Below are 115,343 nucleotides of genomic sequence, written 5' to 3'. Positions count from 1 at the left end.
AAGCGAGGCCATCGCCGGACAGCACTCCATCGAGGAGACGCCGTCGCTCGTCCGCTCGCGCATTCAGGACCGCCTGGCACAGTAGGCCGGAGGGAGGCTCCTCGACAGGGCACCCCAAACGTTTTTATACGATATTATAATACAACGATACCATGTCACAAGAGACCGCACAACACATCAGACAGAAGTATGGGCTAGAGGAGACCACGCTCATGGACCGGGTCCGGGAGAACTGGATTGGCTACCTGTTCATCGTCCCGACGTTCGTGATGTTCACAATCCTGTTTTACTACCCCATCGTCAGAGGTGTCTTCCTGACGTTCACGAACACCCGACTCGGCGAGGCCGGTAGCTTCGTCGGTCTCGAAAACTACTCGTGGCTCCTGACGAACGACCTGTTTCACTTCGCGTTCGGTTGGACGTTGGCCTTCGTCTTCGGGACGACGCTCCTGCAACTGATCATCGGCCTCGTCGCGGCCCTGCTGTTGAGCGAACTTCGAAGCCGGTGGCGAGACTGGACGAGCGCGATTATCATGTCCCCGTACTTCTCCGCGCCGCTCGCGGGAGGTGTCATCTGGATGTGGTTCCTGAACAGCGACTTCGGGATGCTCCCCATGATAATCTCGGACTTCCTCGGCGTTCAGGCGCCGTCGTTCCTCGCCGACGGGATTTGGCCGTACGTCTCCCTCATCGTCGCCCAGTCGTGGCACGACTACGGGTACGCCGGCATCATCTACGCCGCCGCCATCGTGGGTATTCCCCGCGAGCAGTACGAGGCGGCGGCGCTGGCCGGTGCGGGGCGTCTCCGACGCTTCCGTGACGTGACGCTACCCCACCTCGTCACGCCGACGATTATAATCCTCGCGCTCCGCACCGCGTGGAACGTCGCGGAGTTCGCACAGCCGTTCGAGTTGACCGGCGGTGGACCGGGGACTCGGACGATGTTGATGAGTATCCTCACGTACGAGACCGCGTACGTCAACCTGCAGTTCTCGCGGGCGTACACGCTCGGGATGGCCATGATTCTCGTCTCCATGACGGCGGCCATCTTCTACGTGACCGTCATCAAGGACGAAGAGGAGCTGTACGTCTAACCATGATTAACGAAACTCGCCGCAGTCGATACCTGCTGTACGCCGCTCTCGGAGTCTTCGCGCTCTTCGCGTTGACGCCGTACTTCTGGGTCGTCCGAACGTCGCTTTTGACGAACTTCGCCGCGATTAACCCCGAGACGGGCTACCTCCCGGCGCTGGACGCCCTGACGCTCACAGCGTACACCGACATCTGGAACCAGTTCGACTTCGTGACGTTCTTCCAGAACAGCGTCATCGTGTCGGTATCGGCGACGCTCATCTCGTTGGTGTTCTCGATTCCGGGCGCCTACGCGTTCGCACGGCTGGACTTCCCCGGGCGGAAGCTCCTGTTCTACACCGCCGTGTTCACGATTATGTTCCCGTGGATAGTCATCACCATCCCGGTGTACGAGGTGTTCTACGTCTTCGGACTGATAAACACCCTGCCGGGCATCATCATCGCGCTGTCTATCTTCGTCCTGCCGCAGACCATCTGGCTGTTACAGGGCTTTTTCAGACAGGGCATCCCGGAGAACATCGAGGAGGCGGCGCTCATCGACGGGCACACGGAAATCGGTGCGTTCCTCCGCATCGTCCTCCCGCTTTCGGCACCCGCGGTGGGCGCGGCCGCCCTCTTTTCGTTCCTCACGGCGTGGAACAACTTCCTGTGGGTGTTCGTCCTCACGAGCGACGAAGACGTTCGAACCGCAACCGTGGCGATTCACTTCATCCTCGGGAGCGACGTGCTCCGCGAGTGGAACATCCTCATGGCGGCCGTGGTGCTACTGGTCGCACCGCCGGTCGTCTTCTACGGCCTCTCACAGCGGTACGTCGGAGAAGGCCTCGGAGGTGCCTGAAGCGACGGGGTTCAGTGGCGGTCACCGTCCGCCACTTCGGGGACACGCATAAATAACAGACCGACAAACCAATCACACAGTACGTTACCATGGCACGCGTTGAATTTGACAACATTACGAAAGTATTCGAAGACACGTCCGGCCCAATCATCGCCGTCGAGGAGCTGTCGCTCGACATCCCCGACGGTGAGTTCGTCGTCTTCGTCGGCCCGTCGGGGTGCGGGAAGTCGACGACGTTGCGAATGCTCGCCGGACTCGAATCGATTACCGACGGGGAGCTTCGCCTCAACGGCGAACCGGTAAACAACGTCTCACCCCGCGACCGCGACATCGCGATGGTGTTCCAGTCGTACGCGCTGTACCCCCACAAGACCGTTCGCGGCAACATGGGGTACGGCCTCAGCCTGAGCACCGACCTCAACGACGAGGAGGTCGACCGGCGAGTCGTCGAGGCCGCGGAGATGATGGGTATCGAGGACCTGCTGGACAAAAAGCCCGGTAGCCTCTCGGGCGGCCAGCAACAGCGCGTCGCGACCGGTCGCGCTATCGTCCGCGAACCAGCGGTGTTCCTGTTCGACGAACCCCTCTCCAACCTCGACGCCCAACTCCGCAAACACATGCGGACGGAGCTGTCGCGCATCCACTCCGAACTCGGCATCACGACGATATACGTCACCCACGACCAGGAAGAGGCGATGACGATGGCCGACCGAATCGTCATCCTCAACGACGGACAGCTTCAGCAGGTCGGCTCGCCGAAGGAGGTGTACTACCGCCCGGCGAACACGTTCGTCGCCGACTTCATCGGGAGTCCGAGCATGAACTTCTTCGACGTCGACCTCGAAGTCGCAAGCGACGGGACCGGAACGCTCGTCGGCAACGGGTTCACCTACAGCGTCTCGGATTCGCTCGTCGACCTCGTCGGCGGCGAGGGCGAATACATCCTCAGCGTCCGACCGGAGAACCTCAACGTCGACCCGTCGGCCCCCGACGAACGGTCCTTCGAGGCGACCGTCGACGTCGTCGAGGTCATCGGCTCTGACAACTTCATCTACCTCGACGTCGCGGGCAAAGAGTGTCGCCTCCGCGCCCCGTCCGAAGTCGAACCCGAAGAGGGCGACGTCATCACGGTGAGCTTCGACGAAGCCGACCTCCACCTGTTCGACCGCAACACCGAAGAAGCGCTGATCCACGGGCACGAACGAGCGGAATCGTCGCCGAAGATGATCGAATCGGAAGCCTAACGGACCGCGACCACCCGCCTCACGCCGGAGCGACGCCGTCGGATTTCCCTCCGCGGGGGAACGCTTTTGCTCTCACTCGGCGACGTTCGTGTGTGACATACTCCATCTCGATTCTTCCGGGGGACGGTATCGGCGTCGAAGTCATCGATGCGACGCGGCCGCTCCTCGACGACGCCGCACACGCGGGCGGGTTCGAACTCGAAACGACGCGATACGACTGGGGGAGCGAACGCTACCTCGAATCGGAGTCGATGATGCCGGACGACGCCATCGAGACGCTCGAAACGTACGATGCGATTCTCCTCGGTGCCGTCGGACACCCGGACATCCCGGACCACGTGACGCTCCGCGGGATGATGCTTCCGATTAGAAAGGCGTTCGACCAGCAGGTCTGCAAGCGCCCCTCGGTGCTCTTCGACGGCGTCGAGAGCCCGCTCCGCGGATACGACGGGGGCGATATCGACTTCGTCCTCTACCGGGAGAACACCGAAGGCGAGTACGCCGATGCGGGTGGTCACGAACATCGGGGCTACCCGCACGAAGTCGCGGTGCAGACGGCCGTCTACACCCGCCAAGGGACCGAGACAATCGTCCGTGCGGCGTTCGAGGCGGCCCGGTCGCGCGAGGGCCGGCTGACGAACGTGACGAAGTCGAACGCACAGGCACACGGGATGGTGTTCTGGGACGAAATCGTCGAGGAGGTCTCGTCCGACTATCCCGACGTGACCGTCGAACGCCTGCTCGTCGACGCGGCGTCGATGGACCTCGTCCGTCGACCGGACGAGTTCGACGTGCTCGTGGCGTCGAATCTCTTCGGCGACATCCTCACCGACATCGGCGCCATCGTCAGCGGGAGCATGGGGATGGCCCCCTCGGCGAACATCAACGTCGAGGGTCACTCCCCGTCGATGTTCGAGCCGGTCCACGGGAGCGCCCCGGACATCGCGGGGCGGGGAATCGCCAACCCACTCGCGACTGTCCTCTCGGTTTCGATGCTCTTCGACCACCTCGGCGAGAGCGAGGTCGCCCGTGACATCTGGCGCGCGGTCGAGTCGCAACTCGCCGACGCCGACGCACCGCGAACCCCCGACCTCGGTGGGTCAGCCACCACCGAAGCGGTCGTCGAAGACATCAGAACGCGCCTCTAATCGTCCGATGCGCCGCCTCACCGGGAACCGCGATGACGACGCGCGTCGGTTCTCGGCGCGACTGCGCCGTCTCGACGCGGAGACGCTCGCCCGACTCGTGTCTGACCTCTGGGTCGAACGCGGCCGGTCCGTGACGCGGGAGGGGACCACCGTCGCTGTCGACGACGGGCGCACCATGCGTCGCCTCGTGGTGTGTCACCGCCCTCCGCCGACGGTCGCCGGCGATGTCGTCGTCACGTCCCGACTGTCCGACGACCCGGACGTCGTTGACGCGGCCGAGGTGCTCGATGTCGTTCGGTACGCGGTCGACAGAGAGCGCTCGGCCGAGATACTCGTGGACTATCTCGGTCCCTCGGCGGACCGGTTTTGCTCGCCGCGATTCGGTTCCGCAGACGAAGCGCGCGGCATCGACTGGTGGCCGACGCCCACGAGCGGTGCGGTCGTCGCAGTCGTGGTAGTACTCCTCTTCGCGAGCGTCGGCGCGGTCCTCACTCATGGCGGTTTGCCATCGGTCACGGATTCGCCCGCCGCTGCGACGAGCGACCAGCGCGAAGGGGGAGCCGCGGCGACAACGGGGCAACCGGAGTCCCAAACCGGCGCCCAAGGTAGTGAAAACGGCGCCGAGAACGCGCCTTCCGACGTCGAGCCAATCTCGTACTCGGCCCTCGGGTGTCCCATTCCACCGAGAGACGTTCGCCCAGCAGAGCTCGCCCCGGCCGTCGTGCCGGGGGCGAGCGCCGGTGGACTCGACGGGTGGCGGCAGATTCCGGCGACGCCCGACACGACCGCCGAACCGGACCGACTCCGCAACCCGACCGCGCGGCATGCGGTGACGTACGTGCCACCGTCCGGTCACAGGCTGACACTCGAAATCAGTCTGTGGCCGTCGCGTCGAGCCGCGCAGTCGGTTGCATCGGCGTTTGCACCGCGCAACGAGACGGCCACACGGTGGGGTCAGTACACGCTCATCGTCGGGGGGACCACGCCGAACGGTGAACTCCTCGGGAGAAACCAGACGATCGTCTGGTCCCGCCCGCTCCTCTCGGAGGTGCGGTCCCCGTCGGGGAGTCGGCTGGGGTACCGGTGTGTCGACTCGTTGCTCGACGAATCCGCGCCATCGACGGCCGCGAAACCCGACCACTCCGTGAAAGGTTTATGGTCGAAGAAACCAGACGAACGAACATGACACACGGACCGGACGCGGTTCACGCTCTCGTCGAGGAGTCGGGCTGGGAGTACCCCGTCTCAGTTCGCCGGATAGAGCGCGAGCACGCGTTGGCGAACGTGCAGGTGGACGCTGACGGGAACTCCATCATGCTCGCAGAGCTACTCGGAGACGCCGAGGTGGACCGATTCGAGAGTTACGAGGACCTCGTCACCAAACTCGGGCCGGTGTTCGAAGCCGAGAGTAAGCGGCGGAAAGTCGGGTTCTTCGGTCGCCTCAAACAGACGTTCCTCGGGGGGTGATGAGATGAACAAACTCCGCGCGTTCGTCGTCGGTGGCTGTCTGACGCTCTCTGTCGCGCTCGCCTTCGTGGGCCTCCACTACGGCCTCGGTCCCGCTTCGAGAGACGGGTACGTCACGGCGCTCGCCGCCGTCGCCCTCCTCCCGACGATTCCGCTGGTAGCCGCACACGCGAAGTTCGCGTTCCGACGGCTCGCCGAGTACCGACGAAACGGCTCAGGACTCAGTTTCGAGCGCGACTCCATCTTCGTCTCGGCCGATACGGTGGGCGACGCCGAGCGGGCACTCAGCGACATCGAAGCGGCCGTCGAGGCGGCGGACGAGTACGACGAGTGTCGCCGCGACAGATTCGGTGAAGGGCGCGGCCTCAACGTTCGTCACACCGGGTTCCACAACTCGTTCGTTCGCGTCGCCGGCGACGGCCGCCTCGTCGTGACGGGAGCGTCGCAGAACACGCACTCGCTGGCGGCGCTCGTCGAGCGCGTCGCGTCGCTGACGATGGAGCGGACGCGAATGCACCCCTTCTTCGCACGCAAGCCAGTTCGAGGAGCGCCCAGAGCGTTCCTCGGGCTCTTCCTCGTCGTGGTGTTCGTCTTCGGTGCCGGCGGCGTCGTGGGTGCGGCCTATCCGGCGGACGCCTACAGCGCACCCGAACGGGTCGTCCTCGTCGGCTACGATACGCGCGCGGTGGCAACCCCCGGATACGACGCGACCGACGCCACGCTCGACAAGGCCGCGTTCCTCGTCGACTCACTCGGCGAAGAGGCGGTCGAAATCGGCTGGGACCGCGACGACGCGGACAAGCTCACCACCCACGGGCGACAGGCGGTCTTCCTCTCCGAGACAGTATCGACACAGCTCGGCGCGGTCCGGGAAGACGCGTCGGCGACGGGCGAGCGCGAACGCGTCGCCGCACTCGAAGCCGACCTGCACGCCGCGGAGTGCCGGGTCGCCGCGCGGATAACCAGCCGCGTCGAATCGGGGAACGTCGCGGGAGACGCGAGCGCCCTCGTCAGTGCGGGCGAGTCGCTCCGAGCGAGCGCGGCAGACGCCGGCTACGCCTGTGCGACTGAGGCGTGAGGCGACCGCTTGCCCCCCCGAGTATTGCGAAGCTATACCTGCTCGAAATCCGAGAGTGCTCACATGGTCGAACACGATGGGCTGAAACGCGCCGGCCAGTCGCCGGACCAACTGATCGGAACGTGGGCCGTGATTCCCCACCCAAGCACCGCGGAGCTACTCGCCGGCGTCGGATACGATTTCGTCGTCTTGGACGCGGAACACACGCCGATGTCGTACGAGACGATGGAGAACATGGTCCGCGCGGTCGACGCGGCACCGGGTGAGACGGAAACTCTCGTCCGGGTGCCGGACGACGACCCCGCGACGCTGAAACGGACGCTCGACCTCGACCCGACCGGGGTGCTCGTTCCCATGGTCGAGACGGCGGAACAGGCCGCGGCCGTCGTCGACGCCAGTCGCTATCCGCCGGCGGGAACGCGAGGGCTCGGCCTCGGCCGCGCGACGGGGTACGGACGCGCGCTCGGCGAGCACGTCGAGTCCGCGGAGGAGACCGTCGTGAGGTACGTTCAACTGGAGTCCGAGCGTGCGGTCGCGAACGCCGAAGCCATCGCGGCGGTCGATGGAATCGACGGCGTGTTCATCGGACCGGTCGACCTCTCGATGTCGATGGACCGCTTCGGAGAGTGGGACGACGGAGACTTCCTCGAAGCGGTCGACCGCGTTGTCGAGGCCGCGTCCAACGCCGGGGTGGCGGTCGGGACCCTTGCGACCGACGCCGACCAGCGGGCGACCCGCCTCGACTGGGGGGTCGACTACCTGGTCGCCGGCGTCGACGCGCTCCACCTCTCGGACGGTGCCGTCGAGGCTTTGGACCACAGCACCACTCTGAGCGAGTGACACTGCGACGGCGCGCCCGCCGTTCGGTCGCCCCGACACTCTCCCCTTGGTCTGCGACGCTGTCGCGTAGCTCCTCGGACGGATTTCGCATCGCCTCCGAGTCGCTGTCGAGCCCACGGTGACCGGAGAATGTGAGGGTGCGAACGCCGTCAGCGATACGCGGCGACGCTCGTCTCGACGAGCGACGAAATCTCGTCGCGGGCAGTCTTGTCGAGGTCGACGAGCGGGGGTCTGACCTCGGCCGTTTCGAGGACGCCGCGGGCACGGAGCGCCGCCTTCGTCGCCGGCGCGAAGCCGTGTTCGACGCACTGTTGGAACAGCGGTGCGATGTGTCGCTCGTGGATTCGGCGCGCCTCGGCGACGTCGCCGCGGTCGGCCGCGGTCGCGGCGGCGACGAACGCTTCGGGGACGACGTTCGAGAGCGCGTTGACGCCCCCGGTCGCGCCCAGCACGAGCCCCGGGACGAGGTGGCTGTCGAACCCCTCGAACAGTTGGAACGCGTCGGGAGTCCGTCGAAGGAGCTCCGAGAAGTAGTTCAAATCGCCGCTCGAATCCTTCAGACCGCGGATAGCGCCGTGCTCGGCGAGGTCGACGACGGCGTCCGCGCCGAGCGACCGGCCGACACAGGCGGGGATGTTGTAGAGGTACAGCGGGAGTGCGCTCTCGTCGGCGACCGACTCGACGAACGCGACGTCACCGGAGGGGTCGTTCGACCCGTGGAAATACGGGAGCGTGATGAGCGCGGCGTCTGCGCCGACCTCGGCCGCGACGTCGATTCGGTCGACGGTCGCCGCGACGCTCGTCGCCGCGGTGCCCGCCATCACAGGCCTGCCGGCGGCCCGTTCGACCGTGGTTTCGAGGACCGCCCGGGACTCGGCGTCGTCGAGACTCGCGAACTCGCCTGTCGTCCCGCACGGGACGAGTCCGTCGACGCCGCCATCGACGACGTGGTCGACGAGCGCTCCGAGCGCTTCGTGGTCGACCGTACCCCCGTCGAACGGCGTGACGAGCGGGCAGTGTACACCATCGAACCGTCGTGCTCCGTCTGTCATCGTCTCGTACTCCCGCCGGTGGCAGTTATATGTTCTCACGACTCGGCGCGAGGCGTCAAGATTTATGTACACATGAGAATACATGGCACACGATGACGATACTGGCAGCAGTCGATGGCGAGCAGAAACCGGACCGCGTCGTGACGATTGGCGAAGACCTCGCGAACGCGTACGACGACCAACTCGTCGTCGTCAACGTCCTCAACCAGAAAGAGTTCGAAGAGCGAGACGACGTCCACCAAGCGGGGTATACGGTCGAGGACGGCCAGAAAGATGCCGAATCGGTGGCTCGGTCCGTCGTCAAAGCGACGACTGACCGGCCGGGACACGTCGAGACGCGCGGCCTCGTCGGTGAAGTCGTCGACGAACTGCTGGGCGAGACGGAGCGACTCGACGCGTCGTATCTCGTCATCGGCGGGCGAAAGCGAACGGCGGTGGGGAAGGCGCTGTTCGGCAGTACGACCCAGTCGGTCCTCCTGAGCGCGGACGTCCCCGTCGTCGCGGTCATGGACGAAAAGTGAACACGGGACTCAGGCACAGATGGTGACACTCGACCTCCCCAGCCGAGAGCGACTCGAAGCGGTGAACGACGCCACGCTCGACGACCTTCCAGCCTTCGCGACCGTCCGCTCGGTTTCGGACCCGCCGGAGGTAGACGACGTCCGAGCGAGCGCCGTCGAGGCAGTCGACGACGTACCGGCGTTCGAGACGCTTCCATCGGGATCGTCGGTGGCGATTACGGCGGGAAGTCGCGGGATTCACGACATGCCGGCCGTCCTCGCGGCGGTTGTCGAGGAACTCCAAACCCGGAACTTCGACCCGTTTATCATGCCCGCGATGGGAAGTCACGGCGGCGCGACCGCGGAGGGTCAGATTCAGACGTTGGCCTCACTCGGCATCACCGAGGCGTCGATGGGCTGTGAGGTCCGCTCGTCGATGGCCGTCGAGCGAGTCGCCGAAGACCCGAACGGCGAGCCGATATTCGCGGCGAAAGACGCGCTCGAAGCCGACGCCGTCCTCCTCGCGAACCGCGTGAAACTCCACACCGACTACCGCGGTCCAATCGAGTCTGGGCTCTGTAAGATGGCCGTCGTCGGACTCGGGAAACACCGCGGTGCCGAGAACATGCACAACGCCGCAATCGCTCGCGGGTTCGACGAGGTCATCCCCGAACGCGCGGAGATACTGCTCGATGAAACCGATATCGTCGGCGGCATCGCCATCGCAGAGAACGACCACGAGCGCGCCGCCTTCATCGAAGGCGTCCCCGCAGAGGAACTCCCCGAACGCGAGTCGGAACTGCTCGAACGGTCGAAAGAGCTGTTCCCTTCGCTCCCCGTCGACCAGTTGGACTTCCTGATGGTCGACGAACTGGGGAAGAACATCAGCGGGACGGGGATGGACACGAACGTCGTCGGCCGGGTCTGGTTCCACAACCAGCCCGAAGTGAACTCGCCGGAGATAACGCGAATCTACGTTCGGTCGGTCACACCGGAGTCACACGGTAACGCAATCGGCATCGGCCTCGCAGACTACGTCAACCAATCCCTCGTCGAAGCCGTCGATTTCGAGGACATGTACGTCAACATCACCACGAGCGGCGAGCCCGAACGCTCGAAGATTCCGTTCGTCGTCCCCTGCGATGCAACGGCGTTTATCCTCGCGGCTTCGATGACCGGCGTTCCCGACCTGAGTGAGATGCGTATCGGCCGCATCACTAACACTCTCGAACCCGGGACGATGCTGGCTTCTGAACCCGTCCTCGATGAGCTAGCGGGACGCGACGACGTCGAAATTGGCGACCGTCGACGCCTCGAATTCGACGCCGACGGCACGCTCGTCTCCGCTATCGAAGAGTAGTCACGACGCGCGTCGGTCCGGGCGAACGGCGCTCCGGCTACGAGTCGCGTCGACGCGACACGTTCGACGCGACAGGCTACGGGCCGGATAAACGCGATTTCGCTCGTCGTCGGCGGTCAACCCGACTCAATTGTTAGTCTTAACCGTCGAGCGGGTACGTCCGGCGCTTCGAGTCACTCGCCACAAATGACAAAATAAATATATGTACTCCTCTCTGTCATACCCTAATTAGCACAAGGCAGTTGTGTTCGTCCATCGAGCGGTATCCCGTTCGGTAAGTACATTTGAATAGCTTCTGCTACACAATACTCCTCCGGCCATTTGGGTGCGACGACCCGCGGATTGCGGACTCATTCGACTTCTCTCGGGTGGCCGAAACCCGTTGTCGATGGTGATTCACCCCGTATGAGAACCGCACATTCATCTGTTTCACGGCCTATACTTCTCTCATTTCGAATACCCCTGCGGTGAACCGAGCGACGAGGACAGTTCTGGAGCCCCCGGACCGTGTGGCGGCGAGGGGTGCAGTCATACCGAATTGTCTTGCGTTATTCTCTCAAAACGGGTGGTCGATAGCTTGGACAGCAGGCACGTCGACCTCGACACCCACGGGGTCGAAGCCAGCAGTCTGTTGCACGGAGATAACTGATACAATCAGGGGTTGGACGGGCAATGAGCGACGTTGAGAGTCGAGAACCCCCGACGATTCGACTTCTCCATCGTGACCTGTCCATCAAATACGTGTGTTGACACAACTTCGAACAGGTAATGAGAAGCACCTGACTCGGCAGTCGAGGACAACCGTACGCGCCGTGCTCTCGTGAAGAACGAGTCGTCGTTCGCGGGAGTCGGTCGCACCCGTTCACGCACCGATTTGAAGACGCACCAAGCGGCGAAACGCTCGCGGCAATCAGTCGTCGCCGCGTGGGGCGCTCCCAGCGCCCGCGTCCGGGGTCCGAAGCACGTCCGGGTCGGCGTCCGGTCCGAGCGGTTCGACGCGCACGCTCGACACTTTGTACTCCGGAATGCCGGCCTGCGGGTCGAAGGTCTCCTGCGTGAGTTTGTTGACCGCGCCGGCCGCGAAGTGCATCGGGATGAACAGCGTTCCATCGCCGACGCGGTCGGTCACCACGGCTTTGACGACGATGTCACCACGGCGGGACTCGACCCTGACGTACTCGCCGTCCGAAACGCCGAGTTCCGCGGCGGTCGTCGGATTGATTTCGACGAAGCTCTCGCCGACGTGGCTCATGAGACCCTCGACGCGTCGGGTGATCTGTCCGGTGTGCCAGTGGTAGAGGACCCGACCGGACGTGAGTGTGAAGGGATACTCCTCGTCCGGTAGTTCACCGGGATGGCCGCCGTCCGCCGGCACGAAGCGGGCCAGCCCGTCGTCGAAGTTGAAGTTCCCCTCGTCGTAGTCGTAGAGGTACGGCGTGCCGGGGTGGTCGTCGTCCCAGCACGGCCACTGGAGTCCGTGTTCGTCGCCCGATTCGAGGCGGTCGTAGCTGACGCCGCCGTAGATGGGCGTCAGGTCGCTAATCTCGTCCATCACTTCCCGCGGGTGGTCGTAGCCCCAGTCGTAACCGAGTCTGGCCGCCAGTTCCTGGGTTATCTCCCAGTCTTGACGCGCCTTTCCGGGCGGTTTCGCGGACGCTCGAACCCGCTGGACGCGACGCTCGGTGTTGGTGAACGTGCCGTGTTTCTCCGGCGAGGTCGCCGCCGGCAGAATCACGTCGGCGTACTCCGCGGTCTCCGTCATGAAGATGTCCTGTACGACGAGGAAGTCCAGGCTATCGAGCGCCTCACCGGCGTGTTGGATATCGGGTTCCGAGAGCGCGGGGTTCTCCCCGACGATGTACATTCCGCGGAGATTGCCTTCGTGGGCCTCGCTGAGCATCTCCGGGACTTTGAGTCCGGGTTCTGCCGGCGGACGTTCGCCCCACACCTCGGCGAACTTCTCGCCGACCTCGTCGTCGGCCGGGTCCTGATACCCGGGCAGGCTCCCGGGCAGGGTTCCCATGTCGCCGCCGCCGCCCTGCACGTTGTTCTGGCCCCGGAAGGGAGAGAGTCCGGCACCCGGTTTCCCGACCTGCCCGAGCGTGAGCGCGAGGTCGGCCATCGCGAGGAGGTTTTCCGTCCCGTGGCTGGATTGGGTCATCCCCATCGCCCAGCCGAAGACGACGTTCTCGGCGTCGGCGAGCGTCTCGGCGGCCGACTTCAGCTCGTCGGGCGAGACGCCGGCCAGTTCCTCGACTTTCTCGGGTGTGAACGCCTGGACCTTCCGCTTGACCTCCTCGAACCCTTTCGTATTCCGTTCGATGAACGTCTCGTCGTGCAGGTCGTGTTCGATGAGGTATCGGATGAGCCCGTTGAGCCACGCCACGTCGTAGCCGGGCGTCGTCCTCGTGTACTGATCGGCGTGCTCGGCGATGCCGATCTTCCGGGGGTCGAACACCACGAGGTCGGCCCCGTCGCGGACGTTCTGCTTGATGCGAGTCGCCAGCACCGGATGCGATTCGGTCGTGTTCGACCCGCTTATGAGGTAGGCGTCGGCCTCGCCGATGTCCTCGTTGATGCGATTCGTCATCGCGCCGTACCCGAGCGTCTGTTGGAGCGCCGCCACCGTCGACGAGTGACAGAGCCGGGCGCAGTTGTCGATGTTCTTCGTGCCGAGCACCTGCCGCGCGAACTTCTGGACGAGGTACGCCTCCTCGTTGCTCCCCTTCGACGACGCGAGGCAACTGACCGCGTCGACGCCGTGTTCGTCCTGAATCCCGTGGAGTCCGTCGGCGACGTAGTCGAGCGCCTCGTCCCACGACGCCGCCTCGAACTCGCCGTCCTCGTTTCGAATCAGCGGTCTCGTGAGCCGGTTTTCGCTGTTGGCGAACTCGTGTCCGAACTTCCCTTTCACGCACGTCGAGAAGTTGTTGGCCGGTGCGTTGTCCGGGTCCTCGACGGGTTGGACGCCGAGGGCCTTCCCGTCTTTCCCCCACATCTCGAACCGACAGCCGACCGCGCAGAATCCGCAGGTCGTCTCCGCTTTGTCGAGGTTGCCCAGTCGGTAGTCGCTGACGAGCGACGCGACCTGGAACAGCCGGCCCTCCGGCAACGTTCGGGCCGCGAGGTTCTCGGCGGTGTGTTCGCCCGCGAGCATGGCCTTCCGACCGTACTCCCCGAGGAGGTCGGACGCTCGGCGCTTGCTCTGGGCCATGTATCGGGCGACGCCGTGTTGTTTCTCCCCGCTGGCGCTGGCTTCGCCCCCAGCACCCCTCGCGCCACCGGGAGCGGGCGAGCGGTTCGGCGCCGTCGTGTCGTCGAGGGTCTCCACCTCCTCGTGTTCGATGACCCGCCCGACGGAGTTCCGCTGTGTGAATCCCGGGAGCGGGAGGGTCCCCGCGCCACCGATGTCCTTCTCGGTCAAGGCACCGGTCGGACAGACCGTGGCACAGTGCCCGCAGGAGACGCAGTCGGAGTCGGCCATCGTCTCAGCGTCGGACTGGAAGCCGATACGGGTGTCCTCGCCGGAGCCCTCGATACGGAGGACTCCTTCGACCTGAACGTCGTTACAGCCCTCGACGCACCGGTTACAGAGGATGCACTTGTTGCGGTCGATTTGGATGAACGAGGAGCTGTCGTCGAGAGGCTCGTACTCGCTTCGCTCGTCGAAGACGCCGTAGCGCGGGTGGTCGACCCCCTCGCTGATGGCCGTCTCCTGTAGCTCACACCGACCGTTTCCGTTACAGGTCGTACACCGCAGGTTGTGGTTGGAGAGGACGAGGTCGAGGTTGACGCTCCGGCACTCCTCGGCGGTCGCCGTGTCGGTCTCGACCGTCAGACCGTCCGTCGCCGGGAACGAACAGGAGGGGACGACCCCGTGTTCGTCCGTCTCGACCATGCAGGTCCGACACTCGCTCCGAGGGCCGATTTCGTCGCTCGCGTCGCCCTCGCGGTCGTAGTAGCAGAGCGCCGGAACGTCGGCGTCCTCGTCGAGGCTGTCGGCACCGGGGTCCACGCTCACGACCTCGTCGTCGACGGCTTGCATGGCGTCGATGACGGTCGACCCCGGCGGGACGGTGACCGGAGTCCCGTTGACGGTGACCGTCGTCGGGCGCTCGCCATCGGTTCCGACGGGCGGGTCGTTCGCGGTCCCGGTCTCGAACTCAGCCGTGACCGACGTCTCGTGCTGTGGGTCGTCTATCTCCGGAACGCCCGGAAGTGGGTCGTCAGTGCTCATAGTTTGTCAGCGCAGGCGCCGCTCGGACAGCGGCCGTTCGCGTGTGCTTCGAAACTCGATTCGAACTCGTCCATCGCAGTCAGCACCGGGCGCGGGGCACGGGCCCCGATTCGACAGTTGCTCGACCGGGCCATGACCCGACCGAGTTCGCGTATCTTCTCCCGGTCGAGCGAGCCACGGTAGACCGCTCGCACCAGTTCGGTGAGTTGGACGGTTCCCTCCCGTCCCGGCACGCACCGCCCGCTGTTGGCTTCCGACGCAAAGCGCGCTCGCTCTCCGGCAGTGGCGACCGCACACCGCTCGTCGTTCAACAGTTCGACGACGCCTTCGGTTCCGAGGCCGGCCGCGGTCAGTTCCGCTGTGGTCGACGTCACGTCCAACGTCCGAGTGATGCCGCCGAACACCCCGCCGACGCAGGCCATCTTGAACGAGCCCTCCAGTTCGACGGCGTCCCGAGCCGTCGAGAGGCGGGCGTCCGAGCCGATTTCTATCGTCGCGGGTGCGGCCACGTCGCCGGTGACAGTCAGCAGTCGCGTCGCCGAGGCGGAGCCGTCTGCGTCGGACTCCTCCGGGGCCGAAAGCGCGAGATGTATCTGCGCGAACGTCCGCGGCGTGTGGATGACCGTCGGGCGACCGTAGAGTCCGTACTCGGCCGGCGACGGTGGCTGGAGACGCGGTTCGATTCTGTCCGCGCCCTCGATGGCTTCCAGCGCCGCCGTCGGCGCGCCGGCGCGGTACTCGTCCGGGCCTGCGACGACCACCGGAACGACCGGGAGTTCGTCCGCGGCGGCGTCAATGGCCTGCTGGAGACGCGCTCGAAGTTCGGTGTCGGTTTCAGCGACATGGATGACCGCATCAGTCGTATCGAGGTACTCGGCGACGGCCGCCACCCCGTCGAGCACCGACATCGTCGACCCGGCGAGGAGCGTTCGGTCCGCCCGCTGGCGGTCGTCCGCGTCGTTCGCGTTCACGACGACGACTGGGTCGCCGTCAGTCTCTCGCGCCAGTCGCCAGGCGTCGGCGACCGGTTCGTCAGCGCTGGCGTCGCCCCTGCCTCGACCGACGAGGCCGGCGTCCGCGATAGCGCCCGCGTCTCTGTCGGGCGAGCGAAACTGACACGCCGCCGGGTCCAGCGGGACGACCCACCCGCAAGGACCGAGGGCGCGTCGCTGACCCACTGCGAGCGGTCCACCCGACGGGACCGGTAAGGTCGTCGTCTCGGCGTCGTGTTCGACGACCGCCGCGGCACCGTCCGTCGGTAACGCTCCCGCTTCCACGTCGGCGACGATATCTCGGACCCTCGATGTCTCCGGGGCCGGGAAGAACGCGGTCCGCCCCGCCTCGGTCGCGAGAACCAACGGGTCGTACTCGCTGATTCCGGTGGGTCCCGTTCGGAGGACCGGAACGGAGTCGGCGGCGGCGCGTGCGGCGCTCAAGACGCGCTCGCCGTGCTCCGTTCGCCCGGCACCCGAGACCCGGACGGTCGGCGACCGGACCTCGTCTCCTGTGCGATTCATTCTCACTGCTGAAGAGACACGGCGGGGTTAAAAAAATCACCCCACCCACTCGCGTCGGAGTGGGTGAAAAGTGACCGTTCCCGACCGGACAGCGAGCGGAGCAAAGAGCTAAGGCGGCGACGCGTCGTCTACCGTGATGATGACGAACCCACGGTTCGACGACGTTCGAGCAAAGGCGGCCGACGCGACTCGCGAAGACGACGTCCAGTCCGTGTACACCGGACTCGTCCACGACGACGGTCGGCACGAGTACTACTTCGCCAACGACACCGAGGGCGCATCGGAGTTGCGCGAGACGGCGGCCGTCCAACTCGGGATGCTGGTTCGGGTTCTCGCGGACCGCTCCGAAAGCGACGTCGACGAAATCACCGACCTCGCGGCGGAGCGAGCCGAGAACATGCGGTTGAAGTAGTCGCAAGCGACGACACCGGGCGCTCGGAAGCGCGTTCTCGTCGGCGAGTGTCGTCTCAAAAACCCTCGCGCGGGTCGGGCGCAGTTGCGTCCGCTCGGAACCGCCGACCCTATTCGGTCGCCGCTATCGCTTCGATCTCTATCGCGGCTCCTTTCGGCACGTTCCCGACCTCGACCGCGCTACGCGCCGGCGGCTCCTCGTCGAAGAACTCGCTGTACGCCTCGTTGAACTCCTCGAAATCGTCGATATCGTCGAGGAAGACGGTCGTTTTGAGCACGTCGTCGAGGGACCCGCCTTCCGCGGCGAGAATCGCCGCCACGTTTTCGAGACACTGCGTCGTCTGGTCGCCGACAGAGGCGTCGTCGAGTAGCTCCCCGTCGGGCGTGAGCGGAAGTTGGCCCGCGGTGAGGATGAGGTCGCCGTTCGTCGTCGCTTGACTGTACGCGCCAACAGCCGCCGGTGCGTCCGAAGTACTAATCGTGCGCTTCATGGCCGGCCGTTTCGAACGGGCCGTAATAAATCCACGTCCGGGACGAGACGCATCGCACGAAATGTAAGAACGCAGTTAATTTGTGGTCCTCTCTCGGCTTGCACGCCGTACTTACTCGCCCTCACGGACACAGATGCCTGTGGGTGGTGTAGCCGTCGACACCGCCGGTCGAACACAGACCATAATCTAACTGATGGGTTGAAAACGGAGCGCTGGGACTATTTAAATCATTAATGTGTCAAAATCCACGAAGCTCACTCGCACCCGAGCTATATATGATATCCGTTCGCAGAGAGCGAGCGGAGTCAGAACGATGTCAATGAACGCAGTCGTCTACAAAGGCGAACGAGAGGTCGCGGTCGAAGCAGTCGAAGAGCCCCAGATTCAACACCCGAACGACGTCGTTATCGACATCACGACGACCTGCATCTGCGGGTCCGACCTGCACATGTACGAGGGTCGGACGGCCGCGGAGCCCGGAATCGTGTTCGGCCACGAGAACATGGGTATCGTCGAGGAGGTCGGCGAGGCCGTCAGCGGCCTCGAAGTCGGCGACCGCGTCGTCGCGCCGTTCAACGTCGCCTGCGGCTTCTGTGAGAACTGCGAGAACGGCTACACCGGCTTCTGTACCAACGTCAACCCCGGATTCGCCGGTGGGGCGTACGGCTACGTCGCCATGGGTCCCTATCAAGGTGGTCAGGCGGAAAAACTCCGCATTCCGTATGCCGATTTCAACGCGCTCAAACTGCCGGACGGTCGGGAACACGAGGACTCGTTCTCGCTCCTCGCGGACATCTTCCCGACGGGCTGGCACGGCACGGAGCTCGCCAACCTCGAAGCGGGCGATTCCGTCGCTATCTACGGCGCCGGACCGGTCGGCCTGATGGCCGCCTACAGCGCCAAACTCAAGGGCGCGGCCGAGATTTACGTCGTCGACCGCGTTCCCAGTCGCCTCGCGCTCGCCGAGGAGCACTGTGACGCCACGCCCATCAACTTCGAGGAGGGCGACCCCGTCGAACAGATCAAAGAGCTTCACGGCGGCGGTGTCGACAAGGGCGTCGACGCGGTCGGCTATCAGGCCATCGACCCGGACAAGCAGGCCGACAGTGCGTACGACCCCGCCCGCGAGAACCCGGCGGTTGTCATCAACAACCTCATTCGGACGGTCCGGCCGACCGGCGAACTCGGGATTCCCGGTCTCTACGTCCCCGACGACCCCGGCGCTCCCGACGAGATGGCCGCGCAGGGCCGCCTCGGCATCGACTTCGGCCTGCTCTTCGAGAAAGGGCAGGCACTCGGCACCGGCCAGTGTAACGTCAAGGAGTACAACCGACAGCTCCGCGACATGATAATCGAGGGCCGCGCCGACCCGAGCTGGGTCGTCTCCCATCGCGTCGGCCTCGACGACGCGCCCGAGATGTACGAGAAGTTCGACAACCGCGAGGAGGGCGTCACGAAGGTCCTGCTGGAACCCTAACGGTAACCGTCGCTTCCCCCTCTGATTTTCACCGATACGCCTTTGACGGTCACCCCGCTATTCCGGTCTATGTGCCAGTACTGTAGCTACCGGTACCACGACGGCTGGACCCAGCTGTTGGAGTACGACGAGACGTACCAGACGGTAGTCGGCGGTGAGTCGGAGTCGACCTACGGCTTCCACGAATCGTGGGACGAACTCCGAGACGAAGTCGACTTCGGCGCGGCCTAATCAGGGGGATTCACGGGGAAACGGGTCGTCGGGATACGCCGCCGCCCGCTCGTCCGTCGTCGCCAGACAGTCGTCGAGTTCTCCGCACAGGGCCGCCTCGTCGAGGTCGCGGCCGATGAATACGAGTCGCGTCGCGGGGTCGTCGTCTTCCCACCGACCGATGGGGCCGGCCTGCACCGACGGCCCCGCCTGACTCACACCGAGCACCGTCTCGGGACGACTCGCGACCCACGCGAACCCCTTCGCGCGGACGACGTTCCCCCGCCAGTCGTCGAGCCACGCGTCGAGTCGGTGCGGGTGGAACGGGCGGTCTCGACGGTAGACGAAGGACTCGACACCGTGAGCCGTCGCGGCCGAAACGCCCTCGTCGTGGGTGTGACCGTGGTCGTGGTCGTGGTCGTGGTCGTCGTCCGCCTCGTCCCCGTCGCTCGCGAGGGCCTGTTTCCAGCCCTGCTGGCGTTTCGCCGCCCCGAAATCGAAGCGCCCCGTATCGAGGACCTGGCTCGGCTCGACCTCGCTGTGGGTCGTCCGGTGGAGGCTCGCGCGCGGCTGGAGTTCCCGAATCTCGGCTTCGACGGCGTCCAGCGCATCGCCGGGGACCATGTCGCACTTGTTCAGCAACAGCACGTCACAGAACTCGACCTGCTCGACGAGCACGTCCGTCAGCGGTCGTTCCGGGTCGGGGGCGGCGTCCGGAAGCGATTCCGCCGGGTCGAACGCCTTCCAAAACCCGTAGGCGTCGATGACCGAGACCGTGGTGTCCAACCGGAGTTGTTCCGGCAGATTACCCTCGTTCGACTCCCCCGTCAGCGTTCGCGCAATCGGGAGCGGTTCGCTGATGCCAGAGGCTTCGATGAGAAGATAGTCGAACGAACGGGTCTCCGCCAGCCGCGTCACCTCGGTCACGAGGTCGTCCTGTAGCCGACAGCAGATACAGCCGTTCGAGAGGTCGATTACCCCGTCGTCCGACTCGGAGGCGACTAACTCCGCGTCGACGTTCAGTTCGCCCATGTCGTTGACGACGACGGCTATCTCCCTTCCGCCGGGGTCGTCCAAGAGTCGATTGACCAACGTCGTTTTACCCGCGCCGAGTGGACCGCTAACGACCGTAATCGGTATTTCCGCTGTGGACATATCGATGCTGTGCGACGTCTCGCGGGGAGCTGTAATCAATGCTGGGCCACCCCGCGCAGACTGAGTGTCGAACCCTCACGCCGCGGACCTCGGTTCGAAAACACATCATTTTCTATTAGTGATATGTCGAGTTTCGCGGCGGTTCCCGTCGGACACCCCGACCCCCGCGTAAGCCCGAGCCACAATCGCGTTACCGACGGTCGCGTCGGTCGCGCTCGCGGACTCGCCCGTCCGGTCGAACCGATTGGCATCATTTTTTTGGTCGCCGGTACTGACGAACGACCAGATGGCACCCTCCGTCCCCGAACGACTCCTCGCGGTCGACCTGTCTTCCGGCTCCGTCGAGAGTCGGCCGATTCCGGACGAGTGGCGACGGCGATACGTCGGCGGGAAAGGGTTGGGTGCCCGCTATCTCTACGACGAACTCGACGCCGGCGTCGACCCGCTCGGCGAGGAGAACGCGATTCTGTTCATGCTCGGCCCGCTTTCGGGGTACCTCCCGGAGGAGTCGAGATACGCCGCCATCACGAAATCCCCGCTGACGGGGTGTTTCCTCGACTCGTATGCTGGCGGCGAGTTCCCCGACTCGCTGACCGGCGCGCTCGGGTCGCACATGGGCCTGCTCGTGACGGGCGTCGCGTCCGAACCTGTTCACCTCGTTATCGAAGACGGAGACGCGACGATTACCCCTGCCGAGACGTGGGGTGCCGACACGGTCGAAACGGCGCGAGCGTTCCCCGACGCGTCGGTCGCGTGTATCGGCCCCGCGGGCGAACAGCAGGTCGCATATGCCACGGTCGCCTCCGACGGCGGCGAGCACCACGCGGGTCGAGGGGGTGCGGGAGCGGTCATGGGTTCGAAGCGGCTGAAGGCGATCATCGCGAAAGGAGACCCACCTGACGGGTTAGACGACCTGCGAGAGGCCTACGCGACGAAGTACCGAGAGACCGCTACCGGACAGTGGCTACGGGCCAGCGGGACCGTCGAAACTATCGATTTCGCGAACGAAATCGGCGCGCTCTCGACGCGAGGCTGGAGCGACGGGCAGTTCGAAGCGGCGGACGAGTTAGGCATCACGACGGTCGAAGACCGGGCTGTCGACCGCGAACACGCCGACACGACGGAACCGGGTGGGTTTCGCGTCGCCACGGAGGACGGCGACCACGTCCCACGCGGTGCCACCGCGATGACGCTCGGAGCCGGCCTCGACATCCAGGACTTCGACGCCGTCGCCGAGTTGGGGCAGACCTGCGACCGGCTCGGGATGGACCTCATCAGCGCCGGCAGTGCAGTCGCGTGGACCATCAACGCCGACGCCGCCGACGTCCTCGACCGTCCACTGTCGTTCGGCGACGCCGACGGCGCGCGGGCCCTCTTAGGAGAGATTGCGGAGCGCGAGTCAGCCCTCGGCGACGCGCTCGCGGACGGGGTCGAGGCGGCGGCGACGCGGTTCGGCGGGCGGGACCTCGTCCCCACGGTGAAGTCGATGGAGCTACCGGCCTACGACCCGCGCGGCGCGCAGAGCATGGCACTCGCCTACGCGACCAGCGACCGGGGCGCGTGCCACCGGCGGGCGCGACCCATCGAACGCGAGGCGTTCGACGGAGACTGGGGAGCCGACCGGACCGCGTCGGAGGTCATCCGCGAACAGGACCGGCGGTCGATGCTCTGGAGCCTCATCGCCGACGACTTTTTCGGCGACGCGCTCGACGACCTCGGGCGAGCGTGGCTCGAATCGATCGGCCTCGACCCCGCCGGAGGACTCGCGATAATCGGCGAGCGGATTTGGAACCTGACGCGGCTGTTCAACGTCCGCGAAGGCGTCTCGCGCGAGGACGATTCGCTCCCGGCCGCGCTCCAAGAGCCGCTCGAGACGGGGCCGCGCGCCGGTGCCGCCGTCGACCGCGACGACTTCGACTCGATGCTCGACGCGTACTACCGCCGCCGCGGCTGGAACGAAGACGGCGTGCCGACGACCCGGACTATCGACCGCCTCGACCTCACTGACCTCACCGATGATTTCGACCCACTCCATGATTGAACACCACGCGAACGGCTGGACGACGAACTGTGTACTCCCCGTGGAACGAATATGAAGCTCTCTGATGCGCTCCGCGCTCGAAGCGGCGTGGTCTGCGTCGTCGGCGCGGGCGGGAAGAAGTCCACGCTGTACGCGCTGGCGCGTCGGCTCGACCGCGCCGTCGTGACGGCCACGGTCCGCATCCCCATCTTCGACCAGCACGTCGACGACGTGGTCGTGACCGAGCGCCCGGTCGCCGCGCTCGAACGCGCGACGGACTGGCCGGTGGGCGTCGTTCCCGACCGCGACCGCGACGACCGTTACCGCGGGTACGACCCCGGCGTAGTCGACGCCATCGGGGAATCGGACGCCACCGACGCCGTGCTGGTGAAGGCCGACGGTGCACGGATGCGCGAGTTCAAGGCCCCGGGAGACCGCGAACCACGGCTCCCGACGACCGCCGACACCGTCCTTCCCATCGCCAGCGTCCACGCCGTCGGTGAGCCACTCACCGAAGCGTGCGTCCACCGCCCGGAACGGGTCGCCGCGCTGACCGGCCTCGACCTCGGCGACACGATTCGCCCGTCCGACGTCGCAACGGTGCTCACGAGCGAGCGCGGCGGCCTCGCGGACGTCCCCGACGGCGCGACAGTGGTCCCCGTGCTGAACAAGGTCGACGACTCCGCGCTCGAAGCGGTCGCGCGCGAAATCGCGTCGGAGGTTCTCGCCCGGTCCGACGTTCCGCGCGTCGCCCTGACGCGGTTGACGGCTTCAGAGCCCGTCGTGGCCGTCGTGGGGCGTTAGCCCAACCGTTCCGCCGCACGGGCAAGTTCTTCGGGGGTGTTGATGTTCTCGAAGGTGTCGAGGCTCGCGTACTCGCGCACCTCGTCTTCATCGACGACGACGTAGTCGAGCGTGAACAACGGGTCGATGATTTTGTGGCTTCCCTCGGCCAGCGCGGCCTCGCAAGCGTCGGCCATCGCCGAGGCCCGGTACACCGCGTGGGTCGGTTGGAACCAGCCGTCACCGACCTGCGGCACGGCGGCGTCGCGGCCGCCCGCCCGCTCGAACAGTCGGTCGACGAGCGCGGGGTCGAGAAAGGGCATGTCGCAGGCGGCGACGAACGCGTACTCCGTCTCCGCGGCCCGCAGGCCCGTCATGATTCCAGCCATCGGCCCCTCGTCGCGGTCCGTGTCTTCCGCAATCGTCATCGGGCGGTCGTAGCCGTCGAGCGCGGCCCGGAGTGCATCCGTCTGTTCCGGTCGGCAGTTGACGACGAGGACGTCGATGACGCCGGACATCCGGTCGGCGACGCGGCGAACGAGAGGAGTCCCCGCCAGCGAGGCGACCGCCTTGTCCTCGTCGCCGAACCGCGTCGAGTATCCCCCGGCGATGATGACACCAGTTCGCATATTGGGAGGTCACGTTCGCCGTCCAAAGCAGTTGTGCTCCGAACCGCCCGTCAATCGACGGGCGGCTACGCCTCCGATGCCGAGTCGTTCGCCGGTTTTCCGATACGTCTGAACCGTCGATTTCGGACGTGAGAGCGGTCGAGAGCGGCTAACAGTCATGACACGGCTAGCCGTGTTATCCTATTTTCGCTTCAGTCACGGGTCAACACAGCGCTCGGAGAGGAACGAAACGCCGCGTTGGTCGATAGCAAGGATTGCTATTTCAACATGTAGCGATAGAGACGTCTCGATACTGTAGGCGCTGTCTAGCTAGTGACCTCCTCGGACGGCGTTCGTCCATCGAGCGACCGATGCGATTTTGAAAAGTATAGTATTGCGCAATTGTATGAATCATTCACGGACGATTCCGTGACTGCCCACCCACGAATCGTGGAAGCGGTCGCCTCGCAATTTGAGGGTGTGAAACCACGTTTCGATGAGGTTTCGCTCACCATAGTCAAGCCGACCGCTCACTCCCACCAATAGAGGGCATTCTGATAGCCGTAGTCGTCAAGGAGAAACACGGCGTCTGAGAGATCGTGTTTCTCCGAGAGTCGATGGAGACACGTCGCAGTCGGGGCGGCCACGTGTCGTCGGAACAGTTCGACGTCAAGAATCGGCTTCGCCTCGACGTCTATTGCACCGTACAATCAAGCCCATTCGCCATTGATTCTGACAGCGGTCTCGTCGACCGCAACCCGCTTCGGCTTCGCCTCGGGCGGGTTGTGACTGCTGTCTGCCAGTCGAAGTACCTATTGCCAAACGGCTTGGTGAGAACGTTTAACGCCGGGTAGCCGGAGAGTATTTTCGTCTCGCTGAGTGAACAGCCGGTCGCGTGGAGCTGGACGGCAGACGCTCCCACGTTTCTTCTAAATCCGTCGTAAAGCACTCACTGAGCGGTTTTACGAGCATTTCGACCAACTAACTCAACGACCCGCTCGTTCCTCAAACTGGCTTGACTAGACAGTGCCGACCAGTTGAATTGTTCAGAAATCACATTTCTGTCCGCCGGTCTACCCCTCAGTGTGCTGGTGTGCGCTCTCGAAGCATCCGTTCGAGTACAGCATTACATTACACCGATAGCGGTGTCACGGGGTGGGAGACAGCTCGTAGTGGTCCGTCTGTGCGACTGCCTCTTGTCGATGGCACCAGCGACCGACCGTCAGTCGGATACTCGGACTCGTCGGTACGACTCGGAAAGCGTCGGCGCGTCCGTGTCGGGGAGTGCGACCACGAGGTAGTCGGCAGCGGTACGGGCGTAGTCGATGAGCGTTCGAGTGTGGTCGGCGTCGATGGCTCCCAACGAGTCGAAGACGAGAAACGGGACGTCGTCGTACACTTCGTGAACGGAGTGGCCGGCGAGGGCGAACACGAGTCCGACGAGTTCGCGCTCTGACTCCGTGAGGTGGTCGATAACGTCCTCGTAGATTTTCCCGTCGTCCGTGCGCCGCTCGATGTGGAGGACGAACCGTGAGGTTGGGCGCCCGTCGCCTCGGGCGTCCCCATCGCTCCGGCGTTCGACCCAGACGCGGGCGAGCCGGTCGTGTTCGAGGGCATCGAGAACATCCGCTATGCGGTCGTTGAACCCCGAGACCGTCGCGCGTTCGAGCCGTTCGATGCGGTCTCGGAGTTCGTCGATTCGGTCGTCGATTTCGTCCTGCCGCGCTTCGAGGTCCGCCCGTCGGTCGAGTTCTGCTTCGAGGGCTTCGAGCTCGTCGACGACGGCGTCGCGTTCCTCGCGTCGCCGCTCCAACTCGAACTCGACGCGGTTGACCTCGCGGTGGGCATCGAGAAGCGCGGCGCGATCGCCTGTCTCCGTAGACTCGGCATCTCGCTTCAGGTCGGCGATGTCCGATTCGATATCGTCGCGTCGGGCTTCGAGGTCTTCGACGCGCGCACGGCGGTCGGCGCGCTCACGGCGCCGCTCCTCGCGTCGAGTTTCGAGGTCGCGTCGTCGCTCTCGCAGGCCTTCGAGTTCCGACCGGCGTTCTTGGAGCCGTTCGATGCGGCCCGCGAGTTCGGCGCGCTCCTCGCGGCGGTCGTCGCGGAGCGTCCGAAGCTGGTCGAGCGTCGATTCGATGCTCGCCTCGGGGACCGACGTCCCGCACGTCCAGCAGACGACCCTGTCGCCGTCGTCCGACTCGCCGTCACTTTCGTCGTCGCTCTCGCCCTCGCTCGCGGCCGCGACGGGCGACGTCTCCGACGTGAGAAATTGTTCGTTGAACTGTAGCGTCCGCTGAACGTCCGTGATGTCGGCGTCCAACTGCCGTTTTCTCGCGCGCGAGCCCGCGAGTTCGTCGGTCAAGTCGTCGAGCTCGGCGGTCGGGTCGTCGGTGTACGAATCCAGTTTTGACTCGATGTCGTCGATTTCCGCGTCGAGCGCGTCCAGCGACTCCCGCTCGGCTTCGAGTTCGAACTCGATGTCGTCGAGCGCCGCGGTCAACTCCCGTCGCCGGTCCTGTCGCGCCTCTGTATCGGACCCGTTGGCGTCGGGTCCGGGGGCCACCTCGGCGTCGGTGTCGGCTCCAACCGCCGCCGATTCGATACCGGCGAGGGTCGCTTGCCGGTCCGCTAACTCCGCTTCGAGTCGCTCGATAGCCGCGTCGAGTTCGTCGCGGCGGTCGCGGAGCTCCCGTCGCTCTGATTCGAGCGCCGCTAGCGCCCCGATTCGGTCGTCCAATTCGGCACGCTCGGCGCGGCGGTCGGCGAGTTCCTCGTAGACGGCGTCGGTGTCGACCGAGTGCATGACGAGTTTCCGCAGGTCTCGTTCGTCCGCGACCGCCCGTCGCGCCTCGTTCGAGCCGAGGAGGAAGGCGAATCGGTCGGCACCCGTCGAATCGTCGAGGAACGGGTCGCCGGACGCGACGAGGCGGTCGTCTTCTCCCGCGAACGTCCGCGTGTAGCGGTCGCCCCCGACGACGAGTTCGACCCGGCTGTCGCCGATATCGGCGTCGCGGTCGAGTGAGTGCTCGTCGCTTCCCAGCGCGGTCGCGAGACTCCGAACGAGCGACGTTCGGTCAGCGGCGTCCCCTGCCGTGAGGACGGTGACGCCGCGCTCGAACGCGACGGTGGTCTCGTCGAGCGCGCCGATTCCGGTGACGGTCAGGCGGGCCGGTCCGTTCGTCGTGGCCATACGGTGACCACACCGGGGTCCGTGAAAACAGTTGGTGACGGGCCCAAAACTCGTTCCATAGATATCTTTGGAACGTGTTTTTTCTGTTCGGATGCGAACCCGCGTATCGGTGTCTGTAGACCGCGATTTAAGCCGTCTCGGGAAGTCAGTCGTCGATTCGCCCGCAACGGTCTTCGTGCCGTCCGGTCTGTCTGCCTCGTATCTCCGCCGGACAGCGGCGACGCAGAACCCGTTCCATAGATAGCAATGGAACGTGTTTCGAACCGCGGCGAGCGGTGAGGTGTTTCGAGCTCGGTGCCCAGCCGTCTCGGGGTGCTCGATATCGTGGAGAGCGAAGCGCAAGGCGGCGTTACTCGCAGTCACAACCGCCGCGGTCGATGAGGGCTTCGACGGTGTATTGAGCGTTACAGTCCGGGCAGTGGACGCGAACGTCGACGTACAGTTCGGCGGTCTCGGGGTCGACGTCGAGTTCGTCGGCGGCCGCGAGGTCGGACAGCGACTTCTCGGTGATGCGCTCGACGCGACCCAGTAGGCGTCGGATGGTTTCGGCGCGGCGCTCTCGGAGATTGCCGTCGTCGCGGTCGGTCTCTGAGAGCGGCGTGACGCCGCGGTACGAGGTGAGATAGGTTCGCATCGCGCGGTGCGAGACGAAGTCGGCCTCCAGTCGCTCGACGTCGACGCCGGCGCGTTCGAGTCGGTGAACCGCTTTCGTCCGCGCCCCGCTCGAAACGTCGTCGTCAGTGAGCACGCGGTACAGGTTCTCGACTTCGCCGTCGAGGGCGCGCTCGTTCCGCTCGGCGAGCGCCGCGCGGATGAGTCGCCGGTTGAACGCGTCGGCGAGGTCGCGGAGGCTCGACCGCGCGTCCGCTTCGGCGGTCCAGCGCCGTTCGAGTTCCGCGCCGAAGCCGTCGAAGCCACGCTCGCGGAGCAGTCGGCTGACCTTGCTCTCGGGGCCGCGTTTCCCGCCCGGGGAGTCGTGTGAGTCGCTCACTACCGACTGCTATTCGGGGTGTGCACATATGCTTGACGCGCGGGGAGAGCGGTTCCGGGTGAGAATACGAAGGCAGGTAGGGAACAGAGGGTGCAACCGGGAAGCCGAGACAGAGCGTCAGTAGTTGGCGGCGTCGCCGCGGCCGGCCGACGAGCCTCGACCGGCCGGCGATTCGCGGTCCGAGTGCACGGCGGCGAAGTCGTCCCGAGCGTCCCCGTCGACGCTCGCCGCAGGCGACTCCGCGGGTTCCGGTTTGTCGTCGCTGACTCGGTCGGCGGGAGACGTCGTCGCGTCTGCGGCGGTTCTGAGCGTGACTGCGACGGTCGTACCGCCGTCGGGGTCGCTCTCGACCGCGATGCTCCCGTCGAACTGCTCGACGAGCGCGGCGACGAGCGAGAGGCCGGTCCGGGAGTCGGACGGTTCCGCGACGGTCTCGCCCGCGTCGAGGAGGGCGTCCTCGGGGAACGACGTTCCGTCGTCGGAGATGCGGACGGTCACCGTGCTATCTCCGCGTTCGGCGTGCAGGCGAACGCGCGGGCGCTCGGCGTCCGCCCGCTCGACGGCCGTGACGAGGAGGTTTCGAAAGACCGCAGAGAGCATGCTGTGAGCGAGGACGTTCACCTCGGGGAGGTCACCGACGACGACCACGTCGACGTCGTGCCCGGCCCGGAGCTTCTGAAGCTCGGTCTCGACGGTCTCGGCCAGCGGCTTCGGTTCGAGGTCGGCGGCTCGGTCCGAGGTGAGCACGTCGGTGAACTGCGCCGTGCTCTCGGTGAGGTCGATGATGCCGTTGCTCGCGGCGACGATGTTCTCCAGTCGGTCGTCGGCCGCCGACCCCGCCTCCTTCCGCATGACCGATGCCCACCCGCGGATGACCAGCGTGTCGTTGCGGATGTCGTGTCGGAGGACGCGGTTGAGGACGGCGAGCTGTTCGCGCTGTTGGTGGAGTTCGGTCTCTCGTCGCTGGCGCGCGATGGTCCACCGATAGAGGCCGAACGCGAGGAGGACCGCGCCGACCGCCTGCGCGCCGTCTTCGAACAGGTAGCTGAACCAGGCGGGCTGTTCGACGAACTCGTCGAGGAAGTCGGTCAGCGCGAACAGGGACGAGGCCGCGACGCCGCCCGCCAGCGGGTAGAATACCGACGGGTCGCGCACTCGTCGGACCACGAACAGACACGCGAAGAGAACGGCGACGACGACGCCTTCGCCGACGAGGTCGAGCGCCGTCGTCTCCGGGTCCGGCGGGAGCGCCACGACCTGCGCGCCGACCGGGATAACCGACCCGACGGCGACTGCCCACGGGAGGTATCGATGTGCGGCTCCCGCGGGTTCCTCTCCCGTTGCTTCCGATTCGTCGTCATCGACTCCTCGCGTCCGGGTTTCGGGTTTCATTTCGGTTCACCACGCCCCGAGCGTCTCCCGCGTCCGACCGGCGGCTTCTGTCTCGCTTGCATACTCTCGTTGACGGCGATGACCGATGAAGTGGTTGCTATGTGGATTGTCTGCCTCACTTTGTGCTCGGGAGCGGAACGAGGTGTTCGATAGTCGTATAGAGTCGAAAATAGTCCGGCGGTTGGGGGCGCCCGTCAGGTGAACACCCAGACCGCGGCGACGAACAGCAACGACCCGAAGACGAACGTGACGTCTCGGGTCCGAATCATCATGCCTTCGGTCCGGAGCGCTTGGCTCCGTTCGTCGCCCAGCGAGCGCGAGAAGCCCTTCGTCTCCATCGCCTCGACGGTGACCCGCGAGCGCTTCGCCACGTTGAAAATCAGCGGGTAGAACGCCTTGACCGAGAGCGTCAGCAGGTAGTAGAAGTAGCGCCACCTGAACAGCCCCTGTTTTTCGGGGACCTTACTTCGAAGGCGGAAGGAGTTGATGAGCGCGTGGTACTCCTCGACGAGAAGCGGCATCATCCGGTAGCCGTACGCGATTGCGAACGTGAGCTGTCGGGGGACGCCCAAGCGCAACATCCCCTTGCTGAGTTTCTGCGGGCTCATCGCCGAGAAGACGGCGAGGCTGATGACCGAGATAATCGTGAGCTTGAGGAAGAACGGGACGAGCGCCCCGACGGCGTCGATGCCGACTTCCTGGCTGGTCGTGGCGGTGTGAATACCCCGGCCGACCGCGGCCGCGACGATGCTTCCGGTTTCGGCGAACACGCTCGCGTCGCCCGCCATGACGCCCGCGACGACCCGACCGGCGTTCTCGCCCAAGTGACCGACCGCCCGAATCGTCCCGCCGATGATCGGGACCAACACCACGAAAAAGCCGACGTTGGTGACTTGGCCGAACAGGAGCAACGCGAGCAGGTACTTGCTGACCTGCGAGAGCGCGGCGAGCGCGAAGGCCGCCGCGAGCAGGATGGCCAGCGGAAGCGTGTCGTAGAACAGCCACGGGATAATCATGAACAGCACGGTCCACAGCAGGACTACCCGCGGGTCGAAGCTGTTCAACAGCGCGTCCTCGTTGTCGTAGGCGGTCCGCATCAAATCGACCTTGATGTCGGCGACCGAGATGTCGGTGAGCGCGTCGACGTACTTCATCGCGTCCCTCCGTTCGACTCAACGTCGCCCCCGACGTCTCCGACATCGGCGACACCGCCGTCGGCGAACGCGTCGTCCTCGAACGAACGAGCCAGCGTCTCGCACATCGCGTCGGTGCTGAGCGCGGGGGATTCCAGCCCGAGTCGCCGGCTCAGTTCGACCACCTGCGGCCGTCGCAGGTCGGTCTCGGCGAGGAGGTCCGGGTCGGAAAACACCGCCGCGGGCGGGGCGTCCGCGAGCACCTCGCCCTCGCCCATGACGAGGACGCGGTTGGCCCACGCCGCGACCAGTTGCAGGTCGTGCGAGGCGACGACGACGGTCTCGACTCGGCTCTCGGCCTTCCGGAGCATTCCGGTCACTTCGCGACGGCTCTGGAGGTCGAGACTGCCCGTGGGTTCGTCCAGGAGGACGACCGTCGGGTCGGTCGCGAGGCCGATGCCGAGCGACGCGCGGCGCTGTTGGCCGAGGCTCATCAGGCGGCCGTCGCGGTCGGCGAGGTGTTCGAGGTCCAGATACGCGAGAATCTCGTCGACGCGTTCGTCAACGTTCGGGGCGTCGCGGTTTTCGAGGTAGTAGGCGACGTCCTTGCGGACGGTGTCCTCGACGAACATCTCCTCGGGGTTCTGGTGGATGTAGACGGTGTCGTCGGCCAGTTGCTCGGGGAGCGTCTCGCTCGTGTCGCGGCCGAGGACCGTCACCCTCCCTTCGTCCGGGGACTCCAATCCCGTCATCAACCGCAACAGCGTCGACTTGCCAGAGCCGTTGGCACCGACGAGCGCGACCCGGTCGCCCGCGTGCAGTTCGAGGTCCAGCCCATCGAGGACGCGGTTGTACCCCTCTCGAAGCGTGGGGTAGCCGTGGCCGACACCGCGCATCGTCACCAGCGCGTCCCCGTCCTGCTGGCGGCCGGTCGGCGCGTCGTCGGTGCCTGCGCCGGGTGTCGCTACCGCGCCGCCGTCGACCGCGGCCCGCGACTCGCGCGTCGTGGCGGGCTGAAACGCCGTCGCCGCCTCGTCGACGGTCACGGGATACCGACCGCTGGGCAGGGTTCCCGCCTCGGTCGGCAGGCCGTCGGCGATTTGCGTGACCTGCGGGGGGTGGATGTCGTGGGCGAGTAAGTCGTCGAGCCTGTTGAGTCCGACCTCGACCGGTTCCTTCCAGGCGACTCCGCCGTCGGAGACGAGCACCATCTCGTCGCAGTAGTCGGCGATGAACTCGGAGTGGTGTTCGATGACGATTATCGTCTTGTCGCGCTCCTCGTTGAGTCGTCGGAGCTGTTCGTACGTCTCGCGGGCGTTTTGGGGGTCGAGCTGTGCGGCCGGCTCATCGACGAAGATGAACTCGGGGTCCATCGCGAGCACCCCCGCGAGCGCGACGAGGTGTTGCTGGCCGCCGCTCAGTTCCCAGATGAATCGGTCTTCGAGATGGTCGAGACCGAGCGTTTCGAGCGCGCGGGTCGCCCGCTCGGCGTAGTCGTCGAGCCCGTGGTTGAGGGGTGCGAACTCCACGTCGTCGCGAACCGTCTCCTGAACGAGTTGGTTCTCGAAGTCCTGGAAGACGTAGCCGACCGTCTTCGAGAGTTCGGCGACGTCCGACTCGCGGGTGTCGGTGCCGGCGACGGTGACGCGCCCGTCGAACGTCCCCTCGAAGAAGTGGGGGATGAGCCCGTTGAACGTCTTACACAGGGTCGTCTTTCCGCTTCCGTTGCCACCGACGACGGCCGTGAACTCGCCCGGCTCGATGGTCACGCTCGCGTCGCGCAATACCGCCTCGTCGCCGCCGGGGTACTGAAACGTCAGGTTCTCCACGACGATGTTGTTGCGACTCATAAAAGCAAAGAGGCGGGGTTCAGTCCTGCAGGCCGTCGACCTTGCGCTGGCGGTAGGCGACGAGCCCGAACGAGACGACCGCCGCGATGGCGATCGGCACGAACAGGAACGCTTGGCCGTACGTTTCGACGAACTCCGGCGTGAACGTGATGAGCCCACCGCTGGTCTCGCTCAGCGTCTCGAACGCGAACGCGACGGGTATCAGCGCCACCCACGCTATCAGTCGCTTCAGGGACGTGCGCGTGAACATCGGGCCGTCGCGCCCCTCGACGGGACTCATACCGAGCAACGGTTCGATTTTCCCGCGGAGCCGCGGGTAGAGAAACAGCGTCGGAATCGCCCCGAAGACGACGCCGGCGATGATAATCTGAAGCAGGGCACCGATTCCCTCGGTTGCCCACACGGTCTCGGGGAGCCACGAAATCGCTTCGAGTTCTTCGACGCCGACGTAGAACTTCCCGACGTCGATGAACCACGCCGCGGTCTCTTCCATCGCCTTCGCGAGGAAGCCCAGCGCCGCGATCTGCTTGACGTCTTTCGGGTCCGTGATGAGCGACATCACGAAGAACCACGACAGCGTGACGACGATTAGCCCCTCGACCGCTCCGAGCGCGCTGAAGTCACCGATGAGAATCTCTCCGAAGACGATGCCGCCGACCGGAATCGCGAGACAGGCCCAAAACGAGCGGAACAGAAGGACGACCGACATCGCAACGAACCAGAACGGTCCGATAGAGAGGCCTAACCCGCCTATCGAGAACTCCGGCAGGAGTTCCGTAATCATGCTTTGCAGACCGTGTAGCGACATGACGAGGATGAACGCCATCATGTCCCTATGGTCGAAACTGAACGCACTACTCGAGTTGTTGGACGTTGTCACCATCCGGGTGGTGGTGGTCGAGCAACGTGTTTAATCGTTGGTATGAGTACAGCGTACGACTGTATATCGGACTGTACTCTGTGGAGTAATCGGTGGCAGTACATAGCAATCGCGTCAGTATATCGTCCGCCCGGACTCCCTTCGGTCCCTGCGCTCGCAGGCCGGTTCGGATGCTACCGAAGTGGCTGTGTCTGTTCGCGTCGAAAAAGAACCGAGTGGCGGCGACGCCGACCGTCAGGCGTCGGTCGCGCCGACGCAACGCTCGACGTCCGCGCGGGACTTCATCTCCAAGACGTTGTACGGGGCATCGATGTCCGCGGCGACCGACCGGAACGATGGAAGCGGTTCGTGCGCGTCTTCGGTGCCGTCGTTGTCGTGGAGGTGTGCGACCTGAATACGGTCGCCGAATCGCTCGACGAACCGCCGGTAGTCGACGCCAGTCGCCTTCGCGTGGCCCACGTCGAGGGTCAGTTTCAGGAACTCGTCGTCGACGCCGACGTCATCGAGAAACGAGGCGAGGCGGTCCGGCGTCGCCGTGTGCCGACGCGTTCCCGGTTTGTCGCGCTGGTTTTCGAGACAGACCGGAACCCCCGCCTCGGCGGCGAACTCGGCGCACTCGCGGAGCGTCTGGACCGCCTGCGCGCGGGTGTGCTCGCGGACGTGTGCGGGGTACCGAGTCCGAACCGAGCCCCCGTGGACGATGACGCCGCCGGCGTCGATTGCCGCGGCGAGTTCGATTGCCTCTTCGGTCGCCGCGACCGCGGCCTCTCGAAGGTGCTCGTTGACGTTACCGGGCGCGACGTCGAGGTGCGGGCCGTGGACCGTGTAGCTCACGTCGAGTTCGTCTGCGACCGCGCGCAGGCGCTCGGCGTCTCGCTCGTCCGCCCGAACGTCCAGATAGCCCGCGCGGAGTTCGACGTGGTTCAGGTCGAACCCGCGGAGGAACTCGGCGAACGACGCGACGTCGGCCGCGTAGCGGATGTCCATCGACGCGCCGAACCGCGGTCGCTGGACGGGCGTCGCCTCAGACATCGACTTGGCTCGCGGGGACGAGGCGGTCGCCGCGGAGGACGGGCACGACCGAGCGAGAGTCGATGGCCGTCTCGAACTCGTGGAGGTCGCGCCGCCGAATCTCGTGTTTCTGTTCGTATCGCGGCCCTTTCGCCGTCACGAGGAGGCGCGCATACCGCTCGCGGTCGCGGTCGGTGAGGCCGTCGCCGTGGAGGCACTCGTCGATGAGCGCCGCGCCGAGCGTGTCGTCGGGCGTCGGCTGACCGCTCGACCCGCTGGCGACGATCGTTATCGGTCGCCCGCGGTCTTCCAAGAGGTCCGCGACCGCCGCGGCGTTCGTGTAGCCGCCGACGAACACCTCGACACCGGGACCCCCGCGCTCGCGGAGCGTCGAGACCGCCCGCCCGCCGTTCGTGGAGGTCATCGCGGTCGGCCGCCCGTCGAGGTCCAGTCGCTGGACGTAGCTCGGCGAGTTGAAGAAGTCGTAGCCGGGGTTCGGCTCGTAGTCGTCGGTCTTGCCGCCGCCGATGAGACACTCGGGGTGGTCCTCCCGATACGCCGGTTCGTCGCCGCGCTCGTCGGTCACGTGGACGTACTCCGCACCGAGCGCGAGCAGTTCCGCCACGGTCGCCGAGAAGTGGGTCACGTCGACCACGACGTAGTCGCCCGGAGCCGGTTCTGCCGGGATGTTCTCACAGCCCTCTATCAATGTCTCTGCGAACACCGCTGTCTGTCGTCCATCTGCGGACATAGCCCACGTTCTCTACAACACCTACAAGTCAATTGCTAGTAGCGATATATATCGAACCGTACTGTCCGTAGTTATCCTCGCCCGCCGACAGGTCGCCGGCGGTACGACTCGTCACTCGCGCGTACCGCGTCGTCCGGTCGTGTGAACCACCTCGGGGTCAAGCCCCGAGACACTCGTCTCGATTCATCTGTAGAAACGTGTTCGGCTCAATGGCTATCGGGCGCTCGACTATCGCCTTCGACGAGAGAATAGTCAGAAAGTTATACTAAAACAAGTGTGAAATTTTATATATCCACCCACCGAGTTCTCTCTCGAAATCAGGCACCGACCGCGCCGTCGATCGCGGGATACCCGAGCCGCTTCGACTGCGTTCTCGCACCACGACTGCGAGTTCGGCTCGCTCGACAGTATCCGCGGAAAACGGCTTAACTACGGCTCAAGAATCCGTTTTCAAGTGCAAGCGTCGTCGGTAGGTTACTCGCACCCGGTAGCGCGGTTTTTCGGGGCGAGCGTCACACACATTCTCTCGGTTAAACGTGTGAAACTGCTGAAAAGACCGGATACGACGAATGGGACGAGTTCGATTACGAACGTCTCGCGTCCGTCACGGCGGGTCGGAAAGAACGTTCGAGTGGGGTCGCAATTTCACAACGGCAGTCTTCAAGTTTAGTGTCGGATATTTCATATTCCATACACTATTACTATACGACTATTGATTTTCGAAAGCTTCGGTTTCGGTCTCCGGTTCGGTATCGACGCCGGGTCGCCGACGCCGACAGCGTCTTTGACCGCCGGTCCAACGTCGATTCGAAATGGCTCTCGCCGCCGAACGACTCCGCCGATTCAAGACGCCGCTCCGCTACGTGATGGGCGCGCTCTACGTCCTCGCGGGAGTGATGCACTTCGTCGTGCCGAACGCGTACGCGCAGGTCGTCCCGCCGGTCTTCCCGGCGGCGCTCGCGCTCGTGTACATCTCGGGCGTCGCCGAAATCGCCCTCGGCGTCGGCGTCGTCTTCCGCCGCACCCAACGCATCGCCGCGTGGGGACTCATCGCGCTACTGGTCGCGGTCTTCCCCGCGAACGTCTACATGGCGACGAGCGACATCGTCCTCGAAGGTGTTCCGGCGGCACTTCGGGAGCCCTCCGACGCCGCGCTGTGGCTCCGACTGCCGCTTCAGGGCGTGCTCGTCGCGTGGGCGTGGTGGTACACTCGCCCGGAGTCCGACGGCGGCGTCGACTCGTCGTCGAACCGGTGACCGTCGCCGAGCGAATTGGTGTCCACCCCCACGCAGTCCGCTGTTTTCGGAACCGAACGGAACTGATTCAAGCGCGCCGATGCGACCCGTAGCCGATGACCGAAGACGACACTCACGACCACGTCGTCCCCGGAAGCGACGAGGCCATCGATTCGGCCGACGTTCGGGGCTACGACTTCGACGGCGCGTTCGATTTCGACGAGTTCCTCGACGCGTACGCGACGACCGGCTTTCAGGCGACGCAGCTCGCCGAAGCCATCGACATCGCCGAGGAGATGCAAGAGGCGGACGCGACCGTCTACCTGACGTTCACCTCGAACATCATCTCGTCGGGGCTGCGCGAGGCCATCGCCTACCTCGTCCGCGAGGGCTTCGTGGACGTGCTCATCACCACCTCCGGCTCGCTGACCGAGGACGTCATCAAGACCGCGAAACCGTTCAAGATGGGCTCGTGGGACGCCGACGAGGGCGAACTCCGCGAGCGCGGCATCAACCGCCTCGGCAACATCTACGTCCCCTCCGACCGGTACGTCTGGCTCGAACAGTACCTCTATGACTTCTTCGAGGACTTCTTCGCCGAAGAGAAGGTGCGGACGCCGACGGCGTTCGCCCGCGAGCTGGGCGAGACGCTCGACGACGAGCACTCGGTGTTGAAGCAGGCGGCCGACAACGACGTGCCGGTCTACTGCCCGGCGCTCACCGACGCCGAGGTGGGCAACTTCCTGTACTACTACCGGCAGGGCTACGACAAGGACGTCGGCATCGAGATTCTCGACGACTACGACTCGCTCATCCAGAACGGGCTGCTCGCCGACGAAACCGGTCTCATCGCCGTCGGCGGGGGCGTCCCCAAGCACCACGCCATCATGACGAACCTCTTCCGCGGCGGCGCGGACTACGTCGTCTACATCTCGACGGGGATGGAGGGCGACGGCTCGCTGTCGGGCGCGCCACCGAACGAGGCCGTGTCGTGGGGGAAAATCAAGGACCACGACACGAACTACACGCAAATCGAAGCCGAGGCGACGCTCGTCTTCCCGCTTCTCGTCGCCGGCGCGTTCAAGAACTAGCGGGACTCCGTATCCTATTGTTCCCTTTGTAGCGCTATGTTGGAGTCTCAGCCGTCGAAACGGCTACGTTAGACTCATAGCAATTTCCTTTAGCGGCCGGTCGTGTTGCCCGAATGATGGTATCAACAAGGCGAAGTTTCATCGGGGGCTCTGCCGCGGCGGTGGCGGGTCTCGCCGGCTGTCTGACGACGAGTAGTTCCGAGAGTGACGCCGACGCGACGGGTTCCGGTGGCGGCGACGCGGAGACGTACGAGGTCGGGTATCAGGACTTCCAGACGAACATCGAGGCCACCGCGTTCCCCGATACGCTGTACTTCTACTGCGTGCAGTCCGGGTGGATGAACTGGCCGTCGCTGATGCAGTCGTTCGAGGATTCCTACGGCGTGGCGGTCCACGACGACGACCGCTCGTCGGGCGAGGCGCTCCAGCACATGCGCTCGCACTCGAACAACATGACCCACTCCGGGTACAACGGCGGGTATACCTACGGCATCGTCGCCCGGAACGAGGGCTTTACACAGGCGTACAAGCCGCAGGGGTGGGACAAAGTGCCGGACACGCTCAAGACCGACGACGGGCACGTCACGGCGACTCGCCGGGTGACGACGGCCGTGACCTACCGGAAGGACATCTACGAGGAACGCGGCCTCGACGAGCCGACCACGTGGGAGGACCTGCTCCAGCCCGAAATCATGCAGGACCTCGCACTCCAGACCCCGCAGGCGGCGGTCGGACTCGCGGCGGCGCTGTCGGTCAACAACGCCCGCGGCGGTAGTATGGACGACCTTCAGCCCGTCATCGACTACTACGAGCGGATTCAGGAGGGCGGCGCGGAGTTCACCGACAACTTCCTCGCGCAGTTCTCCCGCGGGGAGTACGCGACGTTCGTCCGGTACGACTACTCCGGGCTCGACCTCAAGTACAACAACGACGAGGTCGCAGAGGAGAACGTCGGCGTCGCGCTCTTGGGCGGCGAAAACGGCAATAAGGGAGCGCTCAACATGCCGTACGGCTACGCGCTCTTGGAGGGCGCGCCGAATCCGGCGGCGGGCAAGCTGTTCATGGACTACGTCCTCTCGCTGGAGGGCCAACAGCAGTTCCTCGACGCCTACGTCAGGCCGATTCGCTCCTCGGAGCTGGAGCTTCCCGACGAGTTCATCGACCCTACCGAGTACGACCGGACGGAGTTCCAAGTCGACTACGGTCAGTTGGTCGACCGGCAGGAGGACATCATCCGAGAGATAACGCGCGGCGCGAACATCTGAGGATGTCCGACCGACACGCCGAGAACAGTCCGCTCTCGCTCCGGGCGCTCACGGCGCGGGCGGTCGGCGCGTTCGAAACCGTCGCGAACCCCGTCACCGAGCGAGAGCGCGAGTACCGCCGCATCGTCGCGCTGTGCGCGCCGTTTTCGGTGCTGTTGCTCGTCGCGGGCCTGTACCCCCTCTCCGAGGTCGTTCGCATCAGCGTCTCGACGGCCCAGTACGAGTCGGTCGGGTTCTCGCTCGACGCCTACGCGACGCTGTTCGGGGACCCCTACTACCGCCGGGTGGCGTTCGACTCCCTGTGGCTGACCACCGGGACGACGCTCGTCTCGGTCGGACTCGCCGTCCCCATCGCGCACGCACTCGAGAAGTACGACCTCCCCGGCGAGGACCTCCTCGTCACGCTCGTCTCGTTTCCCATCAGCCTCCCCGGCATCGTCGCCGCGTTCATGATTCTGGTGCTGTTCGGGAACAACGGCGTCGTCACCGCGGTCGCGGCCGCCCTCACCGGGAGCCGGCCCACCGACCTCGCCTTTGCGGTCAGCGTCCCGGGGCTGTTCGTCGCCTTCGTGTACTCGATGGTGCCGCGCGCGACGCTCATCCTCCGCGGGACGTACGCCGAGGTCGACTCGGCCGCCGAGGAGGCCGCCCAAGCCCTCGGCGCGACGCCGTTCGAGACGTTCCGGCACGTCACGCTCCCGCAGATTCGACCGGGCATCACCGGCGCGCTGATTCTCACGTTCCGGACGGGGCTGGCGATTTTCGGGACGCTCGTCGTCATCCAGACGCTCGTCGTCTGGACGCTCCAGCTCTCGCGGGAACTCGGCGTCGGCTACGACGTGCAGGTCGCCGGCGCGATGGCGACCGTCTACTTCGCGTTCACCTTCCTGTTCACCGTCCTCGGACTCCGGTACACCAGCGCGGAGGTCGGCATATGACGCCGTCCCGCTCGCGTCGGTTCGGGCGGTCTGTCGTGACGCTGACCCTGTTCGCGACGGTCACGTTCCTCATCGCACCCATCGTCCTCACCGTCGTCGCCTCGTTCGCTACGAGTTGGACCGGTGTCCTCCCATCGGGGTTCGTCACCTTCGAGAACTGGCGGGCGGTGCTGGGGCTCGCTGATACGATTGGCTCACAGCGCAGTATGGGGTGGGACCCCCTGTTCAGCCTCCCGCTCGGCGGCGAGACGCTTTCGGTGTTGGTCCCGGCGGAGTTGGCGTTCAGCATCGGGCTGGCGCTCGGCGGCGTCCTCATCAACCTCGTCGTCGGCGTTCCCATCGCGTACGCGGTCTCCCGCTACGAGTTCCCGGGCAAAGAGTGGGTCAACGCCGTCTCGGTGCTCCCGCTCGTTCCGGGCGTCATCTTGGGCGTCGCGTTCCTTCGAGCGTACCCGGACCTCTCGGCGACGAGCTTCGGGCTCATCGTTGGCTACTCGCTGTTGAAAGCGCCGTTCATGGTGATGGCCGTGCAAAGCGAGTTCGAGTCGATGCCGCTCCGACAACTGGAAGAGTCCGCCCGCTCGCTGGGCGCGTCGTGGCCGCGGACGTTCCTGACGGTCATCGTCCCGAACGCCCGCTCGGGCATCGTCTCGGGGGCCATCATCTGCTGGGCGCTCGCGGCCGCGGAGTTCAACTTCTCGTACATCGTCTGGGCGAAAGGCACTCAGCCGCTCGCGCTCTTCTTGCAGCGACACATCTCGAACAGCTCGTTCACCAAGGCGGCGGCCGCCGTGTCGATGTTCTTTTTCATCATCGTCGCGGTCACCCTCCTCCTACAGCGGGTCGGTCGCCGCGGATTCGACACCAGAGGTAGCTAATGGCAGACGTGACACTAGACGCGGTTCGGAAAGACTACGACGACACGACGGCACTGGACGGCGTTTCGCTCACCGTCTCGGACGGCGAGATTCTGGGCGTGCTCGGCCCCTCGGGGTGCGGGAAGACGACGACGTTACGAACCGTCGCCGGCTTCGAGACGCCGACCGACGGAACGGTGAGGTTCGACGGCGAGGACGTGACGAACGTCCCCCCGGAGAACCGAAACGTCGGATTGGTCTTCCAGGAGTACGCCCTATTTGACAACATGACGGTCACCGAGAACGTCGCGTTCGGGCTGAAGATGCGGGGCGTCGGAAAGCGCGAGCGACGGACACGGGCCGAGGAACTGCTCGAAATGCTCGATATCGGCGAGATGGGCGACCGCGACCCGACGACCCTCTCCGGCGGCCAACAACAGCGCGTCGGGCTGGCGCGCGCGCTCGCCATCGAGCCGAACGTCCTCCTGTTGGACGAGCCGATGACGGGGCTCGACGCCCAACTGAAGGCGCGCCTGCGGACGGAAATCGGCGCGCTACTGGCGGAGTTGGACGTCACCGGCCTCTACGTCACCCACGACCAGGAGGAGGCGATGGTGATGTGCGACCGCGTCGCCGTGCTGAACGAGGGTCGCGTCGAGCAGGTCGGCACGCCCCGAGAGATATACGAGTCGCCGGCGAACGAGTTCGTCTCGGAGTTCGTCGCGCTCGACGCGCCCGACCTCCCGTTCGTCCGCTGGTGATTCGCTGGTGGGTCGCGGGTGGGTCGCCGATGAGTCAACTGGAATCGACTCACGCGCTTGCGGGACCGCCCGCGACCGCCGACCGACCGCCGGCTTCGACGGCGTCCGGCGGGAGATGCGGAAGGCGATAGACGCGGTCATCGCGTTCGAGTCGGAGCGTCTCGCTTCCGAACAGTCGGTCGGTGGCGCTCCGGACGCGCTTTAGTTCGGTCCGCGACTCGGGAGCGAGCCGCCATTGCGGCCCGAACAGCCGGTCGTAGCCGACGAGCCGCCCGTCTCCGGACGCCCCGTCGCAGACGCGGTACTCCATCGCCAGATACCGGAACGACCGGTCGAAGACGCCCAGCGCGGTGAACACCCCGGCGACTATCACGGCTCCCCCGAGCAGTTCGACCGCGACCCCGTCGGTCGTCGCGGTGCTGAGCAGGCCAACTAACGTCAACCCGGTCACCAACAGGAGCGCGAGCGGGGACCGGAGCCCGCGGACGACCCCGCCCACGACGACCGCCGACGGCTTCGGGCGGACGACTTCGGCCCCGTCCCGCGAACTCTCGATTCGCTCCCACTCGGGGGTGTCAGGAGCGAATCCGAGGTCGACCGACGTGCGCTCGTCGTACGCTTCCAGTCGGTCGCGGTAGACGTCGACGATGTCGGCGAGCAGTTTCACCGCGAGGACGAACGCCAGCACGAACGGCGGCGGGGCACCCGCGATGACGAATCCCCCGCCGATGAGGAGCGCCGAGCCGGTTCCCGCCATCGACACGAGCGCCGACTGAAGCGGTTGCTGTGGCGGGACCGACGCGTAGGTCCCGCCGAGGAGGTAGCGGCCCACGTCCACGGCCCGGCCGACGACGACGGCGAGCACGCCCAAGCCGACGGAGAGCGACTCGGCGTCGGTGAGCGTCGCGCCCGTTGTCTCGCCGACGCCGCCGACCCCGATTGCACCGAAGAGGACCCAACCCACGCTTCCGATGGCGAGGGCCATCAGGATGGCCGGGAGGTTCGCGACCTGAATCGACAGCGGCAGGACGGGCAGTCCGACGCGCCCGCGCTTTTCCGACAGGGCACCGAACACGAGCCACGAAAAGCCGTTCGCGTCGTAGGTCGGTCTGCCCTCCGCGAACAGCGCCTTCACCGCGGCACCGACGAGACACGCGCCGAGTTCGACCCAGTAGACCGCCAACAGCGCCACGAGCGACCAGTCGAGCGCGAGCACGCCGACGAGCGGGACGGCGTTGACCGCCATCAACACCGCCACCTTCGCCCGCCGCTTCTCCCTGGGGGTGAACTGCATTGCAGACGGCGAGGCGTTCCGACTCGAGATAGTTAGGTGGTCTGGCTCGCGTCGGGCGGTTGGAGCCGACTTCCCGCGACCGGTAAACAAGGTTGATGATGTCAACAAATTATATAGAACGTATGCGTCCCTCCATTCGATACCTCGCCTCCCTCGTCGTCGGTCTCGTCGTCGCCGGTGTGGCCGTCTCGGCCGCCGACGCGCCGGGATTGCTTCCCGTGGCAATCGCTCCGCTGTACGCGGCGACGACCGCGCTCGTCCTCCGCCACCGCGACGGGTGGGTGCGACTCTTCCGCTTCGGAGACAACCGCTGGAGCGACCGAAAGCGGGGTGCGCTCGGGGGCGGCATCGGCGCGCTCAGTTTCTCGCTGCTGCTCTCCCTCTCGGTCCCGGCCGGCATCACCGGAATCGGACTGATGTTCTTCGGACAGGCGCTCGCGGTCGCCGACTACGAGTCGCTCCCCGAGTAGTCGCGTGCCGCCGAGACGCTTCGAGAGCGGGTTTCATCAGATATATGACTGGATGAGCGAAACGACCAGTCCGATGGCCCCTCCACGGTACGGCGACGTCCCGACTTCGTCTCTACCCGCCGGCATCGGGTTCCTCCCGGTGCTCTCGGCGAACCTCCTCCCGCTCGCCGGCGTGCTGTGGTTCGGCTGGAACCCGGGGACGCTCCTCGCGGTCTACGTCCTCGAACTGCTGTTTTTGTTCCCGCTTTCGGGCGTGAAGGCGCTGTTCGCCGGCCGGCCGCCGACCTCGTCCCGCGAGGACGGCGTCTTCAGCCTGTCCGACAACGACCTCGTCGACAAGCGCGGAAGCGTCAGTATCCACGACCGACTCCCGCCGGTGTACCCGCGAAACGTCCCGTTTGCGACCGCCGTCGTCGGCGGCGGCGCGTGGGTCGGCGTCTTCCTCCTCGCGCCGCTCTCGGAGGTCGTCTCGGTGCTCGACGTGCTCGCCCGGCCGGAGGCGGTCGTCAGCGTCGCCGCGCTCGTCGTCGGGCAGGTCGGCGAGACCGCCGCCGAGTTCCTCCGGCGCGACCGATACGCCGAGCGCTCGCCGTACGCCCTCGTCGAGATTCCCGCCCGGCAAGCGATGTTTCTCGCGTGTTTCCTGTTCGTCGTCGTCCTCGGCGGCGCGACGGTCGCGCTCGCGGGGTTCGTGTTCGTGAAACTGCTCTTCGAGTGGTCCGGCTTCCGCGCAGAGCAGGGCGGCGGCGGCCGGCTTACGAGTTGGCTCTCCGGCCCCGACAGCGACGCGACCCGCGGCGAAATCGACGTTCCCGACGGCCGACCCTCGGTCGCAATCGACGCGGACCGTCGCGCGGTGGTCGCGGCCGCGGTCTGGCGCACAGCCACCACGACGGGACCGTTCTACGTCACCATGGCCGCGATGGTCTGGATCGGCGGGACCGCGTTCGTCGTCGAGGGGACCCCCTCGCTCGCGGTCTGGGTCGGGTTCGGTCTCTTCGGGCTCTGCCTCCTCGCGTTCATGCTCGCCGGCGATATCGTCGAGAGCGTGCTCGCGAGCGGGTGGCTGACCTACCGACGTTTCGGCGACCGCCTCGTCGTTCACGACCGCCTGACGAACGAGTCGCAGTGGGCGGCGGCGGTCGGCGACCTGCGCGACGCCGAAGTCGTGGCGACTCGGCCCACCGACCGCTACCTCGGAACGCGGACCATCGCGGCGACGGTCGGCTGGGGCGACGACGAGACGGAACACACGCTCGGACCTGTCGCGGACGCCGAGGCGTTCGTCGACTCGTTCGACCTCCCGATCGGCTCAACCGACCTCCCGCCGCTCGACCGCCGGTTCGTCGGGGCCGCCATCGCTTCGGTCGTCCTCACCGCGGTCGGCGTCGTCACCGTGGTTTTCACTCCGCTCGGGCCCTCCACGAGTTGGCTTCTCGCGCTGTTCCTGTTCCCGGTTTTCGCCATCGTCCCCAAGGGGTTCTGGAAGCTCGCGCACCCGTGAGGCGAGAGTCGGGACTGTCGATTTGGTGAATGCGTGTGAGCGAATTCGAGGAGAGCGAGCAAACGTGAGGAGGGAGTGCCCGATGGGACCGCCCGCGACGGCCCGCGGACGGACTACCCTCGCGAATGTAACGAGTAGGCGATGAGCACGACGCCACAGAACTGAAACAGCCGCGTGACGAGCGTGAGCGGCTGTTGGTACTGGAGGCCGATGTAGCCCTCGCGCAGGAGCACCGACCCGACGAAGGCGACGCCGAACGCGACGGCCGTGAGCAGGAACAGGCCCGCGGAGAGCGCCCGCATCGCCCGGCTGTCGTGACGGCGGTAGCCGCGATAGGCCTGATAGCCGACGTAGCTCCCGACGAGCGTCGAGCCGAGGGCGAGCGCGACGATGAGCCAGTCGAGGACGGCCGACAGGGTCGCCATCTCAGAGGTCCTCCCACATCCGTTTGAAGCGGTCGGCGGTGTCGGGTTCCCCCTCGCCGGGGAACGACTCGTCGTCGGTGCGCGTCAGGGACGACTCGAACGACCCGTCGTCCAGTGCGACGGAGAACTCGGCGAGCGTGGCGGTGTAGACGCTGTAGTGATTGTTACTGGTTCGAATCTCGGTCTGTTCGTCGAGGAGTCCGTACGCCTGTAATCGTTCCACCCGGCGGTAGACCGTCGGTTTGGACATCTCACACTCGTCGGCAAGCTCTTGTGCGGACATTGGTCTGGTACTCGTCGCTTCGAGGATGTCGCGGGCGTACTCGTCGCTGAGGAGGTCGAGAACGTCACCCAGCGCCGGATCCTCACTCACGGTGGTCGGATGACTGCTCGGCGGATTAATAGGCCCACGGGTTTCCACCCCCGCTGGTCGCGGCGACCGACTCGGGACGGGGGTTCGGTGGGGGTGTCGAGATAGCACGGTGGTTCGGGGTAGTGCGACGATACCGCGGGAGCCTACGGCGATGCTGTGGAGGGGCTGTCGCGTCAGCGATGGCCGCGATGGGTGCCGAAGTGCTGTCAGAGGGCACAGTACGGTACTGCTCGGGAGGGCAGTCCGATGTCAGTGCGGCGGGGCCCATCGCAGTTCGACCGACGCGCCGGGACAGTATATAAAACGGGGGCCAGTTTCTGACCCAGAAACTCGCAGGTTTTCAGGCCGAACAGCCGACAGAGCGGCCGACTTCGACGAGGCGGTCCGTCTCGACGCCGGTCCCGCGGACGGTGTGGCCGTAGCCGTCGCAGTTCCACGACACCGAGGTGGTCGGCCCGTAGTCGATAGTCGCCGGCTGACCACCCACCGTCGCGTCGCGCTCGTCGGCGTCGATGTCGAGGGTGTAGTTGAACTTCGCCATCGTGAGCTCGCGGCCGCCGGCGGCGTAGCGGAGGCCGACCCCGTCGATGCGGCCGGTGGTCCGCGTGGCGTAGACCAGTTCGTACGCGGGCGGAACCGTCGGCTCGGGGACCGAAATCGAGCTCCGCGCTTCCAAGTCGGCCCTGCTCCGGAACCACTCCGTGTTCGGCGTGTTCGGTCGCTCGACGGTCGTGTTCGCACCGATTTCCGGGCGGAACGCGTCCGCCGACACGGCCGCGTCGAACGTCACGTTCGTGTACGTCGTCGTCACCGACCGCCGGGTCCCGTCGGCCGTCCACGCCGTCTGTTTGCGGAGCGGGTAGAACCGCTCTGCGTCGAGCCACAGCCGCTGGCGGTAGCCCGCCTCGCTCCGGTTCGCCTCGGGGGCGATGTCGAGGACGTACGCCTCGCGCCCGCCGACGGTGTCTGTCTCGACGAACTCGACCGCGTAGCTACGGTTCGCGTCGGCTCCGGGGGCGGCACCCGGCGCGACACCGGCGTGTCGCGGCACGACGGGAAGCGGCGACACGCCGATGGACTGCGGGCGACCGTCGCCGTCGGTCAGCCCCGCGGCCGCGACGAGCAGTTGGAGCCGTTCGGCCGTCCGCGACTCGGTCGGCGGCCCCGTCAGGTCGATGGCGGTCACCTCACCTCCGTCTGTGTCGTGAAGCCAGAGCGTCGACCCGTTCGAGACCTGCCGGTCGTACTGTCGGTTCACCGCGTTTCGGAAGTTCACGCGCTTCCGTTCCGTCTCCGGGACGAGCGTCACGTCGGCGACTGTCCGAGACCTGACGGTGTCGTTGGTTCGAATCTCGACCGTCTGCCTCCCGGTGAGCGTGTCGATGCCGCGGTAGCGCTCAGTCACGTTCGCGTCGACCGCGGGGATCGCGTCGCCTATCGCGCCCCCCGTCGTCCAGAGGACCGCGGAGAGCGCGACGGCGACGAGCACGAACGCGGCGAGCGTGCGTCGGTTGAGTCGGAGTGGAGGGCGAGTCATGCTGTGTACACCCTGACAGGGAGTTCGACTGCGTGTCTGGGAGCCGACGGCTAAATACTTCTGGACGCCGGTCGTTCCGGGCGCCCACCGAACCGACAGCTACGCCCTCAACGCCCGAGACCGGTCGGATATGTCGGCCTCCACGACTCCCTCGACGCGAACGCGAGCGTGGGTCTGCGCCCTCCAGTGGGGTCTCGTTCAGGCGTTCGTCCTCGACACGTTGGGTCGGTTCCTTCGGACCGACTCATCGGCGGGGCCGCGGGCGGCTGTACCGGCGTGTTGCTCGCGGTTCTCGGGTTCGTTGTTTACTCGTGGTACACCGTGGCGACGCAGACCAGCTATCGCCTTGGCGGCGGGACGGGTATCGTCGCGGCCGCGTCTGTCGGTGCCGCGGTCGGCTACGCCTCCACCGATACCGACCGTTCCGGCGCCGAGCTCGGGAGTTCCTCGTGTTGCTACTGGTGTCCGCGCTGGTGTTGGCGCTCGCGGTTGGACTTGTGACGCTCGCGCTCGCCCTCGTCGGCGTCTCGGTGTTCGTCGGCTCGTCGGTCGTCGTGCCCGCCGTTCCCATCGTCGGGTCGCTCGCGATTTCGGGGTATCTGGCGTTCGTCGCCGAGACGACGCTCGTTTCTCGAATCGCTGACGGGTGACTCGACGACTGGTCGACGACGCTTCCACCCGTACACGCCTCGAACCGCCGGGGAGTTTATGCGCGTGGGGATGGTATTCAACCAATAATGTCCAGCGAGCGGATGGAGTTGTTCGAACACGTCGAAGCCGACCTCATTCTTCGGGAGTTCTTTCAGGAAGTCACCGAGTACGCGATATTTCTCCTCGACGCGGACGGGCTCGTGGCGACGTGGAACGAGGGTGCGAGACGCATCAAAGGTTACGAGCACGACGAGATTATCGGTCGCCATCTATCCGTGTTCTACCCAGACGACGGCGACGGTACGTCCCCCGAGGCGGTGCTCTCAATCGCCGAATCCGAGGGGAGTTACGAGGAGAAAGGGTGGCGCGTCCGGAAAGACGGGTCGCACATCCTCGTGCACGTGACCGTCCGCGCGCTGAACGACGACGCCGGTGAACTCAAGGGCTTCACGAAAATCGTCCGGGACGTCACGGAGACCTACGAGTACCGACAAGAGCTGGAACGAAGCCGAGACCGACTCGAACGCACCGAGCAACTGGCCGATATCGGCGGGTGGGAGGTCGACTACGAGACCGGAGACCTCCAGCTGACCGATGGAACCAAACGGCTGGCGGATATTCCGCCCGACGCGGAACTGACGCTCGACGAACTCAGAGACCACTTTCACGAGGACGACCGCGCGATTATCGACGAGGCTATCGAGGGCGCGCGAACCGACGGCGAGCCGTTCGACATCGAGATGCGAGTGATAACGGCGACGGGGCGAACGCGGTGGGTCCAAGTCCGCGGCGAGCCGACGGGCAACCGGACGAACGTCCGCGGCGCGGTGCGCGATATCTCGGACAGGAAGGAGCGCGAAGAGCGGCTCATGGTGCTGAACCGCGTGCTTCGTCACAACCTCCGGAACAACCTCAACATCGTCAGCGGCTACGCGCGGGAGCTTCGTCGGGACCTCGACGGGGTCGATATCCCGGCGCTGGGCGACGGTGACCACGAACGGTTACACGAGACGCTGGAGAACATCAGCGAGACGACAAGGGGTATCGACGCGGAACTGCGGACGCTCGACAAGTTGGTCGACGCGGCGAGCCGGTTCTCGGCGGAGGCGATGGTGTCGAAGACGAACCGAATCATCGAGAACGCCGACGGGCTCATGTCGACCGGCGAGAAGGCTCGTCGGTTCGAGAGCGTCGTCAAGGAGGGCGCCGACAGACGCCCGGTTCGCGTCGACGACGTGTTCACCGACCTCAAACAGACCTACGAGCAGAAATACCCCGAGGTAGAGATTCGACTCGAACCGGGCGAACAGACCGTACTCGCGGGCGAACACTCGCTGTTCCTCGCGCTCGACGAACTCGTACAGAACGCCATCGTCCACAACGACGAGGACTGTCCTATCGTCGCTGTCTCGTCGCGTCGCCTCTCCGGCGAGCGGGTCGCCATCACAGTCGAGGACAACGGCCCCGGCATCCCGCGAACCGAACGCGAGATTCTGAAACGCGGGAAAGAGACCCCGCTGGCACACGGGAGCGGGATGGGGCTGTGGACCGTCCACTGGTTCGTCACGCAGTTCGACGGCGAAGTCTCCATCGAGGACCGCGCCGAAGGCGGGTCGACGGTCGAAGTCAGACTCCCCACGCCGGAGAACTGACGTACCGGCTCAAGTCACATCCTCTTTGGCCGGAGAACTCGGCTCAACGCTGGCGACGTTTTGGTAGTGCGTGGTATGGTGGGGCGAGACATTCTTTGGGTAGCTCCGATAACCTAGATTATTCGAATTGCCCGGATTGTCTAATTATTCGGATTATCCGAGTGTTCTATAGTATCTCAGTAGTGTCGATACTGTGGATACGGTGCCTGTCGTTGAGCGGGAACGTGGCTCGGGAGAGGCACACTATCCACACACTTCAAGTAATCCACATTATTTGAAAAATAGAGATTATCAAAAGCACCGGTCGGTTCAGTCGCGTCGAATCGCGGTGAATCGCTCAGTTTTCCAGAGTATTCGAATTATCCAGATACTGTCGCTCGTCGGGGTTGCGTAACTCGTCCATCGTCGCCGAAGAATCTGCCCGGGATGGATTATGAGCACCATCTGGGCAAGCTACATTATCTAGATTGCTTGGATTTGGCAGGTGGATCCTGTAGCGATGACCAGTCACGAGACCCACGGAACTCGAATAACGCGTCACATCTGGATGTCGTAGATTATTCAGATTATCGCAAGTAAGTGGGTAACTCAAAGACTGCTCATAGTCGAGGAATCCAACGACTGTCGATTCTCCAGAGAAATCAGATACCCCGAGCAATCGAAGAAATCTACTAAACCCACGCTTCTTAGATAATCCAAATTATCCACATTGTCCGAATGTCGTCCGATTTAACCCGGACTCGTGAGAAGTCGTAGACGACTATGACGACGCATTTCGATGACTTCGACCACGAGACACACATGCGCGAGTCGAACCGGATCGTGACGGAGTCCGATATCCGACGCCATCCCGAGTTGCACCTCGCCTACCGAGCGTGCCGGGAGTACGACGCCGACGAGCGGGCGGAGATGGTGAGCGCCAGGAGACAGCTGACGACGCGTTCGCGAACGCCTGTCAACGACATGATTGGGCCGCCCAAGCGAGTCAGTTCGTAGCCCGGACGGGGTCGACTAACACTCTACGCTGACGCAGACGGCTCACGTCGCCCACATCTTGGTCCAGATACAAATAATCTCGGAGACCGGTACGTACGAGGGCTGTCGTGGCCATCGGATGTGGTTGGCGTCAGGGCTCCGTCAGTGCCGCGGATTCGGGGTAGTCGTGCTTGGGGAGTACACGGCGTCGATACCGACGAGAGCGATTCCCAATGGCACCAAATGTATTATTTAAATAATTCAGATAGTTTGGAACTCTTGAGTTATTCAGATATAGTGCGTATCGACCGCGGACACGGGCGGTCGACTGCACCTCGACGCCGGCCGAAGTCACTCGGTCCGTGCGGCCTCGGCGGCCGTTCTGAACGCGCGGGCGTTCGCTTCGGCAGTGTCGAACTCGCCGCGAGCGATGGCGTCGGCGTCGACGATGGCACTCCCGACGCCGACGGCCGTCGCGCCCGCCTCGAAGAACTCATCGACGTTGTCCAGTCCGACCCCGCCGGTCGGAACGGACGGAATGTGGCCGAGGGGACCGCCGAGCGCCGAGACGAACCCCGGTCCGAGCGTACCCCCCGGGAAGACCTTCACCATGTCTGCACCAGCATGGAAGGCGTTCACGGCCTCTGTCGGCGTGGTGATACCCACGAGCGAAGGCGCGCCGTAGCGGTTTGCGGTCTCGACGACGCCCTCGTCGAACGAGGGCGTGACGATGAACTCCGCGCCGAGGACGGTCCCCGCGCCGACGGAGACCTCGTCGGCCGCGAACGACGCCGACACGTCTCGAATCATGTCGAGAACGCCGTCGGTGTTCGCCGTTATCTCGACCGTCGAGACGCCGCCGCGGCGGAGTGCGTCGACCGTCTCAACCGCCGTCTCGGGGTCTGTGCCCGAATAATTGCGACGATGCCCGAGTCCGAGATTCGCTGGGCGGTGGATGCGACCATATTCGAAGCAGGCCGACCCGCGACTTGACTTTCGGGGTAGCGACACCCGACACAAGCAGGTGTGCGGCGCCGTTCGTCTCGACTGGACGCGCAATCGAATCCAAACCACTCGGGAGAGGACTTGGGCCCCGCGACCGTCCCGGCATGCATCCGACCGCCTTACAGAAGCGGGGGGAGCGGCATCAACTCTCGCCATGCCGCGGAGAGTCTCCGGAACCCCTGGCGGAACCACCGCCAGACCGCCACCCTCAATTCGAGATGATTCATGGAGCCGACCAGCTGTCATCTATTCAACTAACGAATATCCAACAGCTTGTGTTACTAGTATCATGGACTACTACCGTCCATAATATTGCTACTTTATTACACTAATCCTTAATGACAGCTCCATCGGCATCGCAGGAAACGGCAGTCCGGAACGGAAGCGTATACATCACGGCACCGGTAGCAAGAAGGCAGAAAACAGGTCTCAGCACGAATCCGTGCAGACAGTTTTAGCAGTTGAACGGCGAGAGTACCGGTCCGGGGGTACGTGACGTCAAGAAGTCGGTAGCGTCGCTACCCGACCGGAATTACACGGTCGACAAAGTTAATACCAGTCTAGTACTTCGCCACCATTCCTTGTGTACTTTCTACAATTTTAATTGTGGACGGGATCATAGTACTCGTTCGGAGTGTCAGAAATAGTTGCTTCTTCAGATAGACGGAATCACGATTACAGTTGGTTCTATGTCGATTGAATTCAATCCGAAAATCAGTCGACGATCACATCGAACAGTCCGGTGGACTATCTCGTGAGATAGTTGGTTCGACTTATGGCCGGTACTATCTGAATATCCAGCCTCGTTGACAGCGACCACAGCTATATACTCGCTCGCGAGGCTTCGAGATTCCACCGAGCTCCCGGAACGTACTGAGTACGGTTCCCCCCATGCGCGCCATACTGTTCGACGGGAGGCTCTCAGAGCCAGTCGTCACCCCACGCATCGAGCGACTCGAACACGGGACAGAGCGCGTCTCCCTTCTCGCTCAGGGTGTAGTAGCTCGCGACCGGTGCCTCGAACTCTTTGCGGTTCTCGATGAACCCCGCTTCCTCCAGATCACCAAGAACACGCGAGAGCGTGTAGGAACTCGCGCCTGTCGAGCGCTTGAGTTCGTTGAATCGCTTTTCACCCTCACGTAAGTCGTTGAGAACGATGAGCTTCCATTTCGACCCTATCATCTCGATCGAACCGACGACGTTGCAGACGTCCGCGTTCCGTCGTTCGACCTCCGTCGGTTCGTCGGTTTCTTCTGAGGGTGGTTTGGTCACCATTACTTGGTTATCGTATTATCGCCACGAACATAGATGGGTTTGGAGACAAACCAGGTACTGTAATGAAACTACAAAACTCGACGGTGCTTGTAACCGGGCCAACCGGTACATGGGGCCCTGCGTGACGGACCGTCTCGCTGACCTCGGTGTCGATGTCGTCGGGACGTACTTCGATGAAACAGCGAGAGAGGACGTCGAGACGCGCACAAAGCACGCCGACGCTGTGTCGTACTACCAGGTCGATCTGACTGACCAAACAGCAGTCGAAGCCTTCGCTGAGACGGTGCTCGGCGAGCATGGAACGGTCGACCACGTCGTCGGCCTCGCCGGCGGTTTCTCGATGGGAGGCATCGAAGACACCGATATCGACGCGCTCCAGGCCGCACTAAACCGCCATGCCACGACGGCATTCCTGACCGTCAAGGCCTTCGCCGACCAGCTCACCGCCCAGAGCGGCGTTGTTCTGTTTAGCTCCGACCGTGCTATCGACCCCGTCGGCGGAACGCTCGCGTACGACGTCGGCAAGAGTGCAGTCCGCACGCTGACCGAGTCGCTCGATACCGAACTCGAAGCACGAGTCAATGCAGTCGCACCCTTCCTCATCGACGTACCGGACAACCGCGAAGCGATGCCCGATGCAGACGTTTCAGAGTGGACGGCCCCGGAAGCAATTGTCGGTGGAGTCATCCACCTCCTTTCGAACGATGGAATCACGGGCCAGACTGCCCGGACGACGGGCGGCCAACCGGAGCTAGCGGAATGACGTCGCAATCAACGGCAAACTCCCCAACGGAGACCACAACCCATTGGAGTCTGCTAGTCGTTCGGCTCGCCTTGGGAGTACCCATATTAATCTCTGGCGTCGGAAAGGTCCTCGCAATCGGCCCGAAACCGATGGGAATCTCGGGTTTCGCAGGTTTCTTAGCTAGCCTCGGGGTCCCGCTTCCGACCGTTGCGGCATGGGGAGTCGGCCTCCTCGAGCTCGTTGGTGGAGCCCTCCTGTTGGCTGGACTGACCGTTCGAGTCACGAGCGCGTTAATCGCAATCGATATGCTCGTTGCGACAGTGCTGTATCATCTCCCAAACGGATATCCAGCGGCGAGCGGCGGTGTCGAACTGACGCTTACGCTGTGTTTAGTCGCGCTCGCGCTCGCGATTACCGGCCCCGGAGCGTTCACCGTGAGACGTGCGTTGTCTGATACGGAACGTCGGCCATCCGGTGCGTCTCAGTCGAGGGGGACGGACAGATAAGTCGCACCGTTTGGGGGATTCTGTCGCAGGGCGGCGTCTGTGGCCCAACAAGACAGTCGCCTACTCGTAGGCTAACCGGAGTTCGATTTCGTTCGACCCGGTACTGACGAGTTCGATGAGCCGCTGACGGTACTCGCTGTTCTCGACGCGTGCGTGCGGCGCCGCGATGGCGACTGCACCTCGTACGTGGTCTTCGGCGACGATGGGTGCGGCGACTGCGGAAACGCCCTGTGCGGTTTCGTTGTGGTTGAGCGCGTAGCCACGTTCTCGGATTTCGGCGAGTTCGTTCTGGAGTTCGTCCATCGACGTAATCGACTCGGGCGTCTTCTGCGGGAGACCGTGCGTCTCGACAACGTCCGCAACGTGTTCGTCCGACGAGAAGGCGAGCATCACCTTTCCGGACGCCAGGCAGTTCATGAACTCGTGTTTCCCCAGCCGTTCGTGGGTCTCAATCGAGTTCTCTCCCAACTCCTGTGCGAGGTATACCGCTTTCCCGCTCTGTTCGACCGTCAGCCATACGGCCGCACCGCTTTCTTCGGCCAACTGTTTGAGGGTCTCTCTCGACTTCGAATATATCGAAAACGTGTCCCGCGCGGCGATACCGTGGTCCAGGAATCGAAGTGAGAGACTGTACTGCCCATCTTCGTTCACGAAGTAACCGAGATGCGTGAGAGTCGTCAGATAGTCGTGCAACGTACTCTCTGCCATCTCGACGTTCGACGCAATCTCGGTGAACGTCGCAGATTCCAACTGCTGGACGGTCTGGACCAAATCGAACACTCGAACTGCCGTTTTGATGGGCCGGTTCGGCGAGTCGGTGTGTGCCATAGTGTATAAAATGGCTAATCATAACATAAGACTTGTTCTGTGATGCCACACCTTCCGTCGCGGAGACAACAGTCTCACGCCGGACTATCGTACGGTTTCCGGTCCGTGACCGACTCCGGTTTCGTGACTCCGTCGAGAAAATTACACTCTTAGTTCTGTAAATCACACCGCCGGATGACGCGTCGACCTCGACTCTATCGAAGTCGCTGTCCGACCTGTCAAGACCGGCTTCGGCGGGACGACGGCCTCTGCGGATAGAGTCGGAGCCGACGCTCCGGCGAAATCGAGTTCGAGGATATCGAACCGAGGCTAATCGGTTTAGCAAACGCGGAGTTGCGTCCCTTCGGACCGACGAAAACGAGGCACGCTCGGTTACCGAACCGTGCGGAGTTGCTCAGATTCGGACGTAGACGTCGCCGTCGACGGCCTCCGCGTCAAACGTACCGATACACTTCCCTGAAACCTCATGCTCACCGGACTCGATATCCAGTTCCCAGAGATGCCACGGACAACTCACGCTGAGCTCCTCTTCGTTGACCCCGCCCCGGGACTCCGTCCACGTATGCTCCGCGTTAATCTTCTCCTCACCGGCCTTGTACAGCGGCGCGTTTTGGTGTGGACAGCGGTTAGACAGGGCGTGAAACTCGCCCTTGACGTTGAAGATCGCGATCTCGATTCCGTTAGCGTTCACCGCAATCCCGCGGCCACGGGGGATGTCCTCGACCGATGCGACCTTGACGTAGTCGTCTTTGACCTGTGAATCTGTGCTCATGGCTGGTTAGATACCGAGGATGTCTTCGGCGTTCTTGTGTAAGACCGCGTCGCGAAGCTCCTCGTCGAACGCGCGGGACGTGTAGAACCACGTCGGCGGGTCGAGCGTCTGGTGCGGCCAGTCGCTCGAGTAGATGAACGTGTCCGCCGCCATACTCAGCTCCAGTAGATTCCTCGCTTGTCCGGACCCTCGCGGAAGCGCGAGCGGTTGGGTCGTCACGTAGATGTTGTCGCGGAGGTATTCGCTCGGGCGCCGGTCAAGGTACTCCTCGCCGTCTTCGTGCTTCCGGGGAGTGATTCTGACGTCGTCGGGGTGCATCTCGTAGAACTCGTCCATCCGGTAGCGCAGGAACGGGAGCCACCAGTGGCCGCCCTCCTGAAACACGACATCGAGGTCGGGATACCGGTCGAACACGCCTCGCATAATCATGTTGACGATGTTCACCATCGTGTGGACGGGCCAGTCGAAGCCGAGGACTTCGGTCCACGTCAGCATCTCGTCGCCGACGTAGGAGTGCTGTGGCCAGTACGCGAGCGACCCGTGCAGGAGTAGTGGAAGGTCGTGTTCGACGAGTGCTTCGAACACCGGCTCGAACTGTTCACTACCCCACGGCGTCTTTGGATCGAACCACGAGTACGCGGCGACGATGTTGTCTTCCGACGCGACGCGCTCGATTTCTTCAACCGCGTATTCGGTGTCCCACTTCGGGACGAGCATCGAGGTGTAGACACCCTCGTCCGCGAAGTTGTCGAGCATGTAATCGTTGCCCGCCTGCACGAGCCCGTTCTTCAGGACCGGATGGTGCTGAAGTGGGAGGTTGTTGATGCCCGCATTGACGATTGGGTCGTCGATGGCGAACTTCTCGCAGGCCTCGTGGACGTCTTCGGCGTACTCCGCGCGTCCCTGCGTGAACAGACCCTCGTTGCCTTCTTTGATGCCGTAGGCGGCGTCCCACTTGCCCATAATCGGTGTCGGACCGAACTCAGTCGTCAGCTTGTCTCTGACGACGTCGTCTTCCACGTACGATAACAGCTCGTCCTCCAGCGGGTTAACGTGGAAGTCGAGATCGATGACTCGGTCATCGAACGCTTGGTCGGGCACCTCTGCTTGAGCATCTATTCGGCTAATTGGCGAACCCATGATGAACAAATGTGATACTCTCGCATAAATAAGTTGTGTGTATTCGCAAATATTTGTTGGCTCCCAAGTCGGACCGCGCGGGCGAGTGACTCGCGATGCCGGTGACCGCCGAAGCAATAGAGAACTGTACGGTGGACCGCGAACGAGTCGAATCGACGAATGGGACCCGCTATTGTGGACGAACCGTAACTGGGCAGGCGCATCACGCCTGAACGTGGACTGCTATTGAAATAGGTTATAATTATTTTCTCAGGTAGGTTTATCACGGACGGAGAACTCTCACGAGTTATGCTCGGTAGCCAAGCATGGGAGAGCGAGGACCACGTATCCGACGCATCGGTGAGGGCCGAGGAGAAGTCGATTTCCGATGTAGACTTCAGTCGAAACGGCTGGAGACCGATACTCCGGTTCGTTGTCGCGTTTCTGACTGGAGGGTTCGTCTTCCTGTTTCCCGTACAGTGGAACGGACAGACGACGATTCCGCTCGACGTCATCTTGACGCTCATCCAGAACGCATCGATAGCCGCCGTCGAACTGTTCGCACTCGGCATCATCATCGTGGGGGGTGTGCTGACGACTGTCGCCGAAGTCCACTATCGTGGCACGCCGACGTTTAGCCAGCGAACGGTCGACCGGCTGGAGTTGGAGTACTGGCGTACAGCGTCCGTGTTCGTACTGTTCAGGCTCGCGGCAGTCTTCTTCGCGTTCGCGATTCTGTTCGACGTCGGACCGGCGTGGATGCTTGCGGACCCCATTGTCAACATCGCCTGGGGCGCACTCGTCATCACGGTCGCGCTCGTGATACCGATCGGCGCCGTCTTCGTCAATCTGCTCGCGGAGCTCGGAGGACTCCAGTTCATCGGTACGCTGGCACAGCCAGTCATGCGGCCGGCGTTCAAACTCCCCGGGCAGTCAGCGCTCGATAGCGCGGCATCGTGGCTCGGGTCGTTCAGTATCGGCTACTACCTCACTCGGAACGTCTTCGACCGGGGCGGATACAACAAGCGCGAGGTGTTCGTCATCTGCACCTGCTTCGCGACGGCGAACTTAGGGACCGTCGGCGCGGTTGCGGCCATTCTCGGCCTGCTTCACATCTTTCCGGTCATCGTGCTCCTCTACACCGTTGCGACCCTCGTCGTCGCGGCCATCCTCGTCCGGATTCCACCGCTCTCGATGGTACCGAACGAGTACATCGCAGAGCCCGACCCAGAGCCTCGGTTTACTGGAACCGTCGGGGAGTATCTACGGTTCGCGTTCAACGAGGGCGTCTCGACGGCGGCGAACGGCGACTCGATACCCCGCGCGTCGTTTACTGGCTTCATCGATGGGCTGAAGCTTGCCGGTACGGTCGTCGGGTCCGTGTTGACGATGTCGATGGTCGTGCTCCTGCTTGAGGCTTACACGCCGGCGTTCCAATATATTGCCGAACCGTTCGTTCCGCTACTGTCTCTGTTCGGGATTCCGGACCCGAAACTGGCCACTATCGGTATCATCCTCGGCGGAGCGGAGTTCTTCATCGGAAGCACGTTCGTCGTCGAGGCGGACTTAGTCACGCAGGTGTTCGTCCTCATCGTCACGAGTGCGCAGGCCATCTTCTTTTCTGCACCGGCACCGATGATGGTCGATATGTTCGACGACGTGCCGATGCGCTTTCGCGACCTCTTTCTCCTCTTGGTCATGCGTACCGCGCTCCTCGTTCCGATTGCCGCGGCGCTGACGCATGCGGCGGACACGCTCGGCCTGATATAGCCCGACCGGCGCTTGATAGTCGGCGCGCTCGAATCGCGGTGAAAAATCGTGCAGAGGTTTCTCCCGTCTCAATCGGTCGTCTCAATGAGGACCGGTCGCTCCGACTTCAGGAGCACGTCCTGTGACACGCTCCCGAAGAGTGCTTTCCCAGCGGGTGACCGCTTCCGACCGGCGAGACTGATGATGTCGGCGTCGATACGCTCTGACATCTCGAGGATGCTTTGAACCGCATCCCCGCTCGACTGTTCGACTTCGACCGCAAACCCTGCCGCCTCGAGGTCATCGAGGGCCGCCGTGACCGACTTGAGATTCCTCGCGTCGGCTCCGTCGTCGTCCGTACGGAAGACGTGCAACACGGAGAGGTGAGTGTCCTCGCTCTGGAGCGGGAGACCGGTTATGGTTTTCGCTTGTTTTTTCGCCCGTTCGACATCCGTGTCGACTGCAAGTAGAATCGTTGTCATGGTTTCGCTGTCGAGTGACGTCGAGCGATTGGCTCGCAATCGCTTTCCGCCACTCGCACGACCATACGAATGGTATCTTATGACATAGTTCTTTGTGCCGGCTCTCGAAGCCCGAGAGCGTCTTGAGACTCACGTCACCCCGAGAGTGGTGAGTACGCCTGTCGGTATTGGCCCGTATTCGTGCTCTCGGATACGCTTCGCTACGTCTCGCGACGCTCGTCGGACGCAAAAAAGAACGTGGCGCTCCGTACTGCGACGTTACCGGCCGCCTTTCTGGACGTTCACGTCGGCGAAAGATAGGTCCCGTTGCGTGACGTCGACGGTCATCGACCCGATACGCTCAATCTCGGCCTCGACGATATCGCCGTCGTTGAGTTCGCTCACGCCTTCTGGCGTTCCCGTCGTGACGATGTCGCCGGCTTCGAGCGTCGCGCCGATACTCGCGTACTGAACGATGTCCGCACAGGTGTAGACCATGTCGTTGGTGTTCGCGTCCTGGCGCGTCTCCCCGTTGAGATCGAGTTGCATGTCCAGGTCCTGCGGGTCGTCAATCTCGTCCGCGGTGACGACGTTTGGGCCGACAACGGTGAACGTGTCGTAGGACTTCCGGTTCGACCGGTCCTGGTCGCCGCGAACCGAGATGTCGAGCAGGATGGTGTACCCGAAGATGTTGTCCCAGGCCTCGTCGGAATCGACGTCCTTGGTGTCCTCGCCCATCACGAACGCGAGTTCGATTTCGTGGTCGACGCGACGGTCGTCGAACGGCAGTTCGATGCCGTGGTCCGGCCCGACGACGCTCGACGGCGCTTTGAGGAAGTACCCCTTGTCCTCGATTGAGAACCACTCGTCGGTGGTGATGTCCTTGTCCGCGATGGCTTCCTCGATGTGGTTCTCGTAGTTCAGGGGTGCCGCGATGACCTTGCCGGGGCGCTTTACCGGCGACTTGATCTCGACTTCGCGTCCATCGTAGTCCGGTTCGGCGTCGACGTATTCGCTGGCATCGTAGTCGCCGTTGATGTACTCGACGAGCGGGTCATCGGTTCCGAGTCCGAGGCGGTCGGTGAGGTCGACGATGCCGTCGTTAGTCAACAGTCCCAGGTGCCCCTGGTCGAATCTGACGAATCGCATACTACCGTCTTTACCCAGTGTAGTTATAAAACATGCTGTTCGAGAAAATCTGCGCAGAGCAGGTCGCGACGACGTCAACAACGGGCGGCGGGCCGTCCGAATCCGCCACCCGGCCCGCGCGCCGTTACTCGGCGAGGCAGTAATCGAGCAGTTCAATCGGGGTCGGCGGTTCCTCGCGGTCGAGCGTCGTCCCGGACAGCGAGCTTTCGGCGGCGACCGCATCGATACGGTCGTCGCTGAGTTGCGTCCGGCAGGACGTTCCGGGGGCCGTGACGGCAGTCGCCTCACTCGCCTCGATCTGCTCGAACAAGATTTCACCGATCGACTTGCTGAGTGAGTAATGCTCGGCCTCGTAGCCGAAGCTCCCGGCCATTCCGCAACAGCCCGAATCCAACGGGTCGACCTCGTAGCCGGCGCGCCGGAGGACACCGACGGCGTGGTGGTCTTTCTTCACCGCCTTCTGGTGGCAGTGACCGTGGTAGGCGACCGATTCAGTCGTCGGCCCCCAGTCGACGTTCTCGCCGAGCCGGAAGGCGTCGAGGTATTCGCAAACTCCGTAGGCGTTCGCCGCGAGGGATTCGACGGCGGGGCCGTCGCATAAGTCGAGCGCGTCAGACTGGAACATCACCGCGTCGGACGGCTCGGCGAGGACGACGTCCCAGCCGTCTCTGACGTACGGTGCGAGTTCCGCGACGTTGCTTTCGACCGCGTCGCGCGACTTCTCGACGAATCCCTTCGAGAGCGCCGGGCGACCGCTATCGGTTCGCTCGGCTACCCTGACGTGGACGCCGGCGGCCTCGAGAACGCGAACCGTTGCCTTTCCGACTTCCGTGTGGCTGTAGTTCGTGTAGCTGTCCACGAAGAAGACCACCTTCCGCTCGGCGTCGCCTTCGGCGACGTGCGCACCACCGCGGCTCTCGAACCAATCGTGGACCGTCTCACGCTGGAACTCCGGGAGCGCCTGCTCGCGCGCGATTCCGAGGGTCTTCTCCGCGAGCGTTCGCGCTCCCGGAACGGACTGTGCGAGATTCGAAAGCGGGGCGAGCGCGCTCCCGAGGGGAGCCAGCGCGTCGAAGTTCGCAAAGAGCTTGTCGCGGAGGCTCGACCCGTGTTCTTGGTGACGCGCGTGGATGACCTCGGTCTTCAGTTTCGCCATGTCGACTTCGCTCGGACAGTCGCGGGCACATCCCTTACAGCCGATACAGAGGTCGAGCACCTCCTCGGCGAACTCGTCGTCCGTCGGGTCGTCGGGCAGGTCCCCACTCATCGCCTGCCGAAGGAGATTCGCGCGCCCCCGCGTCGTCGTAATCTCTTCGTCGGCGGCGCGGTACGTCGGACACATCACGCCCCCGGACGTGTCTTGGCCACCACGACACCCACCACAGCCGTGGCAGAGTTCGACCATCCCCTGCATGCCGTTTTCGTTCTCCCAGTTGAGCGATGGCTCGAATCCGGCGTCGTAGGTGTACTCGCCGTCGTATCGGAGATGCTCGGTCATATCGTGGTCGCCACAGACGTTGCCGGGGTTGAGCAACCAGTCGGGGTCGAACGCGGTCTTCAGGTCACGGAAGGCATTCCACAGATGGTCGCCGTACAGTTTGCGGTTCCATTGCGTCCGCGCGCGACCGTCCCCGTGTTCGCCGGAGACGCTCCCGCCGAGTTCGACCACGAAGTCGGTCACAGCGTCGGCAATCTCGACCATGTCCCGCCGGTCCGCCGCGGCTTTCGTGTTCACGAGCGGGCGGACGTGCAAGACGCCCGGACCGGCGTGAGCGTAAAATGCCGCGTCGACGTCGCGGTCCTTGGCTTCGAGCAACGTTTGGAAACGTTCGACGAACTCGGGGAGGTGCTCCGGTGGAATCGCACAATCCTCGATGAAACTGATGTGTTTCTCGTCGGATGTCCGAGAGAGCAGGATGGGGAGGCCGGCTTTCCGAAGCTTCCAGAACTGTTCTCTGTCGGCCTCGCTGTGCGCTTCCACCCCGGCGAACGAGAACGGCTGTTCGGTGTCGGGGCGGTCCTCCAGCTGTTCTGCGTGCCCCGCTCCCTCGGAGACGCGGTCGGCGAGGAGCCCCGCGGTCAGCGCCCGTCCGTGAGCCTCGTCCTCGGCGTAAAACTCCACGAGCAGTCCCGCCTGTGCGTCGTCCGGGACGAGCGCGGCAATCTCCTCGAAATCGGCGGTTCCCCGCGCCAACCCGATGAGGACGTCGTCGATGAGTTCGACGGCCGCGGGGTCGTGTTCGAGGACGTACTGCACGTCGGTCACGGCGTCGAGCACGCTCTCGTAGAACAGCAGTGAGACCGCCTTCGTCTCGGGGACCGGCTCTAAGGCGACCGTGGCTTCGGTGACGACCGCTAACGTCCCTTCGCTCCCCGCCATGAGGCGCGCGAGGTTGACCGTCCCCGCCTCGGCTTCTTCCACGAGAGCGTCGAGGTTGTACCCGGACACGTTGCGTTTCAACTCGGGGAACCGCGCTCTGACCTCGTCGGCTTCGTCGTCGACGACGCGAACGACTTCGGCGTACACGCGTTGGAGAAGCGTGCCGTCGCTGTCGGCGCGCTCTCGGAGTTCATCGAGGTCCGTGTCGCCGAGCGTTGCGACCGTTCCGTCGGCCAAGACGACCTCACACTCCTCGACGTACGCGTCGGTCTTCCCGTACTCGAGCGAGTGCGCGCCGGTCGAGTTGTTGCCGATGGCACCGCCGATGACGCTCCTGTCGCCGGCCGCGGGGTCAGGTGCGAACTTCAGTTCGTGCGAGGACAGCGCCTCGTTGAGTTCCGCGAGGACGACGCCGGATTGCACCTGCGCGCGCCGGGCATCCGCATCGACCGACACGATGGTGTCCATGTGCCGGGTGAAGTCGAGGACGACGGCCTCGTTGACCGCCTGTCCGGCCAGACTCGTTCCAGCACCACGGGGGAGGACCGGGATTCCCCGTCCGGAGCAGTAAGAGACGACGGCGGCGGTGTCCTCGGTCGACGTCGGGAATACGACGCCGATGGGCGTCTCTTCGTACGCACTCGCGTCGGTCGCATACAACTGCCGCGTGTACGTGTCGAACCGAACGTCGCCATCGACTCGCTCTCGGAGGTCGGAGACGAGCGCCGGCCGCTTGACGTCGTTCGACGCGTGGTCGTAGTCCGGCCGTTCGTCGGTGTGATCGGCAGACGTGCCGCGTTGGTCTAGACGGTTACTCATGGGCAATGGACTCGTCAAATATCTCTGAGGAGTCGAACAGTTCGCGGCAGTCCTCGCACACCATCCGGTCTTGAATGGCGTACTCCCACAGTTTTCCGCCACAGTTCAGGCAGTCGAAGTGCGCTCGGACAAATGGGTTTGCCTGCGCGTAGAGGTTCTCGAACTCCGCCATACACGTTCTCGTGGCGCGGAGTACATAAGCCTACCACCTGCAGTAAAACAACGTATGAAATATCGCTCAGCAGTACAGCTGTCGTCCGTAGTGCTTGAACGCTCGCCGAAAGCCCCTATTACTGTGGTGCCGCCTCGGCGTAGAGGTTGAACGCCTCGAACACGGGACGGTCGGTCATCCCGAGGAGGATGGCGTCCCCGTCAGGCTCGTGGTGGTGAATCTCGTCCGGGGCGACGACGAACACATCCCACTGACTCCACTCCAGCGCCTCGTCGCCGACGTGCGTCGCGCCTTCACCCTCGATGACGAAGTACACCTCGGTCGCGTTGTGGAAGTGCGGGTCGGTCTCCGCTTGGAGCAACTGCGCGCGGAACGACATCGTCGGGAACAGCGGCGGCTCTCCCGACGCCGGGTTGACGTACGAGAGACTGTAGCCGTCGTGCGGGTCTGGGGTGTCGTTGTCGGCGCGCTGGCGGAGCGCTTCCAGGGTGTCGTCCCACCCGAACCGGTAGGGCGGCGTCGCCTCGAATTTACCCTCGAACGGACCGGGGATGCCGTCTCGCTTCGTCTCGTCGTAGTCACGAGCACGCCCGTACTGTGACTCCCAGTACCCCGGCGTCTTCGTGACCGGCTGGCGGTCCAGTTCGTGATACTCGAAGGTGTTTTTGGCGTTGAGCGAATCGAGGACGAGCGGGAGGTCAAGTACGTCGAGCCATGCCGCCGTCTCGTCGCCGTCGTTGACGTGGTCGTGCCACTCCCACTGCGGCGTCGTGATGAGGTCGTTGTCCTTCATCGGGAACTCCTCGCCCGCGACCACCGTCTTCATGTCCTCGTGCCCGTCGATAGTGAATCGAAGCGCGTTCGCCCCGTGTCGGTGCGCAGGTGCCGTCTCACCCGGCGAAACCGTTTGAATCCCGACGTAGATGGTGTTCGAGATGGCGTTCGCCGTGTTGATTGGAACGGCGACGCGCCGCTGGAACCCCGGCGGGAGGTCGGCAATCGGAACATCGTCCTCGATGGCGTCGATAGCGGTCTGGACGTCTTCCCACTTCCAGACGTCCGACTCGGGGTCGTCGAGGACGTGACCCATGTCGTCTTCGACTTCCCACAGCGGACGGAGGTCGTGTTCCTCGAGGATACTTCGCGTCCCAGCACTCATCTCTAAGAGGTCTTTTGGCTCTTGCCGTGCCATACCACGTCGTTGGGACAGTTTCGCAATAAGTCTATGGGGAGCCGACCGGGTCGGCCGGCGACCGCGAAACACTCCCGATAGAATCATTGATGTCGGCTCTGTCTACCGACACACAATGTCGGATAACTCGCGTTGGTCGGCCGTCGGCGTCTCCGGCGTCGACCCCACGTGGCTGTCACCGCTCTTCGGGGCGCTCGCCGCCGTGGCAGTCTTTCAGTTCGCCCCGCTCGCGAGAGACGCGAGTACGATGCTCGCAATCACCGTCTTTTGTATCATGCTGTGGGTCCGGTCCCCGGTCGAGCCGTGGTTCACCGCGCTCGTCGGCATCGGACTCATCGGCGTCGCGTTCTCACCGGCGCTCGCGCTTTCGGGGTTTCGCTCACCGGCGACGTGGCTGGTCGCCGTCGGCATCCTCGTCGGTGAGGCCTCCCGTCAGAGCGGGCTCGCCGGGTTGGTCGAAGAACTCGCACGCACTCGGATGTCGGACGCCGCGTCGTCCGACGCCACCACAGCGTTTCGATATCTTCTGGTCACCTCCTGTCTCGCCAGCCTCGCGCTGGCCGTTCTGATTCCCTCTTCGCTCGTTCGGGTGCTCATCCTCGGCCCGATACTGCTTTCGCTCGGAGACCTCTTCACGGAGCGTCGGGCGAAGATAGGACTCTTTCTCGGGCCGCTATTCGCGACGTTTTACGGTTCTTCGGGGGTCCTGACCGGGTCTCTCGCGAACATCATCGTGACCGGCCTCGTCGAATCGGCCGCCGGGCTGTCCATCTCGTGGACGGAGTGGCTTCGCTGGCTCGCCCCGGTGATGGGTCTCGGTCGCGTTCTGGTGGTCATCGGTGTCACCTATCTGCTCTACCGTCCGCGCGACGCCGACGCGCTCGACGCTCCGAAGCGCTCCGAGAGCGTGGGCGTGAACGTGACGGCCGAACAGGCGCGGATGCTCGTCTTCCTCCTCGTCGGCGTGGCTATCTGGGTGACGGACTTCGCACACGGACTGCACCCGCTTTTCGGTGCGCTCGTAGTCGCGCTGTTGGCGTTTGCTCCGAAAATCGGCGTCGTCGACCCCGATGCCGTCGGAGAGGCGGATTTCTCGATCCTGTTCTTTTTCGGAGCAATCTTCGCAATCGCGGCCGGTCTCCAACAGACCGGGTTCACCAATCTGGCCGCCGAAACGCTCCTCTCACAGCTTCCTACCGACGTGTCTCTCCCGCTCATGCTCGTGTTTGTCGTCGTCATCTCACAACTGCTCACGCTGGTGATGGAAGGGCTCGCCGTTGCCAGCGTTCTCACGCCGATTCTCGTTTCGTTTTCGAGTACTGTCGGCGTCCCGTTGGTGCCTATCGCGATGATGGAGGCCGTGGCGCTCAACACCTACTTCTTCCCGTACCAGTCGGCGGTTCTCGTGGCGATTCTCGGGATGGGCGCCGTCGACAGCGTCGAACTGACGCGGATGTCGAGCGCAATCGCCGTGGCAACGCTCTTACTCCTCGTTCCGATACAAATCGGCGTGTTCTTGATGTTCTTCTGAACTGCGCTGGTTCTCTTCGGCGCGAATGACGGTTTGTACGTCCCCCGGAGATGAGCGGTCTCGATTACCGGAGTTCAGAAATACCGAAACCGAGTAGGTGAACCCGAATTTCCGTCCACCGCCTGAGGACACGGTGCAGGTCCGAAGCGCGCGATGGTGATACGCGAGTTTCCTCGCCGTGTAGCCCGTATCGCAGGCTGACTGGAAGAGATAGACACTAGCCGCACCACACGCCCACGCACAGTTGGACTGGCCCATCTCCGGTCGACCGATTTCGGATTTATCGAAGCTATCGACGGGGAGGCAGTGTCGCTATCCGAGTGAGGTGCCGCTCTTCGGCAGAGGTTCCTACTGAGAGTGACGAATGATAATACGTACTGTTCCTCGAGTAGTCCGGCTATTTCGAATCTGCTCAGAGTCAACCACTCAGCGACTACTGTTCGAGAGGTACCACGATTGAGCCGCACAATAATTACAACTGTAGTATCGTAATGGTACGGCTGATGACCCGCGAATCGACCGCGGTTCTTCAGGCTCCGAACCTCCGTGGAAGACGACACGTGGAAGTTGAGACTACAGTGGGTTTAGCGGGCCTGTGATGCGCGAATTTGACCGATTCGGTCAGCGGAAACTGCTCCAGATCACTCTCCAAGCGGCCATTCTTGTCAAACCTTCAACCGTATGGGCAGATTTTTCAGACGTCCAATAGTGTAGCCACTCAGACGGCGCGCTAACCCAGACAGAGTGTCTCTACCCGATTCCAGTTTCCTTCTTCAGCAGCGTCAGCGTGTTGTCCGCTGTAATCACCGGTGAGTGCTCATACTCGCCAGTCAATTCGGCTTGGACGAGGAGATCGACAGCGCGCCAGATAGAGTACAGCAGACACGCAAACGCGAAGTAGAAGAATCGCAGCCCAAAATTCTTCGACGTTGTCGCCGCCATGAACCGTTTGATCGACCTGTACCCACTCTCAATCTCCCACCTGTAGCCGTACTCCGTGAGGTGCCCGCTCCCCCGATTCGTCATGAACACCGAATACTGCCGGTGATCGTCATGCTCGGAGTCCTCTTTCCGCCGGTAGATCAGCGTCGTCTCGTGCCACTCGTTCTTCCCGAGGTGGAGCTTCCGATCGGTCTCGTATCGGTCCTGATCACTCTGGAGCAATCGCTTGGCCTGCGCTTTCTCGCTGGTCTGCATTCGCTTTGGAACGACATACGAGAGCCCGCGCTGACTGATCATCTCCAGGACGTGCTGGCTATCGAACTCTCGATCCATCAGCACGTTATCGACGTGGACGAGCTCTTCAGCCGACTCCAGCAAGTCCTCGACGATCTCTTTTCGTGACTCGCCTTTCCGCACGGGGCGAGCATCGAGGACGATTGGAACGGCATTCCCCATCAACTGGACCGTCGCCCACTGGAACGCATACTCGTCGGACTGTTCTTTCGTACCGATGATCTCGTCTTCGTGACCTGTACGGTCTCCAGTGAACGGATCGGCTTCGGTGATATCGATGGCGACGATCCCTGCCCGAAAGAACTCTTCCGTCTCTGCGACCTCATCAATGAGTTGTCGGATTGCCTGTCGATACATCTCTCGAACCTCCGGTATCGAAAGGTCGCGGATGTGGTCGCGATGAGCGTGTCCGAGTGGTGTTCGCTCCCGCGTTGACTCGTAGATGAAGCTACGGGCGCCTTCGTTGGCGGCCAGGTTCTCACGAAGCCCGAGGTAGGTCTGTAAGTCCCAGTAGGCGTTTTCGTGGATCTCACATCTGTCACCACGATTGAGCGAGAACGCGGGGAAGACGACCCGAGTGACGTGCTCGGTAATCGTCTCGGCGTTATCCAGAATGACTTGATAATCTGGAACCGGTTCGTCCGCGCCATTGCCACGATGCGGGAGAGGTCGCTCCGGTTCGCGGGGGACAGTGACGTCCGCGTTGCGCGCTTTGATGAGAATGGTGCGAGCCGCCTTCTGGACCGTCTCGCGAAGGGCATCGGTGAAGCGCGTGTGCCAACTGCGCCAGAGTGTCGATTGGTCGGGAACGGCACCTAGCCCAAGACATTCACAGAGTTCGAGATGGCTTTCGAGGTACTCGCAGAATGCGGTCTCGTGCTCCCACCCGTGGAGTTCCTTCAGAACGAATAACCGAAATAGTGTGTCAATCTCGTAGCGAGTTGGTCCCACGTAGCGGTCGTGTACGTTGAACTGAAAATACGCTAGCGGAAGTGAGCAAACGAACTTCTCAACTGACTCGTGGTGGACGTGATCGAACCAAGCTCCTGCGACGGCGCGAATATCTGACTCTAATCCGGCAAGTGAAGCGCGGTCATACAGCGGGCTTGAAGTATAGACTGGCCACTTGATAGTCGGTTGGCGAGCAATTCGACGGAAGACAGTCCGGCGTGACTCACGCGTCACACCCACATCAGGAGATAGCTGGAGAGGCTAAAGAGTCCGTCTAATCGGTTAACGAAATCAGTCTATGAAATCCACCTCAAACTTCTGAAAAATTGATGCGAACTCAGGTCTGGCTCTGATAGAGAAGAACTAGGATGGCAAGTCCGATGAAGAAGTCCGGGAGAAACACGAAGGCGCCGATATTTGGGCGAGGGCGGAAGCCGAAGACGTTGTGTACTACTGGATTTGACGTACCCGCGTATAGGAGCAGCGCGAGGCTTAGCACAAGCAGGCTTGCTGTGTACTTGTTCGGAAGGTCGCGATAAAGCTGCACGTAGATGACTGCGAGTGCCACCAGTAACACGAGGTTCAGGGTTGTAAAGAAAACCTCCATCCGAATGAGCAGTTCAACCTGGGAGGACAGCGCCCCCGACGGAGGGCCATGGGACGGAACTGATGTGAATAGTGCGACTAAGAGTGCGATACCACTCGCGGCGGTCGCACTCGCTACTGTCGTTCCAAGTGGACTCTTGATCCAGTTACGAATCATCATCAACTCCGGCCTGTTCCGCCACGTCTTCCATAATGTCGAGGTTGTTCATCATTCTGTCTGAGAGGAAGTACATCTGCCCGTAATTGTCACCCTCCGTGGTCACGATATTGCTATCCTCGAGGACTTCGAGATGGTGCTGCACTGTTTTGTAGTTCAAATCTAGGTCATTCGACAATTGATTGGTGTTTCGTGGCTGGTCGTTGAGTGCGCGGAGGATACGAAGCCGATTTCGGCTTCCACGAGACCCACCAATGAGCCACCAGAGCAACTGCCGCATCTATCGAGTATTCATTTGGTCGGTGCAAATACATTCTGTCTCGGTCCGAACGATACTATACCCCCGAATTAGTCACTAATCCAGGAGATAATCCGATCAGCGATTTCACCGTTATTGTCGTCTTGCATCATGAGATGTGTATTTCCGGATATCCCTTCGTCCGGAAGGCTAAGCAGCGTCGATGCGGGACTTGTCTTTCCTGCGAGTTCTGCAGTTGTCTGGGTCGCTTCCTTGCGACCAGTCTGCCCACGCTCGTCGACATAATCGCCATACACGCCCATGAACGGTGCATCACCACCCATCTCCGCCACAGTTTGCGGGTCAGTCGGCGCACCGACCGGCTCAACTGCGACGATCCGTTCAACGAGGTCCGGCGCAGCTTGTGCAACTGTGAATCCGGAACTACCGCCCGCTGAGTGAACGAGCAGCACTGCCGGACCAACACGGTTGAGAAGCGCCTCTAGGGCGGCAGTCTCTTGGGGTGGTGCGAACCGACTCCCACCGCCACCTCCGGTAGTCGACCCAGTCTGGGTTCCAGCTGATGTCTCAGTGGAATCCGCAGGTGTGGAGTTCTGGTCGCCGCCACGTCCACCCGTCTGGCCCCCACTTTGTCTACCGCCACCTCCGACACCAGTGCTAACGTATGCGGGGAATGACGCAACGAGTTGGTCGACCGACTCAACCGGGTATCGAACGTCCTCGTATGGGTCACCGACTTCAGGTCCGAACCCCCACGTCGGCCATGCTCGATCGATAGACCACCGAGAGAGTGACGCGGAGTCAGAGTTCTGGAGGGCAGCAGTGTCTAAGCCACCTGAATCGACGTTTCGAGGCGGGTTGAATACATACACTGGATGGCCAGCTTCGGCAAAGTACTCCACCCAGCCGCGTCGACCATCAGGTGTCGTCCGGTAAATGTACGGTGACAATCCGAGGCCAGGCACCATTACGACGGGTGACTTGTCGGTGGCCGTATCGGGCCGTGTATATACGACTTCAGCACGTCCGTCGATGACTGTACTACTGCTTGTGTTTGCGTTGCCGACGTAGAAATTTCCGAACGTCGGAGAGTCGTCATTCTGTTGTTCGGATTGCGGAGAAGTCTCAGGAGAGGTCTGTGTATTGGTGTTCGGTCCGCTGTTGTCTGTTGTGCTATTGCACCCTGCGATAGTCGCAGCAAGTGCGACTCCAGTTGCGCGAAGAAACGCTTTCCGAGAGATGCCCGATGACATACAGATCGTACTGACCGGGGAACTGACTTAGTCGATTGCCGAAATCGGCCACAGGTTAGGCACAAATTCATTCCAGTTCATGCAGAACGCCCGATATTGACAAATGATGTTAGATTGGGATAATACTGTATCGCCCAGAGCGTATGCATTGAGAGCGCCGGTCTCAACTACTGCGACACGAGGTAGATATCGCAGTATATGGTTTATCGGCGTTTCCAGACCCGCGTTCGGCCGTGAGCGAAGAGAGCGAACGCGAACCGACGAGCCGAGTGCTTGAAATCGTCGCATGGGCCAAAACGGCAGTATCGGCGTCGCCGGTCATTGAGGCGACCACTCGAACTCGGAGTGGAGTCGAAAGAAATCGTTCGACCGCCCGAGTTAGACTGAGTTCGCGACAGTCGACGGGTCGAACCGTGGCAGTGAGTCTTCGGCCCGTGAAACCGGGACCGAAACCAGCGAAGTAGCGCTCTGCGGACCACCCCGAATCTGAATACGCGATTTCGGCGAGTATAATCAAATATATCATATATCTAACTTTCCCGCAAATATCGTTGTCTCCAGTAGACAATGAGGGTTAGCAGAATATCGACCAGCCACCGGATTTCGGTGATGAATCATATTTCGCGATATACAATTCTGAGGACAGCGTCAACACCCAGTTTCGGAGGATGGGCTCGAAACTGGCCACCTCGGGCCGAACTGTACATCGCAAGATCGTACTCACACCAGCGAAACCCGACTCCTCACAATCAGAAGACGGGTGCTCGCCGCCTCACTCGCTCATAATCAAGAATTTTCTCTCGCACGTCTTCCTCGGTCGGTCCCCGCCGCGTCGGGATCAAATAGTTCACATCCGGGTTCGACAGCGTCTGAGATACGTCCTAGTAGTCACTCGACACTTATGTAGTTCCAGCAAACGTATCGAATATGGACAATACGCCTCCAAGCCGGCGAGACATCCTCTCCCTTGTCGGGATTGGTCTGACCACCAGTCTCGCCGGCTGTAATAGCCCCACAGAACCAGAGCCCGCACCGGATAGTTCTGCGCAGACAGAAACCAGAAGCGGAGACGGAGACATATCTATCAGTATCTCTACGGAGACTCAGCCATCCGAACTACCGAGTATCTGGGAAGATCAGAGTATTGAGGACTTTCAGGCCCAGTTCAAGGTTGAGACCACCGGAGGGCCAACCCAGGCCACAGTCTCGAACGGAAAAATAGAGATTAATAATGACTCAGAGCAGTGGAACGGAAGTAATGTTACAGTACAGCCAGGCCAGATGCAGAGCGGTGAACAACAGTTTACGGCAACCGCTTCAAAAGGTTCCCAGCAAGTACAGGACACTGCACCAGGCGTAAAATCAACTCCAGGCAACTACAAATTAGATATTATACCTCAGAGAAATGAAGAACTGAGGAACCAGATCAGCCAGAACACTCTAGAAGATAGCTATCTTGAGAAACGTGGCGGATTCGTCACATCAGATCCAGTACTAGATACCTACAGCAGCCACGAACAGCTCTCATTCGATAAGTTCGGAATCGACCTTGTGGCCTACGAATGGCGACACGACAACGACTATACTGACTTAGCAGAAGCTCAACCTATAGAAGTAAAGAACTTTGTGGACAGTATTGGTGTAGACACAGGCAATTCCGAAATTGAAGCAATCAAGAGCGGAGAGCAGGGCATTAGCAAATATCCGAATGCTAGTGGCCGTAGAGATGGAGGGTCGTTCCAGTTAGAGGAATTTCAAGAAGCAACAACTCTGGGCGAAGCCCTTGACTGGGTACACCCTTACTTGTTCAACTGGCAAATAATTAGAACTGACAAAGGACCAGTATCTACAGAAGATGCACTGTACGCTCCTGCCCTAGAAAGAGCAATAGAGCAAAATACCAATCAAGGCCTTGAAGTCCATGCATGGGATGTTGAAACCTTAGGCCACGGCACAGGCCTTATCTACGGTAAAAACGCTGACGGCTCAGAAGAACTCAGATTCATGGAAACAGTGGCAACCCCAGTCACAGCTACCGCAGATGACCAACAGCTACACCCCTTAATCGAGAACTCAGGATACTTAGAACCAGGAAACGATGGATTCGAAGAATACTGGCACCCACTACGATTCGGCTGGGAAAAAGACGAAGACACATCTTCATGGGGATTCGAGCAGAAAAAGAGGAGTGCAGTAAGCGCATGCGGAGGAATGTCTAACTCACTCCACGCAGAAAACAATCCTCTACCAGGAGTTTCTGATACAGTTGCTCCGACAACCAAATATGTCGTTGACTTCACAGAAAAACTTAGAAATTTCAACCAGAACGACATAAAATTCGAGACTCTATACAACCAGTCGAAAGTGTTAGAAAAGATGGTCATGGATGAAGATACCAACCACATCATCTATGGAGACACTGAGAACCCACAATACGCAGTAGTAGAAGACGACTCTCTAATTGAAGACGTATGGGAAGACAGAAGCGGAGAATACGACGACTTCAACCAATTCCTCCGTGATAATCCCGAGTACAGCATGGGCATAGATAATGTTGGCACATCACTAGACGGAGAGGAGATGGATGACTTCGGCCAGCAGGTACTGGCCGGAGCGTGACTGTTAATTTGTACGGCTGAGGAACTTCGGCGAGCAGATCACTCTATATGCTTTATATTTCAAAATAATATTCTGAAATGAAGACACGCAATAGATCCATCTTCCGAGACTGTGAAGATTCTAGAGTTCCGGAGGATGGTTTTGATGCGTGCCTTCTTTTCGGGACTTCCAAAGAGGAACCCATAGATGATCCGTTTCATCCAACACACCCGAAAGTAGATTGCGTCAAGTGCGGCAATCTACGGACCCCCCAGAACCGTCCCGGTCGCCGAAGACGATTTTCCCGTTGAGTATTGTGTTATACAGACAAAATTGCTTGCCATCGATTTCGACAGCGGTCTCGTCAGCTACGATATGCGAGTTGATGAGCCTACTGGTGAGTAATTAGACACAAGCGTTCTGTGCCGAGAATTCAGAGAACTCTTTTGTCTCGTTGATCGAACACTCAGTCACGCGAAGTCCGACAAACGCCCTGATGAACGTCTGTTTCTGACTCTTTACTGCCGGTATTATATATAGAGGGACAGATGTAATTCTCCGATTCGTCTGAGAATAATACTTATTTAAGCTCCTCTCCAGCAGATTAACAACGTAGTTGATATATTCTCAGACCTCACCGAAAACGACGCCGAAGTGGGTCGGAGTCGATGAGTCCACTGTCAAAATTGACGGCCAGTAGTCTTGGTTATACACTACAATATTTCAGGTGCGAAAAATGATTATTGACGCGTTGTGCAAGCGTTATAGAACCGCTCCGGCGGCTGCGGTTCTCGACGGTGTTGTGAGAAACGCGACTGTTCAGGGTCGGTGTGTCTGAGCGGTGCTTCGGATAAGAGTACTGAGAGACCGACTTCCGCATACACAATAGATAACATGCGACAGGTCGAACGTCACGACACATGTCTGAAAAACCAGCTGAAACACTCGAAGTAGACGAGTTCACGCTCGGACTCGTCGGACCCGAACAGGAGTGGGCGGGAACGGTCCGCGACGGGGGGACGGTCAAGACACACACCCCCGCCGGGTGCTGGGGACCGATGATCACTCCGTCGTTCCGCGGCGGACACGAGGTCACGCGGCCGATTTACGTCGAAAACGCCGAGCCGGGCGACGCGCTCGTCGTCCGAATCAAGGACGTCGAGGTGACGAGCGTCGCGACGAGCACCGGGAGCATGGCGGAGCGGGAGGGCGCGTTCGGCGACGACCCGTTCGTCGACCACCGCTGTCCCGAGTGCGGGACGCCGTGGCCCGAGACCGTCGTCGAAGGGACGGGACCGGAGTCGATTCGCTGTGCGGAGTGCGGCGCCAACGCGTCGTCGTTCGGGTTCGAGTACGGTTACACCGTCGTCTTCGACGACGACCGAACCGTCGGCATCACCGTCGGCGCCGACGGTGCCCACCAGTTAGCCGAGCGCGCCGACGAGGCGATGGCGCTCCCCGAGAACTCGCGGCAACACCCGATTTTGCTGTACGAGCCCGACGAGATGCCCGGAGCGCTCGGTCGCCTGCGCCCGTTTATCGGAAACATCGGGACGACGCCGGCGGTCGAACTCCCCGACTCGCATAACGCGGGGGACTTCGGGCAGTTCCTCATCGGTGCCGAACACGACTGGGGGCTCCCGGACGAAGCGGCGCTCGAAGCGCGGACCGACGGCCACCTCGACTCGAACGAGGTGCGACCCGGTGCGGTGCTCATCTGCCCCGTTCGGGTCGACGGTGCCGGGTTGTACGTCGGCGACCTCCACGCCAACCAAGGAGACGGCGAACTCTCGCTCCACACGACGGACGTGAGCGGGCGGACCGAACTCGAAGTGGAGGTCATCAAGGGTCTCGACCTGCCGGGACCGTTGTTGCTCCCGAACGAAGCGGACCTCCCGCACATCGCGAAACCCTACACCGACGCCGAGCGTGACGCCGGGGCGACACTCGCGGACGAGTACGACGTCGAGAGGCTTCACGACGCCCTGCCGCTTCAGGTCATCGGGTCGGGCGCGACCATCAACGACGCGACGGAGAACGCGTTCGCGAGGGCGAGTTCGCTGTTCGGTATCAGCGAGGGAGAGGTCCGGTCTCGGTGCACGTTCACCGGCGGCGTCGAAATCGCTCGCCTGCCGGGCGTCGTCCAGTTGTCGATGCTCGTCCCGGTCGAACTGCTCGACGAGGTCGGCCTCACCGAGACCGTTCGCGAGCAGTACGGGGCGTAGTCAGCCGCCCCGCATCGCCGGAAAGAGCTTCACGGGCTCCCCGTCCGGTATCGCGTCGTCCAACGCCGCCTTGCGCGCTCCGACCATCACTCGGACGCTCGGGCGGACGCCGCCGCTCTCGTCGTAGAGGTGTGTTTCCGCGCTCGGATGGCGTGCCACGAACGCGTCGAGCAGGTCGCGAACCGTCGCTCCGCTCGGTGCTACGTCGACGGTCTTTCCACCTGCCGCGGACCGAAGCGGCCCGTAAACGGTAACCTGCATACCGAGTGCAGGGAGGCAACACAGAAATCACTACGGGTGCACGGAACTCGGCACGAATCCGCCACAGCGACTCGCAGAAGCCGGTTGCGAGCGTCCTGAGTACTGGTCGACGTCCGTGCGAAGAGATATTATTCTCACGGATACTGTACTGTCATGGGCGAACGTACGTGGATAAATCAATGCAACCCGGGGAACACGGCAGGGTAGTCTCACTCGAAGATATTCCGCTTCACTCGACGAACCTCCTCTCGCTACTCGACGAAGACGGCGTTATCCACTATCAGAGCCCCTCAGTCGAGCGCTTGCTCGGGTTCGACCGAGACGAACTGGTGGGCGTTTCGTGCACCGACTGCTTCCACCCGGACGACCGCGATAGAGTGTACGACGCGTTCAAAAACGTCGTCTCGCGTGACGAGTACGTCGTCGAGGCCATCGAGTACCGCCATCTACAGGGCGACGACACCTACACGTGGGTCGAGTCTGTCACGTCCTCGGAGCCGACCTCCGGTGGCCACTACGTTATCAACACGCGCGACATCTCCGAGCGAAAGCAGAAACAGAAGGAGCTCGAACGCGCCAACGAGCGCCTCAAGGAGTTCGCGGACATCGTCACCCACGACCTCCGAAACCCGCTCAGCGTCGCGATCGGGCGGCTCAAACGAGCGCGTAGAGAGTTCGAAAGCGAGGAGCTCGACGCGATGGTCGAGCCGCTCAATCGGATGTCGCGGATGATAACCGAACTTCGGACGCTCACGATGGGCCGGCGCCAAGACGCGAAGACGATGCCGGTCTCGATAGCGTCGCACGCGAAAACGTCGTGGATGGTGACCGAGACGGGGGACAGCGAGCTACGGGTGGAGATAGACCCGGCGGTCGAGTACGAGGCGGACATCGGCCTCCTCGACCACGTCTTCGAGAACCTGTTTCGGAACGCGGTCGCCCACAACCAAACCCCGGTGACGGTGACCGTGGGGGCGCTTGAGGGTCGGACCGGCTTCTACGTGGCAGACGACGGGGACGGAATCCCGCCCGAGAAAGCCGACGACGTCCTCGAATACGGCTATTCGACTGCACGCGGCGGGACCGGGGTCGGTCTCACTATCGTCAGCGAGTTCGTGGCGGCCCACGGGTGGGAACTGGCGATCGAGAACGCCGAGGACGGCGGGGCGAGGTTCGAGATTCACACGGAGTGACGGTCGTCTCGACGGACGTCTGTGGCGGCGACGGGGCCCGCTGAGCTCCCCGGACGCGGCGCCAAGTGTTTTGTACCGGGTGGTCGGATGCCTTGACCGCGGGTACCAGACGAACGATTCTGTTGACCTGCGAACGGGACGCAGAGCGCCCCGCCGACGCGAAACTCACGGGAGTCGCACGTTTCGCCCGGTCCCACCTACGCGTTCTCGTGTGATTCAGGAGATAGATTCTGTCACGCATTTAAATAATACTTGTAAAATTGTATCTAATTTTAGAATAAACTACTAGAATATAACTGTTGTGGAGAGAGTATATGTCATCACAACCCATATTGTCATGGTAGCGCATAGCAATCATGAGCCAGCCCGAACCACACTACAGAGAGCCATCTCTCGGCGCCCATACGGCCGCTCGCTCGGTTGGGCGGGAGGAAGCGACGTCCGCCGTCCCACGGGTGTCTGTCATTATTCCGACGTACAACGAAGCCGAGAACATCCTGGACGCAATCGACCGCTGTCACGACGCCCTCGCCGACCACTCCTCCGAGATTATCGTCGTCGACGACGACTCCCCGGACGGGACGTGGCGACTCGTCGAACGGCGGTACGACGCGACTGACAACGTTCGCGTCATCCGGCGCGAGGGGGCGCGCGGGCTGGCGACCGCTGTCGCCTACGGGTTCGCTCACGCCACCGCCGACTCCTGTGCGGTCATCGACGCGGACCTACAGCACCCACCCGAGTTGCTACCCGACCTCGTCGATACGGTCGCCAACGACGTCGACATCGCCATCGCCAGTCGGTACGTCTCCCGCGGCGGCGTCGCCTACTGGCCGTGGCACCGCCGGGTCGTCAGTCGCGGCGCGACAGTTCTCGCTCGGCTCTGTATCCCGTCGGCGAGGGGCGTCGCAGACCCGCTCAGCGGCTACTTCGTCGTCCGCCGCGACCTGCTCCGGGAGGCGACGCTCAGCCCGACCGGGTACAAAATCCTCTTAGAACTGCTCACGCGCTGTGACGGGGCGGAGGTCCGAGAGGTCCCGTACGTCTTCGAGGACCGGCGAAACGGCGACTCGAAGCTCTCGTCTCGGGAGTACCTCGAATATCTGTTGCACCTCGCGAAGCTTTCGTACCACAGTCGCCGGCGAGCGCTCGTATGACTGACTTCCGACCCGTCCCGTTCGGTGACGCCCACGGTGCGTCGCACGCGGCACCCCACACCCACCCCGCCCACGCGAACCCCTCCGAGAAGCGCGTTGCGCTCTGTCCGCACCTCTCGCTCGAACACTACCGCGGCGGCGAGAAGTGGACCGCCACCCTCGCGAACCGACTCGCCGCCGACGGCGTGAACGTCGCCGTCCACGCGCTCCCGTACGCGCCCGGGAACACGCGTCGCGTCGCCGTCAGAGACGTTCTCGACGCGGCCGTGCCGTACCGCGAAGCGTGGCGACACGACCTCTCGGCGTACGACACCGCGTACGTGTTCTACGCGCCGCTTTCCGAACTGTTCTTCACCGGAGCGAGTCGGGCCATCGCCGGCATTCACTCGTGGGTTTACGTGTCGCCGCGGCTGTTCGAGTCGCATTACGGACTGGTGCCGACGGTCGTGAAAGCGCTCTACCGAACCATCGGTGCGACCGACCTCAGACGGTACGCCGCCGTTCACACCGTGACGCCCGCGTTCAGGTCGCCGCACGCGAACACGGTGTACATTCCCAACTTCGTCGACACCGACCGCTTCTCTCCCGGGCGGGCCCCGCTCGACGACGAGTTCACCGTGCTCGTCACCGCCGCGCGCATCCGCGAGAAGGGATGGGACACGGTGCGAGCAGTCGCCCGTCGCCTCCCGGCGAACGTTCGGTTACTGGCGACCGGAACGGGGAGTGACCCGTACGTCACGGACCTCGGGTTCCTTACGGAGGGCGAACTCGCGGACGCGTACGCCCGAGCACACGTCGTCCTCCACGCGGCCCGCGTCGACACCGATAGCATGGTCATAAACGAGGCGTGCGCCTCCGGAACGCCGGTCGTCACCACGTCGCTACCGACCCACGACGTCGAAAACGAGGCGGTTCTCCACCGGGACACGCCGGACGAGATGCTCGGCGCGATAGCGATGCTGTACGACGAGTGGGAACGCGGCGACGGCTACGACGAGCGGTGTCGCGTCGCGCGCCGCGAGGGCGAGACGCACGGGTTCGACGTCGTCTACCCGCAACTCAAGCGGTTACTGCTCGGCGAGTCGGTCCCGGCGTCTCGCCCGGAGGTGGTCGGATGAGCGGCGACCAGTCGGTCGCCGACCGACTCCGGTCGCTCCCGCTCACCGGGCGTAACAGGCGGTTCGTTCAGTACCTCATCGTCGGTCTCGTCGGCATCAGTATCAACGAGGGGTTACTGTTCCTCGTGAGCGGTGTCGGCGGCCTCTCGTACGTGATTGGGGGCACGGTCGGTCGGGTCGTGAGCACGTTCGCCAACTTCGTCATCAACGACCGCTGGACGTGGCGGTCCTACGGGGGCATCGGACACCGGCCGTGGGCGTGGCGGGCGACGAAATACGGGATGACGCGGGTCGTCGGTATCGCCATCGGCGTCGTCGCGCTCGTCGCGTTCGTCGAACTCCTCGGACTGCACTACCTCGTGGCCAACGTCGCCGCTATCGGCGTCGGCGCGCTCTGGGGCTTCACCGCCAGCGACCGGTTCGTCTGGCAGGCGAATCGGGACGGCGCGGTCGTGAGCGACTTCGATTGGCCCGCGCTACAGGACCGACTGGCGAAAGTCGACAGACCGACGTGGTCCGTCGTGGCCGTCTCGGCCGGGGTGTTCGTCGTGTTCAGCCTCCTCACGGTCCAACTCTATCGAGGGTACTGGACGACGGGGTCCGACTTCGGCTCGTACGTCCACATGCTCTCGACGACCCTCGACGGACAGGGGTTTCTCATCCACGGGAAGTACCGCGTGAGTCACCCGGGAGGCTCCTACTGGGGTGCGCACTTCTCGTTGACGCTCCTGTTTTTCCTCCCGCTTTTCGCGGTCGTTCGGTCGCCGATGACGCTCCTCGTCGCGAAGTCGTTCCTCCTCGCGTCCAGCGTGCTGGCCCTCTGGTTCGTCGCTCGAACGCATATCAAGAGCGACCGTCTCGCCGGGGTGGTCGTCCTCTCGTACGTGCTCAACCCGTTCCTCTGGTCGGCGTGGCTGTTCGACTTCCAGGAGCAGTCACTGCTCCCGGTGCTCATCTTCGGCGCGTACTACGCGTACGTCCGCCGCCGATACGTCGCGTTCTTGGGCCTTCTCGCGCTCGTACTCCTCACGAACGAGTTCGTCATCTTCATCGTCATCGGCGCGCTCTCCGGCCTCGCTGTCGCGGCGTACCGCGGCGGCCGACTCGACGACGAGCGCTGGGTGCTCCTCGCCGGCTTCCTGTTCGTCCTGTTCGCGCACGTCCTCTCCGGGGCGGTCATGGACCGATTCAGCCTCTACGGCGGTATCCCGATGGCGTCCATCGCCGGCCCGCTCAAGCCGTACGTCGGTCCGCGGGTGGGCGTCGGCGAGCTACTCGCGCTCGGCGTGAGCGACCCGACGCTCATCGTCAGCGCGTTCGGCGTGAACCTCTCCGACAAACTGCTCTACTTCGTCGTCTTTCTCGTCCCCGTCGTCTTCCTCTCGCTGAACGACGAGGTGTCGCTCGGTGCGCTCGCCCCGTACCTCCTGTTTTCGTGGTTCTTCGCGGGGCGGTCGATTTACTACATGTTCGGCGCGCACTACCCGCTTTACCTCCTCCCGTTTCTCTACATCGGAGCCGTCCGCGTCGCCGGCCGGGGCGCGGTTTCGATACCGTCTCAGGAACTCCTGTTTCGGTTGTTCGCGACCGTCATCGCCATCAACATCGTCACGGGGGCCGTCGTCGGGTTCGACCTGAACGTCGTCCCGGTGCCGACGCAGAACGAACACACGGAGACGCTCGAACGGGCCATCGACGGCATCCCCGCCGACGCGTCGTTGCTCACGCAGAACGACATCTACCCCCACATCGCGATGCGGCCGAACGCGACCTACGTCGTTCGACCGGACATGTTCCACCAGTACCAACGGGAGTACGGGGCTATCACGCCGGAGTACGTCCTCTACGACACCCGCCTCACCGGCCGGCCGTACGACTGGTCGCAGGCCGTCCAAACGGCGTTCGGCGACCGCCTCGGAACCGAGTACGGTCTCTATCAGTACCAAGACGGCATCTACGTCTACAAACGGGGGTACAGCGGTCGTATCGCCATCATCGACGACGCCTACGAGTTCGACGAGCGGTTCGACGTCGGCGAGTTCGAACTCAGTCAGGAGAACGCGCGGGTCGTCGGCGACGACATCGTCGGCGAGGGCGGCGGCGAGGGGAACTTCTGGTTCGGCCCCTATATCGAACTCCCGCCGGGGAACTACACCGCGACGTACCGCGTGAACGTCGAGAGCGCCGGCGACGACCCCGTGTTGCGGCTGAACGTCGGTGCGGGCCACAACAGCCGGGTCGTCGCCGAGCGGACCGTCGGCGCGACCGACGGCTGGGAGAACGTGACCCTCCCGTTCACGCTCGACCAACCCACCACGGGCGTCGAGTTCCGCGGGGCGGGAGCGGGCGGCAACGGGACGGTTCGGTTCGACGCCGTCCGCGTCGTGTATCAGTCGGCCGACGCCGACGCCGACGCCGGCGGCTCGGAGAACGGAACGACCGCCGCAGGGGGCGCGGTCCCCCCCGAACTGTGGATGGAACTGAACTCGGTCCCGACCGAGGACGACCCCGCTGTCGGCTCGAACGAAAGCGACGCCGAGACCGACGATGCCGACCCCGCCGAGACAGGCGAGTTCGGCGTGGCTCGACTGGCGGCGTTTCCGGCGGGCCTGACTACCAGTCCGCCGGTCGCCGCTCCCGCTCGACCGTCACGAATCGACGGCGACCACGCACCGTCCGCCGAGGTGACCACCGAATGAAAACGCTACTCATCACCGTCGACGCGTGGCGCGCCAGCCACGCGTCGTTCATGCCGAACAGCACAGCGTCACGAACGCCGGCGTTGGAATCGCTCGCCGAACGCGGCGCGGTCTTCACGCAGGCCGTCAGCCACGGCCCGGCGACGCCGTACGCGTTTCCGGCGCTGTTGACATCGACGTATCCGCTCGATTTCGGGGGGTACGAACGGATTCGAGCGGACCGGACGCTCCTGAGCGAACGGCTCGCCGACGCCGGATACTCCTGTTCGGGGATTCACGCGAACCCGTGGCTCGGCGAGAGATACGGCTACGCGCGCGGCTACGAGACCTACCGCGATGTCGGGGCGTTCAGCTCCCCGACGCTCGATAGCGCCCGGGAGTTCCTTATCAACCGATTCGGCCTCGACCACCCGGTGTACCGGGCGGCACAGTACCTGTTCCGGTTCGGCAGTGCCCCGCTGTACCGCCTCCGCGGCGGGGCCGACGAGGTGTCGCTGGCGCGGCGGGCGCTCGCCGATGCGCCGGCGGACAGTTTCGTCTGGGTCCATCTCCTCGACCCGCACGCACCCTACGCGCCGCCGAAGCGACACCGCGAGGCCGTCGGCGTCCGGTTGGGTCGGTCGTCGGCGACCCAGTTGACGACGCGGGCGCAACACAGCCCGGACAGCCTCAGCGAACGCGAACGCGAGTCGGTACACAGACTCTACGACGCCTCGGTCCGGCACGCGGACGAGCGCGTCGGAGCGATTCTCTCGGAGGTCGGCGACGACGCGCTCGTCGTCGTCACGGCCGACCACGGCGAGGCGCTCTTCGAGCACGGGCAGGTCGGCCACGAACCCGCGCTGTACGACGAGTTGGTTCACGTCCCGCTTTTGGTTCGGCCGCCCGCGAGCGAACTCGCCGGCCCGCTCGTCGTCGACACGCAGGTCAGACACGTCGACATCGCGCCCACCGTCCTCGATTACGCCGGCGTCGACGCCCCGCCGTCGTTCGGGGGGAAGTCGCTCCGACCCGCAATCGAGGGGAGAGCGATTCCGGAACCGCCGGCCGTGACGGAAGTCGCGTCGACCCGGCAGACGCCGGGTCGCATCGACGAGTCCGCGTTACAAATCGGCGTCAGACTGCCCACGCACAAACTCGTTTCGCGGGGAGACGAGCTGTACGGGTTCGACTTGCAGGCCGACCCGGGTGAACTCGCCCCGATTCCGAACCCCGAGGGTGCCGACTGGCGGCCGCTATACCGTCAGCTACGGGAGCGCCGCGACGCCATCGACTTCACCGGGACGGTCGCCGCCGAGCGCGACGCGACCGTCGAGGAGCGACTCCGCGAACTCGGCTATCTCGACTAGGCCGCTCCGTGTCCCTGGCGTCGCCCGGCGAGCGCGTGGCAGTCCACGTTCGTCGTCACCGTACCGTGTGACTTCACCGTCTCCATACCGGCGAAGACGACGGCCCGCGGGACTGCACAAAATACGGCAGTGATAAAACATTAAAATTATTAACATTAAATTTATGCTGTAAATATGGTTTTCACCACGGGAACTAAGTCGTTAGATGGACCCTAAGAAACGATGTCTGACAGGAATATCGAACGTCGAGATCTTATCAAAATACTAGCGTGATGCCCGCGAGAGCGTACGCCAGTTCGCTCGTCGCACTCACTCCGGACGGAGATGTCGTGCCGGAAATCGCCGAATCCGTCAAGGCGAGTCCCTCCCGTATCTCGACGCCGTTCGATTCGAAATCGTGCCCGGAGACTCCTCTCGGATGACGCAGTTGCAGACCGGCGACACGCACATCGCGAACGACGAAATCGACCTCGGGGTGATACGCGACGCGCTGTCGGACCGCGGCGACGCGACTGACGACGCGTCGGTTGTGGACGTTCTCTACAAGGGTCACGTCCGCGAACGGATACAATCGGTGACCGGCGATGACGTCCCAGACCGTCCCGCGTCAGTCGCCCGAGACGCCTTCGGGAAGTTGGTCGATGGGAATCGTGACGCCGCCGTATCCACGTCAAACAGGCGGGTATGGAGACATTCTGTGAGAGCGAGGAACCGACGTCACTGACGACGGATGCCGGCAGTGAAGTGAGCTGTCACCTGCACGCGGAATCCGCGCCCCGACCGTCAGCGTCGGACCGCGTTAGTGAACCGCGATAGGAGCAAGATTCCGTGACGCGGCGACGCGGCGATGGTCGGCGCGAGAGCCGACCCGAACTCGGCTGGCGCGACGGTCGCCGACGGCGGAGAGACAGAAGCGCTGTCCGCTGTCCGAGGCTTTTTCTCGCCGTGTAATGCATAGCCGTCATGGACGCAGACCCCCGCGAAGCAGTCGCAGTCGCCGCCGCGGAAGTGGGAGCAGAGCACGCGTCGGCGCGGTTCAGGACCGAACTTGACATCGAACAGAAGGACGACGAAATCGACCTCGTGACCGAGGTCGACCGCGAGACGCAACGGCGGGTCATCGCGGAGATTCGAGAGCGGTTCCCCGACGACGCGGTCGTCGGCGAGGAGGAAGACGAACTGAAGACCGTCCCCGAGTCGGGCTACGCGTGGATTATCGACCCGATAGACGGGACGCAGAACTACACGCGGGGGGCCCGCGAGTGGGTGACGAGCGTCGCCGTCGTCAGAGACCAGACGCCGATTGCGGCGGTGAACGTCTCCCCCGAGACGGGAGACACCTACATCGCCACGGAGGAGAGAGTCGAGCGGAACGGCCGGCCCATGACGGTCAGCGACGAATCGAACACCAGCGCCTTCCTCGTCTCCTCGACGCTCCGGTATCAGGACGGTGACCGACCGGGAATCGAACGGCTTTCGGGAGACATCTTCGGCACGTTCGGCGAGATGCGGAAGCTCGGGACGACGCAACTGACGCTTTCGCGACTCGCCGACGGGTCGATAGACGCGGTCGTCGGGCTCGACGAACAGCCGAACGCGTGGGACACCGTGGCCGGGGTCTACCTCGTCGAACGCGCGGGCGGAACGGTAACCGACCTCGACGGAAACAGGTGGGGGCCGGGACAGCCGGGTCTCGTCGCGTCCAACGGGCGCGCACACGACGAGGTACTCGAAGCGGCGCAGGCGGCGTTCGAGGCGACGCGATAGCGGCGTCGCCGCCCCTTCGTCTGCCGAAACGACTCGCGGTGGCGTGACTGTAATCCATCGAATTACACGGTTATGCCTGTAATGGATCGGCGCGTGCGACACCGACGATAGCGAGACCACGGAGACGAGAGGACAGCGACAGCGGAAGACAGTCGGCGACCACGGAGTTATATCAATTTATAGATATGTAGAGCGTTGGGACCACACGGTGGACCGACGACAAACGGGTATCACGACTCCGGCACGCCACCGGACGGTACGGCGAGCGAACCGGTCGCTTCCCCCGCTCCGACGGGCCTATTTAAACGTTCGCGCCTCCGAAAATCGAGTCGAAAGCGGGCGTTTCAGCCCCTCGTTCGCCCGTGAGACCGAACCTCACGTGCCTCGGAGAGAACCGGCGTTCCTCCCTTCCGAATACGTATAAACCGATGCGGCGGTCACCCCGCCGAAGAACGGATAATTCCAACGAGGGCCCTCCGTAACCAGCGTATAGAGGAATGTTAACCATTGACAAACGATGGGATTTAAAATAAAGGTTCGACTCTGCGGAACGGTTGGAACGCCCGTTCGTCGGGTGGTCGCTTCCAGTCGAGCGACCGGCGTCGCAGTTGCGGTCGCCGGCTGGCACGGCCGCCCCGATAAACGGAGGTACATCTTTAACCCCGGACCGTGGATTCCTCTCCATGAATAGACACGACCCGTCCGGCGTGCTCAAGACGACCGCCGCCTCGCTGGCGCTCGTCGACCACATCCTCGAACTGGAGGGGGCGACGATGAGCGAGTTGGTCGAGGCGACGGACCTCGCGAAGAGCACGGTCCACGCTCACCTCAAGACGCTCGCGGAGTACGGCTACGTCGTGAACGTCGACAACGAGTACCACCTCGGGGCGAAGTTCTGCCATCTCGGCGACTACGTCAGGACGCGCAAGGACTACTACCGCGTCGCCCAGGAGACCGTCTCGTGGCTCGACAGCGAGTCGTCGATGGACGCGGACTTCGCGGTCGAAGAACACGGTCGAATCGTCTCGCTGTACGGCGACCTCGAATTCGCGAACTCGCCGCGGTTTCTCATCGACGGCAGTCCGTTCCACGTCCACACGACGTGTTCCGGCAAGGCGATTATCGCCGAGTACCCGGAGACGCGAGTGCGGGAAATCATCGACCGCTGGGGACTGCCGGCGGCGACGGACGACTCCATCACGACCGAAGAGGAACTGTTCGCGGAGCTGGCGACGGTCCGCGAGCAAGGGTACGCCGAGAACAGCGGCGAGGCGGTCGAGGGCTTTTGGGCCATCGGCAAGGCCGTGAAGTCGCCGCGCGGCGAGGTGTACGGGTCGCTGAATCTGAGCGGGCCGGCGTACGTCGTCGACGAGGAGACGCGGGCGACGCAGGTCGAACTGCTCGAACGCGCCGCCGAGCGGTTCGAACAGGGCGTCGCGGAACTGTATCAGACCCAAGCGAGCGAGCCGAACGAAGAGTGAACGCGGGAAGAGAGGAACGCGGAGAATCCGTCGGGCGGAGGGGTAGCCAGACGCGTTACGCCGGGACGTTTCCGGACGGGACGACGCCGTCGTCGGTCCAGCCGCGACGCTCGTAGTACGCTTCGAGCGCCGCCTCGAACCCGTCTAACTCGTCGGCGTACGGGAGCGTGTCGTCGCCGCGGTCGAAGCCGCGCTGGTTGTTGAAGTGCCGTTCGAGCGTGACGATGCGGTCGCCGACGGCCAGCAGGTCCTCGAAGTCGGCGCCGAACAGCATCTCGTAGCGCTCGGGGGTCATGAAGTCCCGCGAGAACTTACAGACGATGCCGCTGTCGTTGAGCGCCATCTGGTTTTCCTTCTCGATGAGGCGCTTGGGCTTGCCCTCGAACCCTTCCGGCGGGTAGGCGTCGTCCTTGCCGACGAGCGGGTACTCCTGGGAGTAGAACACCGCGTACATGTGGTCCGCGCCGCGGTTGGCGACGGCGTACGACAGGCCCTGTCCGTGGAGGACGCGCCCCTCGTGGGCGGCGAAGTCCATCCCCTTGACCGTCCAGTTCTCCACGCCGAGGTCGTCGTGGACGCGGGCGATGCCCTCGGCGAGGTCGTCGCCGACGCCCTCTCGGTGCGCGATTTTCTCCACGAGGTCGTGGATGAGGTCGGTGTTGCCGAACTCGTCTTCGCTGGCGAGGTAGGCCGCGACGGTGTTGCCGGCCGAGATGGCATCGAGGCCGTAGCGGTCGCACAGTTCGTTCGACTTCATCACCTCGACGATGTCGTCGACGCCGGAGTTCGACCCGAACGCCATAGTGACTTCGAACTCGGGGCCCTCGGTTTCCACGCCCGCCTCCTCGTCCCTCGTGGGGAGTTTGCACGCGAACGCGCAGGCGGAACAGGTGCCCTTCTTGTACTTCTTTTTCTCGATGGCGTCGCCGTTGATGCCCTCCGCGCCCTCGAAGTGGCGCTCGGAGAAGTAGTACGACGGGAGGCCGTCCATCTCGTTGGCGAGGTCCAGCACGGCGACCGTCCCCTGTCGTTTCATGATGTGGTCGTCGGTGGCGGCCTCGCGGTGAATCTCCATCTGCGACGCCGGAATCTCGATGTCGGGCGCGGAGTCGCCGCCGAAGGTGAGCGCCTTCACGTTCTTCGACCCGAGGACCGCGCCGAGGCCGCCGCGACCGAACGCGCGCTCCTCGCTCGTCATGATGGAGGCGAAGCGCACGAGGTTCTCGCCGGCGGGACCGACGACCATCGTCCGGTCGGCTTCGATGCCGTGTTCGTCGTCGAGGTACGCGACCGTCTCGGGGACCGTCGCGCCGGCGAGGTCCGGGACGGACTCGAACTCGACGCCCTCGTCTGTGACGTGGAGGACGACCAACTCGTCGCTCGCGCCCGTGAGTTCGACCGCCGAGTAGCCCGCGTCCGCGAAGTTCCGCGAGACGAACCCGCCCGCGTTCGACGAGCAGAGGCCGCCGGTCAAAGGCGAGACGCTGGTGCAGTTCGTGCGGCCGGTGAAACTCATGTTCGAGGACTGCATGGGACCGGTGCTGAAGTAAACCCGGTTCTCCGGGCTGAAGGGGTCAACGTCGAATGAGACGCGCTCGTGGGCGAGGCGGGTGGCCACCCCGCGGCCGCCGACGTAGGATTCGAGAATCTCGTCGATGTCTTCCGTCCGGCTGGTCTTGTCCCCTAAGTCGACCGTGAGAAGCGGACCTTGTGCGTGTAACATGAAGGAAAAGAGGCGGTGCCTCGCACTAATCCATTGTGGTTACTGTTACGTCGCTAACCAAATCACCGCGGGAGACCGGTTCCGAAACCGGATACTGTGTACGTCATCAATAGGAAGCGTGGACAAATTATTTATGACTGTTCTGCATGGGTTGAGGCATGGTCGCAGGTCCACCGATTCACGAGTTGCACTTCGACGACGCGCCGAGCGTGGGCGACGTTCCGGGGCCGAAGTCGACGCGACTCCTCGAAAAGCAACAGCGGATCGACAGTAGCGCCGTCTCGTACCCCGAGGACATCCCCATCGCGTTCGAAAGCGGGAAGGGCGCGACGGTGCGCGACGCCGACGGCAACACCTTCATCGACATGTTCGCCGGTATCGGCGTGCTGAACGTCGGGCACTCGAACCCGTACGTCCTCGACGCGGTTCACGAACAGACCGACAAGTTCGTCCACACGGTCGACTTCCCGACGGAGGCCCGACTCGACCTCATCGAGAAGTTGGACGAAATCGCGCCCGAGGGACTGCGCGGGAACAACCGCGTCGTCTTCGGCGGCCCGACGGGGAGCGACGCCATCGAGGCCTCCATCAAACTCGCCAAGTACAACACCGGGGGGACCGGTCTCGTCGCCTTCCGCGGCGCGTACCACGGCGCGACGAGCGGCGCGATGAGTCTCACCGGCAACAAGAAGTTCAAGGGCGACTACTCGCCGCTCCTCCCCGACGTGGTCCACGCGCCCTATCCGAACACCATCGAGATGGGCAAGGGACCGCAGGAGGCGGTCGACCACTGTCTCGAAGAGGTCAAGGCCATCTTCGAGGACCCCTACGGCGGCCTCGCCAACCCGGCGGGTATCTTCGTCGAACCGATTCAGGGCGAAGGCGGCGTCGTCACCCCGCCGAAGGGGTTCCTGAAGGGCCTCCGCGACATCGCCGACGACAACGGCGTGCCGCTCGTGTTCGACGAGATTCAGAGCGGCCTCGGGCGCACCGGCGAGTGGTGGGCCAACGAGTGGTACGGCGTCACGCCGGACGTGATGACCTCGGCGAAGGCGCTCGGCGGGACCGGCTTCCCGCTGTCGGCGACCATCTATCACGAGGACCTCGACACGTGGGGGTCGGGCGACCACGCGGGCACGTACCGCGGCCACGTCGTCGGGATGCGCGCCGGCACCCGCGCCATCGAGTACATCCAGCAACACGACCTCCTCGCGCACGCCCGCGACCTCGGCCAGTACATCCGCGATCGGCTCTCCGAGGTCGCAGAGGACAACCCCCGAGTCGTGGACGTTCGTGGGAAGGGGCTGTTCATCGCCGCGGAGTTCGTCGACGCCGAGGGCAAGCCCGACGGCGACGCGGCCGACGCGCTCCAGCAGTACTGCTTCGAGCGCGGCGTGTTAGTCTGGAAGGCCGGCCGGCACGGGAACGTCCTGCGTCTGCTCCCGCCGCTCGTGCTCACCCGCGACCTCGCGGAGACGGCGCTCGACGTCATCACCGACGGTATCGAGGCGGTCACGGCCGAGAAACAGCGGCTCTGAGTCGCCCGCGCCGAGCGCACACCACACGATTCACGCTCACCAACGATGCCACCGGAACGAGTCATCACGGACGACGCCCCGCGCACGGACAACCCCTACTCGCAGGGCGTCGTCGCCGGCGACACGCTCTACGTCTCGGGCTACGGCCCGGTCGACCCCGAGACGGGCGAGGAGGTCGACGGCGACATCGAGGAACAGACCGACCGCGTGCTCGACAACATCGCGGCCGTCGTCTCCGAGGCCGGCGGCGACGGCCTCGACGACGCGGTGAAACTGACGGTGTACGTCGCCGACCTCGACGACTACGAGCGGGTCAACGAGGCGTACGGCGCGCGGTTCGACGAGGTGCCGCCGGCCCGCGTCTGCGTCGAGGTCGCGCGCCTGCCCGGCGACGTTCGCGTCGAGATGGACGCGATAGCGTATCTCGGATAGGCCGCGGCTCGCGGGGGCGCAACCGCGCGACCGCGGGTTTATTCAGGGGTGGCGGACCGCGGTTCAGTCGTTCAGTTCGTCGACCCGGCGGTCGCGCCGCTCGTTCGCGGCGTCGATTCGCTCGAGGAACGCCGACATCTGCGCTTTCATGTCGGCGCGCAGGTCGGTCGCAGAGAAGTCGTCGGACTCCGCGAGGAGCCTGACGAACGCCTGTAGCTCCTCGTCCGTGAGCTGGTCGAACGCGCCGCGTTCGAGTTTGTCGATGACGGCGTCGACGTCGATTTGGCCGACCGGTTCGACGTTGAAGTCGACCGTGACCATCCGGTAGTCGGAGCCGGCGAGTTCCTGTTCGGCCTTGTTGACGCCCTCGGCGAGCATGTCCTTGAACGGCGTGTAGTAACCCATCGTCCCGAGGTGGAGGAACGCGAGCATGTCGGTGATGCCCCGGGTGTACGCCTCGCGGTCGGCGGCGTCGGGGTTGAACACCGTCTCGCGGTCGCGGTCTTCGAGCGACTCGAAGAGGATGGTGAAATCGAGGATGGCGTTGCGGAGGCGGCGTCGAATCCGGTTTCGCTTCTGTTTCTTCGAGTGGTCGGTGTAGTCGGTCTTCCGACCGAGCAGGAACTCGCGGTCGCTCGGCGTGAGGATGCCGCGGCCGCGGTCGGCGGCGTAGGCGAGGTCGTCGGTGCCGTCCGTTCCGTCGGCGTCGTTTGCCATATACAGAACGCGTGTACGAATTCGATTAAGCGTTACGAACGGACCGAAAATCCGGCCGATACGGGCCGTGAATACGGAAATTCCCGGTGTCTGTCTACAGTTCGTATGAGCGCGCCGGGAGAACGCAAGCGAGGAGGCCACGTGAGGAGCGAAGCGCCCGACTACGACGTGACAATCCGCCGAAGGCGAAGCCGGCAGATTTTTCGACCGTTTGTAAACGGATTTCGTTCTCGGCGTCACCGATAACCACAAATTTTATGGTAATGTTTGCACTTGTCGTGATGTGAGACATCACGTAGCATGGTGTCCGTCGGAGCGATAGCATGACAGACCACATTACAGCACGCGGGTGCAACGGTCATCGTGGCGCACAGTTCGGGGCGCGGGCCTCGACCAGTCAGTCGGGAGGTGGCGGTCCCGTTCGGACGGAGTCGAACGGGGCGATTACGCACGGGGGGTGTCGGCGGTGAGTTCCTCGAACGGCGCGGTCAGCGAGTTCCTCGACGAGATCGAGCCGGTGATATTCGCGTTCGGCGCGGCGATAACCCTGCTCTTCGTCGGCGCGTTCAGCCTCAACCCCGATGCCTCCTACGAGTTCGTCCTCGGCATTCGCCGGTGGATTCTCGCCACGTTCAACTGGTTCTTCCTAATAGCGATGCTCGGGTTTGTCCTGTTCTTGGGCTTCGTCATCTTCGGGCCGTGGGGGAACCTGAAGCTCGGCGACGAGGACCCAGAGTACAGCTTCCTCTCGTACTTCGCGATGATGTACTCCGCCGGACTCGCGGCGGGCATCGTCTTCTGGGGGCCCGCCGAGGCGCTGTTCCACTACTCGACGGTCCCGCCGCTGTACGGGGCCGAGGCGCAGTCCGCGGCGGCGATGCCGCTGGCGGTCCAGTACTCCATCTTCCACTGGAGTCTGACCCAGTGGTCGTGTTTCACCGTGATGGGCCTCGCCATCGGCTACTTCGTCTACAACTACGACGCGCCGCTTCGCGTGTCGGCGGTCCTGACGCCGATTCTCGGCGCGGACAACGTCGACGGCGCAATCGGGAAGGTCGTCGACATCCTCGCCGTGTTCGCGACTCTCGGCGGCGTCGCCACCTCGCTGGGCTTCATCGGGAGTCAGTTCATCACCGGCCTGAACTTCCAGTGGGGCATTCAACTCGGCGACGTGGGAACCATCCTCGTCATCACGGGCATGGTCGTCATCTTCACCATCTCGCTGGTGTTGGGCGTCGACAAGGGGATTCGCCGGCTCTCGAACTTCAACATGGTCGTGTTCGGCCTGCTGATGCTCGCGACGCTGATATTCGGGCCGACCTTCCGCATCCTCGAACTCGGCACGCAGGCGACCGGCGGCTTCATCGGCGACTTCTTCCAGATGAGCCTGTTCACGCAGGCGACCACGACCAGCGCCAGCAAGTGGGTCAACGCGTGGACCGTCTTCTACTGGCTCTGGCCGCTCGCGTGGTCGCCCTTCGCGGGGCTGTTCATCGCCCGCATCTCGCGCGGTCGGAGCGTCCGCGAAGTCGCGTTCGCCGGTATCGGCGCGACCTCGCTGGCGACGGTCCCGTGGTTCGCCATCGTCGGCGGCGCGGGCGTCATCATGCAACACAGCGGCGCGGCGAACGTGCTCGGGCCGGTCTCGGAGTACGGCGAGGCGGTCTCGGGGTACGTCCTCTTCGGCAACCTCCCCATCGCCGGGCCGCTCCTCCTGTTCGCGTTCCTCGTGCTCGTGACGACGTTCTTCGTCACCTCCGCCGACTCATCCACCCTCGCGGTGTCGATGATGACGACCGGCGGTAAAGAAGAGCCGTCCGCGCTCAACCGCGTCTTCTGGGCCGTCCTCCAGGGCGCGGTGGCGTCCATCCTGATGGTCGTCGGCGGCGTGAACGCCCTGCAGTCCGCGGCGATTATCACGGGCGCGCCGTTCGCCGTTATCTGCGTGATAGCGACGCTCGGACTCATCCGGACCTTCCAAGACGACTACGGGAGCCTCCTCCTCCAAGACGAGACGAGTCTCTGGGGGAAGTCGGAGTCGACCGGCGGGCAGTCGCCGGCCGCGAACGTCTCCAGCCACGACGACGACTGACGCCGAGCCCAACCGAACGTCGTTCCGCCCCCGTCTCTGTCCCCGTCGCCGTCCGTCTCCGTTCTCTGCGTCCCGGTTCCGTCCGACCGCGAGCGTCGCCGTCGCGGCCGATGCGGCCGACGTGACCGTTTCGAACGGACCCACACGGTCGTTCCTGAGATACCAAGTTTTAATGTACACCATTAACAAATCCTGTGTATGGATAGGGATACCGCAGAGCCGGACGCAGCAGCGCTTCCCGGGCCAAACGCCGAGAAGTGGGTCGAGTTCCACCACGAGCACGCCGCGCCCAGCGAGTACTCCCACGAGTTCGTCTGGGACGTGACCGCCGAGGCCGACGGCCCGTTCGTCACCGACGTGGACGGCAACGTCCTCTTGGACTTCACCTGTCACATCGGAGCCGCCCCGCTCGGCTACAACAACGAGAAAGTGCTGTCGAAGCTCCGCGAGTTCGACCTCGTCGAGCCGATGAAAATCGCCGGTCAGGACATGTACTTCGGAGCCGGTCCAGACCCCGAGACGGCCGAGTTCCCCGGGTCGAGCCACCTGATGGACAAGCTCACCGACGTGTCGTCTCACTACGGGATGGACACGGTGTTCCTGTCGAACTCCGGGGCGGAGGCCGTCGAGAACGCGATGAAGATAACCCACGACCGCAAGGCTCCCGCGAAGTACGGCTACGCCTTCGAAGGGAGCTTCCACGGGCGGACGCTCGGGACGCTCTCGCTCACGAAGTCGAAGGAGGTCTACACCCGCCACTACCCGGAGGTCGCGGGCATCGAGACGGTGCCGTTCTGCGCGGATTCGGGCTGTTCGGCGGACTCTTGCGACTGCGGCTTCTTCGCGGGCGGCGGCTCGCGGTTGCGGAACTCGCTGTCGCCGGAAGGCGGTCACGTCAACCCCGACGAGGTCGCGTTCGCGATTCTCGAACCGATTCAGGGCGTCGGCGGCTACCGCTTCCCGAGCGAGGAGTTCATGGCCGAGGTGGGCGACGTCTGCGACACCTACGACATCCCGCTCGTCGTGGACGAGATTCAGTCGGGCGTCGGGCGGACGGGCGAGATGTGGGCCGCCGACCACTACCCCATCGAACCCGACGTCATCGCCAGCGCGAAGGGACTCCGCGTCGGCGCGACCGTCTCGCGGTCCGAGGTCTTCCCGACCGAGAAGAACCGCCTCGGGTCGACGTTCGGCGGCGGCGACCTGCTCGCGTCGATGCAGGGCGCGCTCACCCTCGACGCCATCGAGGAGTACGACCTGCTCGACAACGCGACCGAGCGCGGCCGGCAGGCGAAGGAGCTCCTCGCCGACGACGCGCCCGACCACGTGGTCGACGTGCGCGGCAAGGGCCTCATGCTCGCCGTCGAGTTCGACACCAAACAGCGCCGCGACGCCGTCGTCGAGGCGGCGCTCGACCGCGGCCTGCTCACCCTCGGCTGTGGGAAGAAGACGATTCGCCTCCTGCCCCCGCTCGACTCCACCGAGCGCGAAATCGAGCTGGGCGTGGGCATCTTCTGCGAGGCGATGGACGCCGTGGCGACCGAAGCGGTCGCGTGAGCGTGGGTTTCGCCGGACGGACAGCGTGAGAAAGAACGGACCCGAGACGCGGTCTGTCCCGTTTTTCCGGACTACTCAGGCCGAGTCACCGGACTCGCCGACGCGCTCGTCCAGCGAGTGTGAGACGACTTCGACGCCGTCGAGCGCGGCCAGCGAGTCGAGCGCGTCCGCGAGGTGGTCCGGACCGCTCCCGTCGAGGCGAACCTCGACCGGAACCCGGTTCGGTTCGTCGGCGGCGGTTCGGGCGGCGCGCTCGACGCTATCGAGTTCGGCCCCCGACGCGGCGACGGCCTCGGAGAGGTCGCCCAGCGCCGCCGGCCAGTCGTCGAGTTCGAGGCGCGCTTCGGCGGCGCGGCCAAGCGCCTCCATCCCGACGCGAGTCAGTTCGGCGTGTTCCGAGAGGCCGACGTTGCCGCCGGAGACGACGGCCGCGACGCGCTCGCCCTCGACGTCGACCGCGCCGGAGAGGAACGCGGCGACCGGGGCCGCGCCGGCCGGTTCGGCGACCGTCTTCGCCCGCTCGGCGAGGACCGTCACGGCGACCGCGAGGTCCGCGTCGTCGACCGAGACCACGTCGTCGACGCGGTCGCGGACGACAGCGAACGTCCGCTCTAACAGCCGCGCGTCGGCGATGCCCTCGGCGACGGTATCGACCTCCGAGAGCATGCGAATCTCGTCGGCCTCCAGCGAGGGCTTTGCGTGGGCCGCGCCCTCGGGTTGGACGCCGACGACGCGCACGTCGGGGTCCCGCGCCTTCATCGCGGTGGCGATGCCGGAGATGAGGCCGCCGCCGCCGATAGAGACGAGAACCGTGTCCACGTCGGGCGCGTCCGCCGCGATTTCCCGCCCGACGGTTCCCTGTCCGGCGATGACGGCCGCGTCGTCGAAGGGATGGACGAACTCCAACCCCTCCTCGTCGGCGAGGCGCAGGGCGTGTTCGTACGACTCCTCGTAGATGTCGCCCTCGACGACGACGTCCGCGCCGTAGCCGCGGGTGGCGTCGATTTTCACCGCCGGGGTGATTTCGGGGACGACGATGGTCGTGTCGATGCCGAGCAGGTCGCCGGCGAGCGCGACGCCCTGCGCGTGGTTGCCGGCGCTGGAGGCGACGACCCCCCGCTCGCGCACCGACTCGGGGAGTTGCGCCATCGCGTTGTACGCGCCGCGAATCTTGAACGACCCCGTCCGCTGGACGTTCTCCAGTTTGAGGTCGACCCGCTCGGCCCCGCAGCGGCCGGCGATGGTCCGCGAGCTATCGAGCGGCGTCCGGTGGACCACGCCGTCGAGTCGCTCGTGGGCGTCCGCCACGTCGTCGGCGGTGACGACGTCGGACGCCGGCGGGGCCGACTCGCCGGTGACGCGCCCGTCGCTCATCGATTCGCTCCCTCGATTTCCGGTGCCGACTCGACGCCGGCGACAGAGAGAATCGACCGCGTGAGCACTTCGACGCCGGTTTCGAGGCTTCGCTCGTCCACGTCGAACGTCGCGGTGTGGTGGCTCGTCGGGTGGTCGGTGCCGACGATGGAGTAACACGCGAGGCCGCCGTCCTGCTGGACGCGCTCCATGAGGAACGTCGCGTCCTCGCTCGCGCCGAAGTCGGCGGTCGGCACGACGCGGTCGACGCCCCGTACATCCTCGGCGGCGTCGGCGACCGCCTCGACGAGTTCGGGGTCGCTGTCGGCTCGGGGGCTCTCGCTGACCACGTCCACGGTCGCCTCGCAGTCGTGCAGTTCGGCCGCCTTCTCGAACCGCCGGCGGAGTTCGGACTTCGCGTACTCCATGAGTTCGGTCGTCTCGCCGCGCGCCTCGGCGACGGCCTCGACCTCGTCGGCGATGACGTTGCTCGCGGTGCCGCCTTCGACCCGGCCGACGTTGACGCGGGTCATCCCGTCGGAGTGCCGCGGAATCCCGTAGACGCTCTCGATGGCGGTACCGAGCGCGTGGATGGCGTTCGCGCCGGCCTCCGGCGCTTTCCCCGCGTGGGCCGTCGTGCCCTCGATTTCCGCGTCGATGTGGCACATGGCGAGCGGTTTCTCGATGCCGGCGACGACCTCGCCCGTCGGGTGGTCGAGGCCGACGTGGACCGCGAAGAAGTAGTCGATGCCGGCGGCGTACTCGCTTTTCGCCATGGGCGCGCCGCCGCCCGAAACCTCCTCCGCGGGCTGGAAGAACACGACGAGTCGGCCCGAGAAGTCGCTGTCCTTGACGGCTTCGAGCGTCGCCAGCCCCCACGTCATGTGGGTGTCGTGGCCGCAGGCGTGCATCGTCTCGCCCGTCTCCGAGCGGAAGCCCTCGGCCGCGGGGTCGTGGGCCGCGTCGTCCGACTCCTCGATGAACAGCCCGTCGATGTCGACCCGGAGGCCGACCGTCGGCCCCTCGCCGCGGTCGAGGACCGCGACACAGCCGGTCGTCCCGCCGCGGAGCGGTTCGAGGAGGTCCGGGTCGGTCCCGCTGTCGAGCGCCCGCTCGTACCACTCGTCGAGTCGGTCGTCGCTCGGGACGGCCATCCGGTCTGCGGGGTCGTAGGCGTCCGCGCCGACGGCGAGTTCGTCCACGCCGATGGCGCGCAGTTCCTCGACGAGCCGCGCGGTCGTCCGGAACTCGCACCAGCCGGGTTCGGGGTGGCGGTGGAGGTCTCTGCGAAGCTCCGCTAGTCGCGCTCGAACGGCGTCGGCCATGCGTACACGTACCACTCGCCACCCACTTAAGCATAAACGGTATCCGTGGACACCGGCTACACAAAAAGACTAAGGGAACGTCACCCAATCGATGTAGCAACCGCGCCCGCGACGCGCGCGACTCACACCATGACCGAGACAGACATCGTCGTCCTCCGCGAGGGGACCGAGGGCCTTTCGATGGAATCGTACGCCGACGCGCTCCGCGAGCGCCTCCCGGACCGGACCGTGACGCTCGCCCGGACGCCGAAACAGGAACGCGAACTCGTCGCCGACGCCCGCGTGGTCACGGGCATCACGATAGACGAGGACCTGCTGGACCGCGCCGACCGCCTCGAACTGTTCGCCTGCACGTTCGCCGGGACCGACCACGTCCCGATGGACGCGCTCGCGGAACACGGCGTCGCCGTCACCAACGCCGGCGGCATCCACGCGCCCGGAATCGCCGAGCAGGCCATCGGCAACATGCTCGTGTTCGCCCGCCGCCTCCACGAGGGCTGGCGGCGCAAAGAGCGCGCCGAGTGGCGGCACTTCCAGTCCGGCGAGTTCACCGACAGCACGGTGACGATTATCGGCCTCGGCTCCATCGGGCAGGCCGTCGCCCAGCGGTTGCAGGGCTTCGAAGTCGAGACTATCGGCATCCGCTACACCCCGTCGAAGGGCGGCCCGACCGACGAGGTCGCCGGCTTCGACTCCGACGCGATTCACGACGCGCTCTCCCGGAGCGAGTACGTCGTGGTCGCGTGTCCGCTGAACGACCTGACCCGCGGGCTCATCGGCGAGGCGGAGTTCGCCACGATGCCGACCGACGCGGTGGTCGTCAACGCCGCCCGCGGCGGCATCGTCGACACCGACGCGCTCGTGTCTGCCCTCCGGTCGAACAAGATTCGCGGGGCCGCCCTCGACGTGACCGACCCCGAGCCGCTCCCCGCCGACCACCCGCTGTGGGGGCTGGAAAACTGCCTCATCACGCCCCACACGGGCGGCCACACGCCCAAACACTGGGACCGCCTCGCCGACATCGTCGCCGGGAACCTCGGGCGGCTCGACGAGGGCGAGGAGTTGGAGAACCAAGTGCTGGCCGCCGAGTCGAACTGACTCCCGATGGCGACGCAGGAACGACCCGACGACCCTCGCGGCGACCGGCAGGCCGACCCGCCCGCTGACTCGCGGGTCGACCCCAGTAACGACCCCCGCGCCGACTACGACTACGTCGGCGGCGACACCGACCGCGAGGCGCTCGTCTCCGACCTCGAACGCCTCGTCGACGGCGACGTGCGGTTCGACGAGTACACCCGACAGCTGTACGCGACCGACGCCTCGGCGTACGAAGTGCTCCCCGTCGGCGTCGTCATGCCGACCTCGAACGCTGACGTGGCGGCCGTCGTGGAGTACTGCGCCGACCGCGAGATTCCCGTCCTCCCCCGCGGCGGCGGCACGAGCCTCGCCGGACAGGCCGTCAACGAGGCGGTCGTCCTCGACCTCTCGCGGCACATGGACGGAGTCGAGTCGGTTGACCCCGAGGCGGCGACGGCGACCGCGCAGGCCGGGGTCACGCTCGCGGACCTCAATAACTCCGCGGCCGACCATGGTCTCACGTTCGGCCCGGACCCCGCCGCGGGCGACCGGAGCGTCCTCGGAGGCGCTATCGGTAACAACTCCACCGGCGCGCACTCCCTGAAGTACGGCAAGACCGACTACTACGTCGAGGAGTGCGAGGTCGTCCTCGCCGACGGGAGCGTCCACCGCTTCGGCGAGGTGCGCGTGGACGACCTCCGGGAGAAGGCCGACCCCGAGAGCGACGCGTGGGGGGCCGACGGCCCGGCGAGTCCGCTTCTCCCCCGAATCTACGCCGAGGTCGTCCGCGTGCTCGACGAGGAGCGCGAGGAGATAGACGCCCGCTACCCGGACCTCAAGCGCAACGTCTCCGGCTACAACCTCGACGCGCTGGTCGATGAGGCCCGCGGGGAGCGCCCGCTGGCCGACGGGACCGGCACCGACCCGGACTGCGAGTCGGGGACCGTGAACCTCGCGCGTCTGCTCGCCGGGAGCGAAGGAACCCTCGCCGTCGTGACCGAGGCGACCGTCTCGCTCGAACCGCTCCCGGAGACGAAGGCCGTCGCGCTCCTCACCTACGAGGACGTGTTCGACGCCGCCGCCGACGTGGCCCCCATCCTCGACCACGACCCGGCGGCGGTCGAACTCATCGACGACGTGCTCATCGACCTCGCGCTCGACACCGCGGAGTTCCACGACGTGGCCGCGTCGCTCCCCGACGGGACCCGCGCGGCCCTGCTGGTCGAGTTCTACGCCGACTCCGACGCTGACGGCCGGCGGAAGGTCGCCGACCTGCTGACGGCTCGCGCACCCTCGGTGACGCCGGAGGCGACGCCATCTTCGGGCGTCGGCGTCGCCGACGACGCCCGCGCGTTCGACGCGCTGGAAGCCCACGACGAGGCGGCCCGCGCGGGGCTCTGGGAGATGCGCAAGGCCGCCGCGCCCATCTTGCTCTCCCGGACGACCGACGAGAAACACATCTCCTTCATCGAGGACTGCGCCGTGCCGGCCGACGAACTGCCGGGCTACGTCGAGCGGTTCCGCGAGGTCATCGACGACCACGACGCCAACACGAGTTTCTACGCCCACGCGGGGCCGGGCGTGCTGCACGTCCGCCCACTCGTCAACACGAAGACGCTCGACGGCCTCGACTCGTTCGAGACCATCGCCGACGAGGTGACCGACTTCGTCGTCGAGGCCGGCGGGTCGGTGTCGGGCGAACACGGCGACGGCCGCGCGCGGACCCAGTGGAACCGCAAACTGTACGGCGACCGCCTCTGGAACGCCTTCCGCGACCTCAAGACCGCGTTCGACCCCGACTGGCTCCTGAATCCGGGGCAGGTCTGCGGCGACGTGTCGATGACCGAGAACCTCCGGTTCGACCCCGACTACGAGTTCGACGCCGGCTTCGACCCCGAACTCGAGTGGGACACCGAAAACGGCTTTCAGGGGATGGCGGAGCTCTGCCACGGCTGCGGCGGCTGTCGGGGCGACCAGTCGACCACCGGCGGCGTGATGTGTCCGACCTACCGCGCCACGGAAGAGGAAGGACTATCGACCCGCGGCCGGGCGAACATGCTCCGGCAGGCGATGAGCGGCGACCTCGACGCCGACGCGACGGACACCGAGTTCATGCGCGAGGTGCTGGACCTCTGTGTCGGCTGTAAGGGCTGTGCCCGCGACTGCCCGAGCGAGGTCGACATGGCGAAGCTCAAAGCCGAGGCCGAACACGCCCACCACGAGTCTCACGGTGCGAGCCTCCGGGACCGCCTGTTCGCCGAGGTGGACCGGCTGAACGCGCTGGGCTCGCGGCTCGCCCCGCTTTCGAACTGGGCGGCGAAGGTGCCGGGCGCGCGGACGGTCATGGAGAAGACCGTCGGCATCGCCAGAGAGCGGTCGCTCCCGACGTTCCACCGCGAATCGCTGGAAGACTGGTTCGAGGCGCGGGGCGGCGCTCGCGTCCCCGAGGCCGAGGCCACCGACAAGGTGCTCCTGTTCCCCGACAGCTACACCAACTACAACCACCCCGACGCGGGGAAGGCCGCGGTTCGCGTGCTCGAAGCCGCGAACGTCCACGTCTCGATTCCGGACGACGTGACCGCGACCGGCCGCCCGGCCCACTCGAAGGGCTTTCTCGACCGGTCGCGGGCGCGCGCCGAGACGAACGTCGACGCGCTCGCGCCCCGCGTCGAAGCCGGCTGGAGCGTCGTGCTCGTCGAGCCCTCGGACGCGGTGATGTTCCAGTCGGACTACCTCGACCTGCTTTCGAGCGACGCGGCCGAGACCGTCGCCGCCGAGACCTACGGCATCATGGAGTACCTCGACGCGAAGCGCCTCGTGGAAAACATCGACGCCTCAGCGTCGGCCGAGACGCTGACGTACCACGGCCACTGTCACCAGAAGGCGACGCGCAAGGACCACCACGCGGTGGGCGTCCTCCGCCGCGCCGGCTACGACGTGGACCCGCTCGACTCCGGCTGTTGCGGCATGGCCGGGAGCTTCGGTTACGAGGCCGAACACCACTCGCTGTCGAAGGCCATCGGCGACATCCTCTCGGACCAACTCGGCGAGAGCCGCGGCGACACCGTCGTCGCCCCCGGCGCGTCGTGTCGGACGCAACTCGAAGACATGGACTGCGCGGCCGACGACCCGCCGCACCCGATAGAGAAGGTCGCCGACGCGGTCGCTGACTGAGAAGCGCGCCGAAAAAGAACCGCGAGTCGCTTCAGGTTTCGCTCGCCGCGCGGGCGCTCAGGGCCAGAGGCCCCGCGTCTCCTTCGCGCCGCCGATGCGGGAGAGCGCGACGACGTACGCCGCGTCGCGCCACGTCAGGTCGCGCTCTTCGACGTGTTCGCGGACCGCGTTCCACGCCTTGAGCATCTCGGCTTCGAGTTCCTCGTGGACGCGTTCGAGCGACCACTGACGGCGGTTGATGTCCTGGAGCCACTCGAAGTACGAGACCGTCACGCCGCCGGCGTTGGCGAGGATGTCGGGGAGGACCGGAATCCCGCGCTCTTCGAGGACGGCGTCGGCCGCGAACGTCGTCGGCCCGTTCGCGCCCTCGACGACCATGTCCGCCGAGATGGCGTCGACGTTCTCGGTCGTGATGACGTTCCCGATGGCCGCCGGGATGAGCACGTCCACGTCGAGTTCGAGCAGGTCCTCGTTCGTGAGCGACTCGGGGGCGTCGTAGCCCGACACCATGCCGGGGCGCTCGTCGTGGCCCTCGACGTCCTGCGTGTCGAGGCCGTCGGGGTCGTAGATGGCCCCGTCCACGTCGGAGACGGCGACCACCTTCGCGCCCCACTCGTCGAGGAGGCGGGCGGCGTTCGCGCCGACGGACCCGAACCCTTGGACCGCGACGGTGGTGTCTTCGATGTCCCAGTCGTAGAAGTCGATGGCTTCGCGGGTGACGATGGCGACGGAGCGACCGGGGGCCTCCTCGCGGCCGTACGACCCGCCGATGACCGGCGGCTTACCCGTCACGACGCCGGGCGTCGTCTCGCCCTGTTGCATCGAGTAGGCGTCCATGAACCACGCCATCTCCTGCGGGCCGGTGCCCATGTCGGGCGCGGGAACGTCCTTCTTCGGCCCGACGACGTTGCGAATCTCCTCGGCGAACCGTCGCGTGAGTCGCTCGCGCTCCTCGTCAGAGAGCGTCTTGGGGTCGACCGCGACGCCACCCTTGCCGCCGCCGAAGGGAAGGTCCATCACGGCGCACTTCCAGGTCATCCACATCGAGAGCCCGATGCACTCGTCGGCGGTCACTTCCGGGTGGTAGCGGAGGCCGCCCTTGTACGGCCCGCGCACGTCGTCGTGCTGAGCGCGGAAGCCGGTGAACACGTCGAGCGAGCCGTCGTCGCGGCGGAGCGGGACCGACACCTGCTGAACTCGGGTTGGGTGCTTCAGTCGCGCGACGACACCGTCGTCCACGTCGGCGTGGCTCGCCGCGCGTTCGAGCTGTCTGCGCGCCGTCGCCAGCGCCGATTCGGGTTCGGACTCCGAGCCGCCGTCGGCGACCGCTTCGCCGTTTCGATTTTTGCCATCTTCGTTCATTCTATTAGGGCTGTGACCCGGAGTCATAATTAGGTTGTGAATAGTCGCCGGGGGAAGTCGGCCAGCGGCTCCGCCCCGTCGGACGTGACGACGAACGTCTCGCTGAGTTCGACGCCGAAGTCGTCGAACCAGAGGCCGGGGATGGTGTGGAACGTCATGTTCTCTTCGAGGACGGTCTCGTCGCCGGGGCGGAGGCTCGCCGTGTGTTCGCCCCAGTCCGGCGGGTAGCCGAGCCCCATCGAGTAGCCGATGCGGTCTTTCTTCTCGATGCCGTACTCGGCGATGGTGTCGCGCCACGCCTTCTCGACGGCCTCGCAGGTGACGCCGGGTTCGACCGCGTCGAGGGCGGCTTCCATCCCCTCGACGACGATGTCGGCCCGCCGGGACAGCTCCTCCGGGGGGTCGCCGACGAACGTCGTCCGGGCGAGCGGCGAGTGGTAGCGGTGCCGACAGCCGGAGAGTTCGATGATGACCGGGTCGCCGTCCTCGAACTCGCGGTCGGTCCACGTGAGGTGCGGCGTGCCGGTGTGGTCGCCCGAGGGCATCAGCGGGACGATAGACGGGTAGTCGCCGCCGTAGTCGTCGGTGCCCTCGATGAGCGCCGAGTAGATGGCCTCGGCGGCCTCGTACTCGGGGACGCCCTCCTCGATGACGTCGAGGCCGGCCTGCATCGCGTTCTCGGAGATGCGGGCCGCCTCGCGCATGTAGTCGAGTTCGGCGTCGGACTTCTTGATGCGCACGCGGTTCACGAGGAGCGTCGTGTCCTCGAAACTCGCCTCGGGGAGGTTCTTCTGCAGGCGCGTGTAGGACTTCGCGGTGAAGTAGTAGGCGTCCATCTCGAGGCCGACGCGCGCGTCGTCGACGCCGAGGTCCTCCAGCACGGCCGCGACGAAGTCCATCGGGTGGAGGTCGTGGGGCGACTGCACGTGGTCGTCGCTGTACGGTCGGATGCTCTCGTCGCTCAGCGTGGTCGTCGCGCGCGCGCCGTTGGCGTCCATGTCGCGGCCGACCCACACGGGTTCGTCGCGGTCCTGCGTCACCACGACGCCCTGATGGACGTAAAAGGACCAGCCGTCGTAGCCGGTGAGGTAGTTCATGTTCGCGGGGTCGCTCACGAAGAGCGCGTCCAGCCCGCGTTCGGCCATCCGCTCTTTGGTCCGGGCGATGCGTCTGTCGTACTCGGCGCTGTCGAATACGGCTCTTGGCATGGGAACCTCTATCGAACCATCGGATAGGGCCCGTAAAAATTTTTTGTGGACAATGGTCACGGATTCTGTGTACGCCGACGGCGCGGGAGACGAGAATAATGTATAGATAAAACAAGATTGGTTGTCGGCTCAAATGACCGCAGACACCATTTTCACATATATACTAATTAGGACGAGCTAGCGTATTCAATTTCATAGATAATCTAGATTATTCAAAATTTCCAGAATATTCAAACGTTCAGTAGGGTACCAGACAAGCAATATTGATGTGCCTCCGACTCACCGAGAACAGTACGCATCTGCTGGGAGCCCAATCGTTATTCCTCGCAGTCTCGGAGGCGGGGTATGGACCTCTCTATCGTCGACCTCTCCCCGGTTCCGCGAGGCGGGACCGCGACCGACGCCTACGCGAACACCGTCGAGGCCGCCGCGCAAGCCGAGCGACTGGGTTACTCGCGCTTCTGGGTCGCCGAGCACCACGGCATGGCGAGCACCCTCGCGGGAACGACGCCCGAGGTGTTGCTCGGCCACCTCGCCGCGGAGACCGACTCGATTCGGCTCGGCTCCGGCGCGGTGTTGCTCAACCACTACAGCCCGTTCAAGGTCGCAGAGCAGTTCGGCGCGCTTGACGGACTCGCCCCCGGCCGCATCGACGCCGGTCTCGGGCGGGCGAACGGGTCACCCGCGTCGGACCAGGCGCTCGGGACGGACCGGCACGTCGAGGACCCCGACGGCGACCACGCCGAGAAGGTCGAGGCCGTCGTCAACCACCTCTACGACGACTACCCCGACGAACACCCCTACGCCGACCTCGAAATCCCGCGGGGGAGCGGCGAGCCGCCGGTTCCGTGGGTGCTCGGGTCGAGTCCGTCGAGCGCGACCATCGCGGGCGAACTCGGATTGCCCTACTGCTTCGCGGGCTTCATCAGACCGCAGTTCGCCGTCCACTCCTTCGAGGAGTACCGCGAGAGCTTCCAGTCGTCGCCGCTGGCCGGCGGCATCGACGAGCCCCACGGCATGGTCGCGGTGAACGCCGTCTGCGCCGAGACCGACGAGGAGGCGGCTCGGCTCCGCGCGGTGGCCGAGGCGACGTACAAGCGGATGCGACGCGGCGAGGTCGGCACGAGGCCGACCGTCGAGGAGGCGATAGACGAACTCGGCGGCGTCCCCGAGCCCACGCCCGCGACCCTCGGGGCGAACGAGTGGCCGCGCGCGATTTCCGGCAGTCCCGAGACGATTTCGGGGCTGTTGGACCAGCTCGCGGAGCGCGTCGGGGCCGACGAGATGATGATTCAGCACGTCGTCGGCGACCACGAAGACGGCCTCCGCTCGCACGAACTGCTCGCCGAGGGCGTCGGCCTCGTCTGACGCGTCGGCGTCCGCGACAGTCTGCCTGCCCGGATAATTCATATTGCAGTCCCCCGGAATAAGGAGTGTGTCACGACTTCGGCATCTCCGGCTCGAAGACACGCCCTTCGAGGCCAGAGAGTTCTCACTGCTCTGGCTCATCGCGCTCGCGACCTACGGCGTCGGCGACATCGTCACGACGCTCACCCTCCTCTACTACGAGCGCCGGTTCGACGAGGCGAACGCCCTCCTCGTGGCGAGCACGGACGCCCTCGGACGGTGGGGGCTCGTCCTCCCGAAGCTCGCCGTCTTCCTCCTCTGTCTCGGCATCTGCGTCTACGGCGCTCGCGTGGGCGACAAAGTATTGTACTACCTGCCGCCGGTCGCGCTCGCCGTCATCGGAGCGTTCGCCACGGCGTTCAACCTCCGGCTCTTCGTCGGGTGAGCGGCTGAAAATCGGGGCGGAGCGCGCTCAGTCGGTCGCCTGTTCGAGCGTGAAGACGAACTCCACGTCGACGCTGTCGGTCTGTATCTCGTTGCCGGCCGACTCCCGAATCTGCCACTCGACGACGAGCGACAGCGACTCCCCGCCGTCGAGTCGGCCGAGCGAGACGGACTCGTTCCACACGTCGGCGAAGTCGAGATACGTCGTCTCGTCGCCGAGGACGTAGGTGCTCGTCCCGTTCGCCCGCTCGACGCGGAGCCGGACGGCGAGCGCCTCGTGGAGTTCGCCCTCGTCGGCTCCGCCGGTCGAATCGACCGACAGTTCGGGACCGAATCGGCCGTTCTCGACGGACTCGAACGGCATCGACTCCAGCGTCAACACGCCGGGGTCGCGGCCGCGGTTGGCGAGCGTCCCCGTCGAGTTGCCCGCGGAGCCGGGCGCGACCGACTGCGTGTCGAGAAGCGAGACGCCCGCCCCGCCGGAACCGAGTTCGAGGTCGACGCCCTCCGGAGCGCTCCCGGCGGTGTTCTCGACGGTCACGTCGAACGATGCGGTCTCCTCGGTTCGGGCGACCTCGGTCGAGTCGCGGAACAACACCGCGGTCACGGAGACGTAACCCGTCGTGACAGTCGTCTCTCCGTCGTCGGTGGCGGCGAAGCCGTCGGTGCGGTCACCGTCGGCGTAGGTCACGTCGGAGCCGAGCGCGGCGGCGATATCCACGGGGCTCGGCTCCCGGAGAGTGACGCGGCGCTCCTCCTGCCAGCCGTCGTCGGGGACCCACGTGTTCACCACGAGCACGACGCTGTCGACCGTGCCGGTCCACGAGAGCGTCCCGGTCACGGGGCCGCTGAGCGACCCGACGGTCCCGTCGGCGCTTCGGACCGTCGGCGGGTCGGCGGCCTCGACCGAAAGCGTCGGGTCGGGCGACGCCGGCGATGCGGCCGTGGTCGTCGTTTGACTGCCGCCGCTACCACCTCCACCGCCTCCGCCGCCGCCAACACCAGTGCCCGAGCGCGCCGTGGTGGTCGGCTCGGGACTGCTCGTCGGCGCGGGCGTCGACGTGGGCGTCGACGACGGGCTCGGGCTCGGCGTCGTGGTCTCGGTCGGCGTCGACGTGGGCGTCGGTGTGTCCGGGTCCTCGAACTGGTTCGTTTCCTCGGGCGGGGCGTCCCGCGTCGGCGAGGGCGGCGTCACGGTGACGTCCGGCGGCGACGGCTCTGGGTCGTCGCCGCCCCGGAGGTCCGAAATCGCGTCGTTGATGCCGCTGTCGTCGAGGAAGCGGTCGATGCTCCCGGGAGCGGCGAAACCGGTTCCGACCAGCACGATGCCGACGACCACGAAGACGATGAACACCCGACCGGCAATCTGCGAGAGCCGCGGCGAGAGCGTGCCGAGGAGCTTCGCCGACAAGAGCGAGGCGAGCGACAGCGGAAGCGGGAACAGCCCCGCCCGCGGCGGGCGGTACTCGACCACCAGCGCCGTCTCGGTCGGCCGGTCGCCGGGTTCGACCTCGTCGCCGACAGCGACCGAGTACTCGTCGGTACGGGGTTCGCCGTCCTCGTCGGGCGAGGGTCGCTCGCGTTCGACAAGCGCGGGTGCGGCGTCGGCTTCGGTGCCGGTGCCGACGAACGACGCCGAATGCGCGTCCCAACGCCGGACCGCCCGGACGACCCCGTGGACGGGAAGGCGCTCGCCGGGAAGACAGAGGACGCGGTCGCCCCGTTCGAGACGCTCGAAGTCGACCTCCTCGAAGTCGTCTGCATTGTTGTCGTCCGCGTCGCTGTCGTCCGCGTCGCCGTCAACGAGGCGTCGACACCGGGTCGCGTCGGCGAGCGCCAGTTCGGGCGACTGCTCGGGCGTCCAGTCGGGCGCGTTCGCGTCGTCCGGGCTGGTCACGAGGGATTCACCGCCCGTCCTCGGAGGTCTCGTCGGTCGGCGCGTCAGAAGGGCAGTCGACGGGGTCGGTCACCCATTCCATGCCGTCGGCCGAGCCGGAGGGCGCGGCGTCGAACGGCGGGGGAGACGGGTCGACGACGGCGACGGGGTCCGAGAGGCGGACGCCAGTTCGCTCCGGGTAGAGCGTGACGCCGCCGTCCGAGGCGCTGACGTAGCCGGCATCGATACCGGCCGCTCCGCCCGTGGAACCGCCGCTTGCGGTACTCCCGTCGGATTCGTCGGACTCGTCGGGGTCGACCTCGACGAGCGCGTCGGTGTACAGCGAGTAGAGCTCGGTCACGACGAGGAGCGCGCCGGGGAGGATGACGAACAGGACCAATCCGAGTCCCGACTGGACGAACTGCGCGGCGAGCCCGAGATACGGCACGTGGAACCAGACGCGACCGACGACGCGGTCGGCGGTGACGGGGTCCGAGTCGACGTCCTCATTGGCGTCGCCTTTCGTTCGGAACACCGGACTGTCGCCGCTTCGGTCCACCGCGACGACCCGGTGGGTCACGCGGTCGGTCCGCTCGTCGGTGATGGCGCTTCCGGCTTCCCGGTAGGTGATGATGTCGCCCTCCGAGATGTCCGCTGGCGGTACGTCGCGGACGACCACCACGTCGCCGGCGTCGAACGTCGGCGACATACTCCCCGAGAGGACGGTGTAGCTGGCGTCGGCACCGAAGGCCTGCGGCGCGGCGAGCACGACGACGAGCGCGACGGCGACGAGGAGCACGACGCCCCCGAGGACGCGGGCCGCCGCGGCGAGACGAGACCAGTTCATCGGTCAGGCACCCCCGTCGGCGTCGTCTCCGGTCCCGTCGTCACCGCTGGCGTTCTCGGGGGCGGCCGGTTCGGTTTCGGAGTCGGAGTCAACCGATTCGGTTTCGGAGCCGGGGTCAGCCGCATCGGTTTTAGAGTCGGAGTCGGAATCGGTCGTTTCGTCGCTTTTCCCGACGTCATCGTCTTGGCCGGCTTCACCGTCTCCACCGTCTTGGCCGGCTTCACCGTCTCCACCGTCTTGGCCGGCTTCACCGTCTCCACCGTCTCCGCCGGCTTGCTCGGGTTCGGCTTCGTCGTCTCCACCGTCTCCGCCGTCTTGCTCGGGTTCGGCTTCGTCGTCTTGCTTGGAATCGGATTCGGCGTCTTGGTCGTTCTCTCCGGCCTCGTCCTCGACATCCGCTTTCTCGATGCTGTCGTCTTCTCCGTCCTCGGATTCGCCGTCTTCCTCGGTCGTCTCGACCTCGTTTGTTCTGACTGCGTCGCCCGTCTTGACGTCGACGCGCATCACGAGGTCGTCGGGGTCGACGTGGGCGTGGTGGTGCCACGAGAACCGGAGCTTGCCGGTGAGCGAGAACGACCCGTCTATCTCGCGGGCGATTCGGACGTGATTCGTGCCGGTCGCGTCGACCGAGACGTCGGCGAGGGCGCTCGTCCGGCCGTCGGCGGTGAGTTCGAGGTCCGAGACCGCGACCGACGTCCAGGCGGCCAAGGCGGAGACCGTGACGCCGAGCGCGACCACGTCGTTCGCGCCGACGCCCTGTCCCTTCCGCCCGTGTTTGTCCGGGTACTCGGTGCCGCCGACGGTCATCGTCACCTTACTGCCGTCGAAGTCGACGCGGAACGACTCGGTTCGGCCCGACCACCACGCGTGTTGCCAGTCGTTGTTCTGCCTGTGAAGGCGGGTCTCGGAGCTTCCGGAGCGCTTCAGCACCGCGACTTCGTAGTTCTCCGGCTCCGAGTTGCCGTACACGAAGCCGTCGTAGGGCTCGCCGTAGCGGGCGAGCGTCGCCCAGTCCCAGCCGCCCATCGCGTCGCGGGCGTTGCCGGAGCCGGACGTCGAACCGTCGTCGCCGTCGTCGCCGACCTCGCAGGTCGCGTCGCCGTCGTCGTCGGTCCGCTGGTCGAGCGCGAACCGGAGGTCGACGCCCGCGATATCCGAGGCGACTTCGTTGCCGGCGCTCGACGGGAGCCGCCACGCGATGACGAAGTCGACCGACTCGCCGGACGCGAGTTCGTAATCGAGGTCGAACGTCTCGTCCGCGACGAAAATCGAGTCGAGGGTCGCGTAGTCGGAACTCCCGCAGAGGTACGTCTTCGACCCGTCGGGGGCTTCGAGCCACGCGCGGACTTCGAGCACCTGCGCGAGTTCGCCGTCCCCGACGCGGGGGTCGTTCTGCGACGGGGGCTCCGACTGGCCGTTCTCGTCGTCGGTGACGCCGAGCACGTCGATGTCGAGGAAGCCCGCGAGCGACCCGCGGTTGCGGAGCGTCACCGACGCGGTGCCGCTGTCGCCGGGCGCGAGGCCCGACTCTTCGAGGAACGTGAGTCGCTCGTCGTCGCCGTCGACCGTCAGGTCGAGCGTGCCGACGCCGAACGACGCGTCGGCGCGCTCGGTGTCGGAAAACGCCGAGTAAGTGCCGACGCCCGCGGCGGCGCTTCCGGCGCTAATCGTGAAGAGCCCGCCGAGGAATCGGCGTCGGGTGAGCGTCAGCGTTGGTGTCTGTTTCGGCATCGAGAGGCGTGAAGTCGTCGTGCGCGTTCGGAGGGCCGGAACGAAAGAGATGGACGCGGTCGGTTCGACCGGGTCGCGTCGTCTGCGTCGCCCGCGAACGCGAACTGTGATTACTGGCTGTCCAGCTGGTTCTACTGGCTGTCCAGCTGGTTCTACTGGCTGTCCAGCTGGTTCTACTGGCTGTCCAGCTGGTTCAGTTCGAAGTCGAACTGAATGTCGAGCCCGTCGGCTTGGAACTCGTTTCCGGCGCTCTCCTGCATCTCCAGCGCGAAGGAGAACGTCTTCGTCTCGCCGGACGCGAGAGCGATGTCCCGGACGTTGGAATCGTCGTCCTCGCCGTCGTTGTTGTCGACCACGTCGGCCAGCGTGGCCGAGCCGCCGAACCGGTCGGCGAGCACGTCGAGGCTCCCGACTTCGAACGTCGTCACGTCGAGGACGCCCGCGAGGTCCGCCACCGAGGCGTCCGCGTCGCCGTCGTCGCCGGCCGTGGCGTCGCTGTCGTTTTCGGTCAGCGTGAGGTCGATATCGAGGCTCCCGTCGAGCGTGCCGTCGTTTTCGAGGTCGACCTCGAAGGTGTCGGTCTCGTCGCCGGGCGCGAGGCCCGTGGCGCTGAAGCTCGCGGAACTGGCCCCGTCGGCGAGGCTCAGCGTCCCCGCCTGAAGCGTGTTCTCGGTGCTCGATTCGGTGTCGTTGAACAGGGCGAACGTGCCCACCCCGGCGGCGGCGCTTCCCGCGCCGATCGTGAGGAGGCCTCCGAGGGCGCGGCGTCGTGTGAGTTTGAATACTTTTTCTGCCATTGAGTTCTCCGTGCGGCCCACCGTACACCCACTCCCTTCCGTGACATTCTGGGTGGGGTGACCTTCAGAGATCTCTACTCGATTACGCGGGAATAATCAGATACCACCATTATGCGGTATCCGGCAAAAATCGAGCGACGTGGTAGCGCCCGGCACAGCCCCGGTGGGACGAGAGCCACCCGGATCGCCTCGGGTCGGCGACGCGTCGTCTCACTCGGCGTCGAACAGTTCGGCGAAGACCTTCCGCTGGGCCGCCCTGAGGTGTTGGGTGAACGTCGACCGCGAGACGCCGATGGCCTCGGCCACCTCGGCGGCGCTCCGTCGCTTCGGCCGCTCGAAGTAGCCCGTCCGGTACGCGACTTCGAGCGACTCGCGCTGGCGGTCGGTCAGTCCGTCCAACACGCTGGCACCGATATCGGACTCGACGGTGCGGTGGCTCCGCGCGGTCATGACGACGCTGTCGAAGGCCGCCGCGAGCGCCTCGACGAACGGGCCGGCCGGTCGCCGCCGGGAGAGGTCGACGACGACGGTCGCCTCGCCGTCCGCCACGACGACGCGGTGGAGGACGCCGCCCGCGTCGGCGATGGTCGTCCCCAGCGAGGGCGCGGACGTGTCGAACTGCGCCCGGACGACCCCGTCGCCGGCGGTCACGGCTCCGGGAGTCACGCCGTCGAGACTCGCCAGCGCGTCGGTCACCGCCGCCTCGGACGCGCCGCGGACCGTCACGAAGTAGCGCTCCCTGTCGCCGCGGGGCAACACCGTGTGGACGACGACCTCCGCGTCGCGGCCGAGCGCGTCGCCGACCGCCAGAAGCCCCGCGTCGGCGTCGCGGACGCGGAGGCGGACGCGGACCACCTCGTCTGCCACCAGCGCCTCGCGGCTCTCGGCGGTGCTGAGGGCGTAGCCGAGCGTCTCCGCCAGTTCTTCGAACCGGCGGCGCTCCCGGTCGTCGTCGGCACCGCGGCGGTACACGCCGAGGACGCCGTAGTCGACGCCGCCGTACCGGAGCGCGACGGCGACCGCGGTCTCGATATCGGCGTCGGCCGCGGCGGCCGTCCACCCGGCGTCGGGAGCGGTCGCGGGCGCGTCGGCGTCAGTGTCAGTGTCGGCGTCGAGTCCGCGCCCGTCGTCGACGGCGCGGACGACCGTCGTCCCCTCGCGGAAGGCGGTCAGACTCGGTTCGGTCGAGTCGCGCCGGACCGCCGCGTCGGCGTCGAAGACGCCCGCCGTCCGGAGGTACGACTCGTCGCCGACGACGGCGAGCGGGTCGAGTCCGCCGCCCGCGGTGCGCTCGCCCACCCACGCCGCGACGGTGTCGGGGTCGCTCCCGATGTACCGACAGAACGACTCCGCGACCTCGACGCGCGACGACTGTCGGACGAGGATCTCCCGAATCGCCTCCTTCGTGTCGCGCTCGCGTTCGAGTCGGCGCTGGTGGTGGACCTGCGCCGTGATGTCCCGGATGACGCCGATGGTTCCGGGGAGTCCGTCGTCGACGACGTGGTCGATATCGAGGATGCAGTGGCGCGTCTCGCCGCCGCGGTTGCGGATGCGGATGTCGAGCGACTGCGGGACCCTCCGGTCGAGCGCGTCGCGGACGCGGCCTCGGTCGTCGGGGTGGACGACCGTCTCGACGATGTCGCCGTCGGTGAGCGCCGCGCGGTCGTACCCGGTGAGCGTCGTCGCCGCCTCGTTGACGAGGACGACGCCGCCGTCGCGGGCGACGAAGATGGCGTCGCGGACGTTCTCGACCAGCGTCCGGTAGCGCGCCTCGCTCTCGGCGAGCGCGCGCTCCGTTCGGTGTTTGTCGACGGCCGTCCGAACGCGCGTGGCGAGCGCCGCGGCGCTGTCGTCAACGCTCGTCTTGACGATGTAGTCGTCCGCGCCGGCCGACAGCGCGCTACTGGCGAGCCCCTCGCTTCCGGCACCGGTAAAGAGGAGAAACGGGATGTCGGGTCGGGCGTCTCGGACCGCCGCCAGCAGTTCGATTCCCGTCCGGCCGGGCATGTAGTAATCGCTGACGACGCACTCCACGTCGGCGGTGAGGCGGGCGAGCGCACCCTCGGGGCTGTTGGCCTCGCGAACCTCGAAGTCGGGGGCCACCTCGCGGAGTCGATGCACCACGAGCGTCAGCCAGTCGCGGTTGTCGTCGACGAGGAGGACGGTGACTGGGTCCGCGCTCGTTCGGTCTGTCGTCTCGGTCACGGCAGTTCGGCCGTCCGTGGCACATCGACCGGCATAAACTGTTCGGATGCGAACACCTAGAGCGCTCAAGGAACCCGGGACGCCGGTCCGGTTACGCCGACAGCGGGGCGGTGAGAGCGCTCGAACATATAGTTTAAATACAAGAGTGAGCACAGAACACGCACCGATGGACGCGAAAAGCGGTCGGGTGCAGTGAGCGATGGGCTGGCAGTACACCGTCTTCGCGCTTCCGACGCTCTTTGCGATGATTACCGCGGCTCTCCTCGGCGTGTACAGCCTGCGGTACATGCGGGCCCACGGACGGTCGTCCGAACTCGTGGCGTTCTTCGCCGTGAACGTCGGGCTCGTCCTCTGGACCGGCTTTTCGTCCCTCAAGCTACTGCAGACGGACCCGTCGCTGAAGCTCCTGTTCTACCGGTTTCTCTACTTCGGCGTCGCGCCGCTCGGCGCGCTCGCGTTCCTCTTTACGCTCCTCCACACCGACCGAGTCAGCCGAATCACGCCCGGACTGGTCGCGGCGGTCATGGCCGTCCCGGTCGCCTTTCTGGCGCTCCTGTTTACGAACCCGAGCGGCCTCGCCATCGAGGCGACGCGCCTCATCGAGACGGGCGGACTCGTCGTCATGCGGGTCGACGTCGGCCTCGGCCACGTGGTGTTGGAGTCGCTCTACAACGCGGTGCTCTGCGCGCTGGCCGTCGCGCTCATCCTCACCGAGGCGGGTCGACTGGGCCGACCGTACATTCCGCAGGCGGTCTTGGTGAGCGTCGGGCTCGTCGCCCCGTTCGTCTTCGCGGCCTGCACCACGCTCGGAATCCCGCCGTTCGGGAGCGACGGCGTGAACCTCGTGCCGACCTCGGCCGCAATCACGTCGGCCGCCATCGGCGTCGCGCTCTTTCGCTACCGGTTTCTCGACCTACCGCCCATCGCCTACACGACCGCGATGGAGGAGTCGCCCGACGGCGTGTTCGTCCTCGACGCCGACGAGCGAATCGTCCACGTCAACACCCGCGGCGCGGCGCTCTTAGAGCGCTTCGGCGCGGCCGTCGGCGACCCGGTCACCGCGGTCTCGTCGGACCTCGACCTGACGACCGAGAGCAACGACAGCGTCAGAACCACGCGAGCGGACGGCGAGACGGTGTATCTCAGCGCCCGGTCCCAGCGGCTCGAGCGGGGCGACCAGACCGTCGGATGGGTCATCGTCCTCCGCGACGTGACCGAGTTGCACCGTCAAAAACAGACCATCCTCTCCCGAAACGAGAAGCTCACGCTCCTCAACCAGATCATCCGCCACGACATCCGAAACGACGTGGCCGTCATCCTCGGCAACGCCCGGCTCATCGAGGAGTCGGTCGACGACGAGGTGGTGCGCAAGCGTCTCAACACGATACTCAGAAACGGGGAACACGCCTCCGAACTCACGGTGAACGTCCGGAACCTCATGGCGACGATGCTCGACGACGAGGAGACGACCCGGCCGACGGCGCTCGCCGGGCCGCTCTGGGCGGAGGCGAGCGCGGTCCGCGACGGCGCGTCCGACGCCGCGGTTTCGCTCCCCGACGAGCCGCCGGAAGTGACCGTCGTCGCCGACGACATGCTGGGGACCGTCTTCCGCAACCTCCTCACGAACGCGGTGCGACACAACGACGCCGGCCGGGCCGAAATCGACGTGTCGGTCGGGGTGCGAGACGACGACGCGCTCGTCCGCATCGCCGACAACGGACCGGGCGTTCCCGACGAGCGCAAAGAGGAGGTGTTCGGCCGCGGCGAGAAGGGCCTCGAAAGCCCCGGGACCGGCCTCGGGCTCTACCTCGTCGACACCATCGTCAGCGGCTACGGCGGCGACGTGTGGGTCGAGGACAACGACCCCCGCGGCGCGGCCTTCGTGGTCCGCCTGCGGAGGGCCTGAGAGCGGGACGACCGCACAGTCCCAACACTCAAAAGGTCAGCAGAGAGATATGAGTGGAATGCCATCCGCCGTTCTCCACGCCGGCGTCAGCCGGTGGCGACTGGCCGTTTTCGCGGTCGTCGCCGTCGTGCTCGTCGCTCTACTGTCTCTCACCGACGAGTCGGTCAGTCCGGCGCTCGCGGTCATGGGACTGCTCACGCTCGTCTACATGTTCGCCGGCGCAGTCGACGCCGTCCGCGAGCATCCAGTCTTCCCGCTCGCCTCCGCGGTGTACACGACGCTCCTGTTCGCCGGCGGGTACGCCAGCGGCGCGCTGTCGAATCTCCTGTGGGGCGTCCTCGCCGTCCCCTCGGCGCTCGGCGTCGTCGTCGAGGCGTACAACTACCGGCACGGAACGAGCTATCTCCGGTTCGGTGTCGGATGACGAGGGTGAGCGACACCGCCGTCGCCGGAGCGATAGCCGTCGCGTCGGTCCTCGTGGGACTCGTCGTCGCCGTCGACGGCCCGGAGGTCGACCTCGCGGCCGGCGTCGCCTGGACCGGCGCGACCGGCATGGTCCTCCTGCGGGTTCGCGGATGGGTCCGCGAGGCTCGGAGCGACGAGCCGCCCGAACCGGGGCCGCTCGTGCGTCTGGCCGAATTCGATTACGACCCGCGGTACGACCGCTATCTCGGGGTCGCCCTGTTCCTCCTCGGTCTCGCGGCGTTCGCGGCGCTCCTCGTCGGCGACACGTCCGGCTCGAACGCGGTGTTGCTCATCGGCGTCGGGAACCTCTGTCTGATTGCCGCGCTCGGGGCGGTCGCGCTCGCCGAGAGATAGTGCGAACAATCGGAACGACCGCGCCGCCGTCCGCTGTTTTTTT

94 protein-coding genes and 3 pseudogenes (1 of these 97 running past the window's edge) are annotated in these 115,343 nt (G+C 64.7%); 51 read left to right on the top strand and 46 right to left on the bottom strand.

The genetic code is table 11. The features are described from left to right. The 5 genes from IEV64_RS14150 to IEV64_RS14130 form a co-directional block, all read left to right on the top strand. Positions 1 to 85, top strand: partial view of an ABC transporter substrate-binding protein gene (locus IEV64_RS14150; RefSeq protein ID WP_229722648.1) — the end only. The gene continues 1,499 nt to the left of window position 1, outside the view; only the last 85 of its 1,584 coding nucleotides appear in the window; the start codon falls outside the window, past its left edge; it ends in the stop codon at positions 83 to 85. 67 nt (positions 86 to 152) lie between these two features. Further along, positions 153 to 1,094: a carbohydrate ABC transporter permease gene (locus IEV64_RS14145; RefSeq protein WP_229722645.1), complete on the top strand. Its 942-nt coding sequence runs from the start codon at positions 153 to 155 to the stop codon at positions 1,092 to 1,094. 2 nt (positions 1,095 to 1,096) lie between these two features. Next, positions 1,097 to 1,930: a carbohydrate ABC transporter permease gene (locus IEV64_RS14140; protein ID WP_004968622.1), complete on the top strand. Its 834-nt coding sequence runs from the start codon at positions 1,097 to 1,099 to the stop codon at positions 1,928 to 1,930. 89 nt (positions 1,931 to 2,019) lie between these two features. Continuing rightward, a complete protein-coding gene (locus IEV64_RS14135; protein WP_004968623.1) occupies positions 2,020 to 3,174 on the top strand; it encodes an ABC transporter ATP-binding protein in 1,155 nt (384 codons plus the stop codon). Between the two features lie 92 nt (positions 3,175 to 3,266). After that, entirely contained in the window at positions 3,267 to 4,322 is a 1,056-nt protein-coding gene (locus tag IEV64_RS14130; RefSeq protein ID WP_188424172.1) for an isocitrate/isopropylmalate dehydrogenase family protein, read from the top strand. Here the strand turns inward: IEV64_RS14130 and IEV64_RS14125 are convergent. Further along, positions 4,306 to 4,818 (bottom strand): hypothetical protein, encoded by a 513-nt coding sequence (locus IEV64_RS14125; RefSeq protein WP_188424171.1) that lies wholly within the window; start codon positions 4,816 to 4,818, stop codon positions 4,306 to 4,308. The genes IEV64_RS14130 and IEV64_RS14125 overlap by 17 nt on opposite strands. A 686-nt stretch (positions 4,819 to 5,504) precedes the next feature. Here IEV64_RS14125 and IEV64_RS14120 point away from each other — a divergent pair. The 3 genes from IEV64_RS14120 (at position 5,505) to IEV64_RS14110 (ending at position 7,707) form a co-directional block, all read left to right on the top strand. Further along, the gene (locus IEV64_RS14120; protein WP_007274310.1) at positions 5,505 to 5,789 is read left to right on the top strand and encodes a hypothetical protein; all 285 of its coding nucleotides are present in this window, start codon (positions 5,505 to 5,507) and stop codon (positions 5,787 to 5,789) included. A 4-nt stretch (positions 5,790 to 5,793) separates the two neighbouring features. Next, positions 5,794 to 6,867 (top strand): hypothetical protein, encoded by a 1,074-nt coding sequence (locus tag IEV64_RS14115; RefSeq protein WP_188424170.1) that lies wholly within the window; start codon positions 5,794 to 5,796, stop codon positions 6,865 to 6,867. 63 nt (positions 6,868 to 6,930) lie between these two features. Beyond that, the gene (locus IEV64_RS14110; protein ID WP_188424169.1) at positions 6,931 to 7,707 is read left to right on the top strand and encodes an HpcH/HpaI aldolase family protein; all 777 of its coding nucleotides are present in this window, start codon (positions 6,931 to 6,933) and stop codon (positions 7,705 to 7,707) included. 149 nt (positions 7,708 to 7,856) lie between these two features. Here the strand turns inward: IEV64_RS14110 and IEV64_RS14105 are convergent, their stop codons facing one another. Then, positions 7,857 to 8,759, bottom strand: a complete 903-nt coding sequence (locus IEV64_RS14105; RefSeq protein ID WP_188424168.1) for a dihydrodipicolinate synthase family protein — start codon at positions 8,757 to 8,759, stop codon at positions 7,857 to 7,859. A gap of 92 nt (positions 8,760 to 8,851) precedes the next feature. Between IEV64_RS14105 and IEV64_RS14100 the strand changes: the two genes are divergently transcribed. Then, positions 8,852 to 9,280 carry a universal stress protein gene (locus IEV64_RS14100; RefSeq protein ID WP_004968630.1) on the top strand — a complete coding sequence of 143 codons (429 nt, stop codon included), beginning with the start codon at positions 8,852 to 8,854 and terminating at the stop codon, positions 9,278 to 9,280. Between the two features lie 19 nt (positions 9,281 to 9,299). Further along, entirely contained in the window at positions 9,300 to 10,619 is a 1,320-nt protein-coding gene (locus tag IEV64_RS14095; RefSeq protein WP_188424167.1) for a nickel pincer cofactor-dependent isomerase, group 22, read from the top strand. Between the two features lie 910 nt (positions 10,620 to 11,529). Here IEV64_RS14095 and fdhF read toward each other — a convergent pair. Both fdhF and IEV64_RS14085 read right to left on the bottom strand, forming a co-directional pair. Further along, positions 11,530 to 14,856 (bottom strand): formate dehydrogenase subunit alpha, encoded by a 3,327-nt coding sequence (fdhF, locus tag IEV64_RS14090; protein ID WP_188424166.1) that lies wholly within the window; start codon positions 14,854 to 14,856, stop codon positions 11,530 to 11,532. Further along, complete coding sequence (locus IEV64_RS14085; RefSeq protein ID WP_229722643.1) at positions 14,853 to 16,373, bottom strand: NADH-ubiquinone oxidoreductase-F iron-sulfur binding region domain-containing protein; 1,521 nt, start codon at positions 16,371 to 16,373, stop codon at positions 14,853 to 14,855. Before IEV64_RS14085 ends, fdhF begins: the two co-directional genes overlap by 4 nt. Before the next feature lie 136 nt (positions 16,374 to 16,509). Here IEV64_RS14085 and IEV64_RS14080 point away from each other — a divergent pair, with 136 nt between their 5' ends. After that, positions 16,510 to 16,785 carry a DUF8113 family protein gene (locus IEV64_RS14080; protein WP_188424165.1) on the top strand — a complete coding sequence of 92 codons (276 nt, stop codon included), beginning with the start codon at positions 16,510 to 16,512 and terminating at the stop codon, positions 16,783 to 16,785. A 109-nt stretch (positions 16,786 to 16,894) separates the two neighbouring features. Here IEV64_RS14080 and IEV64_RS14075 read toward each other — a convergent pair whose 3' ends face one another. Continuing rightward, positions 16,895 to 17,275, bottom strand: a complete 381-nt coding sequence (locus IEV64_RS14075) for a Rid family detoxifying hydrolase (RefSeq protein WP_188424164.1) — start codon at positions 17,273 to 17,275, stop codon at positions 16,895 to 16,897. 319 nt (positions 17,276 to 17,594) lie between these two features. On the opposite strand from IEV64_RS14075, the gene IEV64_RS14070 reads away from it, so the two are divergent. Together IEV64_RS14070 and IEV64_RS14065 are read left to right on the top strand one after the other, a co-directional pair. After that, on the top strand, positions 17,595 to 18,752 hold the full coding sequence (locus IEV64_RS14070; RefSeq protein ID WP_188424329.1) for a glutathione-independent formaldehyde dehydrogenase: 1,158 nt from the start codon (positions 17,595 to 17,597) through the stop codon (positions 18,750 to 18,752). Positions 18,753 to 18,821: 69 nt separating this feature from the next. Continuing rightward, entirely contained in the window at positions 18,822 to 18,983 is a 162-nt protein-coding gene (locus tag IEV64_RS14065) for a hypothetical protein (protein ID WP_007274320.1), read from the top strand. Here the strand turns inward: IEV64_RS14065 and IEV64_RS14060 are convergent, their stop codons facing one another. Then, positions 18,984 to 20,117: a CobW family GTP-binding protein gene (locus tag IEV64_RS14060; RefSeq protein WP_188424163.1), complete on the bottom strand. Its 1,134-nt coding sequence runs from the start codon at positions 20,115 to 20,117 to the stop codon at positions 18,984 to 18,986. A gap of 286 nt (positions 20,118 to 20,403) precedes the next feature. Here IEV64_RS14060 and IEV64_RS14055 point away from each other — a divergent pair, with 286 nt between their 5' ends. After that, the gene (locus IEV64_RS14055; RefSeq protein ID WP_188424162.1) at positions 20,404 to 22,158 is read left to right on the top strand and encodes an aldehyde ferredoxin oxidoreductase family protein; all 1,755 of its coding nucleotides are present in this window, start codon (positions 20,404 to 20,406) and stop codon (positions 22,156 to 22,158) included. Positions 22,159 to 22,209: 51 nt separating this feature from the next. Beyond that, on the top strand, positions 22,210 to 22,941 hold the full coding sequence (gene yqeC / locus IEV64_RS14050) for a selenium cofactor biosynthesis protein YqeC (RefSeq protein ID WP_188424161.1): 732 nt from the start codon (positions 22,210 to 22,212) through the stop codon (positions 22,939 to 22,941). Here the strand turns inward: yqeC and IEV64_RS14045 are convergent. From IEV64_RS14045 to IEV64_RS14000, 10 genes and pseudogenes are all read right to left on the bottom strand, one after another. Continuing rightward, a complete protein-coding gene (locus IEV64_RS14045) occupies positions 22,938 to 23,549 on the bottom strand; it encodes a molybdenum cofactor guanylyltransferase (RefSeq protein ID WP_188424160.1) in 612 nt (203 codons plus the stop codon). The genes yqeC and IEV64_RS14045 overlap by 4 nt on opposite strands. 305 nt (positions 23,550 to 23,854) lie before the next feature. Then, positions 23,855 to 24,500, bottom strand: a pseudogene (locus tag IEV64_RS14040) (IS6 family transposase). A gap of 250 nt (positions 24,501 to 24,750) precedes the next feature. Next, positions 24,751 to 26,721 carry an archaea-specific SMC-related protein gene (locus IEV64_RS14035; protein ID WP_188424159.1) on the bottom strand — a complete coding sequence of 657 codons (1,971 nt, stop codon included), beginning with the start codon at positions 26,719 to 26,721 and terminating at the stop codon, positions 24,751 to 24,753. Between the two features lie 349 nt (positions 26,722 to 27,070). Next, positions 27,071 to 27,712, bottom strand: coding sequence for a rod-determining factor RdfA (rdfA, locus tag IEV64_RS14030; protein WP_188424158.1), 642 nt, complete (start codon positions 27,710 to 27,712; stop codon positions 27,071 to 27,073). 117 nt (positions 27,713 to 27,829) lie between these two features. Continuing rightward, positions 27,830 to 29,104, bottom strand: coding sequence for a sensor histidine kinase (locus IEV64_RS14025; protein ID WP_188424157.1), 1,275 nt, complete (start codon positions 29,102 to 29,104; stop codon positions 27,830 to 27,832). A gap of 194 nt (positions 29,105 to 29,298) precedes the next feature. Beyond that, on the bottom strand, positions 29,299 to 30,258 hold the full coding sequence (locus tag IEV64_RS14020) for an energy-coupling factor transporter transmembrane component T family protein (protein ID WP_188424156.1): 960 nt from the start codon (positions 30,256 to 30,258) through the stop codon (positions 29,299 to 29,301). Further along, positions 30,255 to 32,087 carry an ABC transporter ATP-binding protein gene (locus IEV64_RS14015; RefSeq protein WP_188424155.1) on the bottom strand — a complete coding sequence of 611 codons (1,833 nt, stop codon included), beginning with the start codon at positions 32,085 to 32,087 and terminating at the stop codon, positions 30,255 to 30,257. The genes IEV64_RS14020 and IEV64_RS14015 overlap by 4 nt, the downstream gene beginning before the upstream one ends. A gap of 19 nt (positions 32,088 to 32,106) precedes the next feature. Beyond that, positions 32,107 to 32,970, bottom strand: a complete 864-nt coding sequence (locus IEV64_RS14010) for a DUF8171 family membrane protein (RefSeq protein ID WP_229722641.1) — start codon at positions 32,968 to 32,970, stop codon at positions 32,107 to 32,109. 231 nt (positions 32,971 to 33,201) lie between these two features. Continuing rightward, a complete protein-coding gene (locus IEV64_RS14005; RefSeq protein ID WP_188424154.1) occupies positions 33,202 to 33,999 on the bottom strand; it encodes a sugar phosphate isomerase/epimerase family protein in 798 nt (265 codons plus the stop codon). Beyond that, positions 33,992 to 34,729, bottom strand: coding sequence for a 2-phosphosulfolactate phosphatase (locus IEV64_RS14000; protein ID WP_049920441.1), 738 nt, complete (start codon positions 34,727 to 34,729; stop codon positions 33,992 to 33,994). The genes IEV64_RS14005 and IEV64_RS14000 overlap by 8 nt, the downstream gene beginning before the upstream one ends. A gap of 812 nt (positions 34,730 to 35,541) precedes the next feature. On the opposite strand from IEV64_RS14000, the gene IEV64_RS13995 reads away from it, so the two are divergent. From IEV64_RS13995 to IEV64_RS13970, 6 genes are all read left to right on the top strand, one after another. After that, positions 35,542 to 35,985 (top strand): DoxX family protein, encoded by a 444-nt coding sequence (locus IEV64_RS13995; protein ID WP_007274049.1) that lies wholly within the window; start codon positions 35,542 to 35,544, stop codon positions 35,983 to 35,985. A gap of 95 nt (positions 35,986 to 36,080) precedes the next feature. Beyond that, positions 36,081 to 37,055 (top strand): deoxyhypusine synthase, encoded by a 975-nt coding sequence (locus IEV64_RS13990; RefSeq protein ID WP_188424153.1) that lies wholly within the window; start codon positions 36,081 to 36,083, stop codon positions 37,053 to 37,055. Between the two features lie 161 nt (positions 37,056 to 37,216). Then, positions 37,217 to 38,320: an extracellular solute-binding protein gene (locus tag IEV64_RS13985; protein ID WP_007274050.1), complete on the top strand. Its 1,104-nt coding sequence runs from the start codon at positions 37,217 to 37,219 to the stop codon at positions 38,318 to 38,320. A 2-nt stretch (positions 38,321 to 38,322) separates the two neighbouring features. Further along, positions 38,323 to 39,258, top strand: a complete 936-nt coding sequence (locus tag IEV64_RS13980) for an ABC transporter permease (protein ID WP_007274051.1) — start codon at positions 38,323 to 38,325, stop codon at positions 39,256 to 39,258. Continuing rightward, the gene (locus tag IEV64_RS13975; protein WP_188424152.1) at positions 39,255 to 40,136 is read left to right on the top strand and encodes an ABC transporter permease; all 882 of its coding nucleotides are present in this window, start codon (positions 39,255 to 39,257) and stop codon (positions 40,134 to 40,136) included. Before IEV64_RS13980 ends, IEV64_RS13975 begins: the two co-directional genes overlap by 4 nt. After that, complete coding sequence (locus IEV64_RS13970; protein WP_188424151.1) at positions 40,136 to 40,876, top strand: ABC transporter ATP-binding protein; 741 nt, start codon at positions 40,136 to 40,138, stop codon at positions 40,874 to 40,876. The genes IEV64_RS13975 and IEV64_RS13970 overlap by 1 nt, the downstream gene beginning before the upstream one ends. Positions 40,877 to 40,925: 49 nt before the next feature. On the opposite strand, the gene IEV64_RS13965 is transcribed toward IEV64_RS13970, so the two are convergent. After that, positions 40,926 to 42,170 (bottom strand): DUF6498-containing protein, encoded by a 1,245-nt coding sequence (locus IEV64_RS13965; RefSeq protein ID WP_229722639.1) that lies wholly within the window; start codon positions 42,168 to 42,170, stop codon positions 40,926 to 40,928. A gap of 122 nt (positions 42,171 to 42,292) precedes the next feature. Here IEV64_RS13965 and IEV64_RS13960 point away from each other — a divergent pair, with 122 nt between their 5' ends. Both IEV64_RS13960 and IEV64_RS13955 read left to right on the top strand, forming a co-directional pair. Further along, positions 42,293 to 42,640 (top strand): DUF8153 family protein, encoded by a 348-nt coding sequence (locus IEV64_RS13960; protein WP_004971829.1) that lies wholly within the window; start codon positions 42,293 to 42,295, stop codon positions 42,638 to 42,640. 73 nt (positions 42,641 to 42,713) lie between these two features. Next, the gene (locus IEV64_RS13955; protein WP_188424150.1) at positions 42,714 to 44,144 is read left to right on the top strand and encodes a DUF6498-containing protein; all 1,431 of its coding nucleotides are present in this window, start codon (positions 42,714 to 42,716) and stop codon (positions 44,142 to 44,144) included. Positions 44,145 to 44,257: 113 nt separating this feature from the next. Here the strand turns inward: IEV64_RS13955 and IEV64_RS13950 are convergent, their stop codons facing one another. The 3 genes from IEV64_RS13950 to IEV64_RS13940 form a co-directional block, all read right to left on the bottom strand. Then, complete coding sequence (locus IEV64_RS13950; RefSeq protein WP_007274056.1) at positions 44,258 to 44,569, bottom strand: DUF7521 family protein; 312 nt, start codon at positions 44,567 to 44,569, stop codon at positions 44,258 to 44,260. 1 nt (position 44,570) lies between these two features. Continuing rightward, positions 44,571 to 44,942, bottom strand: a complete 372-nt coding sequence (locus IEV64_RS13945; protein ID WP_007274057.1) for an ArsR/SmtB family transcription factor — start codon at positions 44,940 to 44,942, stop codon at positions 44,571 to 44,573. Between the two features lie 340 nt (positions 44,943 to 45,282). Then, positions 45,283 to 46,479: a LolA family protein gene (locus IEV64_RS13940; RefSeq protein WP_188424149.1), complete on the bottom strand. Its 1,197-nt coding sequence runs from the start codon at positions 46,477 to 46,479 to the stop codon at positions 45,283 to 45,285. 449 nt (positions 46,480 to 46,928) lie between these two features. Between IEV64_RS13940 and IEV64_RS13935 the strand changes: the two genes are divergently transcribed. From IEV64_RS13935 to IEV64_RS13925, 3 genes and pseudogenes are all read left to right on the top strand, one after another. Continuing rightward, the gene (locus IEV64_RS13935; RefSeq protein WP_161618817.1) at positions 46,929 to 47,129 is read left to right on the top strand and encodes a hypothetical protein; all 201 of its coding nucleotides are present in this window, start codon (positions 46,929 to 46,931) and stop codon (positions 47,127 to 47,129) included. Between the two features lie 87 nt (positions 47,130 to 47,216). Further along, the gene (locus tag IEV64_RS13930) at positions 47,217 to 48,782 is read left to right on the top strand and encodes a PAS domain-containing sensor histidine kinase (RefSeq protein WP_049920444.1); all 1,566 of its coding nucleotides are present in this window, start codon (positions 47,217 to 47,219) and stop codon (positions 48,780 to 48,782) included. A gap of 762 nt (positions 48,783 to 49,544) precedes the next feature. Next, positions 49,545 to 49,697 (top strand): annotated as a pseudogene (locus tag IEV64_RS13925) (nucleoside deaminase); the annotation flags it as partial. Between the two features lie 411 nt (positions 49,698 to 50,108). Here the strand turns inward: IEV64_RS13925 and IEV64_RS13920 are convergent. Both IEV64_RS13920 and IEV64_RS13915 read right to left on the bottom strand, forming a co-directional pair. Then, positions 50,109 to 50,722, bottom strand: a pseudogene (locus tag IEV64_RS13920) (bifunctional 4-hydroxy-2-oxoglutarate aldolase/2-dehydro-3-deoxy-phosphogluconate aldolase). A gap of 961 nt (positions 50,723 to 51,683) precedes the next feature. Next, positions 51,684 to 52,037, bottom strand: a complete 354-nt coding sequence (locus tag IEV64_RS13915) for a winged helix-turn-helix transcriptional regulator (protein WP_188424148.1) — start codon at positions 52,035 to 52,037, stop codon at positions 51,684 to 51,686. A 121-nt stretch (positions 52,038 to 52,158) separates the two neighbouring features. Between IEV64_RS13915 and IEV64_RS13910 the strand changes: the two genes are divergently transcribed. Further along, complete coding sequence (locus tag IEV64_RS13910; RefSeq protein WP_229722637.1) at positions 52,159 to 52,800, top strand: SDR family NAD(P)-dependent oxidoreductase; 642 nt, start codon at positions 52,159 to 52,161, stop codon at positions 52,798 to 52,800. Next, positions 52,797 to 53,288: a DoxX family protein gene (locus IEV64_RS13905; RefSeq protein ID WP_188424146.1), complete on the top strand. Its 492-nt coding sequence runs from the start codon at positions 52,797 to 52,799 to the stop codon at positions 53,286 to 53,288. Before IEV64_RS13910 ends, IEV64_RS13905 begins: the two co-directional genes overlap by 4 nt. Before the next feature lie 60 nt (positions 53,289 to 53,348). Here the strand turns inward: IEV64_RS13905 and IEV64_RS13900 are convergent, their stop codons facing one another. From IEV64_RS13900 to IEV64_RS13890, 3 genes are all read right to left on the bottom strand, one after another. Continuing rightward, on the bottom strand, positions 53,349 to 54,116 hold the full coding sequence (locus IEV64_RS13900; RefSeq protein WP_188424145.1) for an IclR family transcriptional regulator: 768 nt from the start codon (positions 54,114 to 54,116) through the stop codon (positions 53,349 to 53,351). Positions 54,117 to 54,510: 394 nt separating this feature from the next. Then, positions 54,511 to 54,888: a Rieske (2Fe-2S) protein gene (locus tag IEV64_RS13895; RefSeq protein WP_007274067.1), complete on the bottom strand. Its 378-nt coding sequence runs from the start codon at positions 54,886 to 54,888 to the stop codon at positions 54,511 to 54,513. A gap of 6 nt (positions 54,889 to 54,894) precedes the next feature. Continuing rightward, positions 54,895 to 56,028, bottom strand: a complete 1,134-nt coding sequence (locus IEV64_RS13890) for an amidohydrolase family protein (protein ID WP_049920445.1) — start codon at positions 56,026 to 56,028, stop codon at positions 54,895 to 54,897. Between the two features lie 288 nt (positions 56,029 to 56,316). Here IEV64_RS13890 and IEV64_RS13885 point away from each other — a divergent pair, with 288 nt between their 5' ends. Continuing rightward, complete coding sequence (locus tag IEV64_RS13885; protein ID WP_188424144.1) at positions 56,317 to 57,777, top strand: YjiH family protein; 1,461 nt, start codon at positions 56,317 to 56,319, stop codon at positions 57,775 to 57,777. A 68-nt stretch (positions 57,778 to 57,845) separates the two neighbouring features. On the opposite strand, the gene IEV64_RS13880 is transcribed toward IEV64_RS13885, so the two are convergent. The 5 genes from IEV64_RS13880 to IEV64_RS13860 form a co-directional block, all read right to left on the bottom strand. Further along, positions 57,846 to 58,238 carry a universal stress protein gene (locus IEV64_RS13880; protein ID WP_007274070.1) on the bottom strand — a complete coding sequence of 131 codons (393 nt, stop codon included), beginning with the start codon at positions 58,236 to 58,238 and terminating at the stop codon, positions 57,846 to 57,848. 258 nt (positions 58,239 to 58,496) lie between these two features. Then, positions 58,497 to 59,366, bottom strand: a complete 870-nt coding sequence (locus tag IEV64_RS13875; RefSeq protein WP_188424143.1) for a fumarylacetoacetate hydrolase family protein — start codon at positions 59,364 to 59,366, stop codon at positions 58,497 to 58,499. A 124-nt stretch (positions 59,367 to 59,490) separates the two neighbouring features. Next, entirely contained in the window at positions 59,491 to 62,565 is a 3,075-nt protein-coding gene (locus tag IEV64_RS13870) for an FAD-binding and (Fe-S)-binding domain-containing protein (RefSeq protein WP_188424142.1), read from the bottom strand. Further along, positions 62,558 to 62,737 (bottom strand): hypothetical protein, encoded by a 180-nt coding sequence (locus tag IEV64_RS13865; protein WP_188424141.1) that lies wholly within the window; start codon positions 62,735 to 62,737, stop codon positions 62,558 to 62,560. Before IEV64_RS13865 ends, IEV64_RS13870 begins: the two co-directional genes overlap by 8 nt. Positions 62,738 to 62,855: 118 nt before the next feature. Continuing rightward, positions 62,856 to 63,929 (bottom strand): cupin domain-containing protein, encoded by a 1,074-nt coding sequence (locus tag IEV64_RS13860; protein ID WP_188424140.1) that lies wholly within the window; start codon positions 63,927 to 63,929, stop codon positions 62,856 to 62,858. Between the two features lie 115 nt (positions 63,930 to 64,044). Between IEV64_RS13860 and IEV64_RS13855 the strand changes: the two genes are divergently transcribed. Then, positions 64,045 to 65,460, top strand: coding sequence for an SLC13 family permease (locus IEV64_RS13855; RefSeq protein WP_188424139.1), 1,416 nt, complete (start codon positions 64,045 to 64,047; stop codon positions 65,458 to 65,460). A 750-nt stretch (positions 65,461 to 66,210) separates the two neighbouring features. Here IEV64_RS13855 and IEV64_RS13850 read toward each other — a convergent pair. The 4 genes from IEV64_RS13850 to IEV64_RS19850 all read right to left on the bottom strand — a co-directional run bounded on the left by IEV64_RS13850 (position 66,211) and on the right by IEV64_RS19850 (position 69,121). Then, positions 66,211 to 67,887, bottom strand: a complete 1,677-nt coding sequence (locus tag IEV64_RS13850) for a transposase (RefSeq protein ID WP_188424138.1) — start codon at positions 67,885 to 67,887, stop codon at positions 66,211 to 66,213. A 97-nt stretch (positions 67,888 to 67,984) separates the two neighbouring features. Further along, positions 67,985 to 68,254 (bottom strand): DUF8036 family membrane protein, encoded by a 270-nt coding sequence (locus IEV64_RS13845; RefSeq protein ID WP_007344095.1) that lies wholly within the window; start codon positions 68,252 to 68,254, stop codon positions 67,985 to 67,987. Between the two features lie 145 nt (positions 68,255 to 68,399). Next, positions 68,400 to 68,690: an ArsR/SmtB family transcription factor gene (locus IEV64_RS13840; protein WP_188424137.1), complete on the bottom strand. Its 291-nt coding sequence runs from the start codon at positions 68,688 to 68,690 to the stop codon at positions 68,400 to 68,402. Between the two features lie 68 nt (positions 68,691 to 68,758). Further along, complete coding sequence (locus IEV64_RS19850; protein WP_229722633.1) at positions 68,759 to 69,121, bottom strand: alpha/beta hydrolase family protein; 363 nt, start codon at positions 69,119 to 69,121, stop codon at positions 68,759 to 68,761. Between the two features lie 1,728 nt (positions 69,122 to 70,849). Here IEV64_RS19850 and IEV64_RS19845 point away from each other — a divergent pair. Both IEV64_RS19845 and IEV64_RS13825 read left to right on the top strand, forming a co-directional pair. Continuing rightward, a complete protein-coding gene (locus IEV64_RS19845; protein ID WP_229722631.1) occupies positions 70,850 to 72,541 on the top strand; it encodes a hypothetical protein in 1,692 nt (563 codons plus the stop codon). Positions 72,542 to 73,440: 899 nt separating this feature from the next. Then, a complete protein-coding gene (locus tag IEV64_RS13825) occupies positions 73,441 to 74,745 on the top strand; it encodes an acetamidase/formamidase family protein (RefSeq protein WP_188424135.1) in 1,305 nt (434 codons plus the stop codon). Here the strand turns inward: IEV64_RS13825 and IEV64_RS13820 are convergent, their stop codons facing one another. Then, complete coding sequence (locus IEV64_RS13820) at positions 74,746 to 75,006, bottom strand: ubiquitin-like small modifier protein 1 (RefSeq protein WP_007274078.1); 261 nt, start codon at positions 75,004 to 75,006, stop codon at positions 74,746 to 74,748. 179 nt (positions 75,007 to 75,185) lie between these two features. Between IEV64_RS13820 and IEV64_RS13815 the strand changes: the two genes are divergently transcribed. From IEV64_RS13815 to IEV64_RS13780, 8 genes are all read left to right on the top strand, one after another. Beyond that, positions 75,186 to 76,199 (top strand): sensor histidine kinase, encoded by a 1,014-nt coding sequence (locus IEV64_RS13815; protein WP_188424134.1) that lies wholly within the window; start codon positions 75,186 to 75,188, stop codon positions 76,197 to 76,199. A 455-nt stretch (positions 76,200 to 76,654) separates the two neighbouring features. Further along, positions 76,655 to 77,356: a polyprenol monophosphomannose synthase gene (locus tag IEV64_RS13810; protein ID WP_007274080.1), complete on the top strand. Its 702-nt coding sequence runs from the start codon at positions 76,655 to 76,657 to the stop codon at positions 77,354 to 77,356. Further along, positions 77,353 to 78,474, top strand: coding sequence for a glycosyltransferase family 4 protein (locus IEV64_RS13805; RefSeq protein ID WP_188424133.1), 1,122 nt, complete (start codon positions 77,353 to 77,355; stop codon positions 78,472 to 78,474). Before IEV64_RS13810 ends, IEV64_RS13805 begins: the two co-directional genes overlap by 4 nt. Then, the gene (locus tag IEV64_RS13800; RefSeq protein WP_188424132.1) at positions 78,471 to 81,173 is read left to right on the top strand and encodes a GtrA family protein; all 2,703 of its coding nucleotides are present in this window, start codon (positions 78,471 to 78,473) and stop codon (positions 81,171 to 81,173) included. The genes IEV64_RS13805 and IEV64_RS13800 overlap by 4 nt, the downstream gene beginning before the upstream one ends. Beyond that, positions 81,170 to 82,522 carry a sulfatase gene (locus IEV64_RS13795; protein ID WP_007274083.1) on the top strand — a complete coding sequence of 451 codons (1,353 nt, stop codon included), beginning with the start codon at positions 81,170 to 81,172 and terminating at the stop codon, positions 82,520 to 82,522. The genes IEV64_RS13800 and IEV64_RS13795 overlap by 4 nt, the downstream gene beginning before the upstream one ends. 418 nt (positions 82,523 to 82,940) lie before the next feature. Next, positions 82,941 to 83,246 carry a hypothetical protein gene (locus IEV64_RS13790; RefSeq protein WP_007274084.1) on the top strand — a complete coding sequence of 102 codons (306 nt, stop codon included), beginning with the start codon at positions 82,941 to 82,943 and terminating at the stop codon, positions 83,244 to 83,246. Between the two features lie 239 nt (positions 83,247 to 83,485). Continuing rightward, a complete protein-coding gene (locus IEV64_RS13785) occupies positions 83,486 to 84,289 on the top strand; it encodes an inositol monophosphatase family protein (protein ID WP_188424131.1) in 804 nt (267 codons plus the stop codon). A 683-nt stretch (positions 84,290 to 84,972) separates the two neighbouring features. Then, positions 84,973 to 85,770 (top strand): IclR family transcriptional regulator, encoded by a 798-nt coding sequence (locus IEV64_RS13780; RefSeq protein ID WP_188424130.1) that lies wholly within the window; start codon positions 84,973 to 84,975, stop codon positions 85,768 to 85,770. Positions 85,771 to 85,825: 55 nt separating this feature from the next. Here the strand turns inward: IEV64_RS13780 and IEV64_RS13775 are convergent, their stop codons facing one another. After that, complete coding sequence (locus IEV64_RS13775) at positions 85,826 to 87,493, bottom strand: aldehyde ferredoxin oxidoreductase family protein (protein WP_188424129.1); 1,668 nt, start codon at positions 87,491 to 87,493, stop codon at positions 85,826 to 85,828. A 158-nt stretch (positions 87,494 to 87,651) separates the two neighbouring features. On the opposite strand from IEV64_RS13775, the gene IEV64_RS13770 reads away from it, so the two are divergent. Beyond that, positions 87,652 to 89,031 (top strand): aspartate aminotransferase family protein, encoded by a 1,380-nt coding sequence (locus tag IEV64_RS13770; RefSeq protein ID WP_188424128.1) that lies wholly within the window; start codon positions 87,652 to 87,654, stop codon positions 89,029 to 89,031. Positions 89,032 to 89,076: 45 nt separating this feature from the next. Continuing rightward, positions 89,077 to 89,463: a Rid family detoxifying hydrolase gene (locus IEV64_RS13765; RefSeq protein WP_007274089.1), complete on the top strand. Its 387-nt coding sequence runs from the start codon at positions 89,077 to 89,079 to the stop codon at positions 89,461 to 89,463. A 63-nt stretch (positions 89,464 to 89,526) separates the two neighbouring features. Here the strand turns inward: IEV64_RS13765 and IEV64_RS13760 are convergent, their stop codons facing one another. Then, on the bottom strand, positions 89,527 to 90,180 hold the full coding sequence (locus IEV64_RS13760) for a DUF8102 family protein (RefSeq protein ID WP_007274090.1): 654 nt from the start codon (positions 90,178 to 90,180) through the stop codon (positions 89,527 to 89,529). 457 nt (positions 90,181 to 90,637) lie between these two features. On the opposite strand from IEV64_RS13760, the gene IEV64_RS13755 reads away from it, so the two are divergent. Both IEV64_RS13755 and IEV64_RS13750 read left to right on the top strand, forming a co-directional pair. Then, complete coding sequence (locus IEV64_RS13755; protein ID WP_007274091.1) at positions 90,638 to 92,272, top strand: BCCT family transporter; 1,635 nt, start codon at positions 90,638 to 90,640, stop codon at positions 92,270 to 92,272. Positions 92,273 to 92,470: 198 nt separating this feature from the next. Beyond that, on the top strand, positions 92,471 to 93,829 hold the full coding sequence (locus IEV64_RS13750; protein WP_007274092.1) for an aminotransferase class III-fold pyridoxal phosphate-dependent enzyme: 1,359 nt from the start codon (positions 92,471 to 92,473) through the stop codon (positions 93,827 to 93,829). A 75-nt stretch (positions 93,830 to 93,904) separates the two neighbouring features. Here IEV64_RS13750 and ilvA read toward each other — a convergent pair whose 3' ends face one another. After that, on the bottom strand, positions 93,905 to 95,203 hold the full coding sequence (gene ilvA, locus IEV64_RS13745) for a threonine ammonia-lyase (protein WP_188424127.1): 1,299 nt from the start codon (positions 95,201 to 95,203) through the stop codon (positions 93,905 to 93,907). After that, a complete protein-coding gene (locus IEV64_RS13740; RefSeq protein ID WP_188424126.1) occupies positions 95,200 to 96,507 on the bottom strand; it encodes an amidohydrolase in 1,308 nt (435 codons plus the stop codon). Before IEV64_RS13740 ends, ilvA begins: the two co-directional genes overlap by 4 nt. Before the next feature lie 129 nt (positions 96,508 to 96,636). Between IEV64_RS13740 and IEV64_RS13735 the strand changes: the two genes are divergently transcribed. Both IEV64_RS13735 and IEV64_RS13730 read left to right on the top strand, forming a co-directional pair. After that, a complete protein-coding gene (locus IEV64_RS13735; RefSeq protein WP_188424125.1) occupies positions 96,637 to 97,605 on the top strand; it encodes a D-2-hydroxyacid dehydrogenase in 969 nt (322 codons plus the stop codon). Between the two features lie 6 nt (positions 97,606 to 97,611). Continuing rightward, on the top strand, positions 97,612 to 100,758 hold the full coding sequence (locus IEV64_RS13730) for an FAD-binding and (Fe-S)-binding domain-containing protein (protein WP_188424124.1): 3,147 nt from the start codon (positions 97,612 to 97,614) through the stop codon (positions 100,756 to 100,758). A 57-nt stretch (positions 100,759 to 100,815) separates the two neighbouring features. Here IEV64_RS13730 and gdhB read toward each other — a convergent pair whose 3' ends face one another. Then, positions 100,816 to 102,120, bottom strand: a complete 1,305-nt coding sequence (gdhB, locus tag IEV64_RS13725; protein ID WP_007274097.1) for a glutamate dehydrogenase GdhB — start codon at positions 102,118 to 102,120, stop codon at positions 100,816 to 100,818. Between the two features lie 29 nt (positions 102,121 to 102,149). Next, positions 102,150 to 103,328, bottom strand: a complete 1,179-nt coding sequence (locus IEV64_RS13720; protein WP_049968802.1) for a M24 family metallopeptidase — start codon at positions 103,326 to 103,328, stop codon at positions 102,150 to 102,152. A gap of 345 nt (positions 103,329 to 103,673) precedes the next feature. Here IEV64_RS13720 and IEV64_RS13715 point away from each other — a divergent pair, with 345 nt between their 5' ends. Beyond that, positions 103,674 to 104,696, top strand: a complete 1,023-nt coding sequence (locus IEV64_RS13715) for an LLM class flavin-dependent oxidoreductase (RefSeq protein WP_188424123.1) — start codon at positions 103,674 to 103,676, stop codon at positions 104,694 to 104,696. A gap of 67 nt (positions 104,697 to 104,763) precedes the next feature. Next, entirely contained in the window at positions 104,764 to 105,120 is a 357-nt protein-coding gene (locus IEV64_RS13710; protein ID WP_007274100.1) for a DUF5658 family protein, read from the top strand. A gap of 27 nt (positions 105,121 to 105,147) precedes the next feature. On the opposite strand, the gene IEV64_RS13705 is transcribed toward IEV64_RS13710, so the two are convergent. The 5 genes from IEV64_RS13705 to IEV64_RS13685 form a co-directional block, all read right to left on the bottom strand. Continuing rightward, positions 105,148 to 107,016, bottom strand: a complete 1,869-nt coding sequence (locus IEV64_RS13705) for a hypothetical protein (RefSeq protein WP_188424122.1) — start codon at positions 107,014 to 107,016, stop codon at positions 105,148 to 105,150. A 7-nt stretch (positions 107,017 to 107,023) separates the two neighbouring features. Then, positions 107,024 to 107,842, bottom strand: coding sequence for a signal peptidase I (locus tag IEV64_RS13700; RefSeq protein ID WP_188424121.1), 819 nt, complete (start codon positions 107,840 to 107,842; stop codon positions 107,024 to 107,026). Between the two features lie 3 nt (positions 107,843 to 107,845). Then, entirely contained in the window at positions 107,846 to 109,573 is a 1,728-nt protein-coding gene (locus IEV64_RS13695; protein WP_188424120.1) for a TasA family protein, read from the bottom strand. Positions 109,574 to 109,746: 173 nt separating this feature from the next. Further along, positions 109,747 to 110,370, bottom strand: coding sequence for a TasA family protein (locus IEV64_RS13690; RefSeq protein WP_188424119.1), 624 nt, complete (start codon positions 110,368 to 110,370; stop codon positions 109,747 to 109,749). A 210-nt stretch (positions 110,371 to 110,580) separates the two neighbouring features. Beyond that, positions 110,581 to 112,575 carry a helix-turn-helix domain-containing protein gene (locus tag IEV64_RS13685; protein WP_188424118.1) on the bottom strand — a complete coding sequence of 665 codons (1,995 nt, stop codon included), beginning with the start codon at positions 112,573 to 112,575 and terminating at the stop codon, positions 110,581 to 110,583. Between the two features lie 199 nt (positions 112,576 to 112,774). Here IEV64_RS13685 and IEV64_RS13680 point away from each other — a divergent pair, with 199 nt between their 5' ends. From IEV64_RS13680 to IEV64_RS13670, 3 genes are read left to right on the top strand one after another with little or no spacing between them, the layout of a single operon-like run. After that, positions 112,775 to 114,481, top strand: a complete 1,707-nt coding sequence (locus IEV64_RS13680; protein WP_188424117.1) for a sensor histidine kinase — start codon at positions 112,775 to 112,777, stop codon at positions 114,479 to 114,481. A 58-nt stretch (positions 114,482 to 114,539) separates the two neighbouring features. Next, entirely contained in the window at positions 114,540 to 114,905 is a 366-nt protein-coding gene (locus IEV64_RS13675; protein WP_007274107.1) for a DUF8064 family membrane protein, read from the top strand. Further along, the gene (locus IEV64_RS13670) at positions 114,902 to 115,300 is read left to right on the top strand and encodes a hypothetical protein (RefSeq protein ID WP_007274108.1); all 399 of its coding nucleotides are present in this window, start codon (positions 114,902 to 114,904) and stop codon (positions 115,298 to 115,300) included. Before IEV64_RS13675 ends, IEV64_RS13670 begins: the two co-directional genes overlap by 4 nt. Positions 115,301 to 115,343 lie beyond the last annotated feature (43 nt).

It is taken from the genome of Haloferax sulfurifontis (assembly GCF_014635105.1).
GTDB lineage: Archaea > Halobacteriota > Halobacteria > Halobacteriales > Haloferacaceae > Haloferax > Haloferax denitrificans.
Note: the sequence above shows the minus strand (reverse complement) of the source record. Positions and strands in the feature narration are given on the sequence as shown.

Excerpts from the sequence above, each read along its gene's own strand:
- IEV64_RS14075 (WP_188424164.1), bottom strand. The coding sequence starts at position 17,275 with ATGAAGCGCACGATTAGTACTTCGGACGCACCGGCGGCTGTTGGCGCG.
- IEV64_RS13750 (WP_007274092.1), top strand. The coding sequence starts at position 92,471 with ATGGATAGGGATACCGCAGAGCCGGACGCAGCAGCGCTTCCCGGGCCA.
- IEV64_RS14060 (WP_188424163.1), bottom strand. The coding sequence starts at position 20,117 with ATGTCCACAGCGGAAATACCGATTACGGTCGTTAGCGGTCCACTCGGC.
- IEV64_RS13930 (WP_049920444.1), top strand. The coding sequence starts at position 47,217 with ATGTCCAGCGAGCGGATGGAGTTGTTCGAACACGTCGAAGCCGACCTC.
- IEV64_RS14110 (WP_188424169.1), top strand. The coding sequence starts at position 6,931 with ATGGTCGAACACGATGGGCTGAAACGCGCCGGCCAGTCGCCGGACCAA.
- IEV64_RS13670 (WP_007274108.1), top strand. The coding sequence starts at position 114,902 with ATGACGAGGGTGAGCGACACCGCCGTCGCCGGAGCGATAGCCGTCGCG.
- IEV64_RS13695 (WP_188424120.1), bottom strand. The coding sequence starts at position 109,573 with ATGCCGAAACAGACACCAACGCTGACGCTCACCCGACGCCGATTCCTC.
- IEV64_RS13730 (WP_188424124.1), top strand. The coding sequence starts at position 97,612 with ATGGCGACGCAGGAACGACCCGACGACCCTCGCGGCGACCGGCAGGCC.
- IEV64_RS14145 (WP_229722645.1), top strand. The coding sequence starts at position 153 with ATGTCACAAGAGACCGCACAACACATCAGACAGAAGTATGGGCTAGAG.
- IEV64_RS13905 (WP_188424146.1), top strand. The coding sequence starts at position 52,797 with ATGACGTCGCAATCAACGGCAAACTCCCCAACGGAGACCACAACCCAT.
- IEV64_RS13800 (WP_188424132.1), top strand. The coding sequence starts at position 78,471 with ATGAGCGGCGACCAGTCGGTCGCCGACCGACTCCGGTCGCTCCCGCTC.
- IEV64_RS14005 (WP_188424154.1), bottom strand. The coding sequence starts at position 33,999 with ATGTCTGAGGCGACGCCCGTCCAGCGACCGCGGTTCGGCGCGTCGATG.
- IEV64_RS14080 (WP_188424165.1), top strand. The coding sequence starts at position 16,510 with ATGATGACGAACCCACGGTTCGACGACGTTCGAGCAAAGGCGGCCGAC.
- gdhB (WP_007274097.1), bottom strand. The coding sequence starts at position 102,120 with ATGAACGAAGATGGCAAAAATCGAAACGGCGAAGCGGTCGCCGACGGC.
- ilvA (WP_188424127.1), bottom strand. The coding sequence starts at position 95,203 with ATGAGCGACGGGCGCGTCACCGGCGAGTCGGCCCCGCCGGCGTCCGAC.
- IEV64_RS14045 (WP_188424160.1), bottom strand. The coding sequence starts at position 23,549 with ATGCGAACTGGTGTCATCATCGCCGGGGGATACTCGACGCGGTTCGGC.
- IEV64_RS14015 (WP_188424155.1), bottom strand. The coding sequence starts at position 32,087 with ATGAGTCGCAACAACATCGTCGTGGAGAACCTGACGTTTCAGTACCCC.
- yqeC (WP_188424161.1), top strand. The coding sequence starts at position 22,210 with ATGAAGCTCTCTGATGCGCTCCGCGCTCGAAGCGGCGTGGTCTGCGTC.
- IEV64_RS13735 (WP_188424125.1), top strand. The coding sequence starts at position 96,637 with ATGACCGAGACAGACATCGTCGTCCTCCGCGAGGGGACCGAGGGCCTT.
- IEV64_RS13900 (WP_188424145.1), bottom strand. The coding sequence starts at position 54,116 with ATGGCACACACCGACTCGCCGAACCGGCCCATCAAAACGGCAGTTCGA.
- IEV64_RS13970 (WP_188424151.1), top strand. The coding sequence starts at position 40,136 with ATGGCAGACGTGACACTAGACGCGGTTCGGAAAGACTACGACGACACG.
- IEV64_RS13785 (WP_188424131.1), top strand. The coding sequence starts at position 83,486 with ATGGACGCAGACCCCCGCGAAGCAGTCGCAGTCGCCGCCGCGGAAGTG.
- IEV64_RS13820 (WP_007274078.1), bottom strand. The coding sequence starts at position 75,006 with ATGCAGGTTACCGTTTACGGGCCGCTTCGGTCCGCGGCAGGTGGAAAG.
- IEV64_RS14140 (WP_004968622.1), top strand. The coding sequence starts at position 1,097 with ATGATTAACGAAACTCGCCGCAGTCGATACCTGCTGTACGCCGCTCTC.
- IEV64_RS13890 (WP_049920445.1), bottom strand. The coding sequence starts at position 56,028 with ATGGGTTCGCCAATTAGCCGAATAGATGCTCAAGCAGAGGTGCCCGAC.
- IEV64_RS13965 (WP_229722639.1), bottom strand. The coding sequence starts at position 42,170 with ATGCAGTTCACCCCCAGGGAGAAGCGGCGGGCGAAGGTGGCGGTGTTG.
- IEV64_RS13790 (WP_007274084.1), top strand. The coding sequence starts at position 82,941 with ATGACGCAGTTGCAGACCGGCGACACGCACATCGCGAACGACGAAATC.
- IEV64_RS13940 (WP_188424149.1), bottom strand. The coding sequence starts at position 46,479 with ATGACTCGCCCTCCACTCCGACTCAACCGACGCACGCTCGCCGCGTTC.
- IEV64_RS13805 (WP_188424133.1), top strand. The coding sequence starts at position 77,353 with ATGACTGACTTCCGACCCGTCCCGTTCGGTGACGCCCACGGTGCGTCG.
- IEV64_RS14065 (WP_007274320.1), top strand. The coding sequence starts at position 18,822 with ATGTGCCAGTACTGTAGCTACCGGTACCACGACGGCTGGACCCAGCTG.
- IEV64_RS13870 (WP_188424142.1), bottom strand. The coding sequence starts at position 62,565 with ATGAGTAACCGTCTAGACCAACGCGGCACGTCTGCCGATCACACCGAC.
- IEV64_RS13875 (WP_188424143.1), bottom strand. The coding sequence starts at position 59,366 with ATGCGATTCGTCAGATTCGACCAGGGGCACCTGGGACTGTTGACTAAC.
- IEV64_RS13690 (WP_188424119.1), bottom strand. The coding sequence starts at position 110,370 with ATGGCAGAAAAAGTATTCAAACTCACACGACGCCGCGCCCTCGGAGGC.
- IEV64_RS13775 (WP_188424129.1), bottom strand. The coding sequence starts at position 87,493 with ATGTTACACGCACAAGGTCCGCTTCTCACGGTCGACTTAGGGGACAAG.
- IEV64_RS13880 (WP_007274070.1), bottom strand. The coding sequence starts at position 58,238 with ATGACAACGATTCTACTTGCAGTCGACACGGATGTCGAACGGGCGAAA.
- IEV64_RS14135 (WP_004968623.1), top strand. The coding sequence starts at position 2,020 with ATGGCACGCGTTGAATTTGACAACATTACGAAAGTATTCGAAGACACG.
- IEV64_RS13845 (WP_007344095.1), bottom strand. The coding sequence starts at position 68,254 with ATGGAGGTTTTCTTTACAACCCTGAACCTCGTGTTACTGGTGGCACTC.
- IEV64_RS13815 (WP_188424134.1), top strand. The coding sequence starts at position 75,186 with ATGCAACCCGGGGAACACGGCAGGGTAGTCTCACTCGAAGATATTCCG.
- IEV64_RS14010 (WP_229722641.1), bottom strand. The coding sequence starts at position 32,970 with ATGGTGACAACGTCCAACAACTCGAGTAGTGCGTTCAGTTTCGACCAT.
- IEV64_RS13675 (WP_007274107.1), top strand. The coding sequence starts at position 114,540 with ATGCCATCCGCCGTTCTCCACGCCGGCGTCAGCCGGTGGCGACTGGCC.
- IEV64_RS13770 (WP_188424128.1), top strand. The coding sequence starts at position 87,652 with ATGGTCGCAGGTCCACCGATTCACGAGTTGCACTTCGACGACGCGCCG.
- IEV64_RS14070 (WP_188424329.1), top strand. The coding sequence starts at position 17,595 with ATGAACGCAGTCGTCTACAAAGGCGAACGAGAGGTCGCGGTCGAAGCA.
- IEV64_RS14105 (WP_188424168.1), bottom strand. The coding sequence starts at position 8,759 with ATGACAGACGGAGCACGACGGTTCGATGGTGTACACTGCCCGCTCGTC.
- IEV64_RS13720 (WP_049968802.1), bottom strand. The coding sequence starts at position 103,328 with ATGCCAAGAGCCGTATTCGACAGCGCCGAGTACGACAGACGCATCGCC.
- IEV64_RS14000 (WP_049920441.1), bottom strand. The coding sequence starts at position 34,729 with ATGTCCGCAGATGGACGACAGACAGCGGTGTTCGCAGAGACATTGATA.
- IEV64_RS14035 (WP_188424159.1), bottom strand. The coding sequence starts at position 26,721 with ATGGCCACGACGAACGGACCGGCCCGCCTGACCGTCACCGGAATCGGC.
- IEV64_RS14055 (WP_188424162.1), top strand. The coding sequence starts at position 20,404 with ATGGCACCCTCCGTCCCCGAACGACTCCTCGCGGTCGACCTGTCTTCC.
- IEV64_RS13950 (WP_007274056.1), bottom strand. The coding sequence starts at position 44,569 with ATGGCGACCCTGTCGGCCGTCCTCGACTGGCTCATCGTCGCGCTCGCC.
- IEV64_RS13715 (WP_188424123.1), top strand. The coding sequence starts at position 103,674 with ATGGACCTCTCTATCGTCGACCTCTCCCCGGTTCCGCGAGGCGGGACC.
- IEV64_RS13765 (WP_007274089.1), top strand. The coding sequence starts at position 89,077 with ATGCCACCGGAACGAGTCATCACGGACGACGCCCCGCGCACGGACAAC.
- IEV64_RS13990 (WP_188424153.1), top strand. The coding sequence starts at position 36,081 with ATGACCGAAGACGACACTCACGACCACGTCGTCCCCGGAAGCGACGAG.
- IEV64_RS14020 (WP_188424156.1), bottom strand. The coding sequence starts at position 30,258 with ATGAAGTACGTCGACGCGCTCACCGACATCTCGGTCGCCGACATCAAG.
- IEV64_RS14085 (WP_229722643.1), bottom strand. The coding sequence starts at position 16,373 with ATGAATCGCACAGGAGACGAGGTCCGGTCGCCGACCGTCCGGGTCTCG.
- IEV64_RS14115 (WP_188424170.1), top strand. The coding sequence starts at position 5,794 with ATGAACAAACTCCGCGCGTTCGTCGTCGGTGGCTGTCTGACGCTCTCT.
- IEV64_RS14125 (WP_188424171.1), bottom strand. The coding sequence starts at position 4,818 with ATGAGTGAGGACCGCGCCGACGCTCGCGAAGAGGAGTACTACCACGAC.
- fdhF (WP_188424166.1), bottom strand. The coding sequence starts at position 14,856 with ATGAGCACTGACGACCCACTTCCGGGCGTTCCGGAGATAGACGACCCA.
- IEV64_RS14120 (WP_007274310.1), top strand. The coding sequence starts at position 5,505 with ATGACACACGGACCGGACGCGGTTCACGCTCTCGTCGAGGAGTCGGGC.
- IEV64_RS13980 (WP_007274051.1), top strand. The coding sequence starts at position 38,323 with ATGTCCGACCGACACGCCGAGAACAGTCCGCTCTCGCTCCGGGCGCTC.
- IEV64_RS13960 (WP_004971829.1), top strand. The coding sequence starts at position 42,293 with ATGCGTCCCTCCATTCGATACCTCGCCTCCCTCGTCGTCGGTCTCGTC.
- IEV64_RS13975 (WP_188424152.1), top strand. The coding sequence starts at position 39,255 with ATGACGCCGTCCCGCTCGCGTCGGTTCGGGCGGTCTGTCGTGACGCTG.
- IEV64_RS13700 (WP_188424121.1), bottom strand. The coding sequence starts at position 107,842 with ATGAACTGGTCTCGTCTCGCCGCGGCGGCCCGCGTCCTCGGGGGCGTC.
- IEV64_RS13855 (WP_188424139.1), top strand. The coding sequence starts at position 64,045 with ATGTCGGATAACTCGCGTTGGTCGGCCGTCGGCGTCTCCGGCGTCGAC.
- IEV64_RS13860 (WP_188424140.1), bottom strand. The coding sequence starts at position 63,929 with ATGGCACGGCAAGAGCCAAAAGACCTCTTAGAGATGAGTGCTGGGACG.
- IEV64_RS13825 (WP_188424135.1), top strand. The coding sequence starts at position 73,441 with ATGTCTGAAAAACCAGCTGAAACACTCGAAGTAGACGAGTTCACGCTC.
- IEV64_RS13895 (WP_007274067.1), bottom strand. The coding sequence starts at position 54,888 with ATGAGCACAGATTCACAGGTCAAAGACGACTACGTCAAGGTCGCATCG.
- IEV64_RS13760 (WP_007274090.1), bottom strand. The coding sequence starts at position 90,180 with ATGGCAAACGACGCCGACGGAACGGACGGCACCGACGACCTCGCCTAC.
- IEV64_RS13885 (WP_188424144.1), top strand. The coding sequence starts at position 56,317 with ATGCTCGGTAGCCAAGCATGGGAGAGCGAGGACCACGTATCCGACGCA.
- IEV64_RS13915 (WP_188424148.1), bottom strand. The coding sequence starts at position 52,037 with ATGGTGACCAAACCACCCTCAGAAGAAACCGACGAACCGACGGAGGTC.
- IEV64_RS13955 (WP_188424150.1), top strand. The coding sequence starts at position 42,714 with ATGGCCCCTCCACGGTACGGCGACGTCCCGACTTCGTCTCTACCCGCC.
- IEV64_RS14025 (WP_188424157.1), bottom strand. The coding sequence starts at position 29,104 with ATGAAACCCGAAACCCGGACGCGAGGAGTCGATGACGACGAATCGGAA.
- IEV64_RS13840 (WP_188424137.1), bottom strand. The coding sequence starts at position 68,690 with ATGCGGCAGTTGCTCTGGTGGCTCATTGGTGGGTCTCGTGGAAGCCGA.
- IEV64_RS13865 (WP_188424141.1), bottom strand. The coding sequence starts at position 62,737 with ATGGCGGAGTTCGAGAACCTCTACGCGCAGGCAAACCCATTTGTCCGA.
- IEV64_RS13780 (WP_188424130.1), top strand. The coding sequence starts at position 84,973 with ATGAATAGACACGACCCGTCCGGCGTGCTCAAGACGACCGCCGCCTCG.
- IEV64_RS13740 (WP_188424126.1), bottom strand. The coding sequence starts at position 96,507 with ATGGCCGACGCCGTTCGAGCGCGACTAGCGGAGCTTCGCAGAGACCTC.
- IEV64_RS13995 (WP_007274049.1), top strand. The coding sequence starts at position 35,542 with ATGGCTCTCGCCGCCGAACGACTCCGCCGATTCAAGACGCCGCTCCGC.
- IEV64_RS14100 (WP_004968630.1), top strand. The coding sequence starts at position 8,852 with ATGACGATACTGGCAGCAGTCGATGGCGAGCAGAAACCGGACCGCGTC.
- IEV64_RS14095 (WP_188424167.1), top strand. The coding sequence starts at position 9,300 with ATGGTGACACTCGACCTCCCCAGCCGAGAGCGACTCGAAGCGGTGAAC.
- IEV64_RS13680 (WP_188424117.1), top strand. The coding sequence starts at position 112,775 with ATGGGCTGGCAGTACACCGTCTTCGCGCTTCCGACGCTCTTTGCGATG.
- IEV64_RS19845 (WP_229722631.1), top strand. The coding sequence starts at position 70,850 with ATGGACAATACGCCTCCAAGCCGGCGAGACATCCTCTCCCTTGTCGGG.
- IEV64_RS13795 (WP_007274083.1), top strand. The coding sequence starts at position 81,170 with ATGAAAACGCTACTCATCACCGTCGACGCGTGGCGCGCCAGCCACGCG.